Source organism: Rhodospirillales bacterium (assembly GCA_016699855.1).
Classification (GTDB): Bacteria; Pseudomonadota; Alphaproteobacteria; order Reyranellales; family Reyranellaceae.
On sequence record CP064988.1, the window covers coordinates 2,755,316 to 2,869,094 of the forward strand.

Below are 113,779 nucleotides of genomic sequence, written 5' to 3' on the forward strand. Positions count from 1 at the left end.
GGGATGGCCGCCGATCCCGCGGTCGCGGCGATGCGCGACGCCGATACGCGCATGGCCATCGAGCGCGGCGTGTTCGGCGCGCCCAGCTACGTCATCGACGGCGAGATCTTCTGGGGCCAGGACCGGCTCGACTTCGTGGCGCGCAAGCTGGCGGCCGGATAGCGGCGGCCGCGCCGGTCAGCGGAAGAGGTGCGTCATCAGCACCGCGAGGATGTTGGTCGCGGCGTGGCCGATGACGCAGGGCCAGATCGAACCGCTGCGCTCTCGCAGCCAGCCGAACGCCAGGCCGCTCGGCACCACCAGGAGGACATGGACGACCTCCATATGGGCGGCGGCGAACAGCAGCGTCGATACGACCAAGGCCGGCCGGTAGCCGAAGCGGGCGCGGACGTAGCCGAAGACGAGACCCCGGAACACCAGCTCCTCGACGAACGGTCCGAACAGGCCGGCGACGAGCAGCGCGACTGCTGTGTCGGCGGCCGTCGTCGTGACCGACTGCATGAAGCGCTCGACCTCCAGATCGGGTTTGTAGTCGAACAGCCATTCGGCGGCGCCGAGAACGCCGAAATCGAGCACGGCGACGACCGCGAGGCTGATCGCCACGGCGCGCCACCACCAGCCGCGGTGGAACCGTCTGAATCCCAGCAGCGGCAGCGCGAGCGAGCCGTGCCTGACGGTCGCGGCCGCCACGGCGAGCGCCGGAGCGATGAACGTCGCGGCCAGCAGCGCCAGCGACGTCATCGCCGCCTCCGGCCGATTGCCCAGCGCCATTGCCAGTTCCACGGGATCGACGAACGGCAGGCCCAGCATCAGGAGGGCGAACAGGGCACCGGTGGCGATCACGAAGGCGACGAGATCGAGGAGGGTCAGGCGGGGCGCCGCGGCGGCCGGGTCCGGCGGCGGCGTTTCAATCGGATCGGTCATGGTCCTCTGTTCGTGGCGGAGGGGCCGTGTCGTCGCGCGGCGGTCCGCTAGGCCGACAGGTGGAAGTATACGACGAGAAGGCTGTTGATCGCCGCATGGCCGATGACGCACGGCCAGATCGAACCGGCGCGCTCGCGGATCACGGCGAACGCGATGCCGGCGGGCATGACCACCAGGATGTGAGCCGGCTCGATATGCGCGCACGCGAACAGCGCGGTGGTGGTCGCAGCGGACACGATGAAGCCGGTGCGCGCGCGGAGATAGCTCCACAGGAAGCCGCGGAAGGCGACCTCCTCGGCGAGCGGCGCGAAGACGCCGATAACGGCGACCGCGCCGGCCGTCGTTCCGACAGTCGTCGTGACGCTAGCGATCAGCCGCGCCACCTCGAAATCCGCGCTCCGGCCGAAACCCCAGCCTGCGAGATACGCGGCCGACAAGGCCAGCGCGTGCGCCGAGAGCGCCAGCGCCGGCGCGCGCCACCACCAGGCCGGCGCGCACCGCGCGAAGCCGAGCGCGGTGAACGCGTCGCGGCCGCGCGCCGACATCGCCACCGCGACACCGATCAACAGGACCATGAACGAGGCGGCCGTCATCGCCAGATTCGTCCATGCTCCTTCGGGGCGATAGTCCAGAGCATTGGCGAGATCGTCGGTCTCGATCGCTCCGAGTGTGAAGATCAAGAACATGAACCCGATCGCGAAGCCGGAGACGCAGCCGAACACCTCGAACAAGCTGACCGGTCGGATCGACAGGCCGACCGCGGCGGCATCGGTCGGTCTGGAGGCGTCGGACATTCCGGAATTCCCGTTTTGTTCAATGGAGCGGATGAAAGCGCGGTCTCGGGGAAGGCCGAAAACACCTTAGATTGTATTATATTGAAACAGGCACACGTTCCGCATGTATAGAACATGCCACATTCGAGGGGTGGAGGCGGGCGTACCGCTCCGCCCGGCCGTTTGACTCCCAAAAGCCCGCCGCGTATACGTCCGGCCGTCCAAACGGGAAGCGCTGTTTCCCGGTCCGGGCTGGTCCAGTTGGCGGTTCGCCGCCATCGATCCCAGAGGGGCCCCGCCGATCCGCGAGTTTCGCGCATCGGCGCGTTTTGCGTTTGGATATCTGGCGCCGCCACCCGGCGGCGCGGAACGGGACGACGGGATGTTCGACGGCCTGAGCAAGAGACTTGGAGACGTGCTGAGCCGCCTGCGCGGCAAGGGCGCGTTGTCCGAGGCCGACGTCGACGCGGCGCTGCGCGAGGTGCGTCTGGCGCTGCTCGAGGCCGACGTCGCGCTGCCGGTCGTCAAGGATTTCATCGACGGGGTGCGGCCGAAGGCGATCGGCGCCGAGGTCATCCGCAGCGTCACCCCCGGCCAGATGGTCGTCAAGCTCGTCCACGACCACCTCGTGGAGATGCTCGGCGGCGCGTCGAGCGACCTCGACCTCAACGCCATCCCGCCGGTCGTCGTCCTGATGGTCGGCCTGCAGGGTTCCGGCAAGACGACGACCACGGCCAAGATCGCGCACCGGCTGACGCTCGGCCCGCAGGGCATGGCGGCCGGCGCCTTCGGCGGCTCCTTCAAGGAGCGCAAGAAGGTGCTGATGGCGTCGCTCGACGTCGCCCGCCCCGCCGCGCAGCAGCAGTTGAAGATCCTGGGCGAGCAGGCCGGCGTCGCGACGCTGCCGATCGTGCCGCTCGAGCAGCCGCTGGCGATCGCGCGGCGCGCGCTCGACGAGGCCCGCCGCGGCGGCTTCGACGTGGTGATGCTCGACACCGCCGGCCGCCTGTCGATCGACGAGCGCCTGATGGCCGAGGTCGCCGCCGTGCGCGACGCGACGCGGCCGACCGAGACGCTGCTGGTCGCCGACGCGATGACCGGCCAGGACGCCGTCAACACCGCGCGCGCCTTCAACGAGAAGGTCGGCGTCACCGGGATCGTGCTGACCCGCGTCGACGGCGACGCGCGCGGCGGCGCGGCGCTCTCGATGCGCGCCGTCACCGGCCGGCCGATCAAGCTGCTGGGCGTCGGCGAGAAGCTCGACGCGCTGGAGCAGTTCCATCCCGACCGCGTCGCCACGCGCATCCTCGGCATGGGCGACATCGTCTCGCTGGTCGAGCGCGCCGCCGAGACGATGGAGCAGGACGAGGCCGAGCGCCTCGCCGCCAAGGTCCAGAAGGGCCAGTTCGACCTCGAGGACCTCCTCAACCAGCTGCGCCAGCTGCGCCGCATGGGCGGGCTCCAGGGCCTGATGGGCATGCTGCCGGGCGCCATGCAGGCCAAGGCGGCGATGCAGAAGGCGAACCTCAAGGAGGACGTCATCAAGCGCCAGGAGGCGATCATCCAGTCGATGACCGTCAAGGAGCGGCGCAATCCCGCGATCATCCACGCGTCGCGCAAGAAGCGCATCGCCGCGGGTTCGGGGATGCAGGTGCAGGACGTCAACAAGCTGCTCAAGCAGCACGCCGACATGGTCACGATGATGAAACGCGTGAACAAGCTCGGCCAGAAGGGTTTCATGCGCGGGCTCGGCAACATGATGCCGCCGGGCTTCCCCCGGCAGTGACGCCGGCGCGCGTTTGATTTCTACGGACACGGTCTTTCGGAAGGAGCGAGATCAGGCATGTTGGCCATTCGACTGTCCCGCGCGGGCGCCAAGAAGCGCCCGTACTACCACATCGTCGTCGCCGACTCGCGCAGCCCGCGCGACGGCCGCTTCATCGAGAAGGTCGGCGCCTACAACCCGATGGTCGCGCGCGACCACGCCGACCGGCTGAAGCTGGACGCCGAGCGCCTGAAGCACTGGCTGGGCGTCGGCGCGCAGCCGAGCGACCGCGTCGCGCGCTTCCTGGCCGCCGCCGAGCTGATCAAGGCGGCGCCGCGCCGCGAGCAATCGAAGAAGCCGGCCCCGAAGACCAAGGCGCAGGAGCGCGCCAAGGCCGCCGCCGCGGCGGCGGAGAAGGCCGCCGAGGCACCGGCGGCCTGAGCCGACGGTAGCCGGGGCGCGGTCGGCCGATGACGGCGCGCGGCGCGCGCGCGGTGCATCTCGGGACGGTGGTCGCGGCGCACGGCGTGCGCGGCGAGGTCCGGATCCGGAGCTTCTGCGCCGAGCCCGCCGACGTCGCGGCCTACGGGCCGCTGTCGGACGAGTCCGGCGCGCGGCGCTTCACGGTCCGCCCGACGGGCCGCTCGACCAAGGGCGAGGTCATCGCCCGGATCGAGGGGGTCGCGGACCGGAACGCCGCCGAGGCGCTGAAGGGACTGCGGTTGTACGTGGCGCGTTCGGCGCTGCCGCCGCCGGCCCCCGGCGAGTGGTACGAGGACGACCTGGTCGGTCTGGCGGCGCGCGGCAGCGACGGTGGCGACTGGGGCAGGGTGCTGGCGGTGCATGATTTCGGCGCCGGGACCCTGCTGGAGCTTTCGGGCGGCGCCCATGGACGGTCGTTCATGGTGCCGTTCACGGACGCGGCGGTGCCCGCGGTCGACGTCGAAGGCGGCGCGATCACGGTCGATCCGCCGGCGGGATTGCTGGACGACGGCGCCGCCCGGCGCGGTCGGGAACGGAAAGGAGAGGACTAGAGGCGCGTGTGGCGGGCTGCGGCGTTGACCATATTCCCCGAGATGTTTCCGGGACCGCTGGGGCACAGCCTCGCCGGCCGGGCGCTTGGAGCGGGCGTGTGGTCTCTGGAGGCGATCGACATCCGTCGCTTCGCGCGCGACCGCCACAACACGGTCGACGACACGCCGTTCGGCGGTGGCGCCGGCATGGTGATGCGGCCCGACGTGCTGTCGGACGCGATCACCGCCGCGGCGACGCCGGACAGGCCGACGATCTACCTCACGCCGCGCGGCCGTCCGCTGGACCAGGCGCGCGCGCGGGCGCTGGCGGCGGGACCGGGGGTGACCCTGGTGTGCGGCCGGTTCGAAGGGATCGACGAGCGGGTGGTCGAGGCGCACGCGCTGGAGGAGATGAGCGTCGGCGATTTCGTGCTCTCCGGCGGAGAGGTCGCGGCCCTGGTCGCGCTCGACGCCTGCGTGCGGCTGCTGCCCGGTGTGATGGGAGCGGCCCAATCGCTGGCGGAGGAGAGTTTCGAGGACGGTTTGCTCGAGTACCCGCTCTACACGCGGCCGGCCACCTGGACCGGTCCGGATGGCGGCGAAAGGGAAGTGCCGGAAGTGCTGCAGTCGGGTCATCACGCGAGGATCGCGGCCTGGCGGCGGACGACGGCGGAGGAGATCACGCGGACGCGGCGGCCCGATCTGTGGGCCCGGCGCGGACGCGGCGGCAAGGATCAAGGTTCCGAGAGGAAGGGATAGGACGATGAACCTCATTCAGCAGCTCGAGGCCGAGCAGGTCCAGAAGCTGACGGCCGAGCGGCCGGTTCCGCGCTTCGAGGCCGGCGACACCGTCAAGGTGCACGTCAAGGTCCAGGAGGGCTCGCGCGAGCGCATCCAGGTCTACGAGGGCCTGTGCATCGCCCGCCGCAACGCCGGCCTGAACTCGTCGTTCACCGTGCGCAAGATCTCCTACGGCGAGGGCGTGGAGCGGGTGTTCCCGCTGCACAGCCCGTCGATCTGGGAGATCGAGGTCGTCCGCAAGGGCGTCGTGCGCCGCGCCAAGCTCTACTACCTGCGCGATCTGCGCGGCAAGAGCGCGCGCATCGTCGAGGACACCGAGGCGCAGCGCAAGATGCTGGCCGAGCAGGCGGCGCTGGCGGCGACCCAGCCGAAGCGCGAGAAGATCAAGAAGGAGAAGCCGCAGGCCGACCGCGCGGTGCGCGCGGCCAAGGGCGGCAAGAAGTAGCGCCGTCGCGGCGCGCGGCCGGGACCGGCGTCCACGCCGCCCCGGCCGCGCGCCGCGCGCGCGTGGACGTAGGGGTTCCGTGTCCGGGAGGGACGAGACGATGGCCAAGAAGCCAGCGCCGGCGCCGGTCGAGCCGGCCAAGCCGCGCACGTTGTTCGACAAGATCTGGGACGGCCACGTCGTCGAGCGCCGCGACGACGGCTCGAGCCTGATCTACATCGACCGCCATCTCGTTCACGAGGTCACCAGCCCGCAGGCCTTCGAGGGCCTGCGCGCGACCGGCCGCAAGGTGCGCCGTCCCGACCTCACGGTCGCGGTCGCCGACCACAACGTGCCCACCTCCGACCGCGCCGCCGGCATCACCGACGAGGAGTCGCGGATCCAGGTCGAGACGCTCGAGGCCAACGTCCGCGAGTTCGGCGTGCCGTACTTCGCCATGGACGACGTCCGCCAGGGCATCGTGCACATCATCGGTCCGGAGCAGGGCCTGACGCTGCCCGGCATGACGATCGTGTGCGGCGACAGCCACACCTCGACCCACGGCGCGTTCGGCGCGCTGGCCTTCGGCATCGGCACCTCCGAGGTCGAGCACGTGCTGGCCACGCAGACGCTGATCCAGCAGCCGGCGAAGAACATGCGCGTGACGGTCGACGGCGACCTGCCGCCCGGCGTCACCGGCAAGGACCTCGTGCTGGCCGTCATCGGCACGATCGGCACCGCCGGCGGCACCGGCCACGTCATCGAGTACGCCGGCCGGGCGATCCGCGCGCTGTCGATGGAAGGCCGCATGACGGTCTGCAACATGTCGATCGAGGGCGGCGCGCGCGCCGGCCTGATCGCGCCGGACGACACCACGTTCCGCTATCTCGAGGGCCGCCCCTACGCGCCCAAGGGCGGCGCCTGGCAGGTCGCGCTCGGCCACTGGCGGCGCCTGCCGTCGGACAAGGACGCGCACTACGACAAGGAGATCGTCATCCCGGTGACGGACATCCCGCCGCAGCTCACCTGGGGCACCAGCCCGCAGGACGTGGTGCCGATCACCGGCGTGGTGCCGAACCCCGACGACGCGCCGGACGACGACCGCCGCAGCGCCTGGGCGCGCTCGCTGGAGTACATGGGCCTGACGCCCGGCACCCGGCTGGTCGACGTCCGCATCGACAAGGCGTTCATCGGCTCGTGCACCAACGGCCGCATCGAGGATCTGCGCGAGGTCGCCGCGATCGCGGCCAAGGCGCTGGAGCGCGGCCGCAAGGTCGCGGGCCACGTCCACGCCATGGTCGTGCCCGGATCCGGTCTCGTGAAGGAGCAGGCCGAGCGGGAGGGCCTGGACAAGATCCTGCTCGCGGCGGGCTTCGACTGGCGCGAGCCGGGCTGCTCGATGTGCCTGGCGATGAACGCCGACAAGCTCAAGCCGGGCGAGCGCTGCGCCTCGACCAGCAACCGCAACTTCGAGGGCCGCCAGGGCCGCGGCGGGCGCACCCACCTCGTCAGCCCCGGCATGGCCGCGGCCGCCGCGCTCAGCGGCACCTTCGCCGACGTCCGCGACTATCTTTGACCCCGGCGCGACGGGGGTCGGCGGCGCAGGCTAGACCTGCGCCGGCCGATCTGGCCGGCTGGCGCGGCGGGCTGTAGCCTCCCGGCCGTCGTCACGCCACCCGCCGGAGGGGCGCAGGGTCCATGTCCGTCGCCACGTCGTCCGAACCGCGGCCGCTCGCCTCGAGCACGGCGCGCGACGGCCAGGTGATCGCGCTGATCTGCGCGGCGCATTTCGTCAGCCACTACGTCATCCTGCTGCTGCCGCCGGTGCTGGAATCGGTACGGTCGGAGTACGGCGTCTCGTACATCGAGATCGGCCTGGCGCTGACGGCGTTCAACGTCGTGTCGGCCGCGTTCCAGACCCCCGCCGGCTTCCTCGTCGACCGCGTCGGGCCGCGCGCCATCCTCACGGCCGGCCTGGTGCTGGGCGCCGCCGCGATCACGGCGGCCGCGACGCTGCCGGGATACTGGGTGCTGGTCGCGGCCTTCGCCGCGCTCGGCCTCGCCAACACCGTCTACCATCCCTGCGACTACTCGATCCTGTCGGCCACGGTGTCGCCGAACCGCATCGGCCGGGCGTTCTCGATCCACACCTTCTCGGGCTACCTCGGCAGCGGCGTCGCGCCGGCCTGCGTGCTGGCCTGCGCCGCGCTGTGGGGCTGGCGCGGCGCGTTCCTCGCCGCCGCCGCGCTGTCGCTGGCGGCGGCGCTCCTGCTCGTCGTGTTCGGCGGCATCCTCGAGAAGCGACCGGCGTCCGCGGCCGCGCCGGCCGCCGCGGCGGCCGGCGCCAAGGTGGAGGACGATCCGTCCTCGAACGGGTGGCGGCTGCTGTTCTCGTCCGCCATCCTGCGGAACCTGATGTTTTTCGCGCTGCTGGCGTTGTCCAACGGCGGCCTGCAGACCTACGCCGTCGTGGCCCTCGGCGCCGTGCACGGCACCGCCGCCTCGGTCGCCAACGTGGCGCTGTCGGGCTTCCTGCTGCTGAGCGCGTTCGGCGTGCTGCTGGGCGGCTACATCGCCGACCGGACGACGCGGCACGAACGCGTCGCGGCGGCCGGGTTCGCGGCCACCTCGACCATGGTGGTGCTGATCGGCTGGGTCGATCTCGGCGCCGTGGCGCTGGTGCTGGCGATGTCGCTGGGCGGGTTGATGAACGGCATGATCCAGCCGCAGCGCGACATGATCGTGCGGTCGGTGACGCCGCCGGGCTCGTTCGGCAAGGTGTTCGGCTTCGTGTCGACCGGCTTCAACATCGGCGGCATGATCTCGCCGACGCTCTACGGCTGGCTGATGGACCGCGGCGAACCGCGCATGGTGTTCGCGGTCGTCGCCGGATTCATCCTGCTGGCGCTGGTGACGGTGATCACGCGCCCCAAGCCGGTCCGGCCGGCCGCCTAGACCGGCTGCTCCAGCGTCGGGGCGCTGTCGGCCACGGTCGTGCGGTGCAGGTCGCGGACCTGCGTGGCGTCGTAGCGGCGGGCGCGGTGCATCGTGACGCGGTTGTCCCACATGACGAGATCGTTCGGCCGCCACACGTGGACATGGACGAAGCGCCGTTGCGTCGCGTGCTCGTTGAGGTCGCGCAGCAGCGCGCGCGCCTCGGGCACCGGCCAGCCCTCGATCGCGCCGGCGTGCGCCGACAGGTACAGCGACAGCCTGCCGGTGACGGGATGGCGCCGCACCAGGCGCTGGCGGACCGGCGCCCACCGGCGCCGCTCCTCGTCGGTGAAATCGGTGAAGCCGAGCGTGCCGCGCGAGTGGATCTGGGTGTGCTCGCAGACCATGTCCCGCGCCAGTTCGCGCGTCTCCTCGTCGAGCGCGTCCCACGCCGCCCGCATGTCGGCGAACTCGGTGTTGCCGCCGGTCGCCGGGATGACGCGCGCCGACAGCGCGAGTACTTCGCCGGCGTCGCCTTGAACGAGCTGTCGGAGTGCCACAGCATGTTGCCCAGGCTGAACAACCGGGCGCGGTCGTCGCGCGCGCGCACGTTGCCGTGGCGGTCGAGGTTGGAGATGTCGTTCACCTCCATGCTCAGACGACGGTCCTCCGCCTTCTGGATGTCGCCGGTCGCCGTCTCGAGCGGGCCGAAATTGCGGCTGAACGCGAGCTGCCGCTCGTCGTCCAACGGCTGGTCACGGAACACCAGGACGCCGTAGCGGTCCATGCCGGCGTCGATGGCGGCGACCTCCTGGGGGGCGAGCGCGCGGGAAAGATCGACGCCCGATACCTCGCCGGCGAAATCCGGACGCGCGGGATCGGCTGGATGGATCGCGATGGCCATGGGCCCACCTCGTCGGCGTGGAGCGCGGCGACCGGTCGCCGCCGTCGCGCGATGCTGGCCGATTTCGCGGCCGCCGTCATCCCGGCCGGACGCCCCGTCGTCGCCGGACTTGAATCGCGCTAACACGGCCGTGGACACGCATGGTCCGAGGGGGAGGGTTGGGCATGGCCGGCAGGATCGAGCTGGAACGGCGTGGCGACGGGGTGGCCACGCTGTGGATCGACAACACGGGGCACCGCAACGCGCTGAACGACGCTTTGATCGACGCGCTGGCGGACAACGTCCGGACGCTGGGCGCCGACGCGACGTGCCGCGCCGTGGTGCTGCGCGGTCGCGGCGGAATCTTCTGCGCCGGCCGCGAGCTGCGCGACCTGAAGGCGCTGGCGACCGCGGACCTGGCCGTGATCGCCGCCACCTACCACCGTCTGCGCCTGCTGAACGAGGCGCTGCACCTGTGTCCGGCGCCGACCATCGCCGGCGTCGACACCTACGCGTTCGGCGCCGGGGCCACCGTCGCGAGCTGGTGCGACATCGCCATCGCCGAGGAGGATGCGCTGATGGCCTATCCCGAGGTGCACCACGGCATCGTGCCGTCGCCGGCCATGATGGCGCTGCTACGCGGCGTGCCGCGCAAGGCGGCGATGGAGCTGGTGCTCACGGGCCGCCGGATCGACGGCGTCGAGGCCGCCCGAATCAACCTCGTCACGCGCGCCGTGCCAAAGGGGCGTCTCGCCGCCGCAATCGACGAGACGCTGTCCGGGATCCTGCGCGGCAGCGCCGAGGCCATCGCGCGCACCAAGGCGTTCATCGTCGCCTGCGAGGATGCCGGTCACCGCTCGGCGATGCTGAGCGCGGTGGACAGCATCAGTATCGGTCTGACGTCGCCGGAGACGCGGCGGCGGATCGACGCGTTCCTCGACCGGAGCGACCGCCGTTGATGGAGGCCGGCGTCAGCCGTGGAAGACGCGCTCGCGGTGCCAGGCGAGGTAGGCGGCCTGCCGGGCGCCGCGGACGGCCAGCTTGAACCCGGGATCGATCCCGGCGCGGCGCGCGTCGTCGGCAGGGAACGTCTCCGACAGCAGCAGCGCGCCGTCGTCGCCGAACGCGATCAGCCCCTCGAGGAAAGCGACGGCCCAGGTCGCGACCAGCGGCAGAGCGTTCTCCGGGTCGACGCGTTCGTCGTCCTCGGCCACCGCCCAGCTCTTTATGGCCGCGACCTGGATCAGCGCCGCCGTCCGGGCACCGGTGGCGGCGCAACCGCGATCCCACAGATTCAGGACCGACTCGCCATAGCCGCCAAGTCCGAACCGCGCCTCCAGCAGAGCCGATTTGCGTTCCTCCGGCAGATCGCGGGCGATCACACCGGCGGCGACCGCCTCCGCGAAGGCGCCGCCCGAGGGGTCGTCGCCCATCGCCAGCCCGCGCAGCCGCGCCGCCAGCGCGTCGTCAACGGCGAACACGACCGTGTCGCGCGTCGACGACGCCGGATCGAGCGGCGAGTCGAAGAGCGGCAGGACGGCACGCAACACCAGGCTGGTCACCTCGTATGCGACCGGCTCGGCCAACTGCACGTAGCGGACCGGCACCACGCGGGCGGCGCGACGCTCGAACTCGGGCGCCAGCTCGATCGCCTCGTCCTTGGGCGCCTCCATCACCGTCAGCACGCCGTCCAGTTCGCCGCCGGCGAACACGAATCCGATGTCGCCGGGCTTCATGCCGGCAGCGGTGGCGAAGGCCGGCAACGTCTTGCCGAGCTTGTCCCGACGCGGGACGGCCAAGACCTCGTCCTCTTCGAGGAGGCCGAAATCGTCCTCCTTCTGGTTGATCCACCAGTACGCCATGGTCGCCTCGCTCCACCGCCCGCGCGGACTCGGCGCGCGGCGGGATGATACCGGATTCCCCGCGGCGCTCCCTATGCTAACGTGTCCGCGATGCTGCGCACGGCGAAGACCATCGCGGTCGGTACGTTCAACGGCTTCATCGACAACCGTCTGATGTCGATGGCCGCCGGAATCGCGTTCTACGCGCTGTTCTCGGTCGGACCGATCCTGCTGGTGGCGATCACCATCGCCGAGCCGATCCTCGGCCACTATGCCGCCGAGGAGGCGATCCTGGCGCGTCTCGGCGAGGCGCTGGGCCTGGACAACCTCGACGTCATCCGGCGCGCCGTGCAGGGCGGACTGCTGCGCGGCGGATCGGGCTGGACGACGGCGCTGAGCGTCTGCGTGATCCTCTATTCGGGCACGGCCATTTTCGTCGAGCTCGATTCGGCGTTCGACGTCATCTGGCGGCCGGAGGGCGGCTGGATCCGCCATCCCGTCCTCGCCGAGATCAAGACGCGTCTGCTGGCGCTCGCGCTGATGGCGATCATCGGCGTGCTGTTCATCGCGTTCTTCACCGCCAGCGCCGCGCTCTCCGCCTACGACGGCGTGCTGCGGCGGCTGCCGGTCCTCGGCGTGTGGCTCGGACCCATCCTGTCGGAAGGCTGGACCTTCGCGATCACCGCCATTTTCTTCGCCCTGATCTACAAGTTCCTGCCGGACGTGCGCATCCCGTGGCGCTTCGCCTTCCTCAGCGGCGCCGCCGTGGCCGTGCTGTTCGCCGTCGGCAACCAGGCGATCGCCTGGTACTTCGCCCACAGCGTGCTGGCGACGGCGTTCGGCACCGCCGGCGCGCTCGCGGCGGTCATGGTGTGGGTCTACTACTCCGCGATCATCGTGCTGGTGGCCGGGCAGGTCGGGCGCGCCACGCGCGACGCGCTGGAGGCGCGCCGCGCCGGCGCCGACGGACCACCGGGCACGGTCGGCGACGGCTGAACCGGCGCGGCGACGGGCCCGCGGCAGGGGGAGGGAGCGATGTGGCGGACCATCGTCGTCTCATTGGCGCTTCTGGCGGGCGTCGCCCGCGTGGCCGCCGCGCAGAGCGTCGAGGCGGTGTTCCAGGAGGCGGGCCTGTACGGACGATGGGCGGAGGACTGCGCCCGGGCGGCCGGCCATCTTGGCGGCAACGTCCATTCGATCTACGCGCGCGCCGACGACGGCGCCGCCCTCACCTACGACAGCGGCCCCGGGCGCGCGCCGACGGTCTACCGCATCCTGCGCGCCGAGCGGCGGGGCGCGGACCGCGTGTTCTATGTCCAGCAGAACCGGGCCGATGGACGCCGGCTGGAGATCGAGCTGCTGCGGACCGGAACCGCGATCAAGGTCTGGTCGTCGCGGCGCGAGACCGGCGAGGTACTCGTGGCCGGCGGGAAATTCCCGTCCGACGGCGTCGAAAGCCCGACGCAGCGGCGCTGCGGCGATTGACCGGGCGCGGCGCCGCCGCGCCCGTCAGAGCATCGCGGCGAAGACGCGGTCCGGCGGCTTGTGGCCGTCGGCGAAGGTCTTGATGTTGATCAGGACCTTCTCGCCCATCTCGATGCGGCCCTCGAGCGTCGCCGAGCCCATGTGCGGCAGCAGCACGACGTTGTCGAGCTCGCGCAATTTCGGATTCACCGCCGGTTCGTGCTCGAACACGTCGAGGCCGGCGCCCGCCACCTCGCCGCCGCGATCATGCGCGTCAGGGCGTTCTCGTCGATCACCTCGCCGCGCGCGGTGTTGACCACGATCGCCGTGGCCCGCAGCAGCTTCAGGCGCCGCGCCGACAGCAGATGGTAGGTGCCGGGCGTGTGCGGGCAGTTCACCGAGACGATGTCCATGCGCGCCAGCATCTGGTCGAGGCTCTCCCAGTAGGTCGCCTCCAGCGCCGACTCGATGTCGGCGTGGACCCGCCGCCGGTTGTGGTAGTGGATCGTCATGCCGAAGCCGCGGGCGCGCCGCGCCAGCGCCTGGCCGATGCGGCCCATGCCGACGATCCCCAGCCGCTTGCCCCAGATGCGCGCGCCCAGCATCGCGGTCGGCGCCCAGCCCGACCATTTGCCGGCACGTACCAGCCGCTCGCCCTCGCCGATCCGCCGCGCCACAGCGAGGATCAGCGCCATCGTCATGTCGGCGGTGTCCTCGGTCAGCACGCCGGGCGTGTTGGTGACCGTGACGCCGCGCTGGCGGGCGGTGTCGAGGTCGATATGGTCGACGCCGGTGCCGAAACTGGCGATCAGGCGGAGCTGCGGTCCGGCCTGGGACAGCACCTTGGAATCGACCCGGTCGGTGACGGTGGGCACGAGCACGTCGGCCGTCTTGACGGCCTCGACCAGCTGGGCCTGCGTCATCGGCTTGTCGTCGGCGTTCAGGCGCGTGTCGAACAGCTCCATCATGCGGGTTTCGATCGCGTCCGGCAGCTTGCGGGTGACGATCACCAGCGGCTTCTTGGGCGATGAGGGCATGACGGCTCCGGTGGGCGCGGCGGCTGACGCCGGAACCGGCGGACGGCGCCGATCCCTCCGCCGCGCATAGCAAGCGAGGGCGGTTGCGTCCAGCCGGCGCGTCGGCAGGTCGCGCCCGCCGGCGTGTCGTGACGGCCGATCGGCGGACTGGGTCGTCGCAGGCCGCGCGCTGTTGCTGTATAGTGCCCGAATGCCGCGCCCCTTCGCGGCCGCCGGACAGTTCGCCGTCAGAGCGACCGCCGCGGCGGTCCTGTTCCTGTCGTTGTCGCTATCGGCTTCCGCTCCGGTCCGGGCGCAGTCGGTCGGCGCGGCGCCGTCGACCGAGGGCGCGCCGCCGCCACGGACCGCCGCGGCGCCGCCACCTCTTCGACGGGGATCCGGGCTGCCGCTGCCACGCTTCGCGGCGTTGCGTTCGGATGAGACCAACGTCCGGGCCGGCCCCGGCAGCCGCTACCCAATCGACTGGGTCTTCAAGCGCAAATCGATGCCCGTCGAGATCGTGGCCGAGTTCGAGAACTACCGGAAGATCCGCGACTGGCAGGGTGCGGGCGGCTGGGTCCACCAGAGCCTGCTGGTCGGCAAACGTCATGTGCTGGTGACCACGCGCGACGCCGCGCTGCGCAAGACGCCGTCGAAGACGGCGCCCGAGCTCGCGAAGCTCCAGAGCGAGGTGGTCGCGCAGGTGAAGTCCTGCGGCGGCGAATGGTGCCGGGTCCAGGTCGGCCCGCATGTCGGCTGGGTCGAGCGGACGCAGGTCTGGGGCGTCTACAAGGGCGAGAACGTCAACTGAGGCGCCGCCCGGCCGCGCCGCCTACGGCAGCCGGATGTAGATCGAGTCGAAGCGGCGCAGAAGATCCGGCGCCGGCGCCAGGGACTCCCGGACGGGCAGCAGACCGAACGTGCGCTTGGCGATCGCGGCGAGGCGGTCGAGGTCGCGGCCGGCGAACATGCGGATCTGCTCGGCCGCGGTCGCGCGGGTCCGGTCGTCGACGCGGTGCCATAGCCGGCAGGCCACCTCGATGCGCTGCTCGAGATAGCGGGGATCGAACGGCGCCACCGCAAGGGCACGCTCGAGGACGCGCGGCAGCGCGGGGTCGTCCGGGTCCCGGGCGTCGATGGCCAGGGCCAGTAGCGCCCAGGCGGTGGGATGCGCCGGGGACGCCGCGATCGCGCGCCGCGCGGCGGCTTCGGCCTGCGCCAGCCGCTTCTCCACGAGGGGCGCCTGGGTCGGCCGCGCGGCCTGTCCGAGGCGGGCCGCCGCGAGCAGAGCGGCGAGGTCGGCGTCGGCGTTCCAGTCGAGCGACCGTTCAAGCGCCAGCGCGGCGTCGTCGATCTGGTGGTCGGTGAGGCTCTCGTCGCGCAGTTCGGCGCGCTCCGCGATCGACCGGCTGTCGCCCAGTTCGATCGCCGCCAGCAGCCGCGGCACCGCCATGGCGCCGAGCGCGAGGCCGCCGGCGACGGCCACCGCGCCGACCGCCAGCGCCACCGCGCCGCGCGGCCGCGCCCGGGGTCCGCGCCGGCGGGCTTCGGGATGGTCGGCGGGGTCGATGTCGACGTCGACCCGCGAGCCGGGGGTGAAAAGCCTCATGGCGCGCGAAGGTACCGCCGTTGCATGGCGGCGATCATACACCGGGCCGGGTGCCCGCGCACCCCGGCGGGGGCGTCACCCCTCGCCGTAGTAGCGCTTGTAGCCCTGGTAGTAGTAGACGCCGCTGTCGGTGTAGTCGTACTGGGCGTGGCGCCGCAGGTCGACCTGGCTGAGCACGATGCCCGACAGACGGGCGCCGGCCTCGTAGACCATCTTGACGCCGGCCGTGGCGACGTCGCGGCGGGTCTTCTCCCAGCGCACCACGAAGATCGTGGTGTCGGTCTGGCGCACCAGCAGCAGCGCGTCCGACACCGCCAGCACCGGCGGCGTGTCGAGGATGACGAGGTCGAACGTCTCGGCCAGCTGCTCCAGCAGGCGCCGCATGCGCAGACTGCCGAGCAGATCGGTCGGCGACGGCGGCCGCTTGCCCGCCAGGACGTAGTACAGGCCGGTCTTCGGTTCGACGTGCACCAGCTCCTCGAGGTCCTTCTGGCCGGCGAGGAACTCCGCCAGGCCCTCGGTGTTCTCGACCCCGAGGTTCTTGTGCAGCGACGGCTGGCGCATGTCGCAGTCGATGATCAGCGTGCGCGCGCCCGACGCCGCCGAGGCCGAGGCCAGCGACAGCGAGGTCGTGGTCTTGCCCTCGCCCGGCACCGACGACGTCACGACGACGGTGCGCTGCGGGTGGTCGGCGCTGCTCAGCGCGATGCCGGTGCGGATCGTGCGCAGCGCCTCCGAGTAGGCCGAGTTCGGCTTGTCGACGACGCTGAGCCACGGCTTGCTGTTGCGCCGCAGGCGGTTCGACTGGAACGGCACCATGCCGAGCGCCGCGACGCCGGTGTGCTGCTCGAGCTGGTGGATCGAGCGGAACCCGGAGTCCATGAGCTCGATGATGATCGAGACCGCGACGCCCAGCCCGATCGAGGCGAGGAACGCCATCAGCACGATCACGTCCTTGCGCGGCGCCACCGGGAGGACGGCCGGCGCCGCCTCGGTGATCTGCTCCGCCTCGGCGGTCCGCTCGCGCTTCGACTCGACGTCGACCGTCTGCAGGCGCGCCAGAAGGGTCTGGTACAGCTGCTTCGACGTCTCCAGCTCGGCCTGGAGCGTGCGCAGCTCCGAGGAGCCCTCGGTCTGCTTCTTGATCAGCACCTCGAGCTTGTTCAGCTCGGTCTTCAGCTTCTCGGCCGAATCCCGCAGCGCCTTGGCGTCCGCCTTCTGGATGTCGCCGCCGCGGCTGCGCTCGGCGCCGAGCCGGGCGCGCGCCGCGCCCAGCCGCTGGGCCGCCTTCTTGTACTCGGGATGCTCGGGTCCGAAGATCGCCGCCAGCGCCTGGAAGTCCTTCTCGGCGATCAGCACCTCCTGCAGGACGGTGCTGCCGGAGCCCTCGACGCCACCGCCGTTGCGGACCCGCAGCTCGGCCTCGGTCGCGGCCCGTTCCGCCGTCAGCCACTGCGTGCGCATCTCCAGCAGCGTCCGTGTCATCGTCGTCATGCTGTCGCTGTCGACGTACATCTCGTTGGCGGAGCGGAACGCCGCGAGCTTGCGCTCGGCGTCGACGTTGCGCCGCCTCGCGCCCTCGATCTCGCTGGCGAGGAACTTCGCCAGGCCGAGCGCGTCCTGGCCCTTCTTCTCCTTCTGGTCGTCGATGTAGGTGCGGATCGCCTCGTTCACGGAGTTGGCGGCGATCCTCGGGTCGGGGGAGCGGTAGCGGACGGTCATGACCCGCGACGCCTGCGTCACCTGCGTCGTGAGGCCGAGCGCCCAGAGGTCGGCGATCTGGTCGTACATTCGCTCGCGCTGCTCCGGCGTCATCGCCGCGATGCGGCGGCGCGCCTCGTCGAGCGTCGCCCTCGGCGCCGGCGGCTCGCCGCCCAGCCGCAGGATGCGCAGCACCGGGGCGAAGACGCTCGCGATGCGGCTCTGCGGCGGCGGCGCCATGTCGGGGTTGAACAGCGGATCCTCGATGAGGTTCAGCTTGCGCACGGTGATGCGCGCCAGCTTCTCGGACCGCAGCCGGGCCGCCTCGGTCTCCATCTTCTGGTAGTCGAGCGGCATCGTCATGCCGTCGGTCTTCGACAGCGTGTCGGAGGCCTTCGCCTCGATCACCAGCTCGCCCTGCGACTGGTAGATCGGCGTCAACTGGTTGGCGACCAGCCATGCGATCGTCGTGCCGACCAGCGCGAGGCCGCCGATGAGCAGCTTGTGGCGTCGCAGCGTGCCGAGAATCTGGCGGGCCGACACCCCGGTGGTGCCGTCCTGCGGCGGCATGCCCCCGCCCGGCGGCGCGGTCTGCGGCGCCTCGACGGGCAGTGTCGTGTACGAAGTCTGGAGTCGGGTCACGTTGGCCATGCCGGTACCTGATGCCTGTTATATATAGTGTCGCGAATATAGACGCAGATAATCATCAAAGACTTTCCCTAACCTACTCTAAATCCGGCACAAACAAAAACGGTATTATCACTCACTCGCATTTTCCGAGGCAACCGCTTGTGTCGGCGACGGGCCGGCGCGCAATCCCTTGGCCGGGCCATGGGATCGTGTCGCGACGGCATCGTCACGTGCCGCGCTCGCGCATGCTGCCCTGGACGGTCTTGAACACCCGGTCGGTGAAGTAGCCGAGGATCGTCCGCTCGCCGATCTGGAGGTCGACCGTGCAGGTCATGCCCGGACTCAGCGGGTAGCGCCGCTGGCGTTTCTCCGCGTCGGTGGCGCCGGGCTTGCACTCGTCGCCGCCGAGATAGTTGCAGTCGACCGAGATGAGCACGACGAAATACGGCGGGCTCATCGCCGCGGCCTGCGGATTCACCGCCGGATCGGGCGCGGTGGCGTCGGCGGCGATATGCGTGACCTTGCCGCGCAGCGTGCCGTAGCGGATCCAGTCGTACGTCTGGAACTTCACCGTGGCCGGCTGGCCGATCTCGACCACGCCGATGTCGTTGTTGGTGACGCGCACCTCGATCTCGATCTTGCGCGCCTCGCCGGCCGGCACCACGCCGACGATCGGATCGCCGGGGCGGATCGAGGCGCCGGCGTTGTGCACTTTCAGGCCGTTGACGATGCCGTCGGCCGGGGCGCGGATCACGAGGTTGCGCCGGAGCTGCTGCTGCTGCTCGAGCGCGGCGCCGGCGCGCGCGCGCTCGGCCAGCGCGTCGCCCAGGCGCTTGAAGTTGAGCGAGTTCCACTCGCGGTCGACGATCGCCCGCCGTTCCGTCGCCTCGGCGAAGGCCTGCGTCACGGTGCGCAGATCGTCGCGCGCCGCCTGCAGATCGCCCGTCTTGTCGATCAGCTCGCGCTGGAGCGTCTGGTAGCGGATCAGCGGATAGACGCCCTCGTCCACCAGCCGCTTGATGCGCGCCGCCTGGTCGCTGAGCACGCGGATGTTGTCCTCGAGCGCGCGGATCTTGCCCTCGACCGTCGCCAGCCGCGATTGCGACTGCCCGACCACCGAGTCCGCCGCCAAGCGCCGGCTGCCGATCTCGGCCTGGCGCGCCTGCCATAGCTCCAGGTTCTTGGCGATCGACTCGGCCGGCACATTGGCCGGAAACGTCGGCGGCCGTCCGGTGTTCGAGGTCTCGGCCTCGAGCCGCGCGACCTCGGCCGAGAGGAGCTGGTGCTGGGCGGCGACCTTGGCGATCTCCTGGTCGATCAGATCGGCGTCGAGCAGGATGAGTTCCTGGCCTTCGCGCACGATGTCGCCGTCCTTGACGAGCACCTTCGCCACCCGGCCGCCCTCGGGGTGGCTGACGACTTTGGCCTTCCCCGCCGGCCGGACGATGCCCGGCGCGGTCGCGACCTCGTCGACCTTCGAGAAGTTCATCCAGAGCACGACGGCGACGACCAGCGCGGCGGTGCCGTAGATCAACCACGTGGCGTAGGGCGAGTGGCGCCGCTCGGCGATCGCCTCGGTGTCGGGCAGGAAATCCTCGACGCGGCCGCGCACGCCCGGCAGACGGCCCTCCGCGAACAGACGCACGAAGGCGCTCTCGCGGACCGGCTCGACCTTCTGGACGGCGGCGGCCGGCGGCTTGGCCGCCGGCGTGACGGCGGGCGCGCCGCCGGACGCCGCCGGCGCGTCGCCTTTGGCGACACCCCCGCCGCGCCCCGGAATTCCGGCTTCGGGCATGCTCACCGCGCTCCTCCGCGCCATCGCGCCACGGCGGCCATCAGACGGCGCCCATCGGGCCGCCGCCGGCCATGCCCGCGATCCCGCCCGGCGCCGGCGACGGCGCGGGCTGGCCGCGGCTGGCCTCCGCCATGCGGATGCGCGCGTAGGCCATGACCTCGGTCGGCGGACCGAAGCGCTCGACGCGGCCGTCGATGATCAACGCCACCTTGTCGGCGATGGCGAGCGGCGCCAGCCGGTGCGTGACCATCACGATGGTGCGGCCGCGCGCGTTCGAGCGCAGCGTGCGCAGCAGCTGCTCCTCGGTGGCGGGATCGAGCGCGCTGGTCGCCTCGTCGAGCACGATGATTCGCGGGTTGCGGATCAGCGCGCGGGCGATGCAGAGCAGCTGCTTCTGTCCCGTCGACAGGCCGCCGCCGCGCTCGCCGAGCACCGTGTTGTAGCCCTGCGGCAGGCGCTGGATGAAGTTGTGCGCGCCGACGAACTTGGCCACGGCGACGATGCGCCCCGGATCCTTGTCGGCGACGCCCATGGCGATGTTCTCGCGCACCGTGCCCGCGAACAGCTGCACGTCCTGCGGCACGCTGCCGATCTGCGACCGCAGCTGCGCCGGCGACATGTGGCCGATGTCGGTCTTGTCGACGAGAATGCGGCCGGCGGTCGGCTTGTAGAGCCCCTGGATCAGGTTCGCGACCGTCGTCTTGCCCGAGCCCGAGGGCCCGATGATGCCGATCACCGAGCCGGCCTCGATGCGCAGGTCGACGTCCTGCAGCACCGGCGGCGCGTCGTCGTCGTAGCGGAACGAGACGCGCTCGAACGCGATCTCGCCGGCGATCGGCGGCATCGGCGGCAGGACGCCCGGCTCGATCTCCGGCGCGATCTGCATCATCTCGTCGATGCGCACGAACGCCGACTTCACGGCCTGCAGCGTGTGCCAGGCGGAGATCACCTGCCGCATCGGCGCCAGCGCGCGGCCGGCGAGCATGTTGGCGGCGATCAACGCGCCGATCGACATGCGCTGCTCGACCAGCTCCCATGTTCCGAGCAGGATGACGCCCAGCGACACGAACAGCTGCAGCACGCCGGTGACCGAGGCGACGACGTTCGCAAGGTTGTTGGCGCGGTAGCCCGTCCAGGCGGAGCGCGCGACGCGGGCGCCCCAGCGCTTCTCGATCTCCGACTCGAGGCCGAGCGCCTTGATCGTGGCGGCGTTGTTGACGGTCTCGCTGAGCGCCGAGCTCTTGGCCGCCAGCGCGTGGAAGTTCTCGTCGATGTGGCGCTTCTGCGCGTTGTGCGTGACCAGCGAGATCGCGATGAAGAACGGGATCGCCAGCAGCACGAACAGGCCGATCGGCCAGTTGATCAGGAAGATCGCGGCCAGGTAGACGATGACGAACCCGAGGTCGATGATGAGCGACGGCATCTGGCCGGTGAAGAACGACCGCAGCGTGTCGAGCTGGCGCAGCCGCTCCGAGATGACGCCCGACGGCGTCTTCTCGAAATGCCGGTACGGCAGGTGCACCAGCCGGCGCACCACCTCGCCCGACATCAGCGCGTCGATGCGCGAGCCGGTGTGGCTCGACACGTAGCCGCGCAGGATGCGCAGCAGCAGGTCGAAGATGTAGGCGATCGACATGCCGATCATCAGCACGATCATCGTCGTGCCCAGGGTGTCCGGATTGCCCTGGCCGATGACCCGGTTGAAGATCACCATCATGAACAGCGGCGTCGCCAGCGCCAGGATGTTGATCACGAACGACGCCGCCAGCAGCTCGCCCGCGACCTGCCGCACGCGCACGCGCAGCATGTCTTTCCAGTGGCTGGCGTGGTCCCGCCGCTCGGCTTCGCGCACCATGATCGCATGGCCCGAGAGGGCCGCCACGGCGGCGGCCGTCCGCGCCGTCGTCCTGCCCTCGACGACGTCGAGCACGGTGAAGTCGCCGCCTTCGCGCGAGACCACCACCCAGGACGGCCGCTCGGCGTCGCCGACCAGGACGAACGGCGTGGGGATCTTCTCCAACTGGGCGATCGAGACCGCCGCGCGTCCGGCGCGGAATCCGACGCGTTCGCAGGCGAGCAGGAAGGCGCGCTCGTCCATGCCCGAATCCGGCACCGGCGCGAGCGTGCGCAGCTCCGCCTCGCTGATCGGCCGGCCGAGCTGCTGCGCCACGTAGAGGAACGCGCGCAGGAGGGAGTCGACGCGCTTGGCGCGGGCGCCCGGCGGCGGGTCGGCGGCCGGCACCGGGGTCGACGCGCGCGGCGGCGCGGCGCCCGTGGAGCCGGCGGGGCCGTCTGACGACGCCTTGTCGGGTGGTGCCATCTGCGCGAGCGCCCTTTCGCGTCGACCGTGGCCGATCGCCCATGACGAAACGCGGGCGCAGGAGCCTTCCGGCCCGCACCGCGGCTTCGATCTTCACGCGCGGCCGATCCCGATGCGGGTCCGGCCGACTATTCCTGAACGAATGACTTTGCGAATAACGACGATGATACAATAGATTGATCAGGATGGTTAACGCAATAGCATAGGTGTTGTTTTTGATCCGATGCGTTGGCGTCGATCTTTTGTGAATCGAATGTCAATTCAGTGTCGTTTTCAGTTCGAACGTTGGGATGCAAATAACGATGTCCAATACGCCGGGTTCTTGGTATAAGGTGAAGTAGATGCTCAAGATGGTGATAGTTTAGAATTTTTCGGAAAGACTTATTCATGCCGAACCTTCGCCGTTCCTCCCTGTTCGTTGGCTTGGTCGCCATCGCCGTGTCCTTCGGGCTGGCGGCCTTCGCCCAAGGCCCCTCGTCGCTATCCGACCAGATCTCGCGCAACGAGGGCGATTGGCGGGACGCCACGCGGACCCACCTGCGCGCCGCCTACCCCGACCGCGTGGCCACCACGGATCGGGCGATCGCCCTCATCCTGGCGGTCAACGAGAAGTGCCAGACGACCGGCAAGTGCGCCCCGGGCACGATGGACGATCTACGGAAGATCTCCAAGGACACGGTCTGCGCCGCCTACCCGATCGACGCGATTTGCGTGCGGCGGTTCAACGTGCCGCGCGGCGTCCAGGCGTTCGACTTCCAGGGCCGCGGCAACCGGCCGTTCCCCGGATTCACCGTCGTCACCCCGGGCGATCCGCGCATTGGCGGCACGCTGATGCCGGCGAAGTACAACGACGCCTATCCGGTCTCGGGCGACTCGCTGATCGGCGTGTCGAGCTTCAAGACCCAGGCGCCGGCCGGCCAGTACCGCGCGGTGCTGATCAGCGGCAAGCGGCCGCTGGCGCAGGCGCTCAGCTCGCCGTTCGGCCGCAACATCGACATCAACGGCCGCAACATCGAGATCATCGCCGTCGGACCGGACCGCTGGCTGCCGCGCGGCGCGCTGGCGAACGGCACGCCGGAGCAGGTCTACACCGCCGCCAACATCCTGCCCGGCAGCGCGCCGGCCATCGTGATCGAGTTCGACCACTCCGGCGGTGAGCTCAACTTCAACTTCCCGCAGACGGCCGAGATCTCCGGCCTGCTGGTCGAGCCGATGGGCCGGCCGTCGGCCTTCGTGCTCGACTCGACCGCCGTCACGATCGCGGTCGTGAACAACGCCAACTGTCTCGACCAGCAGCAGCGGATCGACAACCTCGCGCTGACGCAGGCCGGCAACGTGCCGCGCTGCCCCGCCGGCAAGATCTGCACCGATATCCCGAAATGCGCGCCGGGCAAGTGCCCGACCGTCGTCAGCCCCAATTGATCCCGCCGAGGAACACGACAGTGCGTAAAATTTCCAACGGCGTGACCGGTCGGGTCCTATCGGTGGTGACGGTCATGGTCGGCGGGCTGGCGCTCGGCGCCGGCGCGGCCGCGCAGCAGCAGCCCTCCAGCCAGTCGCCCCCCGCCGCGTCGTCGACGACGCAGCCCCAGGGCTCGGGTGGCACCGCGCGGGAGAAGAAGGAGGTCTCGGCCCGGGACGAATCGATCCTGCGCCGGCCGCGCGCGGAGCGTCCGGACGGCCTGCCGGTCGGGCAGTTCATCCTGTTTCCGCGCATCGAGATCGAGGGCGAGTACGACGACAACGTCTTCCGCACCCGCAACTCGACCAAGGACGACCTCATCGGCCGCGTGCGTCCCGGCTTCTCGCTCGTCAGCGACTGGGAGCGCCACAGCCTCGAGATCTACGGGCAGGCCGAGCTGGCGCGCTACGCCACCTATTCGAGCCTGAACTACGAATCGTTCCAGGCCGGCGGCCGCGGCAGGATCGACTTCACGGACGAGCTGGCCTGGCACACCGAGATCGATTTCGCCCGCATCCGGGTGCCCCCGGGCGCGCCCGGCCTGTTCGGCGCGGTCGGCACCAGCCAGACGATGCACGTGCTGACGACGGGTGGCTACCTCGCCTACAGCGGCGATCCGTTCTTCTTCCGCATCGGTCCGCGCGTGCGGCGCATCGACTACGTCAAGGGCGTGGTCGGCGACCAGGACTTCACCACCTACGAGGTCGCGGCGCGCGCCGGCTACCGGGTCACGCCCGACGTGTCGGTGTTCCTCGACACTTCGTACCAGTGGGTACGTTACTCCACGAAGATCGACACGGCCGGCTTCAACCAGAACAACGACGGCTTCGACGTCCGCCTCGGCGTCGCCTACGACATCACGCGGGTCGTGAGCGCCGAACTCGGCGTCGGCTACTTCCGGCGCGACTTCGACGACTCCCGTTACAAGCCGCAGGACGGCGTGTCGGTGCAGGGCAAGATCTACTGGAACCCGTCGGACACGTTCTCGATCGAGGCCGAGGCGCGGCGCTCGCTGTCGGAGTACCGGTCCGCGCTCGCCAACGCCGCGACCAGCAACGCGGTGCAGACCTTCGTCGGCCTGCGCATGGGCTGGGAGCCGATCGAGCCGCTGATGATCGACGGCGGGGTGTCTTGGGACCAGTACAACTACCGGGGCCAGGGCCAGAAGGAGGATTACTACACCTTCGACATCGGCGCGAAGTACTACTTCTCGCCGCAGGTCTGGGCCGGGCCACGCTACATCTTCCAGCACCGGCACGCCAAGCCGAGCGCGCTCAACTATGTCGACAACCGCTTCCTGCTGACGCTCGGCGGCGCTTTGTGATACCTTCGGCGGCATGATCGAAGCCGCCGAAAGGTCCACCGTGAACAGCGTATCCTTCAACGCGCGGCCCCTCGGCCGCGCGTCGTCGTTCCTGCGTCCCGTCGCGCTCGCGCTCGTCGTCGCCGCGCTGGCGGCCTGCGAGGACGGCGGCAGCTCGGCCGCGGGCGTGCCCTGTCCGGCGGCGACGGGCGTGGTCGGCGGTCTCGACTACCGCCTTGGGGTCGGCGACAAGCTCAAGGTCGCGGTGGTCGGCCAACCCGAGATCGGCGGCGAGAACGAGGTCGACGCCAGCGGCAAGATCGTCGTCGGCCTGGTCGGCGAGGTGCCGGCCGCCGGCCGCACGGTCGGCGAGGTCCAGAACGAGGTCGTCGAAAAGCTGCGCGGCAAGATCCTCGTCAATCCCCAGGTCGCCGTGCAGGTCAGCGGCTACCGGCCTGTGACGGTCATCGGCCAGGTGCGCACGCCCGGCCGCTATCCGTTCTCGTTCGGGCTCGACGTGCGCGGCGCCGTGGCGCTCGCGGCCGGCTACGACCGCCGCGGCAGCCAGTCCAAGGCCGTCATCTTCCGGATCGGCCAGGCCCAGACCGGCCAGACCGCGCAGAAATGCGACGCCGGCCCCGAGACGCCGCTGCTGCCGGGCGACACCATCGAGATCCCGCGCCGCGGCATGTTCTAGGCGCTGGCGGCGGAGCTACTGCTCCTTGGGCGCGTGCTTGCCGAGGATGCGCTGGAGCGTCCGGCGGTGCATGTTGAGCCGCCGCGCGGTCTCCGACACGTTGCGGTCGCACTGCTCGAAGACCCGCTGGATGTGCTCCCAGCGGACCCGGTCCGCCGGCATCGGATTGGACGGCGGCGGCGGCAGCTTCTTCCCCGTCGCCAGCAGCGCCGCCTCGATGGCGTCGGCGTCGGCCGGCTTCGCCAGGTAGTCGAGCGCGCCTTCCTTCACCGCCGCGACGGCGGTCGCGATGTTGCCGTAGCCGGTGAGCATGACGATCCGGATGTCGGGCCGCGACTTGCGCAGGGCGCTGACGAGCTCCAAGCCGCTGCCGTCGCCCAGCCGCATGTCGAGCACCGCGAAGGCCGGCGGCTTCGAGGCCAGCGCCATCGCCTCCGCGACGCTGCCGACCGCGGTGACGACGAAGCCGCGCAGCTCGAGCGCGCGCGCCAACCGCTGGCGAAGCGGCGCGTCGTCGTCGGCGATCAACAGGCTGCGCTCGCCCGCCGCGTTGGCCGGCGCCGCCGGCACGGTCCCATCCTGCGCCACGCGCACCTCCCCGGACCGGCGTCCGTCGTGATCGTCCGGTCCCTCCGGGTCATGGTCGCCGGAGGTGGCGCGTACGCCGGTCTCCGGTCCTATGTATCTCGGAACGTCGGATTGTGCCAGCGCACGGCGACCAGGGCGCCCGTGCCCTCGGCGGCCGGCCGGTTGCCGAACTTGACGGTCGCGCCGGTGCGCTCCAGCAGCGTCTTGGCGATGAACGTGCCGAGACCCATGTGGCCCTCGACGACGCGGCGGGTCGAGATGAACGGCGATCCCACATCCTCGAGCAAGGGCTCCGAGAATCCCGGACCGTCGTCCGCCACGGCGATCTCCACCCAGTCGCGCGACCACCGCGTCGTCAGCGTCACCTCGCGTTTGGCGAACCCCATCGCGTTGTGCGCGAGGTTGGCGATGCCCTGGACGAACTCGGGACCGCGCACCATGACCGGCGGCAGCGCCGGCGCGAGTTCGTCGGCCGGCATGGCGAGGTAGACGACCGATACGCTCGCGCCGACCGCCCACGGCGCCACCGCCGATTCGACCAGCGCGGGCACCGGCACGACGCTGTAGGCGTCCGACACGTCGACGGCCGGATCGACGGTGAGCCGCGTGAGGATCTCGCGGCAGCGCTCGGACTGGTCGACCAGCAGATCGACGTCGGCGCGTAGCGGATCGTCGACCTCGACCTCGCGCTGCATCTCGCGCGTCACCACCGAGATCGTCGACAGGGGGCTGCCCAGTTCGTGCGCGGCCGCCGCCGCCAGCGCGCCGAGCGAGGCCATCCGCTGCTCGTGCGCCAACGCCGCCGACGCCGCCGCCAGCGCGTCGCCCATCTTGCGCGCCTCGTCCGCGACCCGCCAGGTGTAGACGGCGATCAGCACGATCGACAGCGTCAGCGCCGACGACAGCGCCACCAGGTAGATGGTCGGCAGGACGGGCGGCGGGCCGTCCCAGGGCAGCGGCCGGTGGACCAGCGAGATGATGCCGGCGCACGCCACGCTGAGGACGGTCAGGACGACGACGCTGCGGGCGCCGAGCGTCGAGCCGGCGATCGCCACCGGCGCCAGCAGCAGCAGCATGAACGGATTGGCGACGCCGCCCGTCAGGTAGAGCAGGAAGGTCAGCTGCAGCGTGTCGAAGCCGAGGAAGACGGCGGCCTCTCGGTCGTTGAGCCGCGTCGACCCCGGCTGGCTGAGCTCGAAGCCGAGGTTGATCGCGGCCGAGAGCGCGATGGCGGCGGCGACCCAGATCGCCGGGAACGTGAACTCCAGGCCGTAGTGGACGAGGCCGGCCGTGAACGCCTGGCCGGTGACGGCGATCCACCGGATCAGCACCAGCGAGCGCAGCCGCACGCCGCCACGCGACGCCAGCCGCGCGGAGAGCTCGGCGCCGGTCGGCGCGACGACGCGGCGCGGCTGGGGTTCGGCGCCGCCTTTCGGCGGCGTGTCGGGCCCCGGCGCGTGCGCGACGCTTGTCATGCCCGCAGTATGCCACAGTCGCCCGGCCGTCGCGGCGGCGGTTCAGTCGCCCAGCAGCTTGCCCCGCCGGCCGGGGATGGCGCTCGCGCCGGCGATCTTGGCGACGCGGTCGCCGGGCTTGACGAGTCCGGGGCTCATGCGCGCGAACAGGACGCCGTCGACGGCGGCGGCGAGCGCCGCGCGCGCGCCGCCGGGCGGGCGCGTGGGATCGACGATCTCGCCCACGACCTCGCCGGCCGCGACGCGGGCGCCGGGCGGCACGCGCGGAATCCACAGCCCCGCCGCCGCCGCGCGCACCGCGTCCACCCCGTCGAGCGGCGTCGGCGCGCAGCGCGGCGCGGGGGCCGCGCGCGCCGCGCCGGCGACGGCGCCGCGGTCGCGCAGCCAGTCGAGGATCGCCTCGGCGTCGCGGGCGGCCATGTCGTCGTCGATGTCGACGCCGCCGCGCAGTTCGACGGTGCAGCCGAGGCACGCGTCGACCGGCAGCGCCGCGGCCGGGAAGCGCTCGGCCAGCCGCCACCACGGCCGCGTCAACGCCTCGTCGAAGGGCGCGTCGCCGGAATCCTCGGCGGTCAGCAGCGCCACCGCGCCCAGCCGCGCCGCCAGCGGCGCGAACGCCTCGACCTGGCGCGGGCCGCAGTAGAGGTGCATCGCCGCCTGGTCGTCGCAATGCAGGTCGAGGACGATGTCGGCGTCGCAGGCCATGCGCTGCAGCGTCCACTTGAGGACCTCGGCCTCCTCCGCCGGCGGCTCGGCGTCGAGCAGCTTCGCGAGCGCCGCGCGGACTGCCGTGACGTTGGCGGCCGCATCGGCACCGAGCCCGGCGCCGACGGCGTCGGCGTCGGCGAGCTTGTCGCGCAGCTCGACGAAGCCGCGGTTGAAATTGCCGGCGCCGTCGAGCGCGTAGCGGCCGAGCAGACGGCCGCCGACATGCTGCGCGAGACCGATCGGGTTGGCGAACGGCACCACGACGATCTCGCCTGGAATTCCGCCGGCGCCGTCGATCTCCGCCAGCCGCGCGGCGAGATGGTGCAGCACCAGCGCGCCGGGCAGCTCGTCGGCGTGCAGCGCCGCCTGGAGCCAGACCTTGGGGCGCGCCGCGCCGCGGCCGAAGCGGTGGACCGCCAGGTGCCGCGACGTCAACGGCGACGGACCGGGAAGCGGCAGCGACTCGACCACGATGGCCATTTCCCGTCCCTCCGCCTCAGCCCTCGCGCGCCCAGCGCTTCTCGAACGCCCAGACCTCGGGGAATCCCATCAGCTCGTGCATGCCGGCGACGCCGTCGCCGCCGGCGTAGGACGGGACGGGCGCGCCCGCGCTGGTGCCGTGGTCCTTCAGGTGCCGCCAGACCCGGCGCATCGCCTCGGCCGCCGCCTGGAAACCCGTGCCGGGATAGATCGCCATGGCGAATCCCCACGCCTTCAGCGTCTCAACCGGAACCATCGGCGTCCTGCCGAACTCGACCATGTTGGCGACCAGCGGACGGTCGATTTCGTCGCCGCAGCGCCGCAGCTCCGCCTCCGTCTCGGGCGACTCGATGAAGATCACGTCGGCGCCGGCCTCGGCGTAGAGCCGGCCGCGCCGGATCGCCTCGTCGAGCCCGAGCGTCGTGCGCGCGTCGGTGCGGGCCACGATCAGCGTCTCGTCGTGACGCCGCGCCTCGCACGCCACCGAGATCTTCAACGCCATCTCCTCGGCGGGGATGACGCGGCGGCCCGGCGTGTGGCCGCATTTCTTCGGCATCTCCTGGTCCTCGATCTGGATCGCCGCGACGCCGGCGGCTTCGTAGCCGCGCACGGTCTGCCGCACGTTCAGGAGGCCGCCGTAGCCGGTGTCGGCGTCGGCGACCAGAGGCGTCGCGCACAGCTCCGCGATCATCGCCGCGCGCTCGACCATGTCGCGGTAGCTCGCCAGGCCGGCGTCGGGCAGCCCGAGCGCCGAGGCGGTGACGCCGTAGCCGGTCATGTAGAGGGCGGGAAATCCCATGCGGTCCGCGATGCGCGCGGAGATGCCGTCGTAGACGCCGGGCGCCTGGACGAACTCGCCCCGGCGCAGCCTTTCGCGCAGCGCCGCGGCCTTCTCGCTTCCGGCCATCGCTTCCACCCTCCCGTCGACGCGCTCCCGGGATCCGCCCGGCGCCGCCCTGGCGGAGCCTAGCGGCGCGCGGCGCGCGCGGCGACCGCGAAAGAGCCGCGACGACGGTGGCGGACATTCCGCGCCGCCGTGGTCGCGGCCGGCGTTCCACTCGACGCCGTCGCACGATCCGCCGGGATGGTGTATATCGACCGGCGGTTGTATCAAGGGATCAAGGCCGAAGGGCGGATCGCCGGGAGGATCGCGTGCGTGGGCGTCGGGAGTTCGGTATCCCCCTGTACCGGCAGGTCTACCTGGTGCTGCGCGACGGCATAATCTCCGGCCGCTACGCCGCCGGCCGCCCGGTTCCGCCGGAGGTCGACCTCACGCGCCAGTTCGACGTCTCACGGGTGACCATCCGCAAGGCGCTGGAGGTCCTTCAGCGCGAGGGTCTGATCGAACGCCGGCAGGGCGACGGCACCTACGTGCGCGACGGCAAGGACCTTCCGAGCCCGATGGTCGTCGCGATCGAGAACGCGATGGACCGGATCGAGGGGTTCGCGAAGGGCTCGAAGGCGCGCGTGGTGGCGTTCGACTACCGCGAACCGCCGGAGACGTTGAAGGCGCTGTTCCCGGTGCCGGAGGGCGGCCGCATGCAGTACGCCGAGCGTCTGCGCGAGGTCGGCGACGAGGCCTTGATCCACGTCACGACCTGGATTCCGGAAGCCATCGGCCGCAACTGGGATTCGGCCGACATGGAGCAGGAGCAGATCGGCGCGCTTCTGGCGCGCGCCGGGGTGCGACCGGCGTCCGGCGAGCAGCGCGTGCTCGCCACGCTCGCCGACCCGTCCATCGCGCGGCTGATGGCGCTCGATGTCGGCGCGCCGCTGCTGCGGATCCAGCGCCTGGTCCGCGACCAGAACCGCAAGCCCGTGATGCGGGCCGATCTGCTGGTACGCGCCGACCGCATCAGCGTGTCGGTCGCGCTCAAGGCGTAGCGACGGGACCGCGTCAGGCCGCGAGCAGTTCCTTGACCGCGGCGTCGAGGAACGCGGCGTCGGCGGGACAGGCCCAGGGATTGCCGGCGCGGTGGCCCCACATCGAAGGGATCTCCAGCAAACGCGCGTCGCGCAGATGCGGCAGCTCGAGGCGGTTGTCGGCTGTCTGGAAGTAGAGGTCCGTCGCCGACGGCAGCAGCAGCGTCTTCGCCTCGATCGACGCCAGCGCGGCGGCCAGGTCGCCGCCGAACCGCGGATCGTCGGCGATGTCGGCGTGCTGCCAGGTCCAGAGCTGCGCCAGCAGGTCGTCGCCGTCGCGCCGCAGGAAATTGCCCTCCCACGATCCGACCAGGAAATCCTCCAGGCTGCCGTAGCCCAGCCCTTGCCACATCCGCTCGCGGTAGAACGTCTGGCTCAGCGCCCAGCCGGCGTAGACGCGGCCCATGGCGCGCAGGCCGCGCTCCGGCTTGGCCGCGAAATGGTCGCCGGTCCAGTTCGGATCGGCGGTCATCGCGGCTTTCACGCCCTCGAGGAAGACGACGTTGTGCGGCGAGGTGCGGGCGCTGCCGCAATTGACCACGATGCGTTTGACATCCGCGCCGGCCATGGTCGCCCAGTGGTAGGCCTGCTGCGCGCCCATCGACCAACCGTAGACCATCTCGACGCGTTCGACGCCGAACGTCTCGCGCAGCAGGCGCCGCTGCTGGACGACGTTGTCGTACACCGTGATGCGCGGGAAGCGGCCCTTGTCGTAGGGCGGCGTCGCGTTGCTCGGCGACGCGCTCAACCCGTTGGTGAACATGTTGGGGATGACGATGAAGTGCCGCGTCGGATCCAGCGCCTTGCCTGGCGCCACCAGCCATTCGATGTCGGTGTGGTGCGCGCCATAGCTGGTCGGATAGACGATCACGTTGTCGCGCGCCGCCGACAGCGTGCCGAAGGTCTTGTAGACGATGCGCGCCTTGGGCAGCGTCATGCCCGAGCGCAGGCGGATGTCGCCGCACTCGAAGGTCGCGGTCGCGGTCGGATAGGCGGTCATCGTCTCAGGCTCGCGAGGATCTGGCGGTGGGCGGCGATGTAGCCCGGCGTCACCACCTTCATGTGCGGCCGCAGCAGCGCGTGCGCCTCCGGCAGGCGGTGGAACGGGACGTTGGGCAGCAGGTGGTGCTCGGCGTGGAAAGGCATGTTCCACATCAGCAGGCGCAGCGCTGGATTGGTCAGCGTGGTGCGCGTGTTGGCGAAACCGTCGTCGTCGCGCGTGCAGCCGGCGTGCTCGACCAGCAAGTACAGGCGCAGCAATGGCGCGCCGAGGAACGCCGGGATCAGCCAGTGCATCAACGCCGCGTCGCTGCCTGCCGCCACGCTGACGACCGCGATCACGGCGTAGAGGAGCAGCTGGACGCGCGCGTGGCGGGTGATCTCCGGCCGCGCGGAAGGATGGATGAAATCGAGCCCGGCGAACCGGCCGAACGGCAGGGTCGCGAGCTGCGACAGCCGCGCGGTCCAGAACGGGATCGCGGAGACGCGCCAGAGGTAGCCGCCGAGCGTGCGCGCCTCCGGCTGGGCGATCAGCTCGGGGTCGCGCGCCGGATCCTGCGTGTAGCGGTGGTGGGCGCGGTGGAAATGCATGTAGTAGCGGCCGATGTTGAAGATCGCCGCCGCCGACAGGAACGCCGCGAGATCGTTGAGCCAGCGCGCACGGAAGGCCGTGTAGTGGACGGATTCGTGCATCGGTGCGAACAGCGCCATCACGAACGCGCCCTGCAGCAGCCACGCCGGCGCTAGCAGCCACGAGCCGCGCGCCGCCTCGATGACGAATCCACCGGCCACCAGAAGCGCGGCGTGCGCGCCGATCTGGAGCAGGCCGCGGAGATCGGACTTCCTGTACAGCTCCTTCAGCCGCTCGGCCGGAATGGCGCGCATCTGCCGCGCCCTCTCGCCGGTGACGCGGTACGCGGCCTCGCCCCCACCCTCGCCCTCGCCGGACATCGACGGTCCTACGGCTTGACGTGCTCCCACAGGCCCTCGCGGTAGGCCCGCGCCGAGCGCGCCTCGGCGGCGTTCCGCTCGGCCTCGGCGAGTCCGACCTGGTCGCCGATCATGCAGATCAGCGACGGGAAGCTCGCGCGGTCGATCCGCGCCTCCGGGTCCCACAGCTTCGAACGCATGAACGCCTTGGGGCAGTGCATGTAGGCCTCGCGCACCTCGACGACGATGGCGCAGAGCGGCGGCTTGCCCTGCACCGCCATCGACGCGAGCAGTTCCGCATCGACGCTGAGCCGCGCCACGCCGTTGACCCGCGTGGTCTCGTTCATGCCGGGGATCATGAACAGCAGCCCGATCTGCGGGTTGACCAGGAGGTTGCGCAGCGTGTCGAGCCGGTTGTTGCCGGGCCGGTCGGGGATGGCCAGCGTGCGCTCGTCGATCACCCGGAACGAGCCCGGCGGATCGCCCCGCGGCGTCGCGTCCTGGCGGCCGTCGGCGTCGGCGGTCGACACGCAGCAGAACGGCGCCGTCTCGATGAAGCGTTTCATGTGCGCGTCGATGCGGCCGATGTCCTTCTTCGCCGCCACCGGCGAGGTCGCGCCGTAGCGCGCGACCAGCGCCCGGGCGCCTTCGTCGTCGAGCACCGCGGGCTTCGCGGCGGCGGGGGGCAGGGCGTCGGGCATCGCGGGTCTCCGGCGGACGTTCGCTACGGCGCCATCGTAGCCGGCGCCCGCCTTCGCGACTATCCGGAATCGGCCGTCTGCCCTAAACTCACGGCCCACGACGCGGGTCAACCCGCGCGGAATTTCCCTTGGGAGGACGCGACATGCGCAGCATCCAACGCCGCTCGATGATCCGGGGCGCCGCCGCGCTGGGCGGCGCCGGCATCCTCGCGGCGCCGTCCATCGCCGGCGCGCAGGCGCCGTGGCCGAGCAAGCCGATCACGATCGTCGTCAACTTCGCGCCGGGCGGCCTGACCGACGGCATCGCCCGCGTCTACAGCGAGCATGTCGCGCGCAAGCTCGGCGCGCAGATCCTGATCGACAACAAACCCGGCGCCGGCGGCAACATCGGGGCCGCCATGGTCGCGCGCGCGGCGCCCGACGGCTACACCTACCTGCACACGGTGTCCGGCACGCTGGTCCAGAACCGCGTGCTCTACAGCAATCTCGGATTCGATCCCGACAAGGATTTCGTGCCGGTGGCGGCGACGTCGTCGGGCGAGTTGCCGGTGGCCGTGCACAAATCGGTGCCGGTGCGGAACATCAAGGAGTTCATCGAGTACGCGCGAAACAACAAGGTCAGCTTCGGCTCGTGGGCGCCGGGCTCGGGCGCCCACATCGTCTGCGCCAAGCTCAACGAGCTCTACGGTCTGAAGATGGAGGTCGTGAACTACCGCGGCGAGGCGCCGATGTGGGTCGATGTCGGCTCGGGCTCGCTGCAGGCCGCGATGGGCAGCTACCAGGCGCTGCGGCCGCTGCTCGCCAAGGGCGACATCAAGCTGATCGCGCTGCCGGCGCGGCGCCGCAACATCAAGTTCCCCGACCTGCCGACCATGGCGGAGCAGGGCTACACGCACCCCGCGTTCAGCCAGTTCGGCTGGCTCGGCCTGTTCGCGCCGGCCGGCACGCCGATGGAGATCGTCAAGCGCATGTCGGCGCTGTGGGTCGAGGCCGCCGATTCCGAGGGCGGCAAGCGCATGTACGACACGTTCGGCCTGCACGAGAAGCCGCTGAACCACGAGGAGATGGCGGCCGACTGGGAGCGCCTGAAGCAGCGCATGATCCCGCTGGTGCGCGAGCTCGGCGTCAAGCTGGAGTAGCGTCGCCGCGTGCCGCCGGCGCATGGCGGCACCGGAAAACCGCATGGCCGCGGGCCGTGAGTTCCTGCCGCCGCCGCCGTATAACCCGCGCGCCCGCGGCGCGGGATGAACCCGCGCGCGATCCCATGGGATGACACGACATGACGCGCAAGATCGACCGCCGCTCCCTCATCCACGCAGCCGCCGCGCTCGGCGCCGCCGGCCCGCTCGCCGCGCCGTCGCTGGCGCGCGCGCAGGCGCCGTGGCCCGCCAAGCCGATCACGATCACCGTCAATTTCGCGCCCGGCGGCCTGACCGACGGCATCGCCCGCGTGTTCGGCGAGTACGTCGGCCGCAAGCTCGGCCAGCAGGTCATCATCGACAACAAGCCCGGCGCCAGCGGCAACATCGGCGCGGCGCTGGTCGCCAAGATGCCGGCCGACGGCTACGCCTTCCTGCACACCGTCTCCAGCACGCTGGTGCAGAACCGGGTGATGTTCGCCAATCTCGGCTTCAACCCCGACAAGGACTTCATCCCGGTGTCGGCCACCTCCTCGGGCGAGCTGCCGCTGGTGGTGCACAAGTCGGTGCCGGTGGCGAACGTCAAGGAGTTCGTCGAGTACGCGAAGAAGAACAAGGTCAGCTTCGGCTCCTGGGCCGCCGGCTCGAGCGCGCACGTCGTCTGCGCCAACCTCAACAAGCTCTACGGGCTGAACATGGAGATCGTGACCTACCGCGGCGAGGCGCCGATGTGGGTCGACATGGGCTCGGGCTCGCTGCAGGCCGCCATGGGCAGCTACCAGGCGCTGCGGCCGCTGCTGGTCAAGGGCGAGATCAAGCCGATCGGCTTCCCCAGCCCCCGCCGCAACGCCAAGATGCCCGAGGTGCCGACCTTCCACGAGCAGGGCTTCACCGACGACGCGTTCTCGCTCTACGGCTGGCTCGGCCTGTTCGCGCCGGCCGGCACGCCGATGGAGATCGTCAAGCGCGTCTCGGCGCTGTGGGTCGAGGCGGCGGACTCCGAGGGCGGCCGCAAGATGTACGAGACGTTCGGCCTGCACGAGAAGCCGCTGAACCACGAGGAGATGGCCAAGGATTTCGAGAAGCTGAAGGGCCGGATGATCCCGATCCTGACCGCGCTCGGCCTCAAGCCGGAGTGACGGCGGCGGCGGCGCGAAAACGCCGCCCCTCGGGGCGGCGCGCCGTACCTGTCGTGCGGAAATTGGAGCGGGCGAAGGGATTCGAACCCTCGACCCCAACCTTGGCAAGGTTGTGCTCTACCCCTGAGCTACGCCCGCGCTCCCTGTCCGCCGCCCCGCGAAACAACGGGAGCCGCCGACAGGGGGCGGGGAATAACGCCTTTCCCGGCGGTTTGCAAGCCGGTTGCCCGGCCGGGCCGGCGCCGTTAGGAAGCCGCCTCCCACCCTCCCGGCGGCGCCGATGAACGACCCGATCCAGACGCCCGAAGATCCCGACGGCGCCGACCTGCCGACCACGCCGGCCGACCTGCTGGCGCGCCTGGCGGCGCTGGGCATCACCGGCCCGACCGTGCGCCACGCCGCCGTGTTCACGGTCGAGCAGTCGATGGCGGTGCACGCCGACGTGCCGGCGCTGCGCGAGGGCACGCACATCAAGAACCTGTTCGTGCGCAACCGGCGCGAGGAGATGTGGCTGGTGGTCGCCGAGGCCCGTCGCCGGGTCGATCTCAAATGGCTGGGCGAGCGCACCGGCGCCGGCAAGCTGTCGTTCGGCAGCGCCGAGCGCCTGATGCGGACGCTCGGCGTGCGGCCGGGCTCGGTGACGCCGTTCGCGCTGGTCAACGACACCGCCCGCGCCGTGCGTCTGGCGGTCGACCGCGCGGTGCTGGAGGCGCCGGTGCTGTGGTGCCATCCGCTGGTCAACACCATGAACACCCGCCTGACCGGCGCCGAGCTGCGCCGTTTCTTCGACGCCACCGGCCACCAGCCGCTCGCCATCGATTTCGAGGCCTGAGCCGCCCGCCGCGCCGGCGGCGGGAAAAGCGCTTGACCAAAATGTTATCTTATAACATTACATCTGCCGGCCCTCGGGGCGGGAGATCATCCAGATGCGTCGCAGAAGTTTCGCTTTCGGTGTCGCCGCCACGGCGGCGGCGGTCGCCGTACCGGCATCGGCGCAGCAGCGTCTGAAGGTCGTCGCCTCGTTCTCGATCCTCGGCGACATGGTGCGCGAGATCGGCGGCGACCGCGTCGAGCTGACCACGCTGGTCGGCCCGGACCAGGACGCGCACACCTACCAGCCGACGCCGTCGGACGCGCGCGCGCTGGCGGCGGCCCGCGTGCTGGTGGTGAACGGGCTGGGCTTCGAGGGCTGGATCGACCGGTTGGCGCGCGCGGCGCCGTTCGCCGGAACGCGCGTCGTCGCCAGCGCCGGCGTCGCGACGATCGCCGGCGCGGCCGCCGGGCACGGCCACGGCCATGGGCACGCGCATGGCGGCGGCGAGGAATCCCTGTCGACGCGCAAGACGCAGGCCGCGCCCAAAGCGGCGCCCGACCCGCATTGCTGGCAGGACGTCGCCAATGGCGCGCGCTACGCCCGCAACATCGCGCAGGCGCTGGTCGCCGCCGACGCCGCGAACGCGGCGCACTACCGGCAGCGCGCCGACGCCTACGACCGCCGCCTGACGGAGCTCGACGCCTGGGTGCGGGCGCAGATCGGGACCGTGCCGGCGGCCAAGCGCAAGGTCATCACCGGCCACGACGCGTTCGGCTATTTCGCCCGCGCCTACGGCGTCGCTTTCCGCGCGCCGGTCGGCATCTCGACCGAGAACGAACCGTCGGCCCGCGATGTCGCCGCCCTGATCCGCCAGATCCGGTCGGAAGGCATCAAGGCGCTGTTCATCGAGAACATGAGCAATCCCAAGCTGGTCGAGCAGATCGCGCGCGACGCCGGCGGCGTGGTCGGACCGGCGTTGCACGTCGACGCGCTCTCGAAGCCCGGCGGGCCGGCCGACACCTACGAGCGGATGTTCCGCCACAACGTCCCGGCCCTCGTCGCCGGCATGCTGAGGAACTGACATGGCCGGATGGATCGGCACGGCGCGCCGCGGGGCGCGGGCGTTCGCGGCGGCGGCGCTCGCCGTGACGGCGTGGGCCGGCGGCGTCCGCGCCGAGAGCCCCAAGAGCTTCGACGGCCCCCTCATCAAGGGCGAGATCGACGTCGGGTTCCGGGTGTTCGGCCCGGTGGCGTCCGACTTCACGCCGAACCAGGCGGCGGCGATGAACTTCGACGTGTCGCACATCCATTTCGGCGCGTTCGCGACGTCCTGGCTGTCGCTCCAGGGCGTCATCAAGGGCGAGCCGGTGCGCGAGCTCAGGCCGCACCGCACCGAGGCGTTCCGCGGCTTCGGCGTGTTCACCGCCGAGTTGTACCTGAACGCCGATTTCGACGACGTGGCGTTCTTCGTCGGCAAGTTCATGCCGACGTTCGGCCAGCTGTTCGACCACCACAAGGCGTGGGGCCTGTTCGCCACCGACTTCACCGAGGACTACGAGACGCTCGACTACGTCGGCGCCGGCTTCGTCCTGCGCGGCGATTTCCGCGCCGCCGGCGCCGGCCGCCACGAGCTGACGGCCCAGGCGTTCTTCGCCGACACCACCATCCTCCACCGCTCGATCATCACCGCGCCCAGGGCCGGGGGCTCGACCGTCGAGCGCCAGAGCCGGCTGCGGAAATCGGATGGGGGCGTCGGCAACACCGGGAAGCTCGACAACTTCTCCGTGACGCTCGACAGCGGCGATTTCGACTTCCTGCCCGGCGTCGCGCTGCACTTCGGCTACCGCTTCCTGCACCGCAGCCCGGCCGGGGTCGCCGCCGGCGACGAGACGCGGAACGAGCACGGCTTCTCCGTGGCCGTCGACTACAATTTCTCGGTCGCCGACTTCCTGCTTCCCGGCACCACCCGGATCCAGACCGCGGCCGAGTGGGTCCGGTTCCGCAACGCGGAGGGCAACCGGGGCTCGAGGACCTATTGGGCGGGCAACGCGATTCTCGCCAACGGCCCCTGGACGTGGCACCTGACGGGAACCCTGCGCGACATCGAGGCGCCCGACACGGTCTCCTCGCGCGACCGGCTATTCGCGACGTCGGTGTTCTACCGTCTCGACCAGCGCTGGCAGGTCGGCGCCGGCTACAAGTACCAGCGGGTGCGGGACGACGACACCGGCAAGAACACGAACGACCACGTGCTGGGACTGAAGCTGCTCTGGAACTACGATTTCTCCGTCGCCTTGAAATAGGGCGGCGGTCCGGAGCCTGGGAGGGAGGCCGCGGCACCCTTGCCATCGGCGGGTCGGGAAGCCACATTCCGGCCACTAGGCCGGGCGGCGCGGGGCGCCGCTCTCCAGACCCGTCAGAGGAAATATGGACCAGGTCATTGGCGGCGGCGCGCCCGCGGGCGACGCCGATCTCGTGAAGGACACCGACCAGCGCGCCTTCGGCAAGGATGTCATCGAGGCCAGCCGCGAGCGCCCGATCATCGTCGATTTCTGGGCGCCGTGGTGCGGCCCGTGCAAGACGCTCGGCCCGGTCATCGAGAAGGTCGTGCGCGCGGCCAAGGGCGCGGTGCGTCTGGTCAAGATCAACATCGACGAGAACCAGATGCTGGCGCAGCAACTGCGCATCCAGTCGATTCCGGCGGTCTACGCGTTCTTCCAGGGCCGGCCGGTCGACGGCTTCGTCGGCGCCCAGCCCGAGGGCCAGATCAAGCAGTTCGTCGACCGGCTGGTGCAGGCCACCGGCGGCGCCGGCGCCGGCGCGGCCATCGCCGAGGCGCTGGAGGAGGCCAAGGCCGCGCTCGAGGCGGGCGACGCCACGACAGCGACGCAGATCTACGCCGAGGTCCTGCAGGAGGAGCCGGAGAACCCGCTCGCCATCGCGGGCATGGCGAAATGCTTCCTCGCCGCCGGCCAGACCGAGGAGGCCAAGGGCGTGCTGGCCAAGCTGCCGCCGGCGGTCGCCAACCACGCCGAGATCGCCGCCGTGCGCAGCGCGATCGACCTCGCAGAGCAGGCCACGAAGGCCGGCCCGACGGCCGAGCTCGAAGCGCGCATCGCGGCCGACCCCAAGGACCACCAGGCGCGGCTCGACCTCGCCATCGCCCTCTACGCGGCCGGCGACAAGGCGGGCGCCACCGACCAGCTGCTGACGTCGATCAAGCTCGACCGCAACTGGAACGAGGCCGCCGCGCGCATGCAGCTGCTGAAGTTCTTCGAGGCGATGGGCTTCGCCGATCCCGTCAGCGTCGACGGGCGCAAGCGCCTGTCGTCGATCCTGTTCTCCTGACCGGCCGGGCGCCGGAGCGACGGCCGGCATGCCGCGCGCGCCACGCCCCCACGCGACGTCGGCGCCGGGACGCGCGCCATGAGCGGGCGCGGTCAGCGGCGTAGCCCGTTCGAGCCGGCGTTCGAGCAGCTGCCGGAGACGATTCCGATCTTTCCGCTGGCCGGCGCGCTGCTGTTGCCCGGCGGCCGTCTGCCGCTCAACATCTTCGAGCCGCGCTACGTGTCCATGGTGCTCGATTCGCTCGCCGGCCACCGCCTTATCGGCATGGTGCAGCCGGCCCGGCCCGGCGGCTTCGCGGGAGACGGGCTGCCGACCGGCGACGGCCCGCCGCCGGTGCGGCCGATCGGCTGCGCTGGCCGCGTCGTGCAGTTCACCGAGACCGACGACGGCCGGCTGCTGATCACCCTGGCCGGGCTGATCCGGTTCGAGGTCGGCCAGGAGCTGCCCGCGCTGCCCGCCGGCTACCGCCGCGTCATGCCGCGCTTCGAGCGTTTCCGCGCCGATCTCGACGCCGACGATGCGGTCGTGGAGATCGACCGGCAGCGCCTGATGACGGCGCTGCAGGGCTTCTTCCGGGCGCACAAGCTGTCGACCGACTGGAAGGCGGTGCAGGACGCCGCCGACCGTAATCTCGTGACGTCGCTGAGCATGGTGCTGCCGTTCGGACCGGACGAGAAGCAGGCGCTGCTCGAGGCGGCCGACGGCGCCGCCCGCGCCAAGCTGCTGGTCGCCCTGCTCGAGATGGGCGCGCGCGGCGACGACGGCGCCGGGAGCGTTTCGCGGCATTGACCGCGTCGTGCTATAAGGCCCGCAAGCGACCGGAGCGCCGCCGATGACCCCTCCCGAAGGACCCGCCGCGAAGGCGGGCGTCGATCCCAAGCTGCTCGAGATCCTCGTGTGTCCCGTCACCCACGGACCGCTCGAGTTCGACGCCGTGCGCGGCGAGCTGATCAGCCGCAAGGCCGGCCTCGCCTATCCCGTGCGCGACGGCATTCCCATCATGCTGCCGGGCGAGGCGCGGCGCCTCGACGACCCCGCGTGAGCGCGCCAGACCGCGCCGGAGACCGGCCATGAGCGTCCAGGAAAGCGCGACCACGAACGCCCCGGCCGCCGTGTGGCCGCTGGAGGTGCGCCTGTTCCGCGAGGCCGGCGCGCTGGAGATCGATTTCGACGACGGCGCGACGTTCCGCCTGCCGGCCGAGTATCTGCGCGTCGAGAGCCCGTCGGCCGAGGTTCAGGGCCACGGACCGAGCCAGAAGAAGATCGTCGCCGGCCGCCGCCACGTGCGCATCGACGCGATCGAGCCGGTCGGCAACTACGCCATCCGCATCCGATTCGACGACAACCACGACACCGGCATCTTCAGCTGGACCTATCTCCGCGAACTGGGCGTCAACCAGAAGGAGAAATGGGACGCCTACCTCGCCGCGCTGCTCTACCGCGGCCTCAGCCGCGATCCGTGACGATCGCCGCGATTCGCTTCCTCCGGTCGAATCGAATGTATCTGTCATCCCGAGCGTAGCGAGGGATCCAGGGACGGCGCCTGGATCCCTCGCTGCGCTCGGGATGACAACGAAGTCGTCGCCTCGTCTCGAGCTAAGCCCGTCGCGCGCTACGCCGTCCGCCGGCGCAGGCCGGCCGCGATGGCGAAACCGAGGACGGGAATCGCCACGCCGGCGACGGCGAACACCGGCGCGGCGCCGAAGCGGTCGATGACCGGCGCCGCGAGCGCGACGCTGATGGACTGGCTCAGGAACAGCGCGCTGCCGAACACCGACACCGCGGCGCCGCGCGCCTCCGGCGCCATCTGCGTGCCGTGCGTCTGCAGCGTGTTGTGCATCATGTAGAAGCCCAGCCCGATCAGCGCGATGGCGGCGACCGCGACCGGCAGGGTCGGCGCCACGGCGAGGATCAGGAACGCCGCGCCGACAAGCGCGCCGCCGGCGCGCGCCAGCCCGGTCTCGCCCAGGACGCGGACCAGCCAGCCCGAGGCGGTGGCGTAGACGAGGCCGCCCAGCCCATAGATCGCCAGCGACAGCCCGACGACCGTGTAGTCGACGGCGAACCGCACCTTCAGCTCGTTGCCGACATAGGCGAAGGCGCCGAAGAACAGGAAGCCTTCGAGCGCCACGGCGCCGACCACGCGCCGCACCCACGGCCGCTTGAGCAGGCCGAACGTGTCGACATAGGCGCGCCACAGCGACCGCGTCGGGGTGGCCGGGACCGCGGCGCGGCGCCGCGTCGCGGGATCGAACGCCATGCGCGCCAGCATCGCGAGGCCCGCCAGCACGTGCAGCCCCGCCAGCACGGCGAACACCGCCCGCCAGCCCAGCCAGTCGCCGAGGATGCCGCCGGCGATCTGGCCGAAGATCAGGCCGCTGATCTGGCCGGCGATGAATCGCGCCAGCACGCGCTGGCGGCGGTCGTAGGGCACGACGTCGCCGACCCACGCCAGCGCCAGCGGGATCACGCCGCACGACACCGCCGCCGTCACGAAACGCGCGATGGTCAGCGTCGTCAGCGTCGGCGCCAGCGCGCAGGCCAGCGAGCCGGCGGCGGCCAGCATCGTCGTCGCGATGATCGTGCGGTACTTGCCCAGCCGGTCGCCCAGCGCGCCGTAGACGATCTGCAGCAGGCCGTAGGCGACGGTGAACGCCGTGATGATGATCGACGCCTGTCCGGCGGTGACCGCGAACTCGGCCGCGACCTGCGGCAGCAGCGGATCGGAGACGCGGATGCTGGCCGAGCTGGCGAAGCCGGCGCCGGCGAGGATCGCCAGCGACACGTAGGGGATGGTGGAGGGCGGCGTCTCGGCCGGCGGGGCGCTCATGCCGTCATCCCGCGTAAAGCAGCCAGAAGCCGCGCACCAGGAACGAGGCGCTGATCGCGAGGATGATGCGCCGGCTCCACATCCGGAACGCGGCCTCCGACATCCGCGTCAGGGTCGACGCCGCCCATGTCGTGCCGATCAGCGCCATGGCGATGGCGCCGGCGTAGATCCACAACGGCAGCAGTCCGGACCCGATGTCGACGAACGACCCGAAATAGACGATGCGGCAGACATGCGTCAGCACCTGCGTGACCGCCTTGGTGGCGACGATCTCGCGCCGGTCCAGCCCGCTGCGCTGGAAGAACAGGTCGAGCACGCTGCCGGCGCCGCCGGCCATGAGCTGCATCGCCATGATGAACGCGCCGCAGACCACGGGCATGAACGGCCGCGTGATGTCGGGCCGCCACGACGCCGGCAGCATCTCCGCGACGATCGGCAACAACCCGAGGCCGATATAGACCATGGCCTTGTCGGGCAGGAACGCCACCGCCTTGAGCAGCGCGAAGGTGGCCAGCGAGCCGATCGCGTAGCCGCCGATCAGCCGCCATACCACCCGCTTGCGCCACAGCACGGCGCGCCAGCCGTTGGCGCCGAGCTGGGTGACGCCGAACAGGATCATCGCCGGCGCCACGTCCATCAAAAGGAGCAGCACACCCAGCAGGATCAGGCCGCCGGCCATGCCGAAGACGCCCGACAGGAACGACGTGCCGACCACCAGCAGCGCCAGCGCGGCGAGGACCGGCGCCGACATCATGGCGCGCCGGCGCCACGCGGGGGCCCGGCCGGTCGCGGAAGGGCGCGGCGGAACATCGCTCCATCCTGTAGGGCGCCGGCGCCGGCGGATCAACGCGTCGCGGCGGATGGCGGCATTGTCGGGACGCCGGCCACCGGCTACATCGCCTCGTATGTCCGCCGCGCCTCCCGACGACGTCACGCTCGATCTCGGCGACCGCCGCCTGCGCGGCCGCTGGCTGGCGCGCGCCGGCCGCGACGACGGGCTGACGCGGCCGACGCTGGTGTTCCTGCACGAGGGTCTGGGTTGCGTCGAGATGTGGCGCGACTTCCCGGCGCGGCTGTGCGCGCGCGCCGGGTTCCCCGGTTTCGTCTACGACCGCACGGGCTACGGCCGTTCCAGCGCGTGGCCGTCGCCGCCGGGCCTCCGCTACATGCACATCGAGGCCGAGGACGTGCTGCCGCGGGCGCTGGCCGCCGCCGGGATCGACGACTACGTCCTGGTCGGCCACAGCGACGGCGGCACCATCGCCCTGATCCATGGTGGCGCCGACCCCGCGGGGTTGCGCGGCATCGTCACCCTGGCGGCCCATGTCGTGTGCGAGCCGGTCAGTGTGGCCGCGATCCGCGCCGCCCGTGCCGCGTTCGACGCCGGCGACCTGCGGGCGCGTCTCGCCAAGTACCACGACGACGTCGGCGCGACGTTCGGACTCTGGGCCGATGCGTGGCTCGATCCGGCTTTCGCCGACTACAGCGTCGAGGACCGGCTGCCGGGTATCGAGGTGCCGGTGCAGGCGATCCAGGGCGAGGACGACGAGTACGGCAGCGAGCTGCAGCTCGGACTGATCGCCGGCAAGGTGTCGGGCTATTGCGAGACGCGGCTGCTGCCGGATTGCGGCCACAGCCCGCATCTCCAGCAGCCCGAGCGCACGCTGGCCGAGATCGCGCGGTTCATCGCGCCGCTGGCGGCGGATTGACGCGCGCCTAGAGGCGCCGCAGCTCGGCCGTCGCCGCCCAGTTGACCAGCGAGCCGGCCGGACACCGCGCCTGCGCCAGCCGCATCTGTTCGCCGGCCCGCGCGCGATTGCCCTGGCGCAAGGTCTCCATGGCGATGAAGAACGAGGCGAGGCAGCGGCCGCCGGTGCGACGCGCGTCGGCGTCGGACTCGGCGGCCAGCTCGAGCTCGCCCAGGGTCATGCGGCCGGAGAGGTAGCGCGCGACCGGCGCCGGCCAGCGGGCGGGCTCGCCATGGGTCCGCAGATCGGCGGCGAGCTGGCCGCGCGCGTCGCGCCGCAGCTTGACGTTGTTGGCGTAGCGCCACAGCGCGAGATGGATCGGCGCGGTCGCCTGCGCGCCGGAGCGCAGGAGGTGGTCGAGGTCATCGAGCGCCGCGGCGTGGTTGCCGGCGCCGAAATGGGCCTGCGCGCGCAGCCGTCGCGCGGCATCGGAGCCGGGGGCGGTCTGGTCGAGATCGGGCAGGGCGCGCGCGTACTCGCCCTGCATCATGCGGATCTCGGCCCGGGCGCGGAGCAGGGCGGGGTAGCCGGGCTGAGCGCTCAGGGCGCGCTCGACCAGGTCGACCGCCGGCTGCGTGGCGCCGCTGCGCGCCATGTCCAGCGCGCGGGCCGCCAGCAGGTCGAATTTGAGCTGCGGGTCGGTGCGCAGCGCCTGCTGGTAGTCGCGGTCGGCCTGCGCCCGGTTGCCGGTCGCGGCGTTGAGGAAGCCGCGGAACAGCAGCAGCCAGGCGCGGTCCTTGGCCGGGAGGTCGCGCCGCGCCAGCTCGCGGTCGATGCCGGTGATCGAACCGACGGAGCCTTGGACGCCGGGCGGTGGCGCCAGCGAGGACGCGCCATCGCCGCCGCCGCGCCCGAAGTCGCGGGCCGCCGGATCCCAGTCGCGGTCGACCGGCACGCCGGTCTGGGCGGCCGCGCCGGCGCAGGTCGCGGCGAGCAATGCGCAAACGATGAGCAGACCACGCATGCGGCCCTCCGGTCCGGCGCCGCCCGCGGCGCCGGAGGAACGTCGTCACGGTAGCGCGCGCGATCCCGCCGGAAAACGCGGAAACGACGCGGTCGCACCGAATTGACGCATTGCCGCCGCGCGGCGCCCGTCCTATTTTCCGCCGCGCGGCGCGCCGGGTCGACGGGCGCCATCCGAATGGAGATCGCGGACATGGCCGGCGCCAATCTGAACAGCTTCAAAGCCCGCAAGACGCTCACGGTCGGCGGCCGGAAATACGTCTATTTCAGCCTCGCCGCGGTCGAGAAGGTGGTAGGCGACCTCGGCCGGCTGCCGTACTCGATGAAGGTCCTTCTGGAGAACCTGCTGCGCCACGAGGACGGCGCGACGGTCACCAAGGCCGACGTGTCGGCCTTCGCCGGCTGGCTGAAGAACCGCAAGTCGGACCACGAGGTCAACTTCCACCCCGGCCGCGTGCTGATGCAGGACTTCACCGGCGTGCCGGCGGTGGTCGATCTGGCGGCGATGCGCGACGGCATGAAGAAGCTCGGCGGCGACCCCAAGAAGATCAACCCGCTGGTGCCGGTCGATCTCGTGATCGACCATTCCGTGATCGTCGACAATTTCGGCAACGCCAAGGCCTACGGCGAGAACGTCAAGCTCGAGTACGAGCGCAACGGCGAGCGCTACAAGTTCCTGCGCTGGGGCCAGCAGTCGTTCGACAATTTCCGCGTCGTGCCGCCGGGCACCGGCATCTGCCACCAGGTCAATCTCGAGTACCTGTCGAAAGTCGTATGGACCACCAAGGTCGGCAAGGAGACCATCGCCTATCCCGACACGCTGGTCGGCACCGACAGCCACACCACGATGGTCAACGGCCTGGCGGTGTTGGGCTGGGGCGTCGGCGGCATCGAGGCCGAGGCCGCGATGCTGGGCCAGCCGCAGCCGATGGTGCTGCCCGAGGTCGTCGGCTTCCGTCTCACCGGCAGGATGAAGGAGGGATCGACCGCCACCGATCTCGTGCTGACCGTCACCCAGATGCTGCGCAAGAAGGGCGTGGTCGGCAAGTTCGTCGAGTTCTACGGCCCCGGCCTCGACGAGATGCCGCTGGCCGACCGCGCCACGATCGCCAACATGGCGCCGGAATACGGCGCGACCTGCGGCTTCTTCCCGATCGACGAGGAGACCATCCGCTTCCTCAAGACGACCGGGCGGAACGCGGAGGCCAAGCTCGCGGAGGCGTACGCCAAGAAGCAGGGCATGTGGCGCTCGAAGAAGTCGCCCGACCCCGTCTTCACCGACACGCTCGAGCTCGACATCGGCACGGTCGAGCCCAGCCTCGCCGGCCCCAAGCGGCCGCAGGACCGGGTGCCGCTGTCGCAGGCGGCCGAGGCCTTCAAGTCGAACATGGAGAAGGAGTTCGGCCGCAAGGACACGGGGCTCCGGTACAAGGCCGAGGGCGCCGGCTACGACGTCGGCGACGGCGACATCGTGATCGCCGCCATCACGTCCTGCACCAACACCTCGAACCCCTACGTCATGCTGGGCGCCGGCCTGGTGGCGCGCAACGCCGCCAAGCTCGGCCTCAAGGTCAAGCCGTGGGTCAAGACCTCGCTGGCGCCGGGCTCGCAGGTCGTGACCGAGTACCTCGAATCGGCCGGACTCCAGAAGGAGCTCAACAAGGTCGGCTTCAACCTGGTGGGCTACGGCTGCACCACCTGCATCGGCAACTCCGGACCGCTGCCCGACCCGGTGGCGAAGATCGTGGCCGACAAGGACCTCGTGGTCGGCGCCGTGCTGTCGGGCAACCGCAACTTCGAGGGCCGCGTCAATCCGCAGGTGCGCGCCAACTACCTCGCCTCGCCGATGCTGGTGGTCGCCTACGCGATCGCCGGCTCGATGAAGATCGACATCGTCAACGATCCGATCGGGACCGGGAAGAACGGCAAGCCGGTCTACCTGCGCGACATCTGGCCGAGCAACGCCGAGATCGCGAAGACGGTGGCCAAGCACGTCACCGCCAAGGCGTTCAAGAAGCGCTACGCCGACGTCTTCAAGGGCGACCGCTTCTGGCGCTCGATCAAGGTCAAGCCGACGATGACCTTCGACTGGGACGACAAGTCGACCTACGTGCAGAATCCGCCTTATTTCACGGGCATCGGCAAGGTTCCGGCGCCGCTCGGCGACGTCAAGGACGCCAAGATGCTGGGCCTGTTCGGCGACTCGATCACCACCGACCACATCTCGCCCGCCGGCTCGATCAAGAAGGACAGCCCGGCCGGCGCCTACCTGCTGGAGAACGGCGTCAAGCCCGCCGACTTCAACCAGTACGGCGCGCGCCGCGGCAACCACGAGGTGATGATGCGCGGCACCTTCGCCAACATCCGCCTCAAGAACGAGATGGTGCCCGGCGTCGAGGGCGGCGTGACGCGCTCGTACAAGTCGGACGAGCCGCAGCCGATCTACGACGTCGCCATGCAGTACAAGGCCGAGCTGATCCCCAGCGTCGTCGTCGCCGGCAAGGAGTACGGCACCGGCAGCTCGCGCGACTGGGCGGCCAAGGGCACCAACCTGCTCGGGGTGAAGGCCGTGCTGGCCGAGAGCTTCGAGCGCATCCACCGCTCGAACCTCGTCGGCATGGGCGTGCTGCCGCTGCAGTTCAAGGACGGCGACACGCGCCGCTCGCTGAACCTCACCGGCGGCGAGACCTTCGACATCGGCGGCGTGACGAACCTCTCGCCGCGCATGGAGATGCCGGTGATGGTCAAGTACCGCGACGGCGCGACGCGCACGCTCAAGGTCGTGTGCCGCATCGATACCGCCGAGGAGATCGAGTACTTCAAGAACGGCGGCGTGCTGCACTACGTGCTGCGCAACCTCGCCGGCGACAAGGCCGCCGCCTGAGCGCCCGGGCGACGGGCCGCCGCATCGACGGAATTCGCGCGGGGCGGCCTTCGGGCCGCCCCGCTTCGTTCGGGCGCACGCGCGCCTACAGGACGTGGTGCCCCGCCTGTAGGACCGGAAAATCGCGGTCGTTTTCGGACGCCGCGGCCGCCATGTACCCCGCCTATAGGCGGGGTACGCCGTCCCGCCCGGACGCCCATGCCGTCCCGCCGGGACCGCGGGCGCGCGTTGCGGGCGTGGTACGCCGTCATGACCCCGGGCGTGCGTGCGGCCACCCCTCACCAGGCTCTCGCCCGATGGGGAGGGGAGAAAACCGCCACGGCCAGACGCATAAAAAGAGACCGCGCACGCCAGCGATCAGGGGCGCGTCATGGTCCAGATGCGGATGGCGGCGCTTCGACCTCGCAGCTCGCGCTCACCACTGAATGTCAACGCCACCGGCAGAAGAGCGGGATCAGGCGCGTTCGTGCCGCCGATCTGCGTCACCACGGCGTCGGCCACGACGAGTGGCGTCTCGAGCTCGCGCGTCAGGCCTTGCAGGCGCGAGGCCACGTTCACCGTGTCGCCGATCACGGTGAAGGCCAGGGTGTGTTCGCTGCCGACGTCGCCCATCACGGCGGGCCCGTAGTTCAGGCCGATGCCGATGCCGAGCGGCGGCGCGCCTTGCCGGGCGCGCGAGGCGTTCCACGCGTCGAGTTCCTTCAGCATCAGGCCGGCGCACTTCAGGGCGTTGATCGCGTCGTGCGGGCTGGCCGCGGGCAAGCCGAACACCGCGAATATCTCGTCGCCGACGTACTTCTCGACCGTGCCGCCGCAGGCGAAGATCTGGTTCGCCATGCGCTCGTGGAAGTCGCGCAACACGCCGACGACCGCCTCGGGGGTCATGGCCTCGGCCATGCGCGTGAAGCCCACGATGTCGACGAACAGGACGGCGACCTGCTGGCGCCGCACCGGACCCAGCGGCGTGTCGCTTTCCGCCAGGAGGTCCACGACGTTGGGCGAAAAGTAACGCGACAGGTTGGCGCGGGCCCGCTCGGCCTCGGCGCGCTGACGATCCAGCCGGCGTATGTAGGCGATCGTTTCCAGAGTCTTGTCGATCGTGGTCTCGAGATCGTCGAGGTCGACCGGCTTGGTGACGAAGTCGAACGCGCCGCGATTCATCGCCGTGCGGATGTTGGCCATGTCGCCGTATGCCGAGACGATCACGGCGCGGGCGGGGGAACGGCGGGCCCGCAACTCGTTGAGCAAGGTGAGTCCGTCCATGACCGGCATGTTGATGTCGAGCAGCAGCAGGCCGATATCCGGCTCCTCGGCCAGCACCGCCAGCGCCTCCTCGCCGTTGCGCGCGAACCGGAAGCTGAGGTCGCCCTTGCGGATGCGTTGGCGGAAGCGTTGCTTGATCAGCAACTCGAAATCGGGTTCGTCGTCGACGGCGAGTATCTTTGCCGGCGCGTCCATGGCGGATTCCTATCGGGCCGGAGGATGCTGCAACCGTTGCAGTTGCTGCCTGAGCGCTTCGAAGTCGACCGGCTTGGTGACGAACTCCGTGGCGCCGAACTCGGCCGCCCTGCGACGCCGCTCGTCGTCGCCGTAGGCCGTCACCATGAACACCGGCAGGTCGGCGTGCCGCACCTTGACTTCGCGCAGCAGCCCCAGCCCGTCCATGCCCGGCATGTTGATGTCGCTCAGGATCACGAAGAGTTCCGGCGCGATGCCGTCCCCGAGCCTGTTCAGCGCGTCCTCGGCCGACTGGGCGAAATGGATCACGTACTCGCCCTGCCGCACCTCGCGGCGGAACTGCTGGCGAAACAGATCGGCGACGTCGGCCTCGTCGTCGACCACGAGGATGCTCACGCTCATAAACGCTCTCCTGGCGATGCGGCGCGGCGCCGGCGCGGCAGGCGTATCGTGAACTCGGTGAACGAATTCGGCTCGCTCTCGACCTCGATCGAGCCGGCGTGCTGTTGCGTGACGATGTCGTAGCTGATCGACAGTCCAAGCCCGGTCCCTTCTCCCGTCGGCTTGGTGGTGAAGAACGGCTGGAAGAGCTTGTCCCGCGCGTCGGGCGGGATCCCGATGCCGTTGTCGCGCACCCTCACTTCCACCGCGTCGCCAAGGTCGCGCGTGCCGACCCTCAGCGTCGGGCGGAAGCCGGCTTCCCTGGCGGCCAGCCGGCGCTTGTTGGCGGCATAGAAGCCGTTGCCGAAGAGATTCAGGAACACGCGCGTGATATCCTGCGGCACGACATCGATCGGGTCGCCCGACGGGCCGTAGTCGCGCTCCAGGGTGATGTTGAACTCCTTGTCCTGCGCGCGCGCGCCATGATAGGCGAGGTTCAACGCCTCCTCGACGAGGGCGTTGATATCGGAAGGCGTCTGGTCGCCTTTGCCGCTCCGGCTATGCGACAGCATGCTCCTCACGATGCCGTCGGCGCGCTTGCCGTGCTCGGCGATCTTGCCGAGGTTGCCGGTCAGCAGGTCCATGGTTTCGTCGAGCTCGGCCCGTCTGTCCTGGTCGAGCCGCTCGATCGCGGGATGCGCGATCTCCTTGAGCTCGCCGAGGAGATCGATCGAGAGCGTCGCGAAGTTGTTGACGAAGTTCAGCGGATTCTTGATCTCGTGCGCGATGCCCGCGGTGAGCTGGCCGAGCGAGGCCATCTTTTCCGCTTGGATCAAGTTCGCCTGGGCTATTTTCAGGTCGCCCAGGCTGGTTTCGGCGGCGTCGCGGGCGGCGCGGATCTCATCGATCAGCCGCGCGTTCGCCATCGCGATCACGGCTTGGGCGGCGAAGTTCTGCAACAATGCGATCTGTTTGTCCGTGAAGGGGCGGATTTCCGTCCGGAACACCGAGATGAAGCCGACCACCGTGTCGTCCTTCAACAGCGGAACGTTCAGGATGGTGCGCGCGCCACCTAGATCCACCATGGCCCGGTCGTGCGGGTCGCCGACGCGATAAGCGTCGGTTTCGGCGATATCGAGCGTTTGCACGGGCTGGCGGGTTTCCATCATGACGCCGATCCGCCGGCTGGCGGCCGCGATTGGGGGGTGCTGCGCCCGGAATTCGGCCAGGGCCTGCGGCACCCCCCGAGTCGCGGCCGTGCGGAAGGCCGTTCCGTCATAGGTGAACAGCCCTCCGCACGCCGCACCGCTCAGCCGCATCGCCTTCTCCAGCATCGCCTCGAATACCGGTTTCAGATCGCCGGGATTGGCATTGATGACCTGCAGCACCTCCGCCGTCGCCGTCTGCTGGTCCAGGGCCTCGCGCTGCTCGGTGACCAGCCGCGCGTTCTCGATGGCGATCACCGCCTGGGCGGCGAAGTTTTGCAGCAGCGCGATCTGCCGGTCGCCGAACGGGCCCGGCTGCTCGCGCAGCAGCATGATCATACCCGCGACCTCGCTACCCCGAAGAAGCGGCGCGATCAGGCTGGCGCGCGCGCCGCCCAGCTCGACCAGCGCCACGCGATCCGGGTCGCCGCGCCGGTACGCCTCGGTGTCGATGAGATCGGGGATATGGACCAACGGCTCGCCGGCCACGATGCGCGCCGGGCCGGTCCCCGGCCCGTACGACACCGAGCGATTCCGGTAATAGTCGACATAGGCATCAGGCATGCCCCGCGCTGCGACCTGGCGGAAGTCCCGTCCGTCGTAGGTGCGCAACTCACCGACCGTCGCGCCGCAGAGCTGCATCGCCTTGTTCAGCATCGCATCGAACACCGGGCCAAGCTCGCCAGGATTGGCGTTGATGGCGGCGAGCACCTCGGCCGTGGCGGTCTGCTGCTCCAAAGACTCGCGCAGTTCCTCGTTGCGCGCGTCCAGCTCGGTGAACAGCCGGACGTTCTCGATGGCGATCACCGCCTGGGCGGCGAAGGTCTCGAGCAGCGATCTGGCGCGGGGTAAAGGGGCCGGGATTCGACCTGCGTAGACCGATGCTGCCGATCGCGACGCCTTCGCGCATCATCGGCGTCGTGATGAACGCGCGGAAGTTCTGCTCGCTGCCTAGGGCGCGCGAGATAGCGAATTCATGCTGATCTGGCGCCATCACATCGGGCACATGGATGGTACGCCGCTCGACGATGGCCCTGACGGTACCCCGCCCTCGTGGGTCGAGCCAGGCGCGCGCACCGATGACGGCGCCAAGCGGCCCGTCGTGGGCGGCGGTCACCGATTCATCGCCATCGCGCAGGGCGATCATGGCGTCCGTCGCGCCGCAGAAGCGGCGAGCCGCCGTAACGAGGGCCGTCAATACGGGACCGATATCGGTCGGCGACTGCGAGATCACGCGCAGAATCTCCGCCGTCGCCGTCTGCTGCTCCAGCGCCTCGCGCAGCCCGGTGAACAGCCGCACATTCTCGATGGCGATCACCGCCTGGGCGGCGAAGGTTTCAAGAAGCGCGATCTGCTGCGGCGTGAACGGACCGGCATCGACCTTGCGCAAGAGTACAGAGCCTATAGCCGTACCGTCCCTCAGCATCGGCGCAGCAATTGCCGCGCGGAACCCATGCGACCGGGCCAACGCGATTGTCTGACCATATTCCTCGGGATCGAGAATTGATACGTCGGGAATGTGGACTGTCTTGCCATCGATTGTCGCGCGCCCTGAACTGGAACTGCGATCGAGCGGACGGCGGTCGCCTACGCCGCTAAAGCTCAATGGGCCCTCGTGGGCGGCCGCGACTAGGTTGTCTCCGTCGCGCAGAATAATCATTGTATCGGTCGCGCCGCAGAAGCGGACGGCCGCCTTGACGACAGCGTCGAGCACCGGCTGCACATCGGTCGGCGACTGCGAGATCACGCGCAGAATCTCCGCCGTCGCCGTCTGCTGCTCCAGCGCCTCGCGCAGTTCGGTGTTACGTGCGTCCAGCTCGGTGAACAGCCGCACGTTCTCGATGGCGATGACGGCCTGCGCGGCGAAGGATTCGAGCAGCGCGATCTGACGCGGCGTGAAGGGTCCAGGCTCGCGCCTTCGCAGGCCGATCGCGCCGATCGCCACGCCCTCGCGCAGCATCGGCGCGACCAACACCGCGCGCGTGCCGTTCTGCGCGGAGAGTGCCCGTCCAACCGCGAACTCGACCGGATCGAGCTTCTCGACGTCGGGAACGTGCATCGTGCGGGCGTCGATGATCGCCCGGCCCACGATGGATTCGCGCGAAAGGGAGATGCGTTCGCCCGTCACTGTCTGGATGGGTCCGATGTGCGCCGCGTCGACCCAGCTATCGCCGTCGCGGAGCGCGATGGCGACGCCGTCGGCTTCGCAGAGGCGCGCGGCTGCAGCGACGACGGCGTCGAGCACCGGTTGCACGTCGGTCGGCGATTGCGAGATGATCCGCAGGATGTCCGCGGTCGCGGTCTGCTGCTCCAGCGCCTCGCGCGTCTCGGTGATCAGCCGCGCGTTCTCCATGGCGATCACCGCCTGATCGGCGAACGAGCGGACCAACGTGACTTCAGCCTCACTGAAGGCGCGAACCTCGGTGCGATAGATCTGGACGCCGCCCAACAGCCGGCCATCCTTGCGCAGGGCCACGGTCAGCAGCGTCCGCGCGCCGGCCTCATCCGCCATGATGACGCGCGAGCGCGCACCGGCTCGATACACTTCGTCGTCCGTGATGTCGGCAAGGTGAGCGACATCGTCACCCAGGATCAATCGATGCAGGAGGGTTCCGGCTTCTGGCACGTGACCGCCTCGCCCGATGTCCAGGACCGGTTGCGGAATATTCCGCCAAGCCACCTGCCAGAACTTTTCGCCATCGAATCGTATCAGGGAGCCAAGGCTGGATCGCGACAGGGACAGCGCCTTGTCCAGGATCATGGAGAATACGTGTGTCAGATCGCCCGGCGAGGCATTGATCACCGCCAGCACCTCGGCCATCGCGGTCTGCCGCTCCAGCGCCTCCCGCTGCTCCCTCAGCAACCGCGCGTTCTCGATCGCGATCACCGCCTGGTCGGCGAAGCTCTCCAGCAAGGCGACCTCGCTGGCGACGTTCGACCTGGGCTCGGCCCAATTCGCGCTGATATAGCCGAGGAATGCGCCTTCCCGGCGCAGGGGCACCAGGACGAAGGATCGAATGCCCTCACGGTCCCTCAGCGCCGTCACGCTTTCAGTCCGCGGTGCGTCCGCGGGCGTCGAGATCCGCGACGTGAACGAACCGTTCACCGCGGACCAGACGACGGTGCAGATCGCTGATGCGCCGCGGCTCGGCCACCATCGCCGAGGTCTCGCTTGACATCCCGCGGAACGCCGCCCGACGGAGCCGCGCGCCGTCATACAGGGAGAGATTGCCGATGGCGCTGCCACACAGCCGGTGCGCCTTCTCCAGGATCGCATCGAACACCGGCGCCAGCTCGCCCGGGTTGGCGTTGATCGCCGCCAACACCTCGGCCATCGCGGTCTGGCGGGCCAGCGACTCGCGCAGCTCGGTGAACAGGCGCACGTTCTCGATGGCGATGACGGCCTGGGCGGCGAAGGTCTGCAGCAGCCCTATCTCGCGCTCGACGAAGGCGCCGGGCACCTTGCGGCTCACCGTGATGATGCCGATAGGCGCGCCGTCGCTCAGCATCGGTACGGCGATGTTGGCCCGCCAGCCGCGCGCGCGGGCCACCTCGCGAACACTTTCGGGAACGCCGGCAGCCTCGACATCGGCGATCTGCAGGATGACGCGTTTGAGAATGGCATCGCCCGGATAGGCCAGATCCTCGGGGCGTGGCTCGCCGAGCGCCGCGTGCACGGAGGCCACGTCGGTTCCGGGCACGCCGCCATGGCTGGCGATGATGCGCATTCGCTCGCCGTCGTACCGCCAGACGAGGACGCTCCAGCCGTTGAGCAGTCGAAATGCGCTCTGGGCGATGGCTTCGAATACCGGCTGGGCGTCGGTCGGCGAACTCGAGATGGCCTCGAGAATCCCGGCCGTGGCCGTCTGCTGGTCCAGCGCCTCGCGCAGCTCGGTGATCACGCCGGCGTTGGCGACGGCGACTCCGGCCTGCGAGGCGAGGGTCTCCAGCATCGCGATCTGCCGCGCCGTGAAGGCGCCGACCTCGCGACGGCGCAGCAGCAGGTAGCCGATGACTTCGCCGGCGCGCCTGATCGGAGCCGCGACCAGCGCGCGGACACCGCGCTGTCGCGCGACCGCGATCACCGCCGCGAAATCGACCGGGTCCAGCGCTTCGGTATCCGGGGCGTGGATGGTTCGCCCATCGCGGTAGATGTGCAGACTCAGGTGGCTGCCCTCGATCTGCTGCCGGGTGCCGAGCCCGGACGGCAGCGGGCCCTCGTGTGCGGCGCCGAACGACTCGGTTCCCTCTCGCAGGAACAGGGTCGCGTCATCCGCGCCGCAATGGCGCACGGCCGCCCCGACGACGGCGTCGAGCACGGGCTGGAGGCCTGAGGTCGAGCGCGCGATGATGTCGATGATCTCGACGGTCGCGGCGTGCTGCCGGGTCAGCTCGTCGAGCTCGCGCGTGCGATCGGCGAGGCGCACGTCGAGCGATACGCCGGCCGACTCGTCCGTGGCCGCGCCAGCGGTGCGCGTCGGAACCGGTGTGCCAAGCGTTCCGGTCATTGCGGTTGGTCTCCCCCCCCGACGACTCTATCCGACATTCCGCAGATGAACCCGTGGAACGGAGGGCAAGTTAGCATTCAACCGCGATCCAAGGAAAACAACGGCAGCCGGCACGGTTTCCACTGCCGCTTCCGTGGTGGCCACCGTCCAGAACGGGCTTTGATCCATCGATCTGGCCTGGTCCCTCGTCATTCGGACGCCCTCCTCCCGTGGTGACGACGCATCGCCCCGTTCGGTCCTACGCCGGGGCCGGCCGTCGTCGCAGTCCGTCGATCAGCCGCGGGATTTGTTCGGACAGTTCTCCGGGCACCACGACCTCGGCCATCTGGAACACGGCGTAGCGGGCGTGGCGCACGACCTTGGCCCCGATCTTCACCAGCTTCTCCCGCGGGCTGGTCAGCGACCACTGCGCGACCGCCTCGGGCGGGGCCAGCGTCCGCATGAGGTTGGCGATGTCGCAGGCCGGCGCGTGCGACCGCAGGGAGGCCATCGAAGCGCGCGGCGCGCCGCCGCTCCCTCTGCCGGCCTACAGCCCCGATCCCGATCCCATCGAGAACGCCTTCGCCACGCTCAAGGCCCATGTCCGCGAGCTCGCCGCGCGCACCATCGACGCCCTCGAGGCCGCCGCCGCCGCCGCGCTGCGAACCTCCAAGCCGGCCGAGTGCGCCAACTTCTTCGCGCACGCCGGCTATCACGGCTGCGATCAATGGGAATCTGCTCTAGGTGAGGGGGCTCCGCGCCGCGCCTGTACGGGCCCGCCGACTACGACAACATCGGCGCCATGTCCGGATCGCCCTTGGCCATGGCGCGCCGGTAGGCCGGCCGCGCGCCGATCCGCTGGAGGTAGGCGAGGATGGCGGGGTAGGGCTTCAGATCGTAGGGATAGAAGAGCCGCATGGTCGTCAGCGTGAAGACGATCATGACGTCGGCGGTGGTGAACGCCGCGCCGGCCAGATAGGCGTTCGACGCCAGACGCTCCTCGAGGTAGCCGAGCGCCAGCGCCAGCCTGCCCTTCATCGCCGCCAGCACCGCGTTGTCCGCCGGCAGGTCGAGCCGGTTCAGGATCATGTTGCGTCCGGTCGCGGGCTGCAGCGTGCCGTTGGCGAAATGCGACCAGTAGAGGAATTGCGCGAAATCCGGGTGGTCGGGCTTGAGCGTCAGGCGCCCGCCGCCGTGCCGCGCCACGATGTAGTCGACGATCGCGCCGGACTCGGCGATGCGGACGTCGCCGTCGTCGATCACCGGCGCCGCGCCGATCGGATGCAGCGCCTTGAACTCGGGCGGCGCTAGACGCGTGACCTTGTCGCGGTCGTATATTTTCAGCTCGTAGGGAACGCCCAGCTCCTCGCAGAGCCACACGATCCGCTCGCTCTGCGACTTTCCGAGATGGTGCACCACCAGCATGACCGGTTCCTCCCCCAGGCAGGGCGGCACATTGGGGATTGACGCTTTTCCCCGCAACCGTGCGTCCACCAGGAATTGTCAACGTCTCCGGCAGGGCGTTCAGCGTATTGTCGGCACGCCGGTCGCGGCGCGACGCCAGCTTACCTCGGTATCAGGGGCGCGCTGCCACCACCGGCGCCAAATCTCGGCGCCGCGCGGCGCCTCCGCCCCCCCATCACGGGAGTCGCTTCCCGCCCCGGCCCTATGATGGCGCCAACAATGAAACGCCCGGGGAGGCGACGATAACGGAGTGCCGGCCGGCCGCCGGGACCGGTCCTAGAGCTTCTGCTCGAGCAGGCGCTGGAGGTTGTCGGCGCGCAGCGGACGGTCGTGGATGTGGAACGGGATGTGGTCGAGCGTCAGCACGCCGTCCTTCATCGTCGCCCAGGTGTCCGGCCGTTTGTTGTTGTTGTCGTTCTGCACGACGACCTTCTTGAGTCCGCTCTTCAGCGCCGCCTCGCCGATCGAGTCCTTGGCGATCCGGCCCAGCGCCGCGATCAGCGGCTCGAAATACACGTCCGGCCAGCATTTGGCGTACTGCTCGGACTCGCGCTCGATCGAGAGCTGGTCCCACTGCACCTCGACCACGACCGGGAAACCCGCCGCGTCGCGGATCCGCTTCAGCAGCCCCGGATAGACGCGCTCCTGGAAATCCGCCGCCGCCCTGCGTTCCACCAGACCCATCGTCAGCCTCCCCCAATGCGTCGTCGACGCCGCGCCGGTCCGACAGCCGGTCCGGCCGCCAGCCCGGCGGGGAAAGTAACCTACGAGGCGCGCGACGTGAAGCGGCCGGCGCCGGCGCGTCGGGTCTGGACGGCGGCCGGCCGGGCCGCCACGCTGCCGACCGGGGCCGGCGCATGGGGGCCGCCGCCCGGAGGTGAACCGCGATGACCGCCACGACGAACCGCGAATGGATCCTGGCGTCGCGGCCGACCGGGATGGTCGGGCCGGAGCATTTCACGTTGCGCGAGACGCCTGTGCCGGCGCCCGGTCCGGGCGAGCTGCTGGTGCGCGTGAAGCTGCTGTCGCTCGACCCCGCCAACCGCGCGTGGATGGCGCCCAACCCGACCTACAAGGCGCCGGTGCTGCCGGGCGACGTGATGCACGGCTTCGCGCTGGGCGAGGTGGTGGCGGCGAACGCCGCCGGCTTCGCGACCGGCGATCTGGTCGACGGCATGCTGGGCTGGCGCGACTTCGCGGTGATGAAGGCGGCCGACGTCACCAAGCGCGACCGCCGCCATCGCCCGGAGCATCTCATGGGCGTGCTCGGCGTCACCGGCCTGACCGCCTATCACGGGCTGCTCGATATCGGCCGGCCGAAGCCGGGCGAGACGGTGCTGGTGTCGGCCGCCGCCGGCGCCGTCGGCTCGATCGTCGGGCAGATCGCGAAGATCAAGGGCTGCCGCGTCGTCGGCACCGCCGGCGGGCCGGAGAAATGCGCCTGGCTGACCGGCGGGCTCGGCTTCGACGCGGCCGTCGACTACAAGGCCGGCGGCGTGCGGCGCGCGCTGAAGGCGGCCTGCCCCGACGGCATCGACGTCTATTTCGACAACACCGGCGGCGAGGTCCTCAACGCCGCGCTGTTCCTGATGAACGAGCGCGGCCGGATCGTCTGCTGCGGCAACCTCTCGCAATACAACGCCGAGAAGCCGGAGCCCGGACCGGCCGCCGTGCCCGGCCTGCTGGTGGTCCGCCGCCTGCGCATGGAGGGCTTCATCGTGCTGGACTACGCCGACCGCCAGGCCGAGGCCGAGGCGGCGTTGGCCGGTTGGCTGGCCGACGGGCGGCTGAAGGCCGCCGAGGACGTCGTCGACGGCCTCGAGAACGCGCCCCGCGCGCTCGCCGAGCTGTTCCAAGGCCGCAACCGCGGCAAGCTGCTGGTGCGGGTGGCGTAGAGATCAATGCGTAGGCCGTCGCGCTCCGCGCCGGCGCCGCGCGTCCGTTATCATCCTGAACGAAGGCGCGTAGCGCCGGTTTCGAAGGATCATGGCGAGTCCCGAAGATCCGTCGCGGTGCTCGGGATGGCGACCCCCGTGTCGCGACCACGATTTGACACCATCGCGCGTGGAGTGATTCACTCGCCGACCGGCCGCTCCGCCGCCGGGTGATCCTCCGGGAGACGTGTCCTCCCACCGATGCGGCCGCGTCGTCCCTCCGCCGTCTCCGACGGCGCCCGCCCACGAGGCGCCCGCGACGGCGCCCCGCCACCGCGGCGACTCATTTCGGCGGTCTGGTGAGCCCGCCATGACGCCGCCCGCCGCGCCCTCGCCGCCCTACACCCGCGCCAGTTTCGGCGGCGTGACGTTGGAGGTGCGCGACCTCAAGGCGACGACGGCGTTCCTGCGCGGCTGGCTGCCGGCGCTGGGTTTCCGGCGCATCGGCGGCGACGCCGAGCGCGTGATGTGGGCGCGCGGCTACGAGCATCTGATGGTGCGGCAGGCGGCGCCCGAGGCCGAGGCGGCCGGCGGCGGCGTCACCATCGGGCTGACGGCGGAGTCGCGCGCCGCGGTCGAGGCGCTGCACCGCCGCGTCGCCGCGCTCGGCGTCGAGGTGGGCGCCGCGCCGGCGGAAAGCCTCTACGTCGCGCCCGGCTATTTCGCGTTCACGTTCAAGAGCGGCGACGGCATCGCGTTCGAGATCTCGCACCGCTGGGCCGACCTGCCGGAGATCGAGGGCGCCGAGCGCGTGCGCGTGCCCGGCGACGGCGTGACCCTGGGCGGCTATCTGTTCAAGCCGGAGGCCGGCGTCGCGCCGCATCCCGCCGTCGTCATCCTGCACGGCTTCGGCCGCAACGCTTGGACCGACCGGCACGTCGCCGAGCTGGCGGCGGCGTCCGGCTACAAGGCGCTGCTGCTGTCGATGCGCGGCTGGCTGGGCTCGGAGGGCGAGAACGACCAGGGCCTGCGCCAGCCCGGCGACGTCATCGCCGCGATCGACTGGCTGCGGCGGCTGCCTTCGGTCGATCCCGGCCGCATCGGGTTGATCGGCGCGTCGATGGGCGGGCAGGTGGCGCTGCTGGCGGCGGCGCGGCGGCCGGCGATCCGCTGCGTGGCGGCGTTGTTCCCGCCGTCGGACCTCGACCGCTGGTACGACGAGAACCCGTTCGTGCGCGACTACCTCGACGACATCGCCGAGCCCGACGGGCTGGGCGCGCGCTCGCCGTCGCGCCATGTCGCCGAGATCGACGTGCCGGTGCTGCTGATGCACGGCGACAAGGACGAGAACGTGCCGCTGGAGCAGAGCCTGCGCCTGACCGATTCGCTGCGCGAGGCCGGCAAGGACGCCGAGCTGCTGATCGTCTCCGGCGCCAGCCACTTCTTCTCGATGCGCGAGAGCACCATCGCCCGCCAGAAGCTGTTCGCCTTCCTCCGCGCCCATCTCGGGCGGCGGTAGGGGCTCTTGCCTTCTCCCCCGGTCATCGCGGGGTGATCGCGTTTGGCGTCGCGCCCCCTCACCTAACCTCTCCCCCATCGGGGGAGAGGAATAAGAAGCTTGAGAACGGCGATGGAAGCACACCCGCTCACTCATGTTCCTCTCCCCCACCGGGGGAGAGGTTAGGTGAGGGGGCACCGGCCGCGGTGGGATGAGGGGCGCTGTCCGGTCACGCGGTCCCGCGGAGTCGAGCATCGCCTGCCGGATTGCCCTCTGAGAATTCGATCGACGCGTCCGCTGATGCGCCGCGAAGCCCCTCATCCGGCGCCACGCGCCACCTTCTCCCCTCCTGCGAGGGGCGAAGGGAAGGCCCTCACTTCGGTCCGTGGTCGCCGGAGCGGCCGCGGTTGAGGTAGTACTCGTCCTTCGGGAACAGGTCGGTGTTGAGGTCGGCGGACGACGCCACGGCGCCGGCGTTGAGGATCTCCGGCTTCTTGTCGCGGAACCACGAAGCGAGCTCGACGGCGTCGATGCGCGCCGCCGCCAGCCGCGCCCGCACCTCGGGATCGGCCAGCCGCGCCCGCACCGCCTCGGGATCGTAGGTGATCGGGGAGTCGCTGCCGATCAACGCAGGATGCACCATCACGACGTGCGGGAACACGGCGCGGAAGGTCGCGACGCTGCGCTCGGTCGGCGCCCATTGCACGTAGAGGCCGCCGGGCTTCAGGCGCGACCGCACCTGCTCGAAGAACTCGCGCGAGTAGAGCAGGCCCGACAGGGAGGATTTCGGCAGGATCGCGTCGGCCTCGATCACGTCGTAGCGCGCGGCGTCGAGCGACAGGGCCCGGCGGCCGTCGGCGACGACGATCTCGAAGCGCGGCTCGCGCAGCAGCGCGTCGACGCCGCCCTTGCCGCCGCCGGCGGCGTAGCGGCGCAGATCGTCGAGCACGGGTTCGACGATCTCGATCGCCCTGACCTTGCGCACGCGCGGGTCGAGGCCGGCGCTGTAGGGCGTGCCGCCGCTGCCGATGCCGATCACCAGCACGTCCTTCGGATCGGGATGCGCCAGCGGCCCGATGGCGCCGAGGAAGGCGTGCACCGTGCAGAACGGCAGGCAGCTCTGCGAATGGCCCTGGATGTAGAGGCGGCCCTCCTCCTTGGCGTTCAGCCGCAGCACCGCCAGACCGGTGCGGTCCTCGGATACCCAGACGCGCTCGCCGGCTCTGGTGGTGTGCAGGCGCTCCCAGAACGCGGCGTTCGACGGCAGCGTGAACAGCAGGATCGCGACCACCGTCGTCGCGACGCCGGGCAGGCGGGCGACGCGGCCCGTCGCGCCGAGCCGCGCCAGCGCCGCGGCGCCGAACAGCAGCGCCACGGCGCCCAGCGCGCGCAGCGTGCCGGCGGTGCCCAGCGTGTGCAGCGCCACCAGGCCGGTGACGAGGCTGCCGGCGCTGTTGCCGAGGATGTTGGCGAGCTGCACGAGGCCGACGCGTCGGCCGACCGCGCCGATGTCGGTCTGCACCGCGCGCTGCACGACGGGGAACGAGAATCCCATCACGAAGCTGCCGGGCAGCACGATCAGCGCGGTCAGCAGCGCCAGAAGCGCGATGTCGGCGGCGCGCGCCGTCACGATGTCGCGCTCGACGAAATCGCCGGGGATCCATCCGGCGCCGACCGCGTGCAGCAGGCCGCCGATCCCGGCCAGCGCCAGCGCCAAGGTCGCGGCCTGCATGCCGAGGAAGAAGGCCAGCGGATCGCGGATGCGGTCGACCGTGCGCGCGCCGACCAGAAGACCGACCGCGTCGCCGACGAGGAACACGCCCAGCACCAGCGAGAAGCCGTAGGCGTTGGACTGCATCAGCACGCCCATCAGCCGGTACCACACGATCTGCAGCCCGACGATCAGGAAGCCCGACACGAACACCAGCGCGCACCACATCGCCACCCGCGCGCCGTCGGACGGCGCCGGCCTCGCCGCGGCGGGCCGCGGCGCCGCGCCGTCGTCGGTGACGCCGCGCGCCAGCCACCACCCGCCGGCCGCGACCACGACGTTGAGGCAGGCGGCGAGATAGACGGCGCCGGCGTAGCCGATCAGACCGATGACGACCCAGCCGGCGGCCAGCGCGCCGATTCCGGCGCCGAGCGTGTTGAGGCCGTAGAGCCAGCCGATCTGCCGCGCCGAGCGGGCGATGTCGTCGACCACGGCGCGGCCCAGCAGCGGCAGCGAGCAGCCCATCAGGAATGTCGGCCACAGCAGGCCGGCGAAGACGACGGCGAACACCGCCAGCCGCGATTCCGCGAGCGGCGCGAGGCGGGCGTGGACGACGTCGTGGAACAGCCACGGGCTGAGCGCCGCGAAGACGGCAATGCCGATCTCGCAGACCGCGAACAGCAGCAGCGCGCGGCGGCGCCCCAGCGCGTCGGCGCGCAGGCCGGCGGCGAGGCTGCCGAGTCCGAGTCCGAGCAGGAAGGCGCCGACCACCAGCGCCGCCGAGATCGAATCGGCGCCGGCGAACAGGCCGAGCATGCGGTGCCACGCGGTCTGGTAGACCAGCGCGCTGGCGCCGCTGATGAAGAATAGAAGCGCGAGCGTCACGAAGCGGTTCCTGTCGAACCGCGCGTCGGTCGATGCGCCGGCCACCCCGTCCCCCCGGTCATCGCGCCTTGCGGCGGCGCGTTGCCGCCATCGTAGGGGCGCCGGCGGCGCCTGTCCAAACCGGCGCGTCGCCGCGCGACGCGCCGGCGGGGCGCGCCCTAGATCTTGGGGATGCGGATCTTCTGGCCGGGGAAGATCAGGTTGGCGTCCTTGATGACCTCGCGGTTCGCCTCGAAGATCTTCGGGTACTTGTTGGCGTCGCCGTAGTACTTCTTGGCGATGCCCGAGAGCGTGTCGCCGGACACGATGATGTGGTACTGCGTGTCGTCCGACGGCGCCGCGCCGACCGAGCCGGCCAGCTTGACCTCGCCCACGCCCAGCACGTTGCCGGCCATCAGGATGGCCTTCTCGAGCGCGTCGGAAGATTTCGGCGTGCCGCCCAGCTGCACGACGCCGTTCTCGAACGTGACCTCGAGGTTCTCGACGCCGGGGTTGTCGGCCGCGATCATCGCCTTGATCTTCTCCGCCGGATCCTCGCCGGGGCCGAAGATCTTCTTGCCGATGGTCTTCACGAAATCGAACAGACCCATATCGCTCTCCTCGCATGCGCCGCGCGCGCGACGTCGGGGGACAACGCCATCATCCGCCGCGGATCGTCAATCCGGCCTGTTCGCGCGCGCGCGCGAATTGTGAACGGCGGTTCTCGGGGGCGCGGCGCTTGCGCGGCCATCCGCCATCGCTACAACGGCGCATGGCGAGAACCCGCGGCGAGAAGATCGACGGCTGGCTGAACCTGGACAAGCCGGCGGGCGTCAGTTCGGCCCAGGCCGTGGCGCGCGTGCGCCGGCTGTACGGCGCGGCCAAGGCCGGCCATGGCGGCACGCTCGATCCACTGGCCACGGGGGTGCTGCCGATCGCGCTGGGCGAGGCGACCAAGACCGTCGCCTGGGTGATGGACGGCGCCAAGGCCTACCGGTTCGCGATCCGCTGGGGCGTCGCCACGGCGACCGACGACACCGAGGGCGAGCCGACGGCGACCTCCGACGTCCGTCCCGGCGCCGACGCCATCCGCGCCGCCCTACCGGCGTTCCGGGGCGAGATCGCGCAGCGGCCGCCGTCGTTCTCCGCCCTGAAAGTGGGCGGCCGGCGCGCCTACGCGCTGGCCCGCGCCGGCGAGACCGTCGAACTGGCCGTCCGGCAGGTGCGGATCGACGCCATTTCACTGGTCGGAACGCCGGATGCCGACCACGCGGTCATCGAGATCCGCTGCGGCAAAGGCACCTATGTCCGGTCGCTGGCCCGCGACCTCGCCGTCGCTCTGGGCACCGTCGGCCACGTGGCGTGGCTGCGGCGGACCCTGTGCGGCCCCTTCGGCGAGGGCGACGCGGTCGGATTGGCGGCGTTGGAGGCGGCCGAAGCGCCCGTGGCGCCGGCCGAATCGCCCGCCGACGGGGCGAATCCGCTTTCCAAGCAAGATAATTTCGGGCATAGGTCCGCCCTTCTCGGGCGGCTACGGCCCGTCTCGACCGCGCTGGACGACATCCCGGCGCTGGCCTTGACGGACCGGCAGGCCGGCCGGCTCTCGCAAGGGCTGGCCGTCCGACTGTCCGAGATCGTCCGGCCCGACCCCGGTCTGCCGGACGCCGGCGATCCCGCCCGATCGCCGATGGGGACGATGTCGCCTGCCGAGGACCCGGCCGGACCCGACGCGACCGTCGCGGATGACCGCGACGCCATCGTGCGGGCCATGGCCGGCGACCGACTGGTGGCCATCGCCCGCATCGACGGCGAGGTGGTTCGTCCGGTCCGTGTCCTCAATCTTTGACGCAGGAGTCCCCGATGTCGATCCCCGCCGATCGCAAGACCGAAGTCGTGAAGCAGTACGCCCTCAAGGAGGGCGACACGGGTTCGCCCGAGGTGCAGGTCGCGCTCCTCTCCGAGCGCATCAACGGCCTCACCGAGCACTTCAAGACCCACATGAAGGACCACCATTCGCGCCGCGGCCTGCTCAAGATGGTCAGCCAGCGCCGCCGTCTGCTGGACTACCTCAAGGCCAACGACGTCAAGCGCTACGAGTCGCTGATCGAGCGTCTCAGCCTGCGCCGTTAGCTCCAGTTCGGGCCCCGTCCTCGCGACGGGGCCTTTCCGTGTCGGCGCGCCGATCCTCCGCCCCAGTGGTCGGACGGCGCCGGTACCAGTCAGCGCAACCGGTCGGACCAAGGGCGAGAAGCGAGGAGTCCGGTCGGTCCCGGAGCCGCATGGGGCGGCGCCGGGCGGTTCCCGTCGCGGAGGCGCGGAGCCGGTAGGAAGGAAGGATGGACAATATGTTCGACGTCTACAGGAAAGAGATCGACTGGGCCGGCCGCAAGCTGGTCCTCGAGACGGGCAAGGTGGCCCGCCAGGCCGACGGCGCCGTGATGGCGCATCTCGGCGGCACCACGGTGCTCGCGGCGGTCGTCGCCGCCAAGGAGCCGCGTCCGGGGATCGACTTCTTCCCGCTCACCGTCAACTACCAGGAGAAGACGTTCGCGGCCGGCAAGATCCCGGGCGGCTTCTTCAAGCGCGAGGGCCGTCCCAGCGAGAAGGAGGTCCTCGTCTCGCGCCTGATCGACCGGCCGATCCGGCCGCTGTTCCACGAGACGTTCCGCAACGAGACCCTCGTCGTCGTCACCGTGCTGTCGCACGACATGGAGAACGATCCCGACATCCTGTCGCTGGTCGCCACGTCGGCCGCGCTCACGATCAGCGGCATCCCGTTCCTCGGTCCGATCGGCGCCGCGCGCGTCGGCATGATCGACGGCAAGTACGTCATCAACCCGACCACCGCGCAGCTCAAGGAGAGCTCGCTCGACCTGGTCGTCGCCGGCACCAAGGCGGGCGTGCTGATGGTGGAGTCCGAGGCCAAGGAGCTGCCCGAGGACGTGATGCTCGGCGCCGTGATGGCCGGACACCGCTCGTTCCAGCCGATCATCGACGCCATCATCCAGCTGGCCGAGCATTGCGCCAAGGAGCCGTGGCCGCTGACCGAGGCGTCCGACGCCTCCAAGCAGGTGGCGGCGAAGCTCAAGGCCGAGTTCCGCGGCCAGCTCGCCGACGCCTACAAGGAGGTCCGCAAGCAGGCCCGGCAGGACAAGGTCGCGGCCGTGAAGGCGGCGGCGAAGAAGGCGTTCGAGGGCGACGCCGCGGCGCTGGCGGCGTTCGGCGAGGAGTTCGGCAACCTCGAATCCGACGTCGTGCGCAACGCCGTGCTCGACACCGGCCACCGCATCGACGGCCGCGACACGAAGACCGTCCGTCCGATCGTCGCGGAGGCGGGCTTCCTGCCGCGCGCGCACGGCTCGGCGCTGTTCACCCGCGGCGAGACCCAGGCGCTGGTCGTCGCCACGCTCGGCACCGGCCAGGACGAGCAGATCATCGACGCGCTCGACGGCGAGTACCGCGAGCACTTCATGCTGCACTACAACTTCCCCCCCTACTCGGTGGGCGAGGTTCGGCGCATGGGATCGCCCAGCCGCCGCGACATCGGCCACGGCAAGCTGGCGTGGCGCGCCATCCGGCCGGTGCTGCCGCCGAAGGACAAGTTCCCCTACACGATCCGCGTCGTGTCGGAGATCACCGAGAGCAACGGTTCGTCGTCGATGGCGACGGTGTGCGGCAGCTCGCTGTCGCTGATGGACGCCGGCGTGCCGATGGAGCGGCCGGTGGCCGGCATCGCCATGGGCCTGATCAAGGAGGGCGAGCGCTTCGCCGTGCTCACCGACATCCTCGGCGACGAGGACCACCTCGGCGACATGGACTTCAAGGTGGCCGGCACCGAGCGCGGCGTCACCGCGCTGCAGATGGACATCAAGATCACCTCGATCACCGAGGAGATCATGAAGGTCGCCCTCGCCCAGGCGAAGGACGGCCGCATCCACATCCTCGGCGAGATGTCCAAGGGCCTCGGCCGCGCCCGCGAGGGCGTCAGCGCCAACGCGCCGCGCATCACGACCTTCTCGATCCCCAAGGACAAGATCCGGGAGGTCATCGGCACGGGCGGCAAGGTGATCCGCGAGATCACCGAGGTGACCGGCGCCAAGATCGACATCGAGGACGACGGCACGATCAAGGTCGCGGCGGTCGACGAGACCAAGGCGAAGGCCGCGATCGACTGGATCAAGGGCATCGTCGCGGAGCCGGAGATCGGCGCGATCTACGCCGGCAAGGTCGTGAAATGCGTCGAGTTCGGCGCCTTCGTGAACTTCCTCGGCGCGCGCGACGGCCTCGTGCACATCAGCGAGCTGGCGCCGCGTCGCGTCGCCAAGGTCAACGACGTCGTCAAGGAAGGCGACCAGGTCAAGGTCAAGGTCCTGGGCGTCGACGACCGCGGCAAGGTCAAGCTGTCGATGAAGGTCGTCGACCAGCAGACCGGCGAGGACATCACCGAGAAGCTGCGCGCCGAGCGCGACGCGGAGCGCGACTCCGAGCGCGGCCCGCGGCGCTCGATGGATCCGTCCGACGCGCCGCAGCCGCGCTGACCGGCCGCGGCCGGCGGCCGCGTCCTCCGACACGACGAACGGCGGCCTGAAGGGCCGCCGTTTTCGTTGGTGGCGGCGAATCGGACTTGCCCGGCCCGGCGGCGGCGCCTAAGTCGGGCGTGTGATGTGATTATGCCGTGAACCACAGTCGGGGCGCGGTAAATTGATCGGGAGAGCGCCATGCCAGCCACGCCGGAATTCCGCGGGAAGATCTACGACAGCATCATCGACACGATCGGCGCCACGCCGCTGGTGCGGCTGGGTAAGCTGGCCGCCAAGCGCGGCGTGAAGGCCGAGATCCTCGCCAAGCTGGAGTTCTTCAATCCGCTGGCGTCGGTCAAGGACCGCATCGGCCTGGCGATGATCGAGGCCGCCGAGGCGGCCGGCAAGATCACGCCCGGCAAATCGGTGCTGGTCGAGCCGACCTCGGGCAACACCGGCATCGGGCTGGCGTTCGTCGCCGCCGCCAAGGGCTACCGCCTGATCCTGACGATGCCGGAGTCGATGTCGATCGAGCGGCGCAAGATGCTCAAGTTCCTCGGGGCCGAGATCGATCTGACGCCGCGCGAGAAGGGCATGAAGGGCGCCATCGCGCGCGCCGAGGAGCTGGTGCGGACCACGCCCGACGCGTTCATGCCGCAGCAGTTCCAGAATCCGTCGAACCCGGACGTCCACCGCCGCACCACGGCCGAGGAGATCTGGCGGGACACCGGCGGCAAGCTCGATTTCTTCGTGTCCGGCGTCGGCACCGGCGGCACCATCACCGGCGTGGGCGAGACGCTGAAGCCGCGGCTGCCGAACTTGAAGGTCTACGCGGTGGAGCCGGAGGACAGCCCGGTGCTGTCCGGCGGCGCGCCGGGCCCGCATCCCATCCAGGGCATCGGCGCCGGATTCGTGCCGGACATCCTCAACCGCGGCGTGATCGACGGCGTCATCCGCATCGCCAACGCCAACGCCTTCGCCACGGCGCGTGAGGTCGCGGCGGTCGAGGGTCTGCCGGTCGGCATCTCGTCGGGCGCCGCCATCGCCGCCGCGCTCGAGCTGGCGGAGAAGCCGGAGAACGCCGGCAAGCGCATCGTCGTGATCATCCCGTCCTTCGCCGAGCGCTATCTCTCGACGGCGCTGTTCGACGGGCTCTGACCCCGGTCGCCCGGCGGCCATCGTCGGGCGCGCCGCTTTCGGCTAGGCTCGCGCCATGGACCTCGACTTCACCGAAGCCGAGCTGCGGCGCTACGCGCGGCACATCATCCTGCCGGAGATCGGCGGCGCCGGGCAGGCGCGGCTGCGCGCGGCGCGCGTTCTGGTGGTCGGCGCCGGCGGGCTCGGCGCGCCGCTGCTGCAGTATCTCGCCGCCGCCGGGGTCGGCGCGATCGGCGTCGTCGACGACGACACGGTCGACCTCTCGAACCTGCAGCGCCAGGTGATCCACCGCACCGCCGATATCGGCGCCGCCAAGGTCGACAGCGCCGCGCGCGCGATCGCCGACATCAATCCGTCGACGCGGGTCGAGACGCTGCGGGCGCGGCTGACGGTGGACAACGTCCTCGACCTCGTCGGCCGCTACGATCTCGTCGCCGACGGCTCCGACAATTTCGCGACGCGCTACCTGCTGTCCGACGCGTGCTTCCTCGCGCGGCGTCCGCTGGTGTCCGCCGCGATCCTGCGGTTCGAGGGCCAGCTCTCGACCTGGAAGCCGCATCTCGGCGCGCCGCATCCCTGCTACCGCTGCCTGTTCGCCGACCCGCCGCCGCCGGAGAGCGTGCCGAGCTGCGCCGCCGCCGGCGTGCTCGGCGCCATGGCCGGCACCGTCGGCGCGTGGCAGGCGACCGAGGTGGTGAAGGAGATCCTCGGCGTCGGCGCGTCGCTGTCGGGCACGCTGCTGCTCTACGACGCGCTCGACGCGCGGGTCGAACGCCTGTCGGTGGCGCGGCGCGACGACTGCCCGCTGTGCGGCCCGTCGCCGGAGATCACGTCGCTCGACTCGCCGCGCGCGCGGGCCAGCTACGCCGAGGTGTATTGTGGCGGATGACAATCCGACGCTCTCGGTGATCGCGATCTCGGGCGAGTACGAGCGCGTGCACTACGCGCTGGCGATGGTGGCCGGCGCGCTGGCGGTCGGCCGCAAGGCCAACCTGTTCCTGACCCACGGCGCGATCCGCGCGCTGACCCGCGACGCCGGCGGGCGGGAGGGCTGGAAGGCGCTGCCGGCCGACGCGCAGGCGCATGACGATCAACCGACGGCCGGCGGCATCGGCGACCTCGACGCCGGCGCGGTGCGCGACGCGGCGTTGCGCGAGCGCGGCGTCGGCGATTTCGAGACGTTGCTATCGGCTTGCGTCGAGCTCGGCGCGCGCATCATCGTCTGCGAGATGGGTCTGCGGGCGCAGGGCATCGACGCGGGATCGATCCGACGCGACGTGCCGCACGAGATCGCGGGAATCGTCACGCTGCTCGCCGCAACGCCGGCCGGTGCGCATCTGGTGACCGTGTGACCACGCTGTGACGAGTGGCGTCGGCGCATGGCCGGCACGCGTTCCGCGAGCGAAACCGCGGTTCGCCTCCTCGGCCGCGCGCGCATCGCCTCGGTCCGGCGGCGGAGGCCGCGCCGGGCCGTCCGTGGGGGATCGGCTCGAGCGGTTGCTGGCCGGGACCCTGCGGGTCTTCGTCGCGGTTTCGGGCGCCGCGTGCCGCCCGATCCGGCGGCGGCGGCGACGCCGCCGTTCCCCTGGCCGGCGCTACGACCCCGCGGCGACGCCGGTGCCGATCGGGCAGGCGACGCCGGTGCCGCCGATGCCGCAATAGCCGGCGGGGTTCTTCGCCAGATACTGCTGGTGGTAGTCCTCGGCGTAGAAGAACGCGGGCGCGTCGAGGATCTCGGTGGTGATGGCGGGGAAGCCGCGCTTGCCGAGCTCGACCTGGTAGGCGCGCTTCGACGCCTCGGCCGCCGCGCGCTGCGCCGGCGTGAAGACGTAGACGCCCGACCGGTACTGCGTGCCGACGTCGTTGCCCTGCCGCATGCCCTGGGTCGGGTCGTGGTCCTCCCAGAACGCCTTCAGCAGCGCCTCGTAGGACGTCCTGGCCGGATCGAACCAGACCTTCACCACCTCGTTGTGACCGGTCTGCCCCGAGCAGACCTCCTGGTAGGTCGGGTTGGGCGTGTAGCCCGCGGCGTAGCCCACGGCGGTGCTGTAGACGCCCGCCGCCTGCCAGAACATGCGCTCGGCCCCCCAGAAGCAGCCGAGGCCGAACATGCGCCGACTCCAGGCCTGCAGGGAAAGGTGGCACGAATGCGGTTGCCGTTGACGAAATGCCTCTCGGGCACGTCGAAGGCGGGCGCGGCGCGTCCGCGCAGCGCGCGCTCCGCCGACGGCATCTCGGCCTTCCTGCCCAGCAGCGACATCCACATGGCGGTTCTCCTCGACCGGTGGTCAGGCCGTGAATCTGGGCAGCCGCCGCGCCCCGGTCAACCGCCCGGCACCGGGTCGTGAACCGGCGCGAGGTCGGCCCGCGCGGTCAGCGCCAGACCGGCGAGGTGAAGATGCCGACGACGCAGAACAGGCCGGCGGACCACGCCAGCGAGCGCGGCGTCGGCCGGTCGGTCACGTAGCAGAATAGATAGACGAGCCGCAGCGCGATGAAGGCGATGGCGAGCTGGTCGACGCGGGGATGCGCGCCGCCCACTTGCTGCGCCACCAGCACCGCGGCGGCGAAGAGTGGAAACGCCTCGAAGCCGTTGAGATGGGCGGCCAGCGCGCGCCGGCGGAATCCGTCGGTCTGCTTCGCCGCCCAGCCGCGCGGATCGGCATTGTCGTAGCCGGGCCCCGATTTCGCGATCAGGACGGCGGCGTAGGGCAGCAATCCGGCCACCAGCACGCACCACAGGGCGACGCTCACGGGCATTCTCCTTCGGATCGGGCGCGGCGTCCCGTCAACGGTCGCCGAGGACGCGGTCGACCATGACCGGCGCCAGGCCGAGATAGTTCGCCGGATCGCAAAGCCGCGCCAGCGCGTCCCGGTCGAGATGCTTCGCGATCTCGGCCGACTCCAGCAGCGCGTCGAGCAGCGTGCCGCCGCGCTCCGCCGCCAGCCGGCAGGAATCGTAGACCAGATCGTGCGCCGGTTGGCGGCCGATGAACGGCGCCAGCCCCATCATCACGGCCTCCGCGACGATCAGGCCGGAGGTGATATCGAGGTTGCGGCGCATGCGGGCGGCGTCGACGATCAGGCCGCCGAGCATGAACTTCGCCTGGTGGAGCGCGCTGGCGGTGGCGAGGAACGCCTCCGGGATCGCCGCCCATTCGACGTGCCACGGACCGGTGGCGCGCTCGAAATCCGTCACCAGCGAATCGAGCATCAGCCCGGCCTGCTGGCGCGCGATCTTCGAGGCCGCGAGGATCAGCTCCGAGGAGATCGGATTGCGCTTCTGCGGCATCGTGCTCGACGCGCCGCGGCCGTGCACGAACGGCTCGAACGCCTCGCCGAACTCCGTCGCCATCATCATCATCACGTCGAACGCGATCTTGCCCAGCGAACCGGCCAGCAGCGCGAGCGCGTTCACGACCTCGGCCAGCCCGTCGCGCGCCACGTGCCAGGTCGAGGCCGGCACGCCGAGCCCGAGCTCCGCCGCCAGCTCGCGCTGCGCGTCGAGGCCCTTGGCGCCGATCGACGCCAGGGTGCCGGCGGCGCCGGCGAACTGCACGACCAGCACCCGCGGACGCAGCTGCGCCAGACGCTCGGCGTGGCGGTCCAGCGCCGCCAGCCAGATCGCCGCCTTGTAGCCGAAGGTGACGGGCAGGGCCTGCTGGAGGTGCGTGCGGCCGGCCATCGGCGTGTCGCGGTGCTTGCGCGCCAGCGCCGCCAGCGCGCGCCGCGTCGCGTCGAGGTCGTCCGCGACAAGGTCGAGCGCGGCGCGCACCTGCAGCACCACGGCTGTATCCATGATGTCCTGGGTGGTGGCGCCCCAGTGCACGTAGCGGCCGGCCTCGCCGCACAGCTTCGACATCTGCGCCACGACCGGCAGGATCGGATAGCCGACGATCTCGGTTTCGCGCTTCAGGCGCTCGAAATCCAGCGTGATCGCCCCGGCCGCGGCGGCGATCGCCTCGCCCGCCTCGGCGGGGATCACCCCGGCGCGCGACTCGGCGCGCGCCAGCGCGATCTCGACCTCGACGTAGCGCGCCACGGTGGCGCGGTCGTCGAACACCGCGCGCATCGCGGGCGTGCCGAACATGTCGCGGAACAGGCCGGAGTCGAAGACGGTGCTGCCCATGGTCCCTGCTCACTCCGGTCCGTGGCAGACCGCCTCGATGTTGTGCCCGTCGGGATCGTTGACGAACGCGCCGTAGTACGACGGATGGTAGGCGGGCCTCGGCCCCGGCGGTCCGTTGTCGACGCCGCCGGCGGCCAGGGCGGCGGCGTGGAACGCGCGCACCACGCCGCGGTCGGGCGCGGTGAACGCGACATGGGCGCCGCGTCCGGCCGGGCCGGCCCGCGCGCCGATCCAGAAGGTCGGATCGCCGTCGCGGCCGAAGCCGGCGAACGCCTCGCCGCGCAGGATCTCGACGATCCCCAGCGGCGCCAGCGCGGCGCGGTAGAAAGCGGTGGACCGCGCCAGATCGGCGACGCCCAAGGTTACATGGTCGAAGATGCGGGAGGGCCGGTCCACCAACGTCTCCGTCGAGCCCGCCGAACGGCGCGGCCGCGCGCTCAGTCCGGCGCGCCGTTGCTGGTCGGCGGCGGCGGCGCCATGCCCATCACGTGGTAGCCGGAATCGACGTGGTGCACCTCGCCGGTGACGCCGGCCGACAGGTCCGACAACAGGTAGAGCGCGGCGCCGCCGACATCGGCCTGGTCGATGTTGCGGCGCAGAGGCGAGACCTCGCGCGACGTGCGGTAGACGTAGCGGCCGTCGCCGATCACCGCCGCCGCCAGGGTGCGCATCGGTCCGGCCGAGATGGCGTTGACGCGGATCGCCTTCGAGCCGAGGTCGGAAGCCAGGTAGCGCACGCTCGATTCCAGCGCCGCCTTGGCGACGCCCATGACGTTGTAGCTCGGCATCACGCTGCGCGCGCCGCTGTAGGTCAGGGTCAGAAGGCTGCCGCCGCGCGTCATCAGCGGCTCGGCGCGCCGCGCGATGTCGGTGAACGAGTAGCAGGAGATCGTCAGGCTGCGCTGGAAATTGCTGCGGCTGGTGTCGACGTAGCGGCCCTTCAGCTCGTCCTTGTCGGAGAAGGCGATGGCGTGGACCACGAAATCGAGCGTCCCCCATTCCTTCGTCAGCGTCGCGAACAGCGCGTCGAGGCTGGCCTCGTCCTCGACATCGGCCGGCAGCACGAGCTTGGCGCCCAGCGACTCGACCAGCGGCTTGACGCGCTGGCCGAACGTGTCGCCCTGGTAGGTGAAGGCGAGGTCGGCGCCGGCGGCGTGGCAGGCCCTGGCGATGCCCCAGGCGATCGAGCGGTCGTTGGCGACGCCCATGATCAGGCCCTTGCGGCCCATCATCAGGCCGGAGGCGCGGATCGCGGCCTCGCCGGCCGGCGACGACCGGCCGTTGCCGGTGTCGGGCGCGAGGACGGGGCCGCGCATGGCGGCGGGGATCACGACGGCACCCGGCGGAACGCGAGCACGGCGTTGGTGCCGCCGAAGCCGAAGCTGTTGGACATCACCGTCTCCAGCCCCGCGCGGTCGATCCGCTCGCGGACGATGGGCATGCCGTCGGCGCCGGGATCGAGGTTCTCGATGTTGGCCGAGGCGGCGAGGAAGTCGTCGCGCATCATCAGCAGGGAGTAGATCACCTCGTGCGCGCCGGTGGCGCCCTGGCTGTGCCCGGTCAGCGACTTGGTCGAGCTGATCCGGGGCACCTCGGCGCCGAACACCTCGCGGATGGCGTCGAGCTCGGTGATGTCGCCCACCGGCGTCGAGGTGCCGTGGGTGTTGATGTAATCGACGCGGCCGTTCCAGCCGTTGCCGGCGAAGCCGGCTAGCGCCAGCCGCATGGCGCGCACCGCGCCCTCGCCGGAGGGCGCCACCATGTCGGCGCCGTCGCCCGACGCGCCGTAGCCGACCAGCTCGCCGTAGATCTTCGCGCCGCGCGCCTTCGCCGTCTCGTACTCCTCCAGCACGACGACGCCGCCGCCGCCGGAGATCACGAAGCCGTCGCGGTCTCGGTCGTAGGCGCGGCTGGCCCGCTGCGGCGTGTCGTTGTACTTCGACGACATCGCGCCCATGGCGTCGAACAGCACCGACAGGGTCCAGTCCAGCTCCTCGCCGCCGCCGGCGAACATGCGGTCGGCCTTGCCGAGCATGATCGTCTCGGCGGCGTTGCCGACGCAGTGCGCCGAGGTCGAGCAGGCCGACGTGATCGAGTAGGTCGGGCCCTTGATCCGGTAGGCGGTGCCGAGGTTGGCGGAGACGGTGCTCGACATCGCGCGGGGCACCTGGAACGGGCCGACCCGCTTGGGCCCCTTCTCCTTGGCGGTGATCGCCGACCTGCGATCGCGCCGGTGGTCGGGCCGCCGGAGCCGGCGATCAGGCCGGTGCGGTCGTTGGACACCTCGGCGTCGCTCAGGCCCGCGTCGGCGATCGCCTCCTTCATGGCGACCCAGGCGTAGGCCGCGCCGTCGCCCATGAAGCGCCGCAGCCGGCGGTCGACGAGCGCGTCGAGGTCGACCTTCAGCGTGCCGTGGATCTGCGAGCGGAAGCCGAGGTCGCGGTAGACCGGCGCGAACTCGATGCCCGAGCGTCCCAGCTTCAGCGATTCGGCCGCCTCGGCGACGTTGCTGCCGATGCTGGAGACGATGCCGAGGCCGGTGACGACGACGCGGCGCACGTCAGGCCGCCTGCGGCACGAACAGGCCGACCTTCATGTCGTTGGCCTCGTAGATCGGCTGCCCGTCGGCCTCCATGATGCCGTCGGCGATGCCCAGCACCAGCCGGCGCAGGATCACGCGCTTCATGTTGATGCGGTAGGTGACGCGCTTGATCGCCGGCGTCACCATGCCCGTGAATTTGACCTCGCCCACGCCGAGCGCGCGGCCGCGGCCCGGCGCCTTCATCCAGCCTAGGAAGAAGCCGCAGAGCTGCCACATGGCGTCGAGGCCGAGGCAGCCCGGCATCACCGGATCGCCGTGGAAATGGACCGGGAAGAACCAGAGGTCGGGCTTCACGTCGAGCTCGGCGACGATCTCGCCCTTGTCGAACTTGCCGCCCTTCTCCGCGATGTGCGTGATGCGGTCGAACATCAGCATCGGCGGCAGCGGCAGCTGCGCGTTGCCCGGCCCGAACAGCAGGCCTTTGGCGCACTGGATGAGCTCGTCGTAGCCGTAGGAATTCTTGCCGCTCACGTGCCGACCCGCGTCTGTATGCCGGCCCCGCCGGCGGTAAAATATCGAGGCATTCCTAACAGATAGGGCGCGGGGCGGGAATTGGCAATTCCCGCGCCGGACGGCCCGCCCCTAGGCAAAACGCCGGGCCTGGCGTAAATACGCGTTGTCATGCCAGCGTCACCGGCTCCGTCCATCACCGAACGCCTGCGCGCCGTCGGACTGCGTCCGACCCGGCAGCGTCTGGCGCTGGGCGCGCTGCTGTTCTCGGCCGGACACGACCGGCACGTGACCGCCGAGCGGCTCCACGACGAGGCCGTGGCGCGCGGCGTCAAGGTCTCGTTGGCGACGGTCTACAACACGCTCAACCAGCTCTCGGGCGCCGGTCTGCTGCGCGAGGTCGTGGTCGGGCCCGGCCGCATCTACTTCGACACCAACACCGGCGCGCACCACCATTTCTTCGTCGAGGACGACGGCGCGCTGGTGGACATCCCGGCCGACCGCGTGGTGATCGCGCGCATGCCGCCGGCGCCGCCGGGCATGACGGTGGAGCGCGTCGACGTGGTGGTCCGCGTCCGCCGCTGACGGCGCCTTCCCGCATTCTTTAGAAAATCTCTAAATTATTGACCGCGTCGCCCGGGCGGTCCTATAAACGGACATGGCGCGCGGGCGGAACCGCGTCGCCGCCGTCATCGAGAGAGGAGACCGATCATGTCGAAGCTTGCGGGTTCGAAGACCGAGGGCAACCTCAAGGCCGCGTTCGCCGGCGAGAGCCAGGCCAACCGCCGCTATCTGTATTTCGCCCAGAAGGCCGACGTGGAGGGCTACAACGACGTCGCCGCCGTCTTCCGCTCGACGGCGGAAGGCGAGACCGGGCACGCCCACGGCCATCTCGAGTTCCTCGAGGTCGTCGGCGATCCGGCCACCGGCCTGAAGATCGGCCCGACCTCGGACAACCTCAAGGCCGCGATCGCCGGTGAGACCCACGAGTACACCGACATGTACCCGGGCATGGCGCGCAGCGCCCGCGAAGAGGGCTTCGACGAGATCGCCGACTGGTTCGAGACCCTCGCCAAGGCCGAGAAGAGCCACGCCGGCCGGTTCCAGAAGGCGCTCGACACGCTCGGCTGATCCACAGGCGCGCGGACGGGACCGCCGGTCCCGTCCGCGCCGCTCCACCCTCCGACACAGCCATCGCGACGCGCGCCATCCGGCGGCGCGGCCGCGTAGCCGCGGGTTGATCCATGCGTGAAGGCAGCCTCGAAGCCCCGACCCGGCATCCGCTCGCCTGGACGAGCGACGATTTCTACGACGAGGCGAAGCTCGACGCCGAGATGCGGCGCGTCTTCGACATCTGCCACGGCTGCCGCCGCTGCTTCAACCTGTGCGATTCCTTCCCGCGGCTGTTCGACCTGGTCGACGCCACCGACGCGGGCGAGGTCCACGGCGTCGACAGCGCCGATTTCGGGCCCGTGGTCGAGGCCTGCACGCTCTGCGACATGTGCTTCATGACGAAGTGCCCCTACGTGCCGCCGCACGAATGGGCGCTCGACTTCCCGCACCTGATGCTGCGCCACCGCGCCGTGCAGGCGAAGAAGAACGGGATCCCCTTCATCGACCGGCAGCTCGCCGCGACCGACCGCAACGGCGTCCTGGCGGGCATGGCGTCGTCGCTCGTGAACTGGGCGACGGACGAACGCAACACCGCGACGCGCGGTCTGATGGAGGGCGTCGCCGGCATCCACCACGGCGCCCGGCTGCCGCGCTACGCCGGCGAGACGCTGGTCAACCGCGCGCGTCGCGAGACGCCGGTGGTCAACCGCGAGGCGCCGGCCTTCGGCAAGCGCAAGGTCGTGCTCTACGCCACCTGCTACGGCAATTTCAACGACACCGGCATCGGGGCCGCGACCCGCGCGGTGCTGGCGCGCAACGGCGTCGAATCCGAGGTCGTGCATCCCGCCTGCTGCGGCATGCCGCGGCTCGAGCTGGGCGACATCGCGGCCGTGGCCGAGGCGGCGCGGAACGTCTCGGCGGCGTTCGCGCCGTGGATCGACAAGGGCTACGACGTCGTGGCGCTGACGCCGTCCTGCGCGCTGATGCTCAAGTTCGAATGGCCGCTGATCCTGCCGGGCGACGAGCCGGTCAAGCGCCTGTCGAAGGCGACCTACGACATCGCCGAGTACATCGTCGACATCGCGCGCAAGGACGGGCTGGCGCCCGGTCTGTCCAAGCTCGAGGGCGGCGTCAGCGTCCATCTCGCCTGCCACGCCCGCGCCCAGAACGTGGGTCCGAAGGCGGCCGAGCTGCTGCGCCTGATCCCGGACACGCCGGTGTCGGTGATCGAGCGCTGCTCCGGCCACGGCGGCGTATGGGGCGCGCGCAGCGCCAACTTCGACGTCGCGGTGAAGGTCGGCAAGCCGGCGGCGCGCCAGGCCGTGCGCAACGCCACGCCGTTCGTCGCCTCCGAATGCCCGATGGCCGGCGACCATCTGGCGCAGGTGATGGCGACGGTCGCCGAGGACGGCGGTCCGCCGCCGCCGGCGCGCGCGCACCATCCCGTCGAGCTGTTCGCGCGCGCCTACGGCATCGACGTCTGAACGCGGGAGCGCGCCCATGCGCAAGATCGAAGCCGCCGACATCCTGCCGCTCGACGCCTACGTCAAGGTGCGCGCCGCGCGCCGCGCCGCGATCACGGCGCTGAAGCGCGACCGCCGCGTCGAGGTCGGCCCGTTCGCCACGTTCTACTTCGAGAGCTACGACACGATGCTGCACCAGGTGCAGGAGATGCTCTACATCGAGAAAGGCGGCGCGGCGCAGATCCCCGACGAGCTGGCGGCCTACAATCCGCTGATCCCCGGCGGCCGCGAACTGGTGGCGACGGTCATGTTCGAGATCGACGACCCCGTGCGCCGGGCGCGCGTGCTCGCGACTCTCGGCGGCGTCGAGCACACGATGTTCCTGCGCGTCGGCGGCGAGACGATCCGGGGCGCGGCCGAGGACGACCAGGAGCGCACCCGGGCCGAGGACGGCAAGGCGTCGGCCGTGCAGTTCGCGCGCTTCGCCTTCAGCGACGCGCAGGTCGCGGCGTTCCGCCGGCCGGGCGCCGAGGTGGTGGTGGGCTTCACGCATCCCAACTACGGCCACATGGCGGCGCTGCCGGAGGCCGCGCGCGCGGCGCTGGCGTCCGACTTCGCCTGAGGGGGCGCTCTTCCTCAGTAGACCGGGAACGGGAAGTACTTGTCGGCGATGCGCTTGTGGCCGCCGTCGGCGATCAGGTCGGCGAGCCCCTTGTTGAACGCCTCGCGCAGCTTCAGGTCGTCCTTCCGGAAGGCGGCCGCGACGCCCTCGCCCAGCGTGCGCACGTCCTTCACGTCGGGTCCGAACAGCGCGCAGCACGCGCCGTCGCGCGACTCCACCCATTGCCACAGCGCGACCTTGCCGCCGAGCACGGCGTCGACCTTGCCCGCGGCGAGCTCCTTGAGCGCCTCCTCGGGGGTGGGGAACCGCTTGATCCGGAACAGCTTGCGCGAGGATTTCTCCAGGTAGTCGGCGTGCGTCGAGGCCTGCGCCACGCCGACCGTCCTGCCCTTGAGCACGGCCTGCGCGCCGTCGGCCGGGAACGCGCCCTTCGCGGCGACGAACGCGGCGGGCATCGTGTAGTAGCGGCGGCCGAAGGCGAGGCGCTTGCGGCGCTCCTGGGTGATCTCGATCGACGACATCGCGACGTCGTAGCGCTTGTCGAGCAGGCCCGGGATCACGTCGTCCCATTTCGTGGTGACGATCCTGCAGTCGATCCTCGCGCGCTGGCAGATCGCGGCCGCCAGCTCGACCTCGAAGCCGCCGGGCCGGCCCTGCGCGTCGACGCTGTTGAACGGCGGATAGGCGCCCTCCGTCACGACGGTCGCCTTCATCATCGGCTCGGGCGGCGGCTTTTGTCCCGGCTTGCCCTTCTGCGGCGGCGCCGGCGCCGGCCGCGGACGCGGCGGCTGGGCCGGGGCCGGCGGCGTCTGGGCGGCGGCGAGCGCGGAGCCGAGCGCGACCGCGGCGGCCAGCGCCAGCGCGCGCAGCGGATCTAGGACGGAGCGGAGAGGGCGCGTCGGCATCGGGCGCTGAATCGTCGTTGGGAGGCGCGCCGTCGAGGCGGCGCGGCGTCGCACGCTGCGCGGCGATCATGGCCGTGGCGGGGCGGCGTCACTGGATCGGGAACGGCAGGTGGCGCTCGGCCAGCCGCTTGATCGTGCCGTCGGCCGCGAGCGCGGCGAGCGCCTTGTCGACCGTCTCCTTCAACCGCGGATCGCGCGGCCGCAGCGCGATGGCGATCCCCTCGCCGGCCGCCAGCGGATCGCGGATGTCGCCCTTCGCCAGCTCGCAGCACGCCGCGCCGGGCCCCTTCAGCCATTCCACCAGCGCCCGGCGCGGCGCCGCGACGGCGTCGACATCCCCGCCGCGCAACGCCGCCAGCGCGTCCTCGCGGGTCTCGAACAGGCTGGCCGCCGCGCCCGACGTGTCGGCCAGCCAGCGGGCCACGCGGGTCGCGCGCTGGGCGCCGATCCGGCGGTCCTTCATGCCGGCGGCCGTCGCCTCGATCCTCTCGCCCTTGCGGACGGCCAGGGCCACCGTCGGGCGCGCGTAGGCCGCCGAGAACGCCGGCCTGTCGCGCCGGAAATCGGCCGGATCGAAGCCGCCCAGCGCGATGTCGAGGGAGTCGCCCGACAACGCCGCCGGCAGCGCGTCCCAGTCGACCGCCTCGACCGCGCATTCCGCCTTCAGCCGGGCGCACAGCGCCCGCGCCAGCTCGACATCGAAGCCGACAGGCCCGCCGTCGGCGCCGCGCGCGGCGAAGGGCGGCGCGCCGGTGTCAATTCCGATGCGCAGTTTCAACGGCGGCGCCGCCGGCGCGGGAGCGGGTGGCGCCGGGCGGTTCTGGGCGCCGACGTCGGCCGCCATCAGCGTCAGGCCGGCGAGCAGCGCGGCGGCGGCGGCGCAGGCGCGCGCGGCGCCGGTCACGACGCCGCCTTGGCGCCGGACGCCTTGGGCTTGCGGGCGACCACGTTGACGACCATCGCCGGCAGGTAGACGCGCGACAGCGGCACGCGCTGGCCGGGCTGGCGCGACAGCAGCGCCTTGTTCTCCTCGTGGTCGAGCGTGAGCTGGAACAAGCCCTGCTCGACGGCGCCGATCGCCGGCGACATCTCGACCCGGCCGTCGCGCGTCACGCGGTAGGCGATGTCGAGGCCGACGGCGTTGCCGGTGTAGTAGAGCTCTACCGGCTCCAGCGCGTCGAACAGCACGGCGACGCCGGCGAACGACATGCGCCAGAAGTCGTCGGGCCGCGGATGGTGGGCGTGCGACCACGGCACCGCGATCAGCGCGTGGCCGCCGGGCGCCATCACCGACTGGATGGCGGCCGCCGCCCGCCACGGCGCGCGCACGTGCTCCAGCACGTGCTCGCAGACCACGAGGTCGAAACGCGCGCCGCCGAGCGCGCGGTCGACGGCGGCGGGCTCGTCGCAGACGTCGTGGACCACGTCGACGTTGACGCCGGCCTCGATGTCGAGCCCGGTGTACCGCAGCCGCTTGCCGAACCGCGCCTCCAGCACGTGGCGCCAGTTGCGGTCGGCCTTGCTCATCGGCGCGACGCGGGCGCCGACCTGCAGCGCGCGCACCGGCCGCGTCGCGCCGCACGCCGCGCCGACGGCCGCCAGCAGCGCGTCGATCTCGCGTCCGACGCTGGTGCCGACCACCCTCAGTTGCGCCTCGGCGTCGGCCATCACCGGCTCCCGCCGCTCAGCCGCGCGCGACGACGATGTGCAGGCGGCGCGGTCCGTGCGCGCCGAGCTCGAGCTGCTGCTCGATGTCGCCGGTGCGCGACGGCCCGGTGACGGTGTTGACGGTGCGCGGCATCCGGCCCTCGCCGTAGCGCGCGCGCAGCCGCGTGAACACCTCCTCGTAGGGACCGACGATGTCGGCCTCGCGCAGCACGACGACATGCGTCTCGGGCAGGAGGTTCAGCGACGTGGGATGCTCCGGGCCGGACGCGAACACCAGCGTGCCGGTCTCGGCGACGCCGGCCAGCGCGCCGGTGATGGACACGCGGTCGGCGTCGACCGGCACGCCGCGCCGCAGCTCGAGCAGCTGGCGCTCGCCCCAGTCGTAGCGGTCGAGCGCCGGATCCGGCGCCATCACGGCCTTCGACGGCAGGTTGTTGGCCGCGGGGTAGTCCGCGACCGCCGCCGGCACGTCGGCCGCCGCCGCCTCGTCGACGGTGGCCTGCATCGCCGTCGCCCATTGCCGGAACAGCGCCACGCGCGTGGCGTGGTCGCCGTCCGAGCGCGCCGGCACGATGTTGACGGCGTGCTCGCGCAGCCGCGTTTCGACGGCCGCCAGCCGGTCCGGCGAAGCGGGTCCGCGGCCGACGGCGCGGCGCACGGCGCCTAGGACGGTGTCGCGGGCGCTCATCGCGTGGCGCCCCCGCGCGCCTTCCATTGCGCGCGGAACGTGCCGCCGGGCTGCGGCGCGGGGAAGTCGCGGTGCTTCGTCCAGCCGCCGGCCAGCGGCAGCGCGCCGTAGCTGCCCTCGGCGCGGCCGAACAGCGCCAGCGCGCGGTTGGCCAGCCCGGTGACGGCGGCGTAGAGCCTGGGCCGCGTGGCGAGGAACGCCCACAGCGCGAGGCCGTGGCGCGTCGCGGCCGGCGTCAGGCGCCGCTCGAACTCGCGCTCGCGCCAGTGCCGCATCAGCTTCGGCAGCGGGATGCGCACCGGGCAGACGCTCTCGCAGCGGCCGCAGAAGGTCGAGGCGTTGGGCAGGTTGCCGGCCTCCTCGACGCCGATGAGCTGCGGCGACAGCACCGCGCCGATCGGGCCGGGATAGACCCAGCCGTACGCGTGGCCGCCGACGGCGCCGTAGACCGGGCAGTGGTTCATGCAGGCGCCGCAGCGGATGCAGCGCAGCATCTCCTGCATCTCGGTGCCGAGCACGTTCGAGCGCCCGTTGTCGAGCAGCACCACGTGGTAGGCCTCCGGCCCGTCGAGATCGCCGGCGCGCCTCGGTCCGGTGTTGAACGTCGTGTAGCTCGACCACTCCTGGCCGGTCGCCGAGCGCGCCAGCACGCGCAGCAGCGCGGCGGCGTCCTCCAGCGTCGGGATCACCTTCTCGATGCTGGCGATCACGATATGGACGCGCGGCAGGGTGTTGCTGAGATCGGCGTTGCCCTCGTTGGTCACCAGCGTCGAGCTGCCGGTCTCGGCGACGAGGAAGTTGGCGCCGGTGATGCCGACGTCGGCCTCCTGGAACTTCCGCCGCAGCACGTGGCGCGCCTCGGCCACGAGGTCGTTGCGCTCGGTCAGGCGGCGGTCGAACCCCAGCTTGGCGTGGTGCTCGAGGAAGGTGTCGGCGACCTGGTCCTTGGTGAGGTGCACGGCCGGCGCGATGATGTGGCTGGGCGGCTCGCCGCGCAGCTGGATGATGTACTCGCCGAGATCGGTCTCGACCGGCTCGATGCCGTGCGCCTCGAGGTGCTCGTTGAGCGCGATCTCCTCGGCGATCATCGATTTCGATTTGGCGACGGTGCGCGCGCCGGCGGCGCGGCAGATATCGAGCACGATCGCGCGCGCGTCGGCCGCCGTCGGCGCCCAGTGCACGTGGCCGCCCAGCGACAGCACCTTGGCCTCGAACTTCTCGAGGTAGATGTCGAGATGCGCCAGCGCGTGGTCCTTGATGTCACGGGCGCGGTCGCGCAGCGCCTCGAACTCCGGCATGCGCTCGACCGCCTGCCGGCGGCGCTCGGAGAATCCGACCTTGAGCATCGCCAGCGATCGCTGGAGGTCGCCGTCGACCAGCGCCCGTCCGACGTTGTCCTTGAAGGCGTGCGCCGTCGACCGCATCGCTGCAACTCCTCCGGTGGGCTTCCGCGCGCCGTCTACTCGACGGCGCCGATCGGCGGCAGATCGCCCGCGCCGGCGAGCACCTCGGCGACGTGGCGCACGCGCACCGCGCGGCCTTCGCGCCGCAGCTTGCCGGCCATGTTCATCAGGCAGCCGAGATCGCCGGCCAGCAGCGTGTCGGCTCCGTCTCGGCGATGTCGGCGATCTTGTCGTCGAGCATGGCGTTGGAGATGTCGGGATACTTGACGCAGAACGTGCCGCCGAAGCCGCAGCAGATCTCGGGGTTGGCCATCTCCGCCAGAGCCAGCCCGTCGACTCCGGCCAGCAGGGCGCGCGGCTGCGCCTTGACGCCGAGCTCGCGCAGGCCCGAGCACGAATCGTGGTAGGTGGCGCGGCCGGCGTAGGCGGCGGCGACCGAGCGCACGCCCAGCACGTCGACCAGGAACGCCGTCAGCTCGAACGTCCTGGCCGCCAGCGCCGCCGCGCGCGCCGCCATCGCGGGATCGTCCGCGAACAGCGCCGGATAGTGGTGCGAGATCATGCCGGCGCACGAGCCCGACGGCGCCACGACGTGGTCGAACGGCTCGAACGCCGCGATCACGCCGGCCGCCACGGCGCGCGCGTCGGCGCGGTCGCCGGAATTGTACGCGGGCTGCCCGCAGCAGGTCTGCGCGTCGGGGACGACGACGCGGCAGCCCGAATCCTCGAGCAGCTTCACGGCGGCGAAGGCGACGGAGGGGCGGAACATGTCGACCAGGCAGGTGACGAACAGCGCCACCGTCCGGCCGGCGCCGGCTCTCGACGGGTCGTGCGGTCGGGACGTGGGAATCGCGGGGCTCATCGTTTCCGGCGCGTTGGAATCACGGCCGGCACAATGGCCGGACGGGCGCGGCCGCGCAACCGGCCGGACGCCGCGGGTCGCGGCCGTCCTTTTCCGCTCGGCCGCTGCGCGGCGGGGAGGGAAAGGCCGGCCGCGCGGCGACGCGGCTCAGGGCTTCTTCGGCAGAAGGATCCACCAGCGGCCGGCGCTGTTCATGCGGCCGGCGGAATCGGCGGCGCTCGATCCGGTGCCGAAGAACACGTCGCCGCGCACCGGCCCCTTGATCGCCGCGCCGGTGTCCTGCGCGACCATCAGGCGGCGGAACGGCTCGTTGCCGGGTTTGCCCGGCGCCGGGCGTTCGGTGTCGATGTAGATCGGCACGCCGTAGCCGACGAAGCTAGGGTCGACCGCCATCGAGCGGCCGGAGGTCAGCGCCACGCCCTGGGCGCCGGTCGCGCCGGCCTTGCCGGTGTCGCGGAAGAACACGTAGCGCTCGTTCTTGCGCATGATCTCGCGCGCGCGCGCGGGGTTCTGCTGCAGCCAGCGGCGGATGGCCGGCCACGTCGCCTCCTCGCGCTTCAGCGCGCCCTCGTCGACGAGCACCTTGCCGATCGCGGTGTAGGGTCGGTTGTTGGTGCCGTCGAAGCCCAGGCGCAACACGCCGCCCTCGGCGAGCGCGATGCGGCCCGACCCCTGGACCTGCATCTCGAACAGGCCGATGCCGTCCTCGACATAGGCGATCTCGAGACCGCGGCCCTTCAGCGCGCCGTTCTCGATCTCGGTCCGCGTCAGATACGCCGTCTCGCCCTTCACGTCCGGCGGCTTGCGGTAGACCGGGATCGTGAAGCGGCGGCTGGGCGCGCGGCTGCCGCGGATCTCGGGCTCGTAGTAGCCGGTGAACTTGCCGTCCACGCCGGCTCCGGAGACCGCGTAGGCCTGGAAGTGCCTCTCGAAATAGGCCCGGGCGGCGCGGTTGTCGCGCGGTCCGATGCCGTTGGCGGCGGCGCAGACGCGCTTCCAGTCCTCGGCCGGCGTGAGGACCTCGCCCGAGGCCGTCGCCACCCTGGTGCCGTCGCCGACGGAGATTCGCGGGCATGACCGCTTCAGGGCGGCCAGCGCGTCGGCCTGGCCGTCGACGCCCCATTGCGGCAGCTCGGCGAACGCGACCGGCGCCAGCGCCGGCCGGCGGCCGACCTCGCCGCCGCCCTCGGCGCCGAACAGGCTGCAGCCGGACAGCGACAGGCACGCCGCGAGCGTCAGCGCGGCGCGTCTATCGGCGGTTTGCGTGAAGCGACGCACGACGCTCTCCTCCCGTCCGGTCCCGTCCGCGGTCTTCGAGCGCGCGGCGCGGGGTGCTGTCCGTAGCGCCGCGACCTCAGCGCGGGATCGTGGCGATGTCGTGGCGCGCGCGCCGTCCCGTCACTCCGTGGCGGTGCGCACGAGCTGCCAGTTCGGATCGTCCGAGCGCGTGTCGCGCGCGAACGTCCACAGGTCGATGACCTTCTCGACGGTGTTCGGGTTGCCGTCGACGGCGAGACCGTCGGCGTCGCGCGTGACGTTGATCTGCTCGGTCACGAAGCGGACGGTGACCATCGCCTGCGAGTCGCGCAGTTCGACGCCCACGATCTCGGTCGAGTCGAAACCGATCAGGGTCGTCTCCAGCGTCCGCTTCTGGGCCGCGCGGTCGCGGATCGCGGCGTCGAAGCTGGCGAAGGTCGCCGCGTCGAGCAACGGCCGCAGCGACGCCGAGTCGCCCTTCGCGAACGCGCCGACGATCATCTCGAAAGCGCCCCGGGCGCCGCGTCCGAAGCCGACCGGATCGAATCCGGGGTCGACGGCGCGCACCGCGGCGACGCCGCTGGTGGCGGTGGCCGAGACCAGCACCGGCCCGCCGGGTCCCGCCGTGCCGGCGGCCGGCGGCGGTGGCGCGGCGCCGGGCAGATCGACGACGTTGCCGCCGTCGCGGCGCGGTTCCACCGGCGCCGCCGGCGGTGGCGCGAACGGATCCTGCGCCGGCGGACGCTCGTTGCCCGTCCGTCGTCCGAGGACCGACCGCAGCCGCAGCACGAGGAACACGGCCACGAGCGCGATCAGGATGATGTCGATATGGCCGCCCACGCGATCTCCGCTCGCGGGCCTGGCCGGCCCGCCCGATTTACATAAGGGCTGCCCCGGCAAAGGGCAAGTAACCGGACCGTGCCCGCCGGGGCGGCCACACCGTCCGATCCTACGGCGACAGCACGATCAGATCGACCGGCGCGGCGACGCCGGCCACCGTGCGCGCGGCGCGGCGCTCGCGGCCGCCCGGCGCGGCGTAGCCCTGCGCGGCGGCGCCGTCCCAGGTCGCCACGTCGCACAAGGCGCGAACGTTCTCCGCCTTGGTGTGCTTCTCCAGCTTCGCCGCCAGGTTCACGGCGTCGCCGATCACGGTGTATTCGAGCCGGTCGCCGTCGCCGACCGCCCCGAACAGCACGCGGCCCGACGCCAGCGCCATGCCGACCCGGACGGCCGGAAGCCCGGCGGCGGACCGCTCCGCGTTCCAGGCGTCGACCGCCGCCGTCACGGCGTCGGCGGCGCGCAGCGCGTCGGCGGCGTACGTCCCGCCCGGCGTGGCGGCGCCGAACGACGCCAGGATGCCGTCGCCGAGGAACTTGTCGATGCTGCCGCCGGCCGCCTGGATCGCCGGGCAGATGCGCGCCTGGTAGTCGTTCAGCAGGCGCATCACCTCGTCGGGCGACAGGTCGCTCGACAGCCGTGTGAAGCCGCGCAGGTCGGTGGTCAGGATGGTGACGTCGCGCGCCTCGCCGCTGCCCGGCGCGATCCGCACCTCGCTGCCCCGGATGCGCCGCGCGACGGCGGGATCGAGGAAGCGCGACAGGTCCATCGCCGCCGCGCTCTCGGTGGTGGCGCGGATCAGGAGCCGCCGCGCCCGCGTGATCGCCAGAGCCAGGATCGCCGTCACCAGCAGGATGGCGATGATCTTGTCGATCTCGGCGCCGACCAGCGTGGCGTTGGACGTGACGTACTCGATGAAATTGCGCGTCCTGTTCGGCGGCCCGCCATGGCCGCTCAGCGCGTACCACAGCATCGCCGCCCAGCCGGCGGCGCCGGCCGCGCCGGCGAACAGCACGAACCGCGCCTCGAACCGCAACGCCCGCAGGGCGATGAAAATGAACACGTAGAGCAGCGTCGGCGCCTTCAGGTAGAAGGCCGCGGGCTGGGCGTATTTCAGGTGGAAGGACCAGATCACGGTCATCAACAGGACGACGTCGGCGAGCACGGAGACGTAGAGCATCCAGGCGCGCAGCCGGCGCGCGTGCGCCAGCCAGATGCGGGCGATCGTCAGCGCGAGATAGGCGCCCACCACCTGGTGCTCGATCGACCAATCCGCCTGGACGATCCCCTCCGCCATGTCGAAGGACGCGACCAGGGTGGCGAAGAAGCAGACCAGCGCGAGCTGGATCCAGCCGACCAGGATCTCGCTGCGCTCCTGCTGCGCGCGGATGGCGGCCAGCACGCGTTCCGGCGGCGCGGCGTCGCGGCCGCCGTCGGTCAGCCACGCCGACACGCGGTCGGCGAACGGGACGGGCTTCATGGGCGTCAGTGTAGACCCCGCGCGCCGTCGCCGCGACGGCCGCGCCGCGCATGGTCACGATAGCGGCGGGTGGTCCTTGCGCAGCCATAGGCTGGCGGGGTGGCTGCCGGCCGCCGCCGGTAACCCGGCGACGACCGACGCGGCCACCCGCGCCGCCATCCGGGTCGCGGCGTGGTGGCTTGCGAACAGCGGCGCGTAGCCGCCGCCGGTAAGCAACGGCGACACGCCCTGCTGCTCGTTGTAGTTCCGCCACGCCCATGCCGCGGGATAGTCGTCGGGCAGGAAGATGTCGTGGATGTGCACCAGCGCGCCCGCCGGCAGCGCGGGCAGGACGCGGTTGAACAGCAGGTCGACGTCGCTGCCGGGCATCAGCACGTGGCTGGAATCGATCGACAGGACATCGCCCCCGGCCAGCGCCGCGAACGGCGCCGCGCCGGCGGCGTGGACCGTCTCGCGCACCACGCGCACGCCCGGCAGCAGGGCGATGTCGGCGCGCGGCGCGGGGTCGATGGCCGTGATCTCGACGTCGAGCCCGCCATCGACCGCCGCGCGCGCCAGGAACCGCGTGGAATGGCCGGAGCCGATCTCCACGATCCGCCGCGGCCGGCGGTCGCGCACCATCGCGTAGGCGACGGCGGCGTCGAGCGTCGGGAACCAGCCTTGGTCGAAGCGCGCCGGCTTGGCGCGCCAGCCCGCCGGCGCCGGCCCGGCGGCGATGGCGCGCAGCGCGTCGGCGTGGGCGTCGACGGCGTCGAGCGTGGCGGCGAACGCCGCGGCCTCGCGCGCGAACAGCCGTTCGACGGCGTCGTAGGGCGGCGAGGCGCCGGCTTCCGGCAGCGTCGCCGCGTAGCGGTAGGGGATGAACCAGCCGCGCCGTGCCGTGCCCAGCACGGTCGGCAGGCCGAGCGCCAGCCGCCGCCAGGTCTGGCGCGCGCTCATCGCGCCACCGGTCGCGTCCGCGGTGACGGGGCGGTCACGGCGCCAGCACGAGCCCTTCGTGGGTGACGACGACGCGCGGCAGGCCGTTGGCGTTCGTGCCGGGACGCGCCCGCGCCGCGGCGGCGGCGACGCCGTCCATGAAATCGTCGTCGTGCGAAGGGTCGTGGTGGAAGATCGCCAGCGTGCCGACGCCGGCGGCGTCGGCGATACGCACGCCCTCCTGCCAGGTCGAGTGGCCCCAGCCGCGGTAGCGCGGGTACTCCTCGTCGGTGTTGTAGCCGGTGGCGCCGTTGGGGTGGTTCAGCGGCGCCGTGCGCAGGACGATCCCCGGCGCCGGGTTCAACGTCTCGCCGGCGCGGAAATCGTTGAACTGCACGGCCGCCTTGAAGATATCGACGGACACCGGATACAGCGGCGCCGCCATCAGCTGGCGCAGCACGTCCGGCATCCGCATGTCCGGCAGCAGATGGCCGGTCCACATCCGGATGCGGTTGCCCGGCGAGAACAGCGGCGCGAAGAACGACAGCCCGCCGATATGGTCGAAATGCGTGTGGGAGAAGAACAGGTCGATGTCGAGCGGATCCGCGTCGCCCATGGCGATGCCCAGCGGCCGGATGCCCGTGCCGGCGTCGAACACCAGCCGGCGTCCGCCGGCGGCGATCTCGATGCAGGGCGTGTTGCCGCCGTAGCGCAAATACTCGGATCCAGCGCACGCCACCGAGCCGCGCACGCCCCAGAACCGCACCGATAGCTCGCCCGTCAAGCGGACCTCCCCGCGCGGGCGCCGTGCTCTCCCCGGTCCGCGTTCCGCATACTACGGCGGCGGCGGGCCGGAGTCAGGCGGAGAAACGCGCCCTCACCACAGCCCGATTGCCTAAGCGTCGCGGCGCGGGCAAAATGCGCCATCAGGCCCCGCCGCCTTGGGCGGGGCCGGCGGCGTCGCGGGCGTCGGCGCGCGACCCGCGGAGCGCGGGCCACGGAGTACGGCGTATGAGAACGGCCAAGTTCGGCATCGGTCGGGTGGTCAAGCACCGGATCTATGCGTTCCGGGGCGTGATCTTCGATATCGACCCGGAGTTCGGCAACACCGAGGAATGGCTGATGTCCATTCCGGCGGAGGTGCGGCCGCGCCGCGACCAGCCCTTCTACCATCTGCTGGCCGAGAACGCGCAGACCACCTACGTCGCCTACGTCTCGGAGCAGAACCTGCTGCCGGACGACAGCGGCAAGCCGGTCACCCATCCGCAGGTCGGCGACATGTTCGCCGGCTTCCATGGCACCCACTACGCCCCGCGGCACATCCGGCCGCACTGACGCGCCGCGACCAGTTTCGCGCGAGCCCGCCGCTGGAGGCGGGTCGCGGGCGGAATGCCGCCGGCTCCCGGCGACCGGGAACGCGCTAGCCACAGGGAGCGGGGATGGACGTTGACGTCCTCGTGGTCGGCGCCGGCCCGACCGGGCTGATGCTGGCCAGCCAGCTGCACCGCCGGGGCGTCCGCGTCGCGATCATCGACCGCCACGCCGGCCCGTCGCTCCAGACCCGGGCGCTGGGCGTGCAGGCGCGCACCTTGGAGATCTACGCCCATCTCGGCCTCGCCGGGCGCGCCATCGAACTGGGCAAGCCGGGCGCCGGCGCCGACATCTGGGCCCAGGGCCGGCACATGGCGCGCGTCCCGATCGGCGAGGCCGGCCGCGGGCTCACGCCCTATCCCTTCATCCTCGTGCTCGGCCAGGACGACAACGAGCGCCTGATGGGCGAGCGCCTCGCGGCCGAGGGCGTCGCGATCCAGTGGAACACCGAGCTGGTGGCGCTGGCGCAGGACGCGGACGGCGTGACCGCCACGCTCAAGACGCCCGACGGATCGAGCCGGACGCTGCGCGCCGGCTGGATCGGCGGTTGCGACGGCGCCCGCAGCGCCGTGCGCGAACTCAACGGCGTCGGCTTCCCCGGCGCGCCCTACGAGCACGTGTTCTTCGTCGCCGACGTCGAGATGACCGGCGGCATGGTGCCCGACGAGGTCAACGTCTACCTGTGGCGCTCCGGCTTCCACCTGTTGTTCCCGATGCGCGGGCGCGACCATTGGCGCGTCGTCGGCATCCTGCCGCCGGAACTGCGCGGCCGCGACGGCGTGACGTTCGACGACGTCGTGCCCTCGCTGCGCGGCGAGGCCGGCGCCGACCTCGCGTTCAAGGCCTGCACCTGGTTCTCGACCTACCGCATCCACCACCGCGCCGCCGCGCGCTTCCGCGCCGGCCGCTGCTTCCTGCTCGGCGACGCCGCCCACATCCATAGCCCGGTCGGCGCCCAGGGGATGAACACCGGCCTGCAGGATTCCTGCCAATCTGGCGTGGAAGCTGGCGCTGGTCGTGAAGGGCGTCGCCGGCGCGGCGCTGCTCGACACCTACGAGGAGGAGCGCGTGCCGGTGGCGCGCCGCCTGCTGAACACCACCGACCGCGCCTTCATGCTGGTCGTGTCGGATAGCTGGTGGGCCGGGCTGCTGCGCACCAAGATCCTCGCGCGCGTCGCGGCCTTCGCGATGCGCCGGCCGCGCATCCAGCGCTTCGCGTTCCGAATCGTGTCGCAGACCGGCATCCACTACCGCGCCGGCGCGCTGTCCAAAGCGTTGACGGGCATGCCGGCCGAGGCGCCGCAGCCCGGCGACCGCTTCCCGTGGCTGACGCTGGCATTCGCCGGCGGCGCGGGGGTCGAGGATTCGTTCGAGCGCTTCGACGACACCGTGTTCAACCTCGTCGTGGTCGGCCAGGACGCGCCGCCCGCCGAGGCGTTCGACCTCGGCGACCGCCTGCGCGTCCACGCCGTCGCCGCCGGTACCGCGAACGCCGCCGAACTGGCGCGCGCCTCGATCCCGTCGCCGTCCTTCTACCTCCTGCGCCCCGACGGCCATGTCGGCCTCTGCGGCGGCCGGATCGACGTGGCCGCGATCAACCGCTACCTCGCCGAGACCCTGCGCATCAAATCCCTCGCCGCCGCGTAGCGGGGGAGAGGGGCCCGCGCGCGGCGCGGGTACGCTGTGTCGGCGAAGCGCCGATACAGCGGCGGTGAGGTGGTCGACGTATCGATGGGGGTGTTGAGGAAGAGCCTCGAACTCCGATATCAAACGCCATCGATTTCACGACGACCCACCTCACCCGACCCTCTCCCCCCGCGATGCGGGCGGAGAGGGGGAAAGCCACCATGCCCCCCAAACTCTACGCCCACCCGTTCTCGTCCTATTGCCAGAAGGTCCTCATCGCCTTCCACGAGAAGGGCGCGGCGTTCGACCTCCAGTTGCTGTCGTCCGAGAACCCCGCCGCCGGCGCCGCGCTCAAGGCGCTGTGGCCGCTGGAGCGCTTCCCGGTCCTCGACGCCGGCGGCCGCACGCTGCTGGAATCGAGCGTCATCGTCGAATGGCTCGACCTCCACGCCGGCGGCCCGCGCCTGATCCCGGTCGATCCCGACGCCGCGCTCGACGTGCGCATGCGCGACCGCGTGTTCGACAACTACGTCATGACGCCGATGCAGGCGATCGTGTTCGACCGCGTCCGGCCGGCGGCCGACCGCGATCCCTTCGGCGTCGCGCAGGCGCGCGCCATGCTGGACAAGAGCTACGCCTGGCTCGACGGCGAGATGGCGTCGCGCGAATGGGCGGCGGGCGATACGTTCACGCTCGCCGACTGCGCCGCGGCGCCGGCGTTGTTCTACGCCGATTGGGTGTATCCCATCGAGGGCCACCGGCATCTCGCCGCGTACATAAGTCGCCTGCGCGCCCGCCCCTCCGTCGCCCGCGCCGTCGACGACGCCCGCCCCTACCGCCACCTCTTCCCCGGCGGCGCGCCGGTGGACCGGGAGTGATCGGCTGCGTCCACGATGTGGGATGGTGTGAGGACGCTCGGTCCGGGCCTCACACCTCGCTGTCATCCCGAGCGCGGCGAGGGATCCAGTGCCGGCGCCTGGATCCCTCGCCGCGCTCGGGATGACAATGGGGCGTCACCGCGTGGACCGCGCCCTGAGCGGCGGCCGAACGAGGCAACGAAGGCCACGCCGGCTCCTCCCGTCATGTCGAGCGTAGCGAGACATCTTGAGGGCGACTGACGCGGTGGCGGCCGAAAGATTCCTCGCTGCGCTCGGAATGACAGACGTGATCTCGTCATGCGAGGATTGGGGTCGGAGTTCGGTCCCATCGGATCTGGAGTGAACGATGCCCGGAATGTTCAGGCCGGATATCCGCTTCGCGGACAAGCCGACCGCGCCGCAACAGCTCGGAGTGACGCTGTATCGCGCGGGTCGGGTCGCTGCGTTGGTGCTGTTCGGCGTCGTCGTCGTGACCGTGGTCGCGGTCAATTCCCTCGGCCCGGCGACACTTCCGTTCGATCGAGGTACGGCCGACCTCATCGTGATTGCCGCCGCGCCGATAGCCGCTTTTTGCTGGATCGCCGGCCGTATCGCGCTCTTCGCGTTGACCGAAAGGTAGAGGCGAGCGGCCTCCGCGGCGACCGCACTACGTCCCCCCGACCTCCCGCCGGACGATCGCCGCGCCGGCGGCCAGCGCGCGCAGCTTGCCGTAGGCCACTTCCCGCGTCATCGGCGCCATGCCGCAGTTGGTGCAGGCCTGCAGCCGCTCGGCGTCGACGTGGCGCAGCGCCGCGCGCAGGGTCGCGGCCACCTGCTCCGGCGTCTCGACGGCGTCGTTGGCCACGTCGATGGCGCCGACCAGCACGGTCTTGTTCGGCAGCAGCGCGATCAGGTCGAGCGGCACGTGCGAGTTGGCGCATTCCAGCGACACCTGGCCGATGCGGCTGCGGTCCAGCGCCGGGAAGGTCTGCTCGTACTGCCGCCAGCGCTCGCCCAAGGTCGCCTTCCATTTGACGTTGGCCTCGATGCCGTAGCCGTAGCAGATGTGCACCGCCGTGGCGCAGCGCAGCCCCTCGGCCGCGACGTGCAGCGCGTCGATGCCCCACTCGACCGCCTCGCGCATGTAGACGTTGAACGCCGGCTCGTCGAACTGCACCACGTCGACGCCCAGCGCCTCCAGCTCGCGCGCCTCCTCGTTCAGCAGCCGCGCGAAGGCGAACGCCATGTCGATCCGGTCGCGGTAGTGCTCGTTGGCCAGCGTGTCGATCAAGGTCATCGGGCCGGGCAGGGTGAATTTCAGCTTGCGCGTGGTGGCGGCGCGCGCGACGCGGGCCTCCGCCGCGTGCACCGAGGCGCGGCGCGTCAACGGCCCGGTCACGGTCGGGCAGTCGGCCTCGTAGCGGTTGTCGCGGATGCCCATGCGGATCTTCTTCGCGAAATCGACGCCGTCGATCTCCGCGAGGAAGCCGTGCACGAAATGCTGGCGGGCCTGCTCGCCGTCGCTGACGATGTCGATGCCGCAGGCCTCCTGCTCGCGCACGCTCAGCGCCGTGGCGTCCATGCGCGCCTCCAGCAGCGGCGCGCCGTCGAGCGTCCACGGCGCCCACAGCACGCCGGGTTTGGCGAGCCAGGACGGCTTCGGCAGGCTGCCGGCGATGGTGGTCTCGAGCATGGCGTTTCCCTCGTTGGCGCTGTCCGCCGCCAAGCGATACCGCGCCGCGATTGGTTCCGCCAGCGCGTCGCGTTTCCACCTGCGCCGCCGCATTTCTCCCTCTCCGCCGCGAAGCGGGGGAGAGGGAAGGGGCCCGCGCGCAGCGCGGGTACGCAGTATCGGCGAAGCGCCGATACTGCGGCGGTGAGGTGGTCGTTGTGTCGGCAAGAACGCCGATCGTGAAAAGGTGCGTCCAGCTACGGAACGGCTCCGTCATTCCACGGACGTTTGATATCGCCGCCCGCGGTCATTTTATCTCGACCACGACAGATACGAAGACCACCTCACCCTCCCATCGCTTCGCGATGGGCCCCACCCTCTCCCCCGCTTCGCGGCGGAGAGGGAACAGATCGTCGCGACCTCTCGCGTGTGAAGAGGGCGAAGGTCGACATCCCGCCGCGCGGTGTGCGACGCTGCGGCCACGAGAGGGAACCGGCCCGGATCGAGGCCGGAACCGACAGGGGAGGCTTACGATGATCACCCGCCGCGCGGCGCTCGCCGCCACAGCCGCGTCGCCGTTCGCGATGGCGTCCGCAGCCCGCGCCCAGGCGTTCCCGTCCAAGCCGATCCGCTTCGTCATCCCGTTCCCGGCCGGCGGCATCGTCGACGTGGTCGGCCGCTCGGTCGGCGAGCGCATGTCGGCGACGCTGGGCCAGCCGGTGGTCGCCGACAACCGGCCCGGCGGCAACACCGCCATCGCCACGGACATCGTCGCCAAATCGGCGCCCGACGGCCACACCTGGGTGCTGGCCACCGTCAGCCACACGGTCACGCCGCATCTGCAGAAGGTCGAGTTCGATCCGATCGCCGATTTCGCGGGCGCCGCCTATCTCGGCAACGTGCCGTCGATCGCCGTCGTGCCGGCGTCGTCGCCGTTCAAGACCATGGCCGAGCTGATCGCGCGCGCCAAGGCGGCGCCCGGCAAGCTGACCTATCTCAGCCCCGGCGCCGGCACCTCGATCAACCTCAACATGGAGCTGGTGAAGCTGCGCACCGGCGCCGACATCGCCGGCGTGCCCTACCGCGGGCTGCCGCCGGGCGTGCCCGATCTGCTGGAGGGCCGCCTCGATCTGGCGCTGCTGGCGCCGGTGCTGGCGACGCCGCACATCCGCGCCGGCAAGCTGCGCGCGCTGGCGGTGGCGGGCGTCCACCGGCACAAGGACGCGCCCGACGTGCCGACCTTCGCCGAGGCCGGCCTCGCCGATTCGGTGGTCGAGAGCTGGTACGCGATCCTGGTGCCGGCGCGCACGCCGGCGGACGTCGTGGCGCGCATCCACGCCGCCGCCAACGAGGCGCTGAAGGATCCCGAGGTGCTCAAGAGGCTCGACAGCGCCGGCCTCGTGCCGCCGGCGGCGCCGGTGCCCTCGGCCGCCGTCGACGCGCTGCTGCGCCGCGACCTCGCCGTCTACGCCGACCTCGTCAAGCGCGCCGGCATCAAGGCGCTGTGAGAAAATTGCCCTCTCCCCCGCTCCGCGGCGGAGAGGGCCACAAATGCGCGCCGTTCACCGCCCGCCGCGGTCCTCGCGCCAGAGGTCGAGTTTCTCCTGGACGGGGCGGTCGCTGAAGCTGAACAGGGCGGACTCGCTCGTGGCGTTGTGCGTGACCACCGCCCAGCTCGGGACCACGAAATGGTCGCGCTTCCTCCAGCGCACCACCGTCCCGCCGATGCGCGTCTCGCCCTCGCCCTCGACCACCGAGAACACCGTGCCGTCGGTCGACCGGTACGGCGCCGTCGCGAAGCCCGCCGGCAGGAGCTGCATGAACGTGCCCATCGTCGCGATCGGCGCGCCGCCATTGGCGGGGTTGACGTAGCGCAGCTTGTGGCCGTGGCAGGGATCGGGATCGCCGGCCCGCTCCATCGCGCGCAGCGCCTCGCGCGTGCGCGCGTAGGGATAGTTGAATACCGGCGAGGCGCGCCGCGCCGTCTTGAAGTCGACCGGCAGCAAGCCGCTGCCGTAACGGGCGTCGGAATCGCCGGTGGGCCGCGTCACGGCCTGCGCGTCCTCGGCGCCGTTCTCGGCGAAGCCGGCGTTGAACAGCGACACCATCGGGATGTCGAGCCCGTCGAGCCACACCATCGGCGCGGTCGAATCGTTGCCGTGGTCGTGCCAGGTCCAGCTCGGCGTGATGACGAAATCGCCCTCGCGCATGATCGTGCGTTCGCCCTCGACGGCGGTGTAGGCGCCCTCGCCCTCGACGATGAAGCGCAGCGCCGATTGCGTGTGGCGGTGGCTGGGCGCGATCTCGCCGGGCAGGATCAATTGCAGCCCGGCGTACAGCGTGGGCGTCGCGCAGGCGGTGCCGCGCAGCGCGGGGTTCTCGAGGATCAGCACCCGGCGCACCGCCTCCTTGGCCGTGATCAGCGCGCCGGACTCCATCAGGAACGGCCGCACCGCGTCGTAGCTCCAATGCGCGGGAACGTATCCCGGCGCCGGCGCCGGCGGCACGAGCTGGTGCAGCGACTCCCACAGCGGCGCCATCGAGAGCGCGCCGATGCGCTCGTAGAAATCGCGCCGTGCGTTGGCGCCGGTGGTGGGCGTCGCGTTCATCGTCCCTCTCCTCGGCGCGTCGATGGCGCGTCTCGACGCGCGGGTGGCGCGTCCTCGGCGTCTCCGGCGCGTCTTGCGCGGCGGCGCCGCGCGGGCTTCACTTCCGGTCGGAAGACGCGCGCAGGCTACAACGCGCCGCGCCCGACGGGGAGACGCCACCGATGAAATCCACGCTGAACCGCCGCCACGCGCTTGTCGCCGCCGCCGCCGCGCTGGCCGCCCCCGCCGTGGCGCGGGCCCAGACCGGCCTGCCGGCGGGCACGATCCGCCTGCTGATCGGCTTCCCCGCCGGCGGCGGCACCGACGTCATGGGACGTATCGTCGTCGAGAAGATCCGCGAGCGCACCGGCGTCAACATCGTGGTCGAGAACAAGGGCGGCGCCAGCGGCACGGTGGCCGCCGAGCAGCTCAGGAACGCCGCGCCCGACGGCCTGACCCTGATGCTGGCGCCGATCGCCTCGACGGTGATGGCCAAGCTGACCTACTCCAAGCTGCCCTACGATCCGCAGACCGATTTCGCGCCGATCAGCCTGCTGGGCACCTTCCAGCTCGCCTACGCGCTGTCGCCGACGCTGCCGGTCAAGACGCTGGCGGAGTATGTCGCGTGGCTGAAGGCCGATCCCAAGCGCGCCAGCTTCGGCACCACGGCGATGGGCAGCCTGCCGATGTTCTTCGGCCTGATGCTCGGCGCCGGCATCGGCGTCGACCTGCAGGCGGTGCCCTACCGCGGCGCGGCGCCGCTGGTGCAGGACCTCTCCGCCGGCCAGGTGCCGGCCGGCACCGGCGCGCTGACCGATTTCCTGCAGCACCACCAGAGCGGCAAGGTCCGCATCCTCGCCACCTCGGGCGCGCGGCGCGCGCTGGCCGGCCCGGATCTGCCGACCTTCACCGAGCTGGGTTATCCGAAGATCGTCGGCGACGGCTGGCTGGGATTCTACGCGCCGGCGCGGACTCCGGTGGCGATCGTCGAGGCGTTCAACCGCGAGATCGTCGCCGCCGCCGCCGATGCCGGCGTGGCGGCGAAGCTGGCCGCCGCCGGGCTCGAGCCGCGCACCACGACGCCGGCCGGGTTCGCCGCCTTCGTCGCGGAGGAGATGGCGCGCTGGAAGCCCGTCGTCGCGGCGTCGGGCTTCAAGGCCGATTGAGGCGCCGCTACTCCGCCGCCGCGCGCAGCGGCGGCGCGCGCCGGGCTGCGCGGTGGGCGCGGCAGGCCTCGGCGAAGGCGTCGAACAGCTTCATCGACAGCGGGTTCTCGCGCGCGCGGTGCTCGGGGTGCCACTGAACGCCGAACGCGAAGTTCGACGCGCCGGCGACGCTGACCGCCTCGATGGTGCCGTCGTCGGCCGTCGCCTCGACCACCAGCCGGTCGCCCGGCCGGTCGATGCCCTGGCCGTGCAGCGAGTTGACGTCGGCGGTGTCGGCGCCCCAGACGCGGCGCAGCCAGGTGCCGGGCACGATGTGGATGGCGTGCGCCGGCCCGTATTTCGGCTCAAGCTCGGCGATGCGCGGCGCGCGGTGGTCACGCCGGCCCGGCACCTCGTCGACATGCTGGTGCAGGGTGCCGCCGAACGCCACGTTCAGCTCCTGGATGCCGCGGCAGATCGCGAACAGGGGCACGCCGCGCTCGATGGCGCGGCGGATCAGCGGCAGGGTGGTGTCGTCGCGGGCGCGGTCGGCCCCGACGCCGTGCCGGGCGGCCGGTCCGCCGTAGATCGCGGGATCGACGTTGGACGGGCTGCCGGTCAGCAGCACGCCGTCCAGCGCGTCGATCACGCTGTCGAGCTCGGCGTCGGTCTCGCCGCTGCCGACCGGCGGCAGGATCAGCGGGATGCCGCCGACCACGTCGGTCACGGCCTTGATGTATTTCTCGCCGACGGCGTGCGCGGTCCAGCCATTGACCGTCCGGCGGCAGGCCGAGACACCGATGATCGGACGCGGCATGGATCGAGGCGCTCCGCGAGGTTGATTCGCGGGATCATTTTCCGCCACGCCGCGCCGCGGCGCAACATCGCCCCGCGCGGGTCCGCCGCGCTCCGGGCGCGCGGCGGCAATGGATGTGCGGTCTTCGACGTGTTTTCCCTTCTCCCCCGTCTCCGGGGGAGAAGGTGGCGCGCAGCGCCGGATGAGGGGCGCGGCGGCGCGTTCACACGCGATCACCGTTGTGGTGCACCCACCGACGAAGACGAAGACCCCTCATCCCCGCCGCGGCTGCCGCGGCGTACCTTCGGGCACCTTCTCCCCCGATGACGGGGGAGAAGGGAAGAATATGCGGCTCAGGCGTTGGCCTGGAGCTTCCCCGCATCGCTTGTGCGCCTCCGACCCGCGTGATACCGCACCGCCCGACCGCGACCGAACCACGTCCGACCGACAGGAGCCGACATGACCGACACGTCCGAAGCCGCCGCGCCGCCGCTGACGGTGCACGCGCAGTACATCAAGGACCTGTCGTTCGAGAACCCGCGCTCGCCGCACAGCCTGATGGAGCAGGGCCAGCCGCAGCTCGGCCTCAACGTGCTGGTCAAGACCCGCCAGCTCGACGGCTCGACCTACGAGGTCGCGCTGGTGGTCGAGGCGGACGCGAAGATGGAGAACGGCGACGTGCTGTTCAAGCTGGAGCTGGTCTATGGCGGCGTCTTCACGCTGGGCGCCGTGCCGCAGGAGGCGGTCGGCCCGATGCTGCTGATCGAGTGCCCGCGTCTGCTGTTCCCGTTCGCCCGCGCCGTGGTCGCGAACACCACCCGCGAGGCAGGCTTCCCGCCGCTGCAGGTCGCCCCCGTCGACTTCGCGGCGCTCTACCGCCAGCAGCTCGAGAACGCCGGCGCCGGCGATCCGCCGATCGGCACGGCGTAGAAAGCCTTCGGAAAGGGCGATTCTCGACGCCAGGGCGGCCGCCGATCCGCCGGTCGGCACGGCGTAGAAAGCCTTCAGACAGGGCGATTCTCGACGACGCGGCCGCCGCCGATCCGCCGGTCGGCATGGCGTAGAAAGCCTTCAGACAAGGCCGATTCTCGACGGTGCGGCCGCCGGCGATCCGGCGGTCGGCGCGGCGTGGTGGCGTCCCGGAACGGTGATCGTCGAGAGCGCCGGCGCCGGCCAGCGACCGGTCGGAACGGCCCGGAAACGCCTCGAAACGGCGATTTTGTATATTGTATACAAAATACAATATACAAATCCCGAATCCGGCCTCGGCGACGGCCGCCGAAATCGCTCCGATGCCGTCAAATAAGGGTTTCGAATCGGCCGGGGCGTTTCGCCACGACGCCGGAAAAGGCCGTCGCGCGAACGCCGTCGTCGGCCCGGACGCGGCCGGACTTCAGCGTCGCTGGGCCGCGACGGAGCCGGCGCAGCGGTCGACCGGCAGGCTGCGCAGGGCCGGGTCGCGGGCCTCGGCGTGGCGTGCCTGCCAGCCGCCGCCCGAGGCGTAGAGGAACACGTCGAGATCGCAGGCGTCGCTGCGGAAGCGCACCAGCTTGGCGCTGGGCCCCTCGGCGCGCTCGAACACCGGCCGGCCGAAGGTCGACAGCACCTGCTGGTCGCTCATCGTCTTGATCGTCTCCAGCGGGATCGGCGTGCCCGGCCGGCTCGAGGAGAACGTGCCGGGCGTCGCGCTGGCCAGCGCGATCGTCGGCCTGTCGGCCTGCTCGCCGCCGCCGGTGCAGGCGCACAGCACCGCGCAGAGCGTCAGCGTGGCGGCGGAAAGCGGTCTCGGCGGCATGATGGTTTCCCGGTCGGCAGGCGGCGGCGGCACATTACGCGCGCGACTCCGGCGCGCAAGCGCGAAACGCGTCCAAAGCGCGCCGCGGCGCGTCCGCGCGCGCTTGTGCGGCGCCGGCGGATGGCGGAACGTGGCGGCGCGACGCCAACGGAGGGATCGCTCGGGATGGCCGGCAGGACGCTGTTCGACAAGATCTGGGAGAGCCACGTCGTCGCCGATCTCGGCGACGGCTTCGCGCTGCTGCATCTCGACCGCGTGCTGATCCACGACCTGTCCGGCGCCCGCGCGCTGCAGGAGGTGTCGGAGAAGGGCTACAAGGTCGCGCGGCCGGAGCTTGCCTTCGCGACTCCCGACCACGCCGTCTCGACCGCGCCGGGCCGCACCGAGGACACCTTCGCGGTCGGCGGCAAGCTGCTGCGCGGCATGCGCCGGCGCGCCGCCGAGCACGGCATCCGCATGTTCGACCTCGGCCGCGACGGCAACGGCATCGTGCACGTGATCGGCCCCGAGCTGGGCATCTCGCTGCCGGGTCTCGTGATGGTCTGCGGCGACAGCCACACCTCGACGCATGGCGGCCTCGGCGCGCTGGCGTTCGGCGTCGGCTCGTCGGAACTGGTGCACGCGCTGGCGACGCAGACGCTCGTGCAGCGCAAGCCGCGCACGATGCGCATCGCCTTCGAGGGCGCGCTGGCGGCGGGCGTCACGCCCAAGGACATGATCCTGCACGCCATCGGCCGCTTCGGCGTCGCCGCCGGCACCGGCTTCGCGGTCGAGTACGCCGGCGCCGCGATCCGCGCGCTGCCGCTGGAAGGCCGCTTCACCATCTGCAACCTCTCGATCGAGATGGGCGCCAAGATGGGCATGATCGCGCCCGACGACGCGACCTATCAATACATCGCCGGCCGCGACTTCGCGCCGAAGGGCGCCGCGTTCGACGCCGCCGTCGCGCATTGGCGCGCGCTGCCGGGCGATCCCGACGCGGTGTTCGATGTCGAGCATCGCATCGACATGGCCGACGTCGCGCCGCAGATCACCTGGGGCATCAGCCCCGAGCACGTCGTCGCCATCGACGCGGCGATCCCCGATCCGGCCGGCGCCGCCGACGCCAACCAGCGCGCGGCGTGGCGCGCGGCGCTGGCGTACCAGGGACTCGAGCCCGGCAAGCCGATCGAGGGCGTGCCCGTCGACTGGGTGTTCATCGGCTCCTGCACCAACGGCCGCATCTCCGATCTGCGCGCCGCCGCCGCCATCGCCAGGGGCCGCCGCAAGGCGCCGAACGTGACGGCGTGGGTCGTGCCCGGATCCGAGCGCGTCAAGGCGCAGGCCGAGGCCGAGGGATTGCACGAGATCTTCCGCGCCGCCGGCTTCGAATGGCGCGAGCCCGGCTGCTCGATGTGCGTGGCGTCCAACGGCGAGACCGTGCCGCCGGGCCGGCGCTCGGTCTCGACCTCCAACCGAAACTTCGCCTCGCGCCAGGGCCCCGACGCGCGCACCCATCTCGCCTCGCCCGCGATGGCCGCGGCGGCCGCGATCAAGGGCGCCATCGCCGACGTGCGCAAACTGTAGTGAGGGCTGCCGCGATGGAGAAGTTCACCCGGCTCGAGGGCGTGGCGGCGCCGCTGCCGCGGGCCAACGTCGACACCGACATGATCATCCCGATGGCGCGGCTGGTCGGCACGACGCGCGCCGACATCGAGGCGTGGGGCTTCGAGCTGTTCCGCTTCAACCGCGACGGCTCCGAGAATCCGGACTTCGTCCTCAACCAGCCGGCCTACCGCGGCGCGCCGATCCTGCTGGCCGGCGACAATTTCGGCTGCGGCTCCAGCCGCGAGGCCGCCGTGTGGGCGCTGATGGGGCTCGGTGTGAAAGCCGTGGTCGCGCCCAGCTTCGGCGACATCTTCCGCAACAATTGCTACCAGAACGGCCTGCTGCCGGTGCCGCTGTCGGCCGACGACATCGCGATCCTCGCCGACGAGACCGCCGCGTCGCCCGGCAACGCGCGCGTCACCATCGACCTCGAGCGCCAGGTCGTCGTCTCGCCCAGGGGCCGCGAGATGGCGTTCGAGATCGAACCCAAGCGCAAGCGGGCGCTGCTCGACGGGCTGGACGAGATCGGACTCACGATGACGCACGCCGACGCCATCGCCGCACGGCAGGCGCGCGACCGCGCCGCGCGGCCGTGGGTGTGGTTCGCGGCGTGAGGCCGCGGCGGGACGGAGAGGAGCGACAATGAAATTGGACGGATACTTCAGTCGGACGGCGCGCGCCGCCGCGCTCGCCGGTATGGTGGCGGGGGTCGCGATGACCGCGGCATCGGCGCGGCGGCGCCCATGCCGGAGGCGCAGATGGCGCAGGCCGGCGCCCTGAAGCCCGGCGAATACGCCTGCTACGGCAGCGGCGGACGCATCCTGATCGGCCTCGGCTTCAAGGCGCTGGCCGGCGGCCGCTACACCGATCTCGACGGCAAGAGCCCCGGCACGTTCACGGTGTCGGGCGACACCATCGTCTTCAAGGGCGGCCATCTCGACGGCCAGGTCGGCCGCGACCTGCGCAACAACACCTTCCGGATCAATTCCGTCGGTTGTGAACCGGGCTGACGGCCAATGAAGGCGGCCACGGTGAAACTCCAGCCAAGTCGACGGTGGCCGGCGGCGTGCCTATCGGTTCCTCGATCCAGTCCGCGAGGGTCGGAGGTAAATCCGGGCCATCGAACTCTAAGGGGGTCGCGATATGGGCAACGACCGACCATCGTGGCCGACTCCAGCCGATAGCGGTCATGTTCCAACGGGACCTTCTGGCGGCCCTTCAAGAATCAGAATTCCGAGCTGGGCATCGCGCCTCTTGATCGTGGCGGGTTTGTCGATGACCACGACGGGTTGCATGCTGCGGGTATGCGACTGGAATCTAAATGGAGAAGCGGTGGAATTTCTTTCCGCCTACGCCGTGTACTCCGAAGCGCGCGAGGAGAAGGCACGGGAGAAGCGGAAATTGATGAAAGACGAACTCGAAATTGAGATTCGGGAGCGTGGACTGGATGCGTTCCTGAAGCGGATGACCAAGGAAATCAAACTCACGTGCGAGCACGTGACCGCGCCAGCCGAATACCATAGGTGCTTTGGTACGCACCGAGAGGGCGTCAAAGATCCGGGAATTATGCTCGGCCTCGACGCCAAGTGCGATTTTTGGCGCCTGGATGCCGACATCTACGTCGATGTGGAGCGCGGAACGTCCGGAGGCGCTCCGCGGTACTCCGTCCGTGGCGCTGTCACAAGCACACGGTTGTGACTCGGGCGGACTACGTTCCCCCCGCGCTAGACCAGCGTCTTGAGCCGCTCCGAGGTGAAGCCGCCGAGCTCGGACAGGCGGCCCTCGCGCACCTTCGTCACCCAGCGCGGATCGGCCAGCATGGCGCGGCCGACGGCGACGAGGTCGACCTCGTTGGCGGCGACCATGTCGATCAGCGCGTCGAGCGAGGCGGCGCCGCTCGATTGGCCTTTGACGAAGCCGAAGAAATCGCCGTCGAGCCCGACCGAGCCGACCGTGATCACCGGCTTGCCGGTCAGCTTCTTCGTCCAGCCCGCGAGGTTGAGCGAGGAGCCCGAGCCCTCGAACTCCGGCTCCCAGAAGCGCCGCGTCGAGCAGTGGAAGACGTCGACGCCGGCATCCGCCAGCGGCGTCAGGAACCGCATCAGATCGTCGATGCCCGGCGCCAGCCGCGCTGTGTAGTCCTGCTGTTTCCATTGCGAGAAACGCAGCAGGATCGGGAAGTCCGGCGACGTGGCGCGGCGGCACGCGCGCACGATCTCGGCCGCGAAGCGCGTGCGCTTGACCAGGTCGCCGCCCCAGGCGTCGTCGCGGACGTTGGTGCCCTCCCAGAAGAACTGGTCGATCAGGTAGCCGTGCGCGCCGTGGATCTCGATGCCGTCGAAGCCCAGCCGCATCGCGTCGGCGGCGGCGCGCGCGAAGGCGGCGATCAGATCGGCGATCTCCTTCTCGGTCATCGGCTCGCCGACCTTGCGCTCCGGCTTGAACAGGCCGGAGGGTCCGACCGGCGGCACATCGGGGTTGGGCTCCGAGCCGGCCTTGCGCATGGTGCCGACGTGCCAGAGCTGCGGCATGACGCGGCCGCCGGCGTCGTGCACCTCGGCCACCACCTTGGCCCAGCCGGCCAGCGCGTCGTCGCCGTGGAAGCGCGGCACGCGCGGATCGTTGGCGGCGGCGGGATGCGCCACGACGGTGCCCTCGGTGACGATCAGGCCGACGCCGTCCTCGGCGCGGCGGCGGTAGTAGGCCGCGACGTCGTCGCCCGGCACGCCGCCGGGCGAGAAGCTGCGCGTCATCGGCGCCATCACGAGGCGGTTGGGCAGGGTCAGCGGTCCGACGGTGAACGGACGGAACAACGGCGCGGTCGGACGGGGCATGCGGATCGGTCTCGCGATGTGGCGGTTTCGGGCGGGCGGAAACTAGAGGAGGTGGCGGCCGGGCTCAATGACGGATCGCCGGGAAGCGCCGCTCACCCGCGGCGTGTCGGCGGTTCACCGATGCGGCCTTCGTCTCCCCGCATGCGGGGCGAGGGGGCATGACTAGCGGTGGGAAGGCACGATCGCCCCACCTGTCATCCCGAGCGCAGCGAGGGATCCAGGGACGGCGCCTGGATCCCTCGCTGCGCTCGGGATGACAGTTTGGCCGGTGTCGCCGCGTCGTCGCACCATCGTCGACGACACGAGCGACCTCGCTCCGCCCCTCTCACACCTTCGCCAGCGGCGAGGCGATCTCCTCCTCGACGTCGCGCAGGCGGTCCTTGCCGAAGAAGGGCTCGTCGCCGACGTAGAGCATCGGGCTGCCGAAGGTGCCGCGCGCGACCGACTCCTCGGTGTTCTTCAACAGCCGGTCCTTGACGTCCTGGTCCTGGATGCGCGCGAGGATGCGGGCGCCGTCGATGCCGGCGGCGTCGAGCGCGGTCTTGATGACCTCGGAATCGTCCATCTTCAGCCCGTCCTCCCACATCGCGCGGAACACCGCCTCGACATAGGGCGCCAGCTTGCCGTCGATGTCGGCGGCGACCGCGCCGCGCATGATCTGCACGGTGTTGACCGGGAAGTGCGGGTTCATCGCGAAGCGCGACAGGCCGTGGCGCGCGATGAAGCGCGCCATCTCGCGGCGCTGGTAGGCCAGCTTGTGCTTGACGTCCTTGTACTGGACCATCGGGGCGGCGTTGTTGGTCAGCTTGAACACGCCGCCCAGCAGCACCGGCACGTACTTGAACTTCACGCCCGTGCGTTTCTCGATTCCGGGGATCAGCCGGTGGCTGAGATAGGCGTTGGGGCTGCCGAAATCGAAATGGAACTCGACGCTGGCGGTCATGGTGGTCCTCCTACTGGTTCGTCGCCTCGTTCATTCCCCTCTCCGCCGCGTAGCGGGGGAGAGGGAGGGACCATCGCGTAGCGATGGAACGCCGTATCGGCGAAGCCGATACGGCGGGGGTGAGGTGGTCGCCGTATCAGCCGCGACGTCGATCGGTGTGTGGCGTGCGCCGATATCGAACACCGCGATTCCACGGCCACCCACCTCACCCCGCCCCTCTCCCCCCGCAAGCGGGCGGAGAGGGAGGAAGACGGGCCTTGCGCCCACGACCACCGCCCGCCGTCACCAGCTCTCCGACCACGGGCGCAGGTCGAGCTCGTGGGTCCAGGCGTCGCGCGGCTGCTTGTGCAGCATCCAGTAGTTCTCGGCGATGTGGTCGGGGTTGAGGATGCCGTCGTGCTCCTTCGCGGCGTAGCGCTGCGGGAAGTTGGTCCTGATCCACTCCGTATCGATGGCGCCGTCGACCACGACGTGCGCCACGTGCACGCCCAGCGGCCCCAGCTCGCGCGACATGCTCTGCGCCAGCGCGCGCGTGGCGTGCTTGGCGCCGGAGAAGGCGGCGTAGCCGTCGCGGCCGCGCAGGCTGGCGGTCGCGCCGGTGAACAGGATCGAGCCCCGCCCGCGCGGCGCCATCACCCGCGCCGCCTCGCGGCCGGTGAGGAAGCCGGCGAACGCCGCCATCTCCCAGACCTTGAAGTAGACGCGCGCCGTGGTCTCGCGGATGCCGAAGCGCACGTTGGCGCCGATGTTGAACACCGCCACCTCCAGCGGCCCGACCTCGCGCTCGATGGTGTCGATCAGCGCCACCATCTCCTCCTCCTTGCGCGCGTCGACGCCGAAGGCGCGCGCGGCGCCGCCGTCGGCCACGATGCGCTCGACCAGCGGCCCGAGCTTGTCGGCGTTCCGGCGCACGACGCAGGCCGTCAGCCCCTCGCGCGCGAAGCGCCGCGCGATCGCGCCGCCCGTGGCGTCGCCCGCGCCCACCACCAGCGCCGCTCCGCGTGCCGTCATGACGACCTCCCGATCGATCTTGAAAGTTCCAAAAAGGAACGTACTATTTGCGGCGGAGCGGCCGGCGGTGTCAACCGCAAGCCACCTTTCGGGAGGCGGAGGAATCCTCATGCGCTGGCGCGAGCTCGGCCGCGAGACCTGCTCGGTGGCGCGCACGGTGTCGGTGATCGGCGACCGCTGGACCCTGCTGGTGCTGCGCGACTGCTTCCTGCGCGTGCGCCGGTTCGAGGATTTCCAGGCCAGCCTCGGCATCACGCGCCACGTGCTGGCCGACCGGCTGCGCAAGCTGGTGAAGGCCGGCGTGCTGCGCAAGGAGCTCTACAGCGCGCGGCCCCGGCGGCACGAGTACCGGTTGACCGACAAGGGTCTCGACCTGCATCCCGTGATCATGGCGATCGTGCACTGGGGCGACGTCCATCTCGCGGGCGCGCGCGGGCGGCCGCTGCTGCACACCCACGCCGCCTGCGGCCACGATTTCGATCCCGTGACGACCTGCTCGGCCTGCGCCGCGCCGGTCGCCGCCCGCGACGTGCGCGTGCGGCCGGGGCCGGGCGCGCGGCGGACGGTGGCGCGGACCTAGACCACGCGCCTTCCCCCGAGCAGGCCCCGCGCGCGCCATCCGTCATTCCGAGCGCAGCGAGGAATCCTTCCACGGTCGCCGCCGCCGTCGCGCCGGCCGCTCAAGATGTCTCGCTCCGCTCGACATGACGGGAGAGGCGGACTTGCGATTTCGGCCTCGAAAGCGGCCTTCGCCCGCCGCCGCATGACGGGATGGCGAGGCATGCGCCGTCGACGGCGACAGTGGCTTCCGCCCGCCGTCCGCTGACGCGATGGCGTGCGTGCGGGTCCGTGCGGCGATCCGCGCGTTCCGCCCGATGGCGCGTCGCGGTCGCGACGTTGTTCCCTACGCGGCGCCCGGCCCGTCATTCCGAGCGGAGCGAGGAATCCTTCCACGGTCGCCACCGCCGTCGCGCCGGCCACTCAGGATGTCTCGCTCCGCTCGACATGGCGGGAGGGGCGGACGCGCGAGGTCCGCGGCGATCGGCGTCCCTTGCCTGACGTCGAAGAGCCGAGAGTGTCGTTGCGATTAGCCCGTCCGCAACGCCGTCTCGACCGCGCGGCCGATGGCGAGGAGGCGGCGGTCGGCCATGGTCTCGCCCATCAGCATGAAGCCGACCGGCAGCTCGTCGCCCCGGTGGCAGGGGATCGACAGCGCGCAGCGGTCGAGGAAATTGCCGACGGTGCAGTTGCGCAGCACCAGCATGTTGTTGCGCGTGAAGCCGTCGGGCGTCGCGATCTCGTTGAGCGTCGGCGCCACGATCGGGCAGGTCGGCATCACGACGGCGTCGTAGTCCGACGTGACCGCCGAGACCCGGCGCTGGAGATCGGCGCGCTTGGCCAGCAGCTCGATGTAGTCGGCCGCGCTCATCTCGGCGCCGCGCCGGATGCGCGGGGCGATCAACGGGTCGTAGACGTTGCCCCTGCGCGCGATCAGCTCCTTGTGCCACGCGTAGGCCTCCGACGCCGCGAAGCCGCCCTTGGCGTTGATCGCCGGCAGTTCGTCGAGCTGCGGCAGATCGATCTCGACGATGCGCACGCCCTTCGCCGACAGCGTCGTGAGCGCGCGCGCGAAGGCGGCGGACACCGTGGCGTCCATGTCGTTGAGCACGAAGTGGCGGGGCACCGCGAAGGTCAGCGCGTCGAGCCGCGCCGGCGCCGGCACGTCGACCGGCTCGCCGGCGAACACCGAATCGACGATCGCGCAGCACTCCACGCTCGCGGCCAGCGGGCCGATCGAATCCAGCGAGGTCGACAGCGGCACGACGCCGTCGATCGGCACGCGCCGGGCCGTCGGCTTGAAGCCGGTCAGCCCGCACAGCGCCGAGGGGATGCGCACGGAGCCGCCGGTGTCGGTGCCCAGCGCCGCCACCGCCATGCCGTCGGCCACCGACACCGCGGCGCCCGATGACGAGCCGCCGGGCACGCGGGCGCGGTCGGCCGGATTGCCGGGCGTGCCGTAGTGGGGGTTGAAGCCCAGCCCGGAGAACGCGAACTCGCTCATGTTGGTGCTGCCGACGACGACGGCGCCGGCGGCGCGCAGCCGCGCCAGCACCGGCGCGTCGGCCGTCGCGGGCGGCGAATCGTCGAGCGCCTTCGATCCAGCCAAAGTGGTCTCGCCGGCGACGTCGCAGAGGTTCTTGATCGAGACCGGCACACCGGCCAGCGGGCCCTGCGCCACGCCCGCCTTGCGCAGCGCGTCCGAGGCGTCGGCGGCGGCCAGCGCCTGGTCGCGGTACACGTGGATGAAGGCGCGGGCGCCCTCGCCGGCGGAATCGGCGATGCGCGCCAGCGCCGCCTCGGTCAGCGCGCGGCTGGTCGCGCGCCCGGCGGCGAGATCGGCGGCGGTCTGTCGGATCGTGGGAAGCATGCGGGCGGATTCCTGTTCGATGCGCTGTTCGTGCGCCGCGATCATCGACGACGGACGGCGGCGACACAACAACATCGCGGCGCTGTCCTCTCCGCCTCCCGGTTGCGGGTTGGCACGCTCGCCAACCTCGAAGCGGATGAATTCCTATGCTCCGTCCCCCTCAGGCGCCTGGTAAGGCGCCCGAGGGGGACGGAGTAAGATAGTCTCACGCGTCACGATATGCGGGCGCGGCGGACGTCGAAGGGAGCGGGCGAGGGGACGCGCATACGGACGGGCGTTGCGGTGGCGGGCGCGAACGTCGATCATGGCGCGAAGAACATCGGTGGAGGGACGACGTGGGCAGCGACGACGTGGCCAAGGGCATCCGCAAGGGACTGGCGACCTACGGCGATCCGGGATTCTCGCTGTTCCTGCGCAAGGCCTTCATCAAGGCCATGGGCTACAGCGACGACGCGCTCGACCGGCCGATCGTCGGCATCACCAACACCTTCAGCGACTACAACCCGTGCCACGGCAACGTGCCGAAGCTGATCGACGCGGTGAAGCGCGGCGTGATGCTGGCCGGCGGCCTGCCGATGGAGTTCCCGACCGTCTCGATCCACGAGTCGTTCTCCAACCCCACCAGCATGTTCCTGCGCAACCTCATGGCGATGGACACCGAGGAGATGATCCGCGCCCAGCCGATGGACTCGGTCGTGCTGATCGGCGGTTGCGACAAGACCGTGCCGGCCCAGCTCATGGCGGCGGCCAGCGCCGACGTGCCGGCGATCATGCTGGTGACCGGCCCGATGCTGGTCGGCCATTTCCGGGGCGAGGTGCTGGGCGCCTGCACGGATTGCCGCCGCCTGTGGGGCCAGCACCGCGCCGGCACCTTCTCGGAGAGCGACATCGAGGAGGTCAGCGAACGGCTGGCGCCGACCACGGGCACCTGCATGGTGATGGGCACGGCCAGCACCATGGCCTGCGTGACGGAGGCGCTGGGCATGTCGCTGCCGGGCAGCGGCTCGATCCCCGCCACCCACGCCGATCGGCTGCGCGCGGCCGAGGCGTCGGGCAAGCGCGCCGTCGAGCTGGCGAAGGCCGGCGGGCCCAAGCCGCGCGAGATCATGACCAAGGCGGCGTTCCGCAACGCCATCGTGGCGCTGCAGGCGCTGGGCGGCTCGACCAACGGGCTGGTGCATCTCACCGCGATCGCCGGACGCTGCGACGTCGCCATCGATCTCGCCGACGTCGACCAGCTCGGGCGCGACGTGCCGGTGCTGGCCGACCTCAAGCCGTCGGGCGAGCACTATCTCGAGCATTTCCACTGGGCCGGCGGCACCATGCGGATGCTGCGCGAGATCCAGGAGCACGTCGACCGCGACGCCATGACCATCGCGGGCGTGACGCTGGGCGCCTCGATCGACGCCGCGCCGGAGATCCCCGGCCAGACCATCATCCGCACGCGGGCGACGGCGCTGAGCGCCACCGGCGCGATGGCCGTCCTGCGCGGCAACCTCGCGCCCCGGGGCGCGATCATCAAGCAGTCGGCGGCGTCGGCGAAACTGATGAGCCACACCGGCCGCGCGGTGGTGTTCGAGTCGGTCGAGGACATGGTCGAGCGCATGGACGATCCGGCGCTCGACGTCACGGCCGACGACGTGCTGGTGCTGCGCAACGCCGGCCCCAAGGGCGCGCCGGGCATGCCGGAGGCCGGCTACATCCCGATCCCGATGAAGCTGGCGCGCCAGGGCGTGAAGGACATGGTGCGCATCTCCGACGCGCGCATGAGCGGCACGGCGTTCGGTACCATCGTGCTGCACATCACGCCGGAATCCGCCATCGGCGGCCCGCTGGGGCTGGTGCGCAACGGCGACCGCATCCAGCTCGACGTGCCGGGACGGCGCATCGAGCTGCTGGTCGACGCCGCGACGCTGGAAGCGCGGCGGCGCCAATGGACGCCGCCGGTCGACCACGGGATCAACGCGCGGGGCTACACCGGGCTGTTCCTGCGCAGCGTGCTGCAGGCCGACGAGGGCTGCGACTTCGACTTCCTCGTGCGCGGGCCGGGCGGCGCGTAGCGGCGTCCACGCGACATCGGCCCCGGAACCGCGCTCCGCCGCCCGCGTTGAGACCCCTGCCGGCGCTCTCCCCGGCGCGAGGGGTGGTCGATGCGGCGTGCGATGACGATGGCGGCGCTGGCGGCGGTCCTGGTGGCCAACCCCGCCCGCGCCGACGAGGAGCCGCCCTCGGCGCCATCGGCGGCGCCGGCCCCGACCAAGGCGGACGCGCCGGACAACCGCACGCCCAAGGCGATCCTCACGATCCAGATCGAGAACGATTTCCTCAGCCGCTGGGCCAGGTCGGACCGCGACTACACCAACGGCATCCGGCTGGGCTGGCTGTCGGCGCCGGTGGCGATGCCGCGGTGGCTGGCGTCGGCGACCACCGTCCCGACCTTCCTCGGCGAGCGCAAGGCCGACAGCGTGGTGCGCCGCTGGGGCGTCTCGATCGGACAGAATCTCTACACGCCCGCCGACACCGGCCGGCGCGACCTGATCGCCAACGACCGGCCCTACGCCGGCTGGGCGTATATCGGCTTCGCGCTGCAGTACGCCTATGTCGTCGACGACCAGCCGGTGCGCCTCGACACCATCCAGCTCGACATCGGCGTGGTCGGACCGGCCGCCGCCGGCCGCTTCTCGCAGAACAACTGGCACACCCTGATCGGCGCCGACAAGGCGCGCGGCTGGCGCAACCAGCTGCGCAACGAACCGACCGTGAACCTCACCTTCGAGCGCCGCTGGCGGGTCGGCCGGCTCGACCTGTCGCTGCCGCTGGGGCTCGAGTCGGACGTCATCCCGCGCATCGGCGTGGCGGTCGGCAACGTCGCCACCTACGCCGCGATCGGCGGCACGATCCGCATCGGCAACGACCTGCGCAACGATTTCGGCCCGCCCCGCGCACGGCCGTCGATGCCCGGCTCGGAGACCTTCGGCGCCCGCGACGGCTTCGGCTGGTACGTCTTCGCCGGCGTCGACGGCCAGGCGTACGCCCGCAACATCTTCCTCGACGGCAACACCTTCCGCGACAGCCACAACGTCGACCGCCGGCCGTTCGTGCTCGACGTCCAGGCCGGCGTGGCCCTGCTGTTCCGCAGCGCCCGCGTCAGCCTGACCCACGTGCTGCGCTCGCCGGAGTTCTCCGAGCAGCGACGCTGGGCGCAGTTCGGCTCGGTCAGCGTGGCGTTCCGCTACTGAGGCGGCCGGCCGCGCGGCGCGGTTGCGCCGCCCGCCGAATCGGCTGAAAATCGCGCATCGGTGCATCGTTCCGAACGGAAGCGCGCCTTGGCCGACGAAGACGTCCATGCGACGGTGTCGTCCGTGGGGGCAAACGCCCCGCCGCGGGTCGACGCGCTGACGACGCTGCCGCCGGGGACGCGGATCGGCAAGTACGAGATCCTCGCGACTTTGGGGCAGGGCGGCTTCGGCATCACCTACCGCGCCCGCGACACCCAGCTCGACCGCGACGTCGCGATCAAGGAATACCTGCCGATCAGCTTCGCGGTGCGCCAGCCCGACAGCATGGTGCTGCCGCGCTCGACCCAGATGGGCGAGGGCTTCCTGTGGGGCCGCGAGCGCTTCCTCGCCGAGGCCAAGACGCTGGCGCGGCTGGAGAAGGCCGAGGGCATCGTCAACGTCTACGATTTCCTCGAGGCCAACGGCACCGCCTACATGGTGATGGCGCTTGTGGCGGGCGAGACGCTCGAGGCGGTGCTGAAGCGCGAGCGCCGCCTGCCGGCGCCGGCGGTCGAGCGGCTGCTCTATCCGCTGCTCGACGGGCTCGAGCTGGTGCACGACGCGGGCTTCCTGCACCGCGACATCAAGCCGGCGAACATCCTTATCGACGGGAAGGGCCAGCCCACCCTGATCGATTTCGGCGCCTCGCGCGTGGCGCTGCAGGGCCGCTCGCAGGCGCTGACGGCGATCTACACGCCGGGCTACGCCGCGTTCGAGCAGATGACGTCGGCGCGCCAGGGACCGCCGACCGACATCTACGGCCTGGCGGCCACGATCTACCACTGCGTCGCCGGCCGGCCGCCGCCG

104 protein-coding genes, 1 tRNA gene and 6 pseudogenes (2 of these 111 cut by a window edge) are annotated in these 113,779 nt (G+C 71.2%); 54 read left to right on the forward strand and 57 right to left on the reverse strand.

The annotated features are described in order from the left end of the window. On the forward strand, positions 1–162 hold the final stretch of the coding sequence (locus IPK81_12985; protein ID QQS10582.1) for a 2-hydroxychromene-2-carboxylate isomerase. Its footprint begins 444 nt before the window's first position; only the last 162 of its 606 coding nucleotides appear in the window; its start codon lies beyond the left edge, outside the window; it ends in the stop codon at positions 160–162. Positions 163–177: 15 nt separating this feature from the next. On the opposite strand, the gene IPK81_12990 is transcribed toward IPK81_12985, so the two are convergent. Together IPK81_12990 and IPK81_12995 are read right to left on the reverse strand one after the other, a co-directional pair. After that, the gene (locus tag IPK81_12990; protein QQS10583.1) at positions 178–924 is read right to left on the reverse strand and encodes a CPBP family intramembrane metalloprotease; all 747 of its coding nucleotides are present in this window, start codon (positions 922–924) and stop codon (positions 178–180) included. A gap of 47 nt (positions 925–971) precedes the next feature. Further along, positions 972–1,718, reverse strand: coding sequence for a CPBP family intramembrane metalloprotease (locus IPK81_12995; protein ID QQS10584.1), 747 nt, complete (start codon positions 1,716–1,718; stop codon positions 972–974). A 361-nt stretch (positions 1,719–2,079) separates the two neighbouring features. Between IPK81_12995 and ffh the strand changes: the two genes are divergently transcribed. The 7 genes from ffh (at position 2,080) to IPK81_13030 (ending at position 8,655) form a co-directional block, all read left to right on the forward strand. Then, entirely contained in the window at positions 2,080–3,483 is a 1,404-nt protein-coding gene (gene ffh, locus IPK81_13000) for a signal recognition particle protein (protein QQS10585.1), read from the forward strand. Positions 3,484–3,540: 57 nt separating this feature from the next. Then, positions 3,541–3,903, forward strand: a complete 363-nt coding sequence (gene rpsP / locus IPK81_13005; GenBank protein QQS10586.1) for a 30S ribosomal protein S16 — start codon at positions 3,541–3,543, stop codon at positions 3,901–3,903. 29 nt (positions 3,904–3,932) lie between these two features. Next, positions 3,933–4,496: a 16S rRNA processing protein RimM gene (rimM, locus tag IPK81_13010; GenBank protein QQS10587.1), complete on the forward strand. Its 564-nt coding sequence runs from the start codon at positions 3,933–3,935 to the stop codon at positions 4,494–4,496. A 42-nt stretch (positions 4,497–4,538) separates the two neighbouring features. After that, positions 4,539–5,234, forward strand: coding sequence for a tRNA (guanosine(37)-N1)-methyltransferase TrmD (gene trmD, locus IPK81_13015; GenBank protein QQS15090.1), 696 nt, complete (start codon positions 4,539–4,541; stop codon positions 5,232–5,234). Positions 5,235–5,238: 4 nt separating this feature from the next. After that, positions 5,239–5,721 carry a 50S ribosomal protein L19 gene (gene rplS, locus IPK81_13020; protein QQS10588.1) on the forward strand — a complete coding sequence of 161 codons (483 nt, stop codon included), beginning with the start codon at positions 5,239–5,241 and terminating at the stop codon, positions 5,719–5,721. Positions 5,722–5,821: 100 nt separating this feature from the next. Then, positions 5,822–7,276, forward strand: a complete 1,455-nt coding sequence (gene leuC, locus IPK81_13025) for a 3-isopropylmalate dehydratase large subunit (protein ID QQS10589.1) — start codon at positions 5,822–5,824, stop codon at positions 7,274–7,276. 122 nt (positions 7,277–7,398) lie between these two features. After that, entirely contained in the window at positions 7,399–8,655 is a 1,257-nt protein-coding gene (locus tag IPK81_13030) for an MFS transporter (protein ID QQS10590.1), read from the forward strand. Here the strand turns inward: IPK81_13030 and IPK81_13035 are convergent. Beyond that, positions 8,652–9,538 (reverse strand): annotated as a pseudogene (locus IPK81_13035) (TauD/TfdA family dioxygenase). The gene IPK81_13030 and the pseudogene IPK81_13035 sit on opposite strands and share 4 nt — an antisense overlap. Before the next feature lie 164 nt (positions 9,539–9,702). Here IPK81_13035 and IPK81_13040 point away from each other — a divergent pair. Next, entirely contained in the window at positions 9,703–10,476 is a 774-nt protein-coding gene (locus tag IPK81_13040; GenBank protein ID QQS10591.1) for an enoyl-CoA hydratase/isomerase family protein, read from the forward strand. A gap of 12 nt (positions 10,477–10,488) precedes the next feature. On the opposite strand, the gene IPK81_13045 is transcribed toward IPK81_13040, so the two are convergent. Next, positions 10,489–11,379 carry a hypothetical protein gene (locus IPK81_13045; GenBank protein ID QQS10592.1) on the reverse strand — a complete coding sequence of 297 codons (891 nt, stop codon included), beginning with the start codon at positions 11,377–11,379 and terminating at the stop codon, positions 10,489–10,491. A gap of 81 nt (positions 11,380–11,460) precedes the next feature. Between IPK81_13045 and IPK81_13050 the strand changes: the two genes are divergently transcribed. Together IPK81_13050 and IPK81_13055 are read left to right on the forward strand one after the other, a co-directional pair. Further along, positions 11,461–12,354, forward strand: coding sequence for a YihY/virulence factor BrkB family protein (locus IPK81_13050; protein QQS10593.1), 894 nt, complete (start codon positions 11,461–11,463; stop codon positions 12,352–12,354). A gap of 39 nt (positions 12,355–12,393) precedes the next feature. Then, on the forward strand, positions 12,394–12,843 hold the full coding sequence (locus IPK81_13055; protein ID QQS10594.1) for a hypothetical protein: 450 nt from the start codon (positions 12,394–12,396) through the stop codon (positions 12,841–12,843). Between the two features lie 24 nt (positions 12,844–12,867). Here IPK81_13055 and IPK81_13060 read toward each other — a convergent pair. Continuing rightward, positions 12,868–13,859, reverse strand: a pseudogene (locus IPK81_13060) (D-glycerate dehydrogenase). 190 nt (positions 13,860–14,049) lie between these two features. On the opposite strand from IPK81_13060, the gene IPK81_13065 reads away from it, so the two are divergent. Beyond that, positions 14,050–14,649 carry a hypothetical protein gene (locus IPK81_13065; GenBank protein ID QQS10595.1) on the forward strand — a complete coding sequence of 200 codons (600 nt, stop codon included), beginning with the start codon at positions 14,050–14,052 and terminating at the stop codon, positions 14,647–14,649. Between the two features lie 21 nt (positions 14,650–14,670). On the opposite strand, the gene IPK81_13070 is transcribed toward IPK81_13065, so the two are convergent. The 4 genes from IPK81_13070 to IPK81_13085 all read right to left on the reverse strand — a co-directional run bounded on the left by IPK81_13070 (position 14,671) and on the right by IPK81_13085 (position 21,893). Beyond that, a complete protein-coding gene (locus IPK81_13070; GenBank protein ID QQS10596.1) occupies positions 14,671–15,447 on the reverse strand; it encodes a hypothetical protein in 777 nt (258 codons plus the stop codon). Between the two features lie 75 nt (positions 15,448–15,522). Next, on the reverse strand, positions 15,523–17,799 hold the full coding sequence (locus IPK81_13075) for a polysaccharide biosynthesis tyrosine autokinase (protein ID QQS10597.1): 2,277 nt from the start codon (positions 17,797–17,799) through the stop codon (positions 15,523–15,525). 205 nt (positions 17,800–18,004) lie between these two features. Then, positions 18,005–19,579, reverse strand: coding sequence for an HlyD family type I secretion periplasmic adaptor subunit (locus IPK81_13080; GenBank protein QQS10598.1), 1,575 nt, complete (start codon positions 19,577–19,579; stop codon positions 18,005–18,007). Positions 19,580–19,613: 34 nt separating this feature from the next. After that, on the reverse strand, positions 19,614–21,893 hold the full coding sequence (locus tag IPK81_13085; GenBank protein QQS10599.1) for a peptidase domain-containing ABC transporter: 2,280 nt from the start codon (positions 21,891–21,893) through the stop codon (positions 19,614–19,616). Between the two features lie 387 nt (positions 21,894–22,280). Here IPK81_13085 and IPK81_13090 point away from each other — a divergent pair, with 387 nt between their 5' ends. From IPK81_13090 to IPK81_13100, 3 genes are read left to right on the forward strand one after another with little or no spacing between them, the layout of a single operon-like run. Further along, entirely contained in the window at positions 22,281–23,315 is a 1,035-nt protein-coding gene (locus IPK81_13090) for a hypothetical protein (protein QQS10600.1), read from the forward strand. Between the two features lie 20 nt (positions 23,316–23,335). Further along, positions 23,336–24,679, forward strand: coding sequence for an outer membrane beta-barrel protein (locus tag IPK81_13095; GenBank protein ID QQS10601.1), 1,344 nt, complete (start codon positions 23,336–23,338; stop codon positions 24,677–24,679). Between the two features lie 40 nt (positions 24,680–24,719). Continuing rightward, positions 24,720–25,355 carry a polysaccharide export protein gene (locus IPK81_13100; GenBank protein QQS10602.1) on the forward strand — a complete coding sequence of 212 codons (636 nt, stop codon included), beginning with the start codon at positions 24,720–24,722 and terminating at the stop codon, positions 25,353–25,355. A 15-nt stretch (positions 25,356–25,370) separates the two neighbouring features. On the opposite strand, the gene IPK81_13105 is transcribed toward IPK81_13100, so the two are convergent. The 4 genes from IPK81_13105 to IPK81_13120 all read right to left on the reverse strand — a co-directional run bounded on the left by IPK81_13105 (position 25,371) and on the right by IPK81_13120 (position 29,513). After that, the gene (locus IPK81_13105; GenBank protein ID QQS15091.1) at positions 25,371–25,925 is read right to left on the reverse strand and encodes an ActR/PrrA/RegA family redox response regulator transcription factor; all 555 of its coding nucleotides are present in this window, start codon (positions 25,923–25,925) and stop codon (positions 25,371–25,373) included. Between the two features lie 107 nt (positions 25,926–26,032). Then, positions 26,033–27,418, reverse strand: a complete 1,386-nt coding sequence (locus tag IPK81_13110) for an ActS/PrrB/RegB family redox-sensitive histidine kinase (GenBank protein QQS10603.1) — start codon at positions 27,416–27,418, stop codon at positions 26,033–26,035. 42 nt (positions 27,419–27,460) lie between these two features. Next, positions 27,461–28,597 carry a succinylglutamate desuccinylase/aspartoacylase family protein gene (locus tag IPK81_13115; GenBank protein QQS15092.1) on the reverse strand — a complete coding sequence of 379 codons (1,137 nt, stop codon included), beginning with the start codon at positions 28,595–28,597 and terminating at the stop codon, positions 27,461–27,463. 25 nt (positions 28,598–28,622) lie between these two features. Continuing rightward, complete coding sequence (locus tag IPK81_13120) at positions 28,623–29,513, reverse strand: isocitrate lyase/PEP mutase family protein (GenBank protein QQS10604.1); 891 nt, start codon at positions 29,511–29,513, stop codon at positions 28,623–28,625. Positions 29,514–29,758: 245 nt separating this feature from the next. Between IPK81_13120 and IPK81_13125 the strand changes: the two genes are divergently transcribed. Continuing rightward, complete coding sequence (locus IPK81_13125; GenBank protein ID QQS10605.1) at positions 29,759–30,490, forward strand: GntR family transcriptional regulator; 732 nt, start codon at positions 29,759–29,761, stop codon at positions 30,488–30,490. A gap of 13 nt (positions 30,491–30,503) precedes the next feature. Here the strand turns inward: IPK81_13125 and IPK81_13130 are convergent, their stop codons facing one another. The 3 genes from IPK81_13130 to IPK81_13140 are packed head-to-tail and all read right to left on the reverse strand — an operon-like array spanning position 30,504 to position 33,159. Further along, the gene (locus IPK81_13130) at positions 30,504–31,529 is read right to left on the reverse strand and encodes an alpha/beta fold hydrolase (GenBank protein ID QQS10606.1); all 1,026 of its coding nucleotides are present in this window, start codon (positions 31,527–31,529) and stop codon (positions 30,504–30,506) included. Then, complete coding sequence (locus tag IPK81_13135) at positions 31,526–32,479, reverse strand: fatty acid desaturase (protein QQS10607.1); 954 nt, start codon at positions 32,477–32,479, stop codon at positions 31,526–31,528. The genes IPK81_13130 and IPK81_13135 overlap by 4 nt, the downstream gene beginning before the upstream one ends. 8 nt (positions 32,480–32,487) lie before the next feature. Then, a complete protein-coding gene (locus IPK81_13140) occupies positions 32,488–33,159 on the reverse strand; it encodes a pyridoxamine 5'-phosphate oxidase family protein (protein ID QQS10608.1) in 672 nt (223 codons plus the stop codon). Positions 33,160–33,302: 143 nt separating this feature from the next. On the opposite strand from IPK81_13140, the gene IPK81_13145 reads away from it, so the two are divergent. Continuing rightward, on the forward strand, positions 33,303–34,298 hold the full coding sequence (locus IPK81_13145; GenBank protein QQS10609.1) for a tripartite tricarboxylate transporter substrate binding protein: 996 nt from the start codon (positions 33,303–33,305) through the stop codon (positions 34,296–34,298). A 140-nt stretch (positions 34,299–34,438) separates the two neighbouring features. Next, positions 34,439–35,437: a tripartite tricarboxylate transporter substrate binding protein gene (locus tag IPK81_13150; GenBank protein QQS10610.1), complete on the forward strand. Its 999-nt coding sequence runs from the start codon at positions 34,439–34,441 to the stop codon at positions 35,435–35,437. A 63-nt stretch (positions 35,438–35,500) separates the two neighbouring features. Here the strand turns inward: IPK81_13150 and IPK81_13155 are convergent. Further along, positions 35,501–35,575 (reverse strand) — tRNA-Gly (locus tag IPK81_13155). Positions 35,576–35,762: 187 nt separating this feature from the next. Here IPK81_13155 and IPK81_13160 point away from each other — a divergent pair. The 7 genes from IPK81_13160 to IPK81_13190 all read left to right on the forward strand — a co-directional run bounded on the left by IPK81_13160 (position 35,763) and on the right by IPK81_13190 (position 41,062). Further along, entirely contained in the window at positions 35,763–36,269 is a 507-nt protein-coding gene (locus IPK81_13160) for a prolyl-tRNA synthetase associated domain-containing protein (GenBank protein QQS15093.1), read from the forward strand. A 94-nt stretch (positions 36,270–36,363) separates the two neighbouring features. Beyond that, on the forward strand, positions 36,364–37,332 hold the full coding sequence (locus IPK81_13165) for a zinc ABC transporter substrate-binding protein (protein QQS10611.1): 969 nt from the start codon (positions 36,364–36,366) through the stop codon (positions 37,330–37,332). Between the two features lies 1 nt (position 37,333). Further along, positions 37,334–38,554, forward strand: coding sequence for a hypothetical protein (locus IPK81_13170; GenBank protein QQS10612.1), 1,221 nt, complete (start codon positions 37,334–37,336; stop codon positions 38,552–38,554). Between the two features lie 124 nt (positions 38,555–38,678). Then, a complete protein-coding gene (gene trxA, locus IPK81_13175; protein ID QQS10613.1) occupies positions 38,679–39,599 on the forward strand; it encodes a thioredoxin in 921 nt (306 codons plus the stop codon). Positions 39,600–39,677: 78 nt separating this feature from the next. Next, complete coding sequence (locus IPK81_13180; GenBank protein ID QQS10614.1) at positions 39,678–40,388, forward strand: LON peptidase substrate-binding domain-containing protein; 711 nt, start codon at positions 39,678–39,680, stop codon at positions 40,386–40,388. A gap of 43 nt (positions 40,389–40,431) precedes the next feature. Beyond that, complete coding sequence (locus IPK81_13185) at positions 40,432–40,641, forward strand: Trm112 family protein (GenBank protein ID QQS10615.1); 210 nt, start codon at positions 40,432–40,434, stop codon at positions 40,639–40,641. A 28-nt stretch (positions 40,642–40,669) separates the two neighbouring features. Then, the gene (locus IPK81_13190; GenBank protein ID QQS10616.1) at positions 40,670–41,062 is read left to right on the forward strand and encodes a DUF971 domain-containing protein; all 393 of its coding nucleotides are present in this window, start codon (positions 40,670–40,672) and stop codon (positions 41,060–41,062) included. A 149-nt stretch (positions 41,063–41,211) separates the two neighbouring features. Here IPK81_13190 and IPK81_13195 read toward each other — a convergent pair whose 3' ends face one another. Further along, on the reverse strand, positions 41,212–42,429 hold the full coding sequence (locus IPK81_13195; GenBank protein QQS10617.1) for an MFS transporter: 1,218 nt from the start codon (positions 42,427–42,429) through the stop codon (positions 41,212–41,214). Between the two features lie 4 nt (positions 42,430–42,433). Beyond that, complete coding sequence (locus IPK81_13200) at positions 42,434–43,180, reverse strand: TSUP family transporter (protein ID QQS10618.1); 747 nt, start codon at positions 43,178–43,180, stop codon at positions 42,434–42,436. A 154-nt stretch (positions 43,181–43,334) separates the two neighbouring features. Between IPK81_13200 and IPK81_13205 the strand changes: the two genes are divergently transcribed. Then, positions 43,335–44,138: an alpha/beta hydrolase gene (locus tag IPK81_13205; protein QQS10619.1), complete on the forward strand. Its 804-nt coding sequence runs from the start codon at positions 43,335–43,337 to the stop codon at positions 44,136–44,138. 7 nt (positions 44,139–44,145) lie between these two features. On the opposite strand, the gene IPK81_13210 is transcribed toward IPK81_13205, so the two are convergent. Next, complete coding sequence (locus IPK81_13210) at positions 44,146–45,141, reverse strand: hypothetical protein (protein ID QQS10620.1); 996 nt, start codon at positions 45,139–45,141, stop codon at positions 44,146–44,148. A gap of 192 nt (positions 45,142–45,333) precedes the next feature. Between IPK81_13210 and acnA the strand changes: the two genes are divergently transcribed. Continuing rightward, entirely contained in the window at positions 45,334–48,024 is a 2,691-nt protein-coding gene (gene acnA / locus IPK81_13215; GenBank protein ID QQS10621.1) for an aconitate hydratase AcnA, read from the forward strand. Positions 48,025–48,381: 357 nt separating this feature from the next. Here acnA and IPK81_13220 read toward each other — a convergent pair whose 3' ends face one another. From IPK81_13220 to IPK81_13260, 9 genes and pseudogenes are all read right to left on the reverse strand, one after another. Then, complete coding sequence (locus IPK81_13220) at positions 48,382–49,482, reverse strand: response regulator (GenBank protein QQS10622.1); 1,101 nt, start codon at positions 49,480–49,482, stop codon at positions 48,382–48,384. Between the two features lie 9 nt (positions 49,483–49,491). After that, positions 49,492–49,884 carry a response regulator gene (locus IPK81_13225; GenBank protein ID QQS10623.1) on the reverse strand — a complete coding sequence of 131 codons (393 nt, stop codon included), beginning with the start codon at positions 49,882–49,884 and terminating at the stop codon, positions 49,492–49,494. After that, on the reverse strand, positions 49,881–50,507 hold the full coding sequence (locus IPK81_13230; GenBank protein ID QQS15094.1) for a HAMP domain-containing histidine kinase: 627 nt from the start codon (positions 50,505–50,507) through the stop codon (positions 49,881–49,883). Before IPK81_13230 ends, IPK81_13225 begins: the two co-directional genes overlap by 4 nt. A 273-nt stretch (positions 50,508–50,780) precedes the next feature. Continuing rightward, positions 50,781–51,407 (reverse strand): annotated as a pseudogene (locus IPK81_13235) (GAF domain-containing protein). 274 nt (positions 51,408–51,681) lie between these two features. After that, positions 51,682–54,114, reverse strand: coding sequence for a GAF domain-containing protein (locus IPK81_13240; protein QQS10624.1), 2,433 nt, complete (start codon positions 54,112–54,114; stop codon positions 51,682–51,684). A gap of 4 nt (positions 54,115–54,118) precedes the next feature. Beyond that, on the reverse strand, positions 54,119–55,576 hold the full coding sequence (locus IPK81_13245; protein ID QQS10625.1) for a GAF domain-containing protein: 1,458 nt from the start codon (positions 55,574–55,576) through the stop codon (positions 54,119–54,121). 238 nt (positions 55,577–55,814) lie between these two features. Continuing rightward, positions 55,815–56,066, reverse strand: coding sequence for a transposase (locus IPK81_13250; GenBank protein ID QQS10626.1), 252 nt, complete (start codon positions 56,064–56,066; stop codon positions 55,815–55,817). A 272-nt stretch (positions 56,067–56,338) separates the two neighbouring features. Then, positions 56,339–56,980 carry a glutathione S-transferase family protein gene (locus tag IPK81_13255; GenBank protein QQS10627.1) on the reverse strand — a complete coding sequence of 214 codons (642 nt, stop codon included), beginning with the start codon at positions 56,978–56,980 and terminating at the stop codon, positions 56,339–56,341. A gap of 315 nt (positions 56,981–57,295) precedes the next feature. Then, positions 57,296–57,703, reverse strand: a complete 408-nt coding sequence (locus IPK81_13260) for a hypothetical protein (protein QQS10628.1) — start codon at positions 57,701–57,703, stop codon at positions 57,296–57,298. 203 nt (positions 57,704–57,906) lie between these two features. Here IPK81_13260 and IPK81_13265 point away from each other — a divergent pair, with 203 nt between their 5' ends. Both IPK81_13265 and IPK81_13270 read left to right on the forward strand, forming a co-directional pair. Beyond that, positions 57,907–58,914 carry an NADP-dependent oxidoreductase gene (locus tag IPK81_13265; GenBank protein QQS10629.1) on the forward strand — a complete coding sequence of 336 codons (1,008 nt, stop codon included), beginning with the start codon at positions 57,907–57,909 and terminating at the stop codon, positions 58,912–58,914. A gap of 349 nt (positions 58,915–59,263) precedes the next feature. After that, a complete protein-coding gene (locus IPK81_13270; GenBank protein ID QQS10630.1) occupies positions 59,264–60,412 on the forward strand; it encodes an alpha/beta fold hydrolase in 1,149 nt (382 codons plus the stop codon). Between the two features lie 352 nt (positions 60,413–60,764). Here the strand turns inward: IPK81_13270 and IPK81_13275 are convergent, their stop codons facing one another. Next, the gene (locus IPK81_13275) at positions 60,765–63,032 is read right to left on the reverse strand and encodes a spermidine synthase (GenBank protein ID QQS10631.1); all 2,268 of its coding nucleotides are present in this window, start codon (positions 63,030–63,032) and stop codon (positions 60,765–60,767) included. Between the two features lie 113 nt (positions 63,033–63,145). After that, complete coding sequence (gene lysM, locus IPK81_13280; protein QQS10632.1) at positions 63,146–63,577, reverse strand: peptidoglycan-binding protein LysM; 432 nt, start codon at positions 63,575–63,577, stop codon at positions 63,146–63,148. A gap of 161 nt (positions 63,578–63,738) precedes the next feature. On the opposite strand from lysM, the gene truB reads away from it, so the two are divergent. The 6 genes from truB to IPK81_13310 all read left to right on the forward strand — a co-directional run bounded on the left by truB (position 63,739) and on the right by IPK81_13310 (position 69,996). Next, positions 63,739–64,812, forward strand: coding sequence for a tRNA pseudouridine(55) synthase TruB (truB, locus tag IPK81_13285; GenBank protein QQS10633.1), 1,074 nt, complete (start codon positions 63,739–63,741; stop codon positions 64,810–64,812). 14 nt (positions 64,813–64,826) lie between these two features. Then, the gene (rpsO, locus tag IPK81_13290) at positions 64,827–65,096 is read left to right on the forward strand and encodes a 30S ribosomal protein S15 (GenBank protein QQS10634.1); all 270 of its coding nucleotides are present in this window, start codon (positions 64,827–64,829) and stop codon (positions 65,094–65,096) included. Positions 65,097–65,311: 215 nt separating this feature from the next. Continuing rightward, on the forward strand, positions 65,312–67,504 hold the full coding sequence (pnp, locus tag IPK81_13295) for a polyribonucleotide nucleotidyltransferase (protein QQS15095.1): 2,193 nt from the start codon (positions 65,312–65,314) through the stop codon (positions 67,502–67,504). Between the two features lie 180 nt (positions 67,505–67,684). Further along, positions 67,685–68,644, forward strand: a complete 960-nt coding sequence (gene cysK, locus IPK81_13300; GenBank protein QQS10635.1) for a cysteine synthase A — start codon at positions 67,685–67,687, stop codon at positions 68,642–68,644. Positions 68,645–68,699: 55 nt separating this feature from the next. Further along, a complete protein-coding gene (moeB, locus tag IPK81_13305) occupies positions 68,700–69,533 on the forward strand; it encodes a molybdopterin-synthase adenylyltransferase MoeB (protein ID QQS10636.1) in 834 nt (277 codons plus the stop codon). After that, on the forward strand, positions 69,520–69,996 hold the full coding sequence (locus IPK81_13310; protein ID QQS15096.1) for a hypothetical protein: 477 nt from the start codon (positions 69,520–69,522) through the stop codon (positions 69,994–69,996). The genes moeB and IPK81_13310 overlap by 14 nt, the downstream gene beginning before the upstream one ends. Before the next feature lie 243 nt (positions 69,997–70,239). Here the strand turns inward: IPK81_13310 and msrA are convergent, their stop codons facing one another. The 7 genes and pseudogenes from msrA to fabA all read right to left on the reverse strand — a co-directional run bounded on the left by msrA (position 70,240) and on the right by fabA (position 75,846). Continuing rightward, positions 70,240–70,755: a peptide-methionine (S)-S-oxide reductase MsrA gene (gene msrA / locus IPK81_13315; protein QQS10637.1), complete on the reverse strand. Its 516-nt coding sequence runs from the start codon at positions 70,753–70,755 to the stop codon at positions 70,240–70,242. A gap of 262 nt (positions 70,756–71,017) precedes the next feature. Beyond that, a complete protein-coding gene (locus IPK81_13320) occupies positions 71,018–71,398 on the reverse strand; it encodes an MAPEG family protein (protein QQS10638.1) in 381 nt (126 codons plus the stop codon). A gap of 34 nt (positions 71,399–71,432) precedes the next feature. Continuing rightward, positions 71,433–72,773, reverse strand: coding sequence for a 3-carboxy-cis,cis-muconate cycloisomerase (pcaB, locus tag IPK81_13325; GenBank protein ID QQS10639.1), 1,341 nt, complete (start codon positions 72,771–72,773; stop codon positions 71,433–71,435). 9 nt (positions 72,774–72,782) lie between these two features. Beyond that, positions 72,783–73,151: a VOC family protein gene (locus tag IPK81_13330; GenBank protein ID QQS15097.1), complete on the reverse strand. Its 369-nt coding sequence runs from the start codon at positions 73,149–73,151 to the stop codon at positions 72,783–72,785. Positions 73,152–73,210: 59 nt separating this feature from the next. Further along, positions 73,211–74,089: an SDR family oxidoreductase gene (locus IPK81_13335; GenBank protein ID QQS10640.1), complete on the reverse strand. Its 879-nt coding sequence runs from the start codon at positions 74,087–74,089 to the stop codon at positions 73,211–73,213. Positions 74,090–74,100: 11 nt separating this feature from the next. Beyond that, positions 74,101–75,332 (reverse strand): annotated as a pseudogene (gene fabB, locus IPK81_13340) (beta-ketoacyl-ACP synthase I). Position 75,333: 1 nt separating this feature from the next. After that, positions 75,334–75,846, reverse strand: a complete 513-nt coding sequence (gene fabA, locus IPK81_13345; GenBank protein QQS10641.1) for a 3-hydroxyacyl-[acyl-carrier-protein] dehydratase FabA — start codon at positions 75,844–75,846, stop codon at positions 75,334–75,336. Positions 75,847–75,996: 150 nt separating this feature from the next. On the opposite strand from fabA, the gene IPK81_13350 reads away from it, so the two are divergent. The 4 genes from IPK81_13350 to IPK81_13365 all read left to right on the forward strand — a co-directional run bounded on the left by IPK81_13350 (position 75,997) and on the right by IPK81_13365 (position 79,023). Next, a complete protein-coding gene (locus IPK81_13350; protein QQS10642.1) occupies positions 75,997–76,410 on the forward strand; it encodes a transcriptional repressor in 414 nt (137 codons plus the stop codon). Between the two features lie 126 nt (positions 76,411–76,536). Next, positions 76,537–76,956 carry a rubrerythrin gene (locus IPK81_13355; GenBank protein QQS10643.1) on the forward strand — a complete coding sequence of 140 codons (420 nt, stop codon included), beginning with the start codon at positions 76,537–76,539 and terminating at the stop codon, positions 76,954–76,956. Positions 76,957–77,069: 113 nt separating this feature from the next. Beyond that, a complete protein-coding gene (locus IPK81_13360; protein QQS10644.1) occupies positions 77,070–78,422 on the forward strand; it encodes a glycerol-3-phosphate dehydrogenase in 1,353 nt (450 codons plus the stop codon). A 16-nt stretch (positions 78,423–78,438) separates the two neighbouring features. Next, positions 78,439–79,023, forward strand: coding sequence for a DUF3501 family protein (locus tag IPK81_13365; GenBank protein QQS10645.1), 585 nt, complete (start codon positions 78,439–78,441; stop codon positions 79,021–79,023). A gap of 14 nt (positions 79,024–79,037) precedes the next feature. On the opposite strand, the gene IPK81_13370 is transcribed toward IPK81_13365, so the two are convergent. The 11 genes and pseudogenes from IPK81_13370 to IPK81_13420 form a co-directional block, all read right to left on the reverse strand. Beyond that, positions 79,038–79,928 carry a transporter substrate-binding domain-containing protein gene (locus IPK81_13370; GenBank protein ID QQS10646.1) on the reverse strand — a complete coding sequence of 297 codons (891 nt, stop codon included), beginning with the start codon at positions 79,926–79,928 and terminating at the stop codon, positions 79,038–79,040. An 88-nt stretch (positions 79,929–80,016) separates the two neighbouring features. Next, positions 80,017–80,832 carry a transporter substrate-binding domain-containing protein gene (locus IPK81_13375; protein QQS10647.1) on the reverse strand — a complete coding sequence of 272 codons (816 nt, stop codon included), beginning with the start codon at positions 80,830–80,832 and terminating at the stop codon, positions 80,017–80,019. After that, positions 80,829–81,596: a methyltransferase domain-containing protein gene (locus tag IPK81_13380; GenBank protein ID QQS10648.1), complete on the reverse strand. Its 768-nt coding sequence runs from the start codon at positions 81,594–81,596 to the stop codon at positions 80,829–80,831. The genes IPK81_13375 and IPK81_13380 overlap by 4 nt, the downstream gene beginning before the upstream one ends. 16 nt (positions 81,597–81,612) lie before the next feature. Next, a complete protein-coding gene (locus IPK81_13385; GenBank protein ID QQS10649.1) occupies positions 81,613–82,284 on the reverse strand; it encodes a lactate utilization protein in 672 nt (223 codons plus the stop codon). Continuing rightward, positions 82,281–83,708, reverse strand: coding sequence for an iron-sulfur cluster-binding protein (locus IPK81_13390; GenBank protein QQS10650.1), 1,428 nt, complete (start codon positions 83,706–83,708; stop codon positions 82,281–82,283). Before IPK81_13390 ends, IPK81_13385 begins: the two co-directional genes overlap by 4 nt. 35 nt (positions 83,709–83,743) lie before the next feature. Further along, a pseudogene (locus IPK81_13395) lies at positions 83,744–84,549 on the reverse strand ((Fe-S)-binding protein). A gap of 147 nt (positions 84,550–84,696) precedes the next feature. Next, positions 84,697–85,827 (reverse strand): MltA domain-containing protein, encoded by a 1,131-nt coding sequence (locus tag IPK81_13400; protein QQS10651.1) that lies wholly within the window; start codon positions 85,825–85,827, stop codon positions 84,697–84,699. Between the two features lie 120 nt (positions 85,828–85,947). Then, entirely contained in the window at positions 85,948–86,634 is a 687-nt protein-coding gene (locus IPK81_13405; GenBank protein ID QQS15098.1) for a Tim44 domain-containing protein, read from the reverse strand. 121 nt (positions 86,635–86,755) lie between these two features. Continuing rightward, complete coding sequence (locus IPK81_13410; GenBank protein ID QQS10652.1) at positions 86,756–88,123, reverse strand: adenylate/guanylate cyclase domain-containing protein; 1,368 nt, start codon at positions 88,121–88,123, stop codon at positions 86,756–86,758. A gap of 54 nt (positions 88,124–88,177) precedes the next feature. Beyond that, on the reverse strand, positions 88,178–89,062 hold the full coding sequence (locus IPK81_13415; GenBank protein QQS10653.1) for a class I SAM-dependent methyltransferase: 885 nt from the start codon (positions 89,060–89,062) through the stop codon (positions 88,178–88,180). A gap of 34 nt (positions 89,063–89,096) precedes the next feature. Continuing rightward, a complete protein-coding gene (locus tag IPK81_13420) occupies positions 89,097–89,825 on the reverse strand; it encodes an MBL fold metallo-hydrolase (protein ID QQS10654.1) in 729 nt (242 codons plus the stop codon). Positions 89,826–90,052: 227 nt separating this feature from the next. Here IPK81_13420 and hspQ point away from each other — a divergent pair, with 227 nt between their 5' ends. The 4 genes and pseudogenes from hspQ to IPK81_13440 all read left to right on the forward strand — a co-directional run bounded on the left by hspQ (position 90,053) and on the right by IPK81_13440 (position 93,535). Beyond that, positions 90,053–90,376, forward strand: coding sequence for a heat shock protein HspQ (gene hspQ, locus IPK81_13425; GenBank protein ID QQS10655.1), 324 nt, complete (start codon positions 90,053–90,055; stop codon positions 90,374–90,376). Positions 90,377–90,480: 104 nt separating this feature from the next. Next, positions 90,481–92,059, forward strand: a pseudogene (locus tag IPK81_13430) (FAD-dependent monooxygenase). 200 nt (positions 92,060–92,259) lie between these two features. Further along, complete coding sequence (locus tag IPK81_13435) at positions 92,260–92,916, forward strand: glutathione S-transferase family protein (GenBank protein ID QQS10656.1); 657 nt, start codon at positions 92,260–92,262, stop codon at positions 92,914–92,916. A 346-nt stretch (positions 92,917–93,262) separates the two neighbouring features. After that, positions 93,263–93,535 (forward strand): hypothetical protein, encoded by a 273-nt coding sequence (locus tag IPK81_13440; protein QQS10657.1) that lies wholly within the window; start codon positions 93,263–93,265, stop codon positions 93,533–93,535. 27 nt (positions 93,536–93,562) lie between these two features. Here IPK81_13440 and IPK81_13445 read toward each other — a convergent pair whose 3' ends face one another. Then, on the reverse strand, positions 93,563–94,588 hold the full coding sequence (locus IPK81_13445; GenBank protein ID QQS10658.1) for a methionine synthase: 1,026 nt from the start codon (positions 94,586–94,588) through the stop codon (positions 93,563–93,565). A 512-nt stretch (positions 94,589–95,100) separates the two neighbouring features. On the opposite strand from IPK81_13445, the gene IPK81_13450 reads away from it, so the two are divergent. Continuing rightward, positions 95,101–96,075, forward strand: coding sequence for a tripartite tricarboxylate transporter substrate binding protein (locus IPK81_13450; GenBank protein ID QQS10659.1), 975 nt, complete (start codon positions 95,101–95,103; stop codon positions 96,073–96,075). A 54-nt stretch (positions 96,076–96,129) separates the two neighbouring features. Here IPK81_13450 and gtdA read toward each other — a convergent pair whose 3' ends face one another. Beyond that, positions 96,130–97,176: a gentisate 1,2-dioxygenase gene (gene gtdA / locus IPK81_13455; protein QQS10660.1), complete on the reverse strand. Its 1,047-nt coding sequence runs from the start codon at positions 97,174–97,176 to the stop codon at positions 96,130–96,132. A gap of 161 nt (positions 97,177–97,337) precedes the next feature. On the opposite strand from gtdA, the gene IPK81_13460 reads away from it, so the two are divergent. Beyond that, positions 97,338–98,321, forward strand: a complete 984-nt coding sequence (locus tag IPK81_13460) for an ABC transporter substrate-binding protein (GenBank protein QQS10661.1) — start codon at positions 97,338–97,340, stop codon at positions 98,319–98,321. Positions 98,322–98,328: 7 nt separating this feature from the next. Here the strand turns inward: IPK81_13460 and IPK81_13465 are convergent, their stop codons facing one another. Beyond that, positions 98,329–99,117, reverse strand: coding sequence for a gamma-glutamyl-gamma-aminobutyrate hydrolase family protein (locus IPK81_13465; GenBank protein ID QQS10662.1), 789 nt, complete (start codon positions 99,115–99,117; stop codon positions 98,329–98,331). 438 nt (positions 99,118–99,555) lie between these two features. Here IPK81_13465 and secB point away from each other — a divergent pair, with 438 nt between their 5' ends. After that, entirely contained in the window at positions 99,556–100,026 is a 471-nt protein-coding gene (gene secB / locus IPK81_13470) for a protein-export chaperone SecB (protein QQS10663.1), read from the forward strand. Positions 100,027–100,489: 463 nt separating this feature from the next. Here secB and IPK81_13475 read toward each other — a convergent pair whose 3' ends face one another. Beyond that, entirely contained in the window at positions 100,490–100,891 is a 402-nt protein-coding gene (locus tag IPK81_13475) for a hypothetical protein (GenBank protein QQS10664.1), read from the reverse strand. A gap of 165 nt (positions 100,892–101,056) precedes the next feature. On the opposite strand from IPK81_13475, the gene leuC (IPK81_13480) reads away from it, so the two are divergent. The 4 genes from leuC (IPK81_13480) to IPK81_13495 all read left to right on the forward strand — a co-directional run bounded on the left by leuC (IPK81_13480) (position 101,057) and on the right by IPK81_13495 (position 104,176). Beyond that, a complete protein-coding gene (leuC, locus tag IPK81_13480) occupies positions 101,057–102,457 on the forward strand; it encodes a 3-isopropylmalate dehydratase large subunit (protein QQS10665.1) in 1,401 nt (466 codons plus the stop codon). 14 nt (positions 102,458–102,471) lie between these two features. Continuing rightward, the gene (gene leuD / locus IPK81_13485; protein ID QQS10666.1) at positions 102,472–103,092 is read left to right on the forward strand and encodes a 3-isopropylmalate dehydratase small subunit; all 621 of its coding nucleotides are present in this window, start codon (positions 102,472–102,474) and stop codon (positions 103,090–103,092) included. Positions 103,093–103,221: 129 nt separating this feature from the next. Beyond that, positions 103,222–103,488 carry a hypothetical protein gene (locus IPK81_13490; protein QQS10667.1) on the forward strand — a complete coding sequence of 89 codons (267 nt, stop codon included), beginning with the start codon at positions 103,222–103,224 and terminating at the stop codon, positions 103,486–103,488. 265 nt (positions 103,489–103,753) lie between these two features. Further along, entirely contained in the window at positions 103,754–104,176 is a 423-nt protein-coding gene (locus IPK81_13495) for a hypothetical protein (GenBank protein QQS10668.1), read from the forward strand. Positions 104,177–104,202: 26 nt separating this feature from the next. Here the strand turns inward: IPK81_13495 and IPK81_13500 are convergent, their stop codons facing one another. The 3 genes from IPK81_13500 to IPK81_13510 all read right to left on the reverse strand — a co-directional run bounded on the left by IPK81_13500 (position 104,203) and on the right by IPK81_13510 (position 107,266). Further along, a complete protein-coding gene (locus IPK81_13500) occupies positions 104,203–105,312 on the reverse strand; it encodes an NADH:flavin oxidoreductase (protein ID QQS10669.1) in 1,110 nt (369 codons plus the stop codon). 325 nt (positions 105,313–105,637) lie between these two features. Further along, positions 105,638–106,255, reverse strand: a complete 618-nt coding sequence (locus IPK81_13505; protein QQS10670.1) for a 2-hydroxychromene-2-carboxylate isomerase — start codon at positions 106,253–106,255, stop codon at positions 105,638–105,640. 282 nt (positions 106,256–106,537) lie between these two features. Further along, on the reverse strand, positions 106,538–107,266 hold the full coding sequence (locus IPK81_13510; protein ID QQS10671.1) for an SDR family oxidoreductase: 729 nt from the start codon (positions 107,264–107,266) through the stop codon (positions 106,538–106,540). 109 nt (positions 107,267–107,375) lie between these two features. On the opposite strand from IPK81_13510, the gene IPK81_13515 reads away from it, so the two are divergent. Continuing rightward, entirely contained in the window at positions 107,376–107,846 is a 471-nt protein-coding gene (locus IPK81_13515; GenBank protein QQS10672.1) for a helix-turn-helix transcriptional regulator, read from the forward strand. A 507-nt stretch (positions 107,847–108,353) separates the two neighbouring features. Here IPK81_13515 and IPK81_13520 read toward each other — a convergent pair. Further along, positions 108,354–109,694 (reverse strand): amidase, encoded by a 1,341-nt coding sequence (locus tag IPK81_13520; GenBank protein QQS10673.1) that lies wholly within the window; start codon positions 109,692–109,694, stop codon positions 108,354–108,356. 350 nt (positions 109,695–110,044) lie between these two features. On the opposite strand from IPK81_13520, the gene IPK81_13525 reads away from it, so the two are divergent. The 3 genes from IPK81_13525 to IPK81_13535 all read left to right on the forward strand — a co-directional run. Then, positions 110,045–111,754 carry a dihydroxy-acid dehydratase gene (locus tag IPK81_13525; protein ID QQS15099.1) on the forward strand — a complete coding sequence of 570 codons (1,710 nt, stop codon included), beginning with the start codon at positions 110,045–110,047 and terminating at the stop codon, positions 111,752–111,754. Positions 111,755–111,844: 90 nt separating this feature from the next. After that, on the forward strand, positions 111,845–112,933 hold the full coding sequence (locus tag IPK81_13530; protein ID QQS10674.1) for a lipid A deacylase LpxR family protein: 1,089 nt from the start codon (positions 111,845–111,847) through the stop codon (positions 112,931–112,933). 87 nt (positions 112,934–113,020) lie between these two features. Then, positions 113,021–113,779 carry the beginning of a protein kinase gene (locus IPK81_13535; GenBank protein QQS10675.1) on the forward strand. Its footprint extends 1,848 nt past the window's final position, so the window shows 759 of its 2,607 coding nt (coding positions 1–759); the start codon lies at positions 113,021–113,023; its stop codon lies beyond the right edge, outside the window.

Coding starts and splice junctions, on each gene's coding strand:
- IPK81_13045 (QQS10592.1), bottom strand. CDS start 11,379: ATGGCGTACTGGTGGATCAACCAGAAGGAGGACGATTTCGGCCTCCTC.
- IPK81_13195 (QQS10617.1), bottom strand. CDS start 42,429: ATGAGCGCCCCGCCGGCCGAGACGCCGCCCTCCACCATCCCCTACGTG.
- IPK81_13210 (QQS10620.1), bottom strand. CDS start 45,141: ATGCGTGGTCTGCTCATCGTTTGCGCATTGCTCGCCGCGACCTGCGCC.
- IPK81_13130 (QQS10606.1), bottom strand. CDS start 31,529: ATGACCGCCTATCCGACCGCGACCGCGACCTTCGAGTGCGGCGACATC.
- IPK81_13190 (QQS10616.1), top strand. CDS start 40,670: ATGAGCGTCCAGGAAAGCGCGACCACGAACGCCCCGGCCGCCGTGTGG.
- secB (QQS10663.1), top strand. CDS start 99,556: ATGACCGACACGTCCGAAGCCGCCGCGCCGCCGCTGACGGTGCACGCG.
- IPK81_13500 (QQS10669.1), bottom strand. CDS start 105,312: ATGCCCCGTCCGACCGCGCCGTTGTTCCGTCCGTTCACCGTCGGACCG.
- IPK81_13495 (QQS10668.1), top strand. CDS start 103,754: ATGACCACGACGGGTTGCATGCTGCGGGTATGCGACTGGAATCTAAAT.
- msrA (QQS10637.1), bottom strand. CDS start 70,755: ATGTTCGGCCTCGGCTGCTTCTGGGGGGCCGAGCGCATGTTCTGGCAG.
- pnp (QQS15095.1), top strand. CDS start 65,312: ATGTTCGACGTCTACAGGAAAGAGATCGACTGGGCCGGCCGCAAGCTG.
- lysM (QQS10632.1), bottom strand. CDS start 63,577: ATGGGTCTGTTCGATTTCGTGAAGACCATCGGCAAGAAGATCTTCGGC.
- IPK81_13075 (QQS10597.1), bottom strand. CDS start 17,799: ATGGCCAACGTGACCCGACTCCAGACTTCGTACACGACACTGCCCGTC.
- rpsP (QQS10586.1), top strand. CDS start 3,541: ATGTTGGCCATTCGACTGTCCCGCGCGGGCGCCAAGAAGCGCCCGTAC.
- IPK81_13225 (QQS10623.1), bottom strand. CDS start 49,884: ATGAGCGTGAGCATCCTCGTGGTCGACGACGAGGCCGACGTCGCCGAT.
- IPK81_13030 (QQS10590.1), top strand. CDS start 7,399: ATGTCCGTCGCCACGTCGTCCGAACCGCGGCCGCTCGCCTCGAGCACG.
- IPK81_13450 (QQS10659.1), top strand. CDS start 95,101: ATGATCACCCGCCGCGCGGCGCTCGCCGCCACAGCCGCGTCGCCGTTC.
- IPK81_13335 (QQS10640.1), bottom strand. CDS start 74,089: ATGCGCGGCCCCGTCCTCGCGCCCGACACCGGCAACGGCCGGTCGTCG.
- IPK81_13220 (QQS10622.1), bottom strand. CDS start 49,482: ATGGACGCGCCGGCAAAGATACTCGCCGTCGACGACGAACCCGATTTC.
- acnA (QQS10621.1), top strand. CDS start 45,334: ATGGCCGGCGCCAATCTGAACAGCTTCAAAGCCCGCAAGACGCTCACG.
- IPK81_13070 (QQS10596.1), bottom strand. CDS start 15,447: ATGAGGCTTTTCACCCCCGGCTCGCGGGTCGACGTCGACATCGACCCC.
- IPK81_13475 (QQS10664.1), bottom strand. CDS start 100,891: ATGCCGCCGAGACCGCTTTCCGCCGCCACGCTGACGCTCTGCGCGGTG.
- leuC (QQS10589.1), top strand. CDS start 5,822: ATGGCCAAGAAGCCAGCGCCGGCGCCGGTCGAGCCGGCCAAGCCGCGC.
- IPK81_13040 (QQS10591.1), top strand. CDS start 9,703: ATGGCCGGCAGGATCGAGCTGGAACGGCGTGGCGACGGGGTGGCCACG.
- IPK81_13445 (QQS10658.1), bottom strand. CDS start 94,588: ATGCTCGAGACCACCATCGCCGGCAGCCTGCCGAAGCCGTCCTGGCTC.
- IPK81_13505 (QQS10670.1), bottom strand. CDS start 106,255: ATGACCGCCAGCGTCGAGTTCCATTTCGATTTCGGCAGCCCCAACGCC.
- rpsO (QQS10634.1), top strand. CDS start 64,827: ATGTCGATCCCCGCCGATCGCAAGACCGAAGTCGTGAAGCAGTACGCC.
- IPK81_13055 (QQS10594.1), top strand. CDS start 12,394: ATGTGGCGGACCATCGTCGTCTCATTGGCGCTTCTGGCGGGCGTCGCC.
- IPK81_13460 (QQS10661.1), top strand. CDS start 97,338: ATGAAATCCACGCTGAACCGCCGCCACGCGCTTGTCGCCGCCGCCGCC.
- IPK81_13390 (QQS10650.1), bottom strand. CDS start 83,708: ATGCGGTCGACGGCGCACGCCTTCAAGGACAACGTCGGACGGGCGCTG.
- leuD (QQS10666.1), top strand. CDS start 102,472: ATGGAGAAGTTCACCCGGCTCGAGGGCGTGGCGGCGCCGCTGCCGCGG.
- IPK81_13530 (QQS10674.1), top strand. CDS start 111,845: ATGCGGCGTGCGATGACGATGGCGGCGCTGGCGGCGGTCCTGGTGGCC.
- IPK81_13410 (QQS10652.1), bottom strand. CDS start 88,123: ATGAAGCCCGTCCCGTTCGCCGACCGCGTGTCGGCGTGGCTGACCGAC.
- IPK81_13085 (QQS10599.1), bottom strand. CDS start 21,893: ATGGCACCACCCGACAAGGCGTCGTCAGACGGCCCCGCCGGCTCCACG.
- IPK81_13090 (QQS10600.1), top strand. CDS start 22,281: ATGCCGAACCTTCGCCGTTCCTCCCTGTTCGTTGGCTTGGTCGCCATC.
- truB (QQS10633.1), top strand. CDS start 63,739: ATGGCGAGAACCCGCGGCGAGAAGATCGACGGCTGGCTGAACCTGGAC.
- IPK81_13230 (QQS15094.1), bottom strand. CDS start 50,507: ATGGACCTGCTGACCGGCAACCTCGGCAAGATCGCCGAGCACGGCAAG.
- IPK81_13520 (QQS10673.1), bottom strand. CDS start 109,694: ATGCTTCCCACGATCCGACAGACCGCCGCCGATCTCGCCGCCGGGCGC.
- IPK81_12995 (QQS10584.1), bottom strand. CDS start 1,718: ATGTCCGACGCCTCCAGACCGACCGATGCCGCCGCGGTCGGCCTGTCG.
- IPK81_13180 (QQS10614.1), top strand. CDS start 39,678: ATGAGCGGGCGCGGTCAGCGGCGTAGCCCGTTCGAGCCGGCGTTCGAG.
- IPK81_13120 (QQS10604.1), bottom strand. CDS start 29,513: ATGGCCGGAAGCGAGAAGGCCGCGGCGCTGCGCGAAAGGCTGCGCCGG.
- IPK81_13440 (QQS10657.1), top strand. CDS start 93,263: ATGCCCGGAATGTTCAGGCCGGATATCCGCTTCGCGGACAAGCCGACC.
- IPK81_13350 (QQS10642.1), top strand. CDS start 75,997: ATGCCAGCGTCACCGGCTCCGTCCATCACCGAACGCCTGCGCGCCGTC.
- IPK81_13260 (QQS10628.1), bottom strand. CDS start 57,703: ATGGGTCTGGTGGAACGCAGGGCGGCGGCGGATTTCCAGGAGCGCGTC.
- IPK81_13515 (QQS10672.1), top strand. CDS start 107,376: ATGCGCTGGCGCGAGCTCGGCCGCGAGACCTGCTCGGTGGCGCGCACG.
- IPK81_13490 (QQS10667.1), top strand. CDS start 103,222: ATGCCGGAGGCGCAGATGGCGCAGGCCGGCGCCCTGAAGCCCGGCGAA.
- IPK81_13110 (QQS10603.1), bottom strand. CDS start 27,418: ATGACAAGCGTCGCGCACGCGCCGGGGCCCGACACGCCGCCGAAAGGC.
- IPK81_13255 (QQS10627.1), bottom strand. CDS start 56,980: ATGCTGGTGGTGCACCATCTCGGAAAGTCGCAGAGCGAGCGGATCGTG.
- IPK81_13265 (QQS10629.1), top strand. CDS start 57,907: ATGACCGCCACGACGAACCGCGAATGGATCCTGGCGTCGCGGCCGACC.
- IPK81_13140 (QQS10608.1), bottom strand. CDS start 33,159: ATGCCCGACGCCCTGCCCCCCGCCGCCGCGAAGCCCGCGGTGCTCGAC.
- IPK81_13145 (QQS10609.1), top strand. CDS start 33,303: ATGCGCAGCATCCAACGCCGCTCGATGATCCGGGGCGCCGCCGCGCTG.
- IPK81_13245 (QQS10625.1), bottom strand. CDS start 55,576: ATGACCGGAACGCTTGGCACACCGGTTCCGACGCGCACCGCTGGCGCG.
- IPK81_13185 (QQS10615.1), top strand. CDS start 40,432: ATGACCCCTCCCGAAGGACCCGCCGCGAAGGCGGGCGTCGATCCCAAG.
- IPK81_13065 (QQS10595.1), top strand. CDS start 14,050: ATGCCGCGCCCCTTCGCGGCCGCCGGACAGTTCGCCGTCAGAGCGACC.
- gtdA (QQS10660.1), bottom strand. CDS start 97,176: ATGAACGCGACGCCCACCACCGGCGCCAACGCACGGCGCGATTTCTAC.
- IPK81_13355 (QQS10643.1), top strand. CDS start 76,537: ATGTCGAAGCTTGCGGGTTCGAAGACCGAGGGCAACCTCAAGGCCGCG.
- IPK81_13465 (QQS10662.1), bottom strand. CDS start 99,117: ATGCCGCGTCCGATCATCGGTGTCTCGGCCTGCCGCCGGACGGTCAAT.
- IPK81_13135 (QQS10607.1), bottom strand. CDS start 32,479: ATGTCCGGCGAGGGCGAGGGTGGGGGCGAGGCCGCGTACCGCGTCACC.
- IPK81_13365 (QQS10645.1), top strand. CDS start 78,439: ATGCGCAAGATCGAAGCCGCCGACATCCTGCCGCTCGACGCCTACGTC.
- hspQ (QQS10655.1), top strand. CDS start 90,053: ATGAGAACGGCCAAGTTCGGCATCGGTCGGGTGGTCAAGCACCGGATC.
- IPK81_12990 (QQS10583.1), bottom strand. CDS start 924: ATGACCGATCCGATTGAAACGCCGCCGCCGGACCCGGCCGCCGCGGCG.
- IPK81_13415 (QQS10653.1), bottom strand. CDS start 89,062: ATGAGCGCGCGCCAGACCTGGCGGCGGCTGGCGCTCGGCCTGCCGACC.
- trmD (QQS15090.1), top strand. CDS start 4,539: ATGTTTCCGGGACCGCTGGGGCACAGCCTCGCCGGCCGGGCGCTTGGA.
- IPK81_13270 (QQS10630.1), top strand. CDS start 59,264: ATGACGCCGCCCGCCGCGCCCTCGCCGCCCTACACCCGCGCCAGTTTC.
- IPK81_13510 (QQS10671.1), bottom strand. CDS start 107,266: ATGACGGCACGCGGAGCGGCGCTGGTGGTGGGCGCGGGCGACGCCACG.
- IPK81_13370 (QQS10646.1), bottom strand. CDS start 79,928: ATGCCGACGCGCCCTCTCCGCTCCGTCCTAGATCCGCTGCGCGCGCTG.
- ffh (QQS10585.1), top strand. CDS start 2,080: ATGTTCGACGGCCTGAGCAAGAGACTTGGAGACGTGCTGAGCCGCCTG.
- IPK81_13170 (QQS10612.1), top strand. CDS start 37,334: ATGGCCGGATGGATCGGCACGGCGCGCCGCGGGGCGCGGGCGTTCGCG.
- moeB (QQS10636.1), top strand. CDS start 68,700: ATGGACCTCGACTTCACCGAAGCCGAGCTGCGGCGCTACGCGCGGCAC.
- trxA (QQS10613.1), top strand. CDS start 38,679: ATGGACCAGGTCATTGGCGGCGGCGCGCCCGCGGGCGACGCCGATCTC.
- cysK (QQS10635.1), top strand. CDS start 67,685: ATGCCAGCCACGCCGGAATTCCGCGGGAAGATCTACGACAGCATCATC.
- IPK81_13250 (QQS10626.1), bottom strand. CDS start 56,066: ATGGCCTCCCTGCGGTCGCACGCGCCGGCCTGCGACATCGCCAACCTC.
- rplS (QQS10588.1), top strand. CDS start 5,239: ATGAACCTCATTCAGCAGCTCGAGGCCGAGCAGGTCCAGAAGCTGACG.
- IPK81_13165 (QQS10611.1), top strand. CDS start 36,364: ATGCGTCGCAGAAGTTTCGCTTTCGGTGTCGCCGCCACGGCGGCGGCG.
- IPK81_13385 (QQS10649.1), bottom strand. CDS start 82,284: ATGAGCGCCCGCGACACCGTCCTAGGCGCCGTGCGCCGCGCCGTCGGC.
- IPK81_13205 (QQS10619.1), top strand. CDS start 43,335: ATGTCCGCCGCGCCTCCCGACGACGTCACGCTCGATCTCGGCGACCGC.
- IPK81_13380 (QQS10648.1), bottom strand. CDS start 81,596: ATGGCCGACGCCGAGGCGCAACTGAGGGTGGTCGGCACCAGCGTCGGA.
- pcaB (QQS10639.1), bottom strand. CDS start 72,773: ATGGGCAGCACCGTCTTCGACTCCGGCCTGTTCCGCGACATGTTCGGC.
- IPK81_13435 (QQS10656.1), top strand. CDS start 92,260: ATGCCCCCCAAACTCTACGCCCACCCGTTCTCGTCCTATTGCCAGAAG.
- leuC (QQS10665.1), top strand. CDS start 101,057: ATGGCCGGCAGGACGCTGTTCGACAAGATCTGGGAGAGCCACGTCGTC.
- IPK81_13200 (QQS10618.1), bottom strand. CDS start 43,180: ATGTCGGCGCCGGTCCTCGCCGCGCTGGCGCTGCTGGTGGTCGGCACG.
- IPK81_13360 (QQS10644.1), top strand. CDS start 77,070: ATGCGTGAAGGCAGCCTCGAAGCCCCGACCCGGCATCCGCTCGCCTGG.
- IPK81_13150 (QQS10610.1), top strand. CDS start 34,439: ATGACGCGCAAGATCGACCGCCGCTCCCTCATCCACGCAGCCGCCGCG.
- rimM (QQS10587.1), top strand. CDS start 3,933: ATGACGGCGCGCGGCGCGCGCGCGGTGCATCTCGGGACGGTGGTCGCG.